Origin of the sequence: Cellulomonas sp. Y8 (assembly GCF_008033115.1) — a bacterium.
GTDB lineage: Bacteria > Actinomycetota > Actinomycetes > Actinomycetales > Cellulomonadaceae > Cellulomonas.
This window is the reverse complement of sequence record NZ_CP041203.1, coordinates 171746-287088: the sequence shown is the minus strand read 5'-3', so window position 1 is coordinate 287088 and position 115343 is coordinate 171746. Positions and strand designations below refer to the sequence as shown.

The following is a 115343-nucleotide window of genomic DNA, read 5'->3' as shown; positions in this document are numbered from 1 at the left end:
GCCGGGCGGGCCCGGGCGCGGGGGAGCGCCCGCGCCCGTCCAGGGCCGCGCCGCTCCGCCGCCGTCCCCGCGCCTCGTCAGGCCGTCGCGGCCCGCGGGATCTCGTCGACCGACGTGTAGACCGGGATCCCGCGCCTCCGGGCGATCGCCACGTCGTTGTCCGCGCCCGCCGAGTCCCCGGGCAGCCGCAGCACGGCGTCGCAGTGCGCGAGCAGCCGCTCGGCGGTCGGGTAGAGCACGTCCTGGGCGCGGGGGTCGGTCGGGCCGTCGGCGCCCATGCTCGCGAGCACGGGGAGCGCGACCCACTCGCCGATCATCGGCACGTGCCCGCGCTCGAAGATCGGCCAGGCGGCCTCCTCGAGGCGGCGGAGGTTGGCGGCCATGGCGGCGGGGTCGCCGCCCGTCCCCGACTGGTAGGGGCCGGCGATGAGGATCAGCTGTGCGGTCATGCAACCGACCATAACGTGCAGAACCGTGCAAGACTAGGGAATACCGCGAAGGACCGAGCGACCACGGAGGAGATCGCGATGCTGCCGGCACAGCGACGGGACGAGCTGCTGCGCGTGCTGCGCACCGAGGGGCGCGTCGTCGCCAAGGACGCCGCCGAGCGGCTCGGCCTGTCCGAGGACACGGTCCGGCGCGACCTGCGGGAGATGGCGGCGGCCGGGCTCTGCCAGCGGGTGTACGGCGGCGCGCTCCCGGTGTCGCCCGCGGTGGCGGACTACGCGGGCCGGCGCACCGTCGCGGTCGAGAACAAGGACCGGGTGGCCCGGCGGGCGGCGGAGCTCGTGCGCCCGGGCTCGACGGCGATCCTCGACGGGGGCACCACGGCGCTCGCGGTCGCCCGCGCGCTGCCCCCCGACCTGCGGGCGACGGTCGTGACGCACAGCCCGACGGTCGCCGCGGCGCTCGCGGAGCACCCGACGGTCGAGGTGCTGGTGCTCGGCGGGCGGCTGTTCAAGCACTCCGTCGTCACGTCGGGCGCGCTGCTCGCCGAGGCGGCGGCCGGCGTGTGGGCGGACGTGTTCCTGCTCGGCGTCACGGGCGTGCACCCGGAGGCGGGGCTGACGACCGGCGACGCCGAGGAGGCCGCGACCAAGCGGGCGCTCGCCCGCCGCGCGGGGGACACCTACGTGCTGGCCAGCGCGGAGAAGATCGGCGCCGCGTCGCCGTTCCGGGTGCTCCCTCTCGACGAGGTCGCCGGGGTGGTCACCGACGTCGACCCGGCCGACCCCGCGGCGCGGGCGCTCGCGGACGCGGGGGTGCCGCTGGTGACGGCGGGCTGACCGCGGCCTGCGGGAGGCCCGCTCGTCGCGCCGGCGCTCAGGCGCGCGTGCGGAACGTCAGCAGGTACCGCGTGGTCCCCGCCGCGAGCAGCGCCGCGCCGAGCATGTGCAGCATCACGAGCAGGATCGGCAGGTCGGTCGACACCTGGACGTACCCGATGACGCCCTGCAGCGCGACGAGCCCGACCATCACCCAGCCGCGGCGGCGGAGCAGGCGCGGCCCGCGCCGGTTCAGCCACAGCAGCACGACGAGCATCCCCGTGAACAGCCACACCGACGCGGCGTGCACGCGGACCATCAGGTACGGGTCGACGGCGATCCGGTAGCCGACCTCCTCGTCGCCCGAGTGCGGGCCCGCACCCGTGGTGATGACGCCGAGCGCGAGCACGAGCACGAGCAGCGCGCCGAGCGCCGGCGCGAGCCGCCGGGACCACGGCCCGACGACGGGGATCCGCGGACCGTCGCCCTCGCGGCTGCGGTGCACCAGGAGCGTCGACGCCGCGACCAGCGCCATCGACACCATGAAGTGCAGGCTGACCCACGCGGGGTGCAGGTGCAGCAGGACGACGACGCCGCCGATGAGCGCCTGCAGGACCACGCCGGCCAGCGGGGCGAACCCGAGCCAGCGGTAGGAGCGGGACCGGTCGCGGTCGAACCAGACGAGGAGCGCGACGGCGACGGCGATGACGCCGAGCACGCCGGTGAGCGTCCGGTTCCCGAACTCGACGTACTGGTGGTACGTCGTCTCCGGGTGGAAGGCGGCGGTGAACTGCCCCGGCTCGCACTGCGGCCACGTCGAGCAGCCGAGGCCGGAACCGGTGAGCCGGACCGCGCCGCCGGTGACGACGATGCCGATCTGCGCCACCAGGTTCGCCACGAGGACCGGGTAGGTCAGGCGCTCGCGCCACGCCGCGAACCGGGACGGTGCGGGGCTGACGGGGGCGGCGGCGACGTCGGGGCTCACGGCGACCAGCCTACGGTCCGGCGACCCGCGCTCGTGCCGCGGTGCACGAGGTCTTGATCACGCGCGCCCGCGGGTCAGGAGGACCAGCGGAACCAGCGCCGCACCGCCGCGGCGAGCAGCACCGCCCACGCCCCCAGCGCCGCGAGGTGCGCGGCCGGGAACGCCCCGTCGACGAGGGACGCCCGCAGCGCCTCGCCCAGCGCGCCCGGCGGCAGCCACTCCGCGGCGGAGGCCCACCACCCGGGCAGGTCGGACACCGGCAGGACCAGGCCGCCGACGACGGCCAGCACCACCAGCAGCAGGTTCGCGACCGCCAGCACCGCCTCCGCGCGCAGCGTCCCGGCGAGCAGCAGCGCCAGCGCGGTGAACGCCGCGATCCCGAGCAGCAGCGCGAGCAGGGCGCCGGGCAGGCCGGCGGGGTCGGGTCGCCAGCCGAGGGCGAGCCCCGTGACCGAGACGACGACCACCTGCAGCGCCGCGACCGCGAGCACCGCCAGCGCCTTGCCGGCGAGCAGTCCTCCCCGCCCGAGCGGCGTCGTGGCCAGCAGCCGCAGCACGCCGTTGCGACGGTCGAACGCGGTGGCGATGGCCTGCGAGGTCAGCGAGCCCGCCATCACGGCCAGCCCGAGGATCCCCGGGGTGACGACGTCGATCCGCTCGGCGTCGCCGACCCCGATGTCGAGGAACGACCCCCGCCCCAGGGCGATGAGCGCGACCACCGGGATGATCAGGGTGACGAGCAGCTGCTCGCCGTTGCGCAGCACGGCCATCGTCTCGAACCGGGCCTGGGCGCGGACCCGGCGGCCGGCAGGCGCGGCGCGGTCGGCTCCGGCGGCGCCCGCAGGGGCGGGAGCGGGCGCGGTCATCGCAGGTTCCGTCCGGTCAGGTCGAGGAACACGTCCTCGAGGGTGCGGCGCCCGACGTCCACCCGGGCGAGCAGCACGTCACGGTCGGCGCACCACGCGGCGAGCGCGGCGACGAGCGCCGGGGTGGCGGGGGAGTCGACGGCGTACGCGCCGGGGCCGGTCTCGGTGACCGCGGCCCTCGCCGCGGAACCGGCCGGCGTCAGCGCGGCCGCCAGCGCGGCGAGGTCCAGCCCCGGCTCGGCCCGGAACGTCAGCGTGGAGGAGTCGGCCCCGGCGAGCAGCGCCGGCACGGACCCGTGGGCGATGACCCGCCCGTGGTCGACGACGGCGACCTCGTCGGCCAGCGCCTCGGCCTCGTCCATCAGGTGCGTGGTCAGGAGGACCGCCACGCCGTCGGCGCGCAGCTCCTCGACCAGCGACCAGACGGCGCGCCGCGCCTGCGGGTCCATCCCGGCCGAGGGCTCGTCGAGGAACACGACGTCGGGGCGCCCGACGACCGCGGTCGCCAGCGCGAGCCGCTGCCGCTGGCCGCCGGAGAGCCGGCGCACCGTCGTCCGGGCGAACGGGGTGAGGCCCAGCCGCTCGGCCAGCTCGCCGACGTCGCGCGGCCGGGCGTACATCTCGGCGACGTGCCGCAGCACGCCCAGGGTGGGCACGCCGGTGGGCAGCCCCGCGTCCTGCAGCATCACGCCCACCCGGGGGCGGAGCGCGGCGGCGTCGGCGACGGGGTCGAGCCCGAGCACGCGGACGGAGCCGCCGTCCGGCGTGCGCAGCCCCTCGCAGCACTCCACGGTGGTGGTCTTGCCCGCGCCGTTCGGGCCGAGCACCGCGGTCACCCGCCCGGGGGACGCGTGCAGGTCGAGCCCGTCGACGACGGCGCGGCCGTCGTACCGCTTGACGAGCCCGCGCACCTCGACGGCGGGCGGGGAGGAGGACTGGCCGAGCACCCCGCGAGTGTAGGGGTCGCGGCCGCGCCCGCGGTGTGGTGAGGCTGACCTTGCTTGCCAGGACTTATTTCGGCAACAAGGATGTTGCCGATATCGGGAGCCCTCGTCGGGGCTCTGCGGGGCCGGCGCCGCCACGGCGGTCCGCCCCGCGAACCAGCCGCGCAGCAGTGAACCGGAGGTGTGTGCCATGAGCGCCAGCACGCCGGGGACCGCCGCCGCGCCGGAGGCCGACTGCGCGACCGCGGCCGCCGCCGCCCCGCCCCGCCCCGCGCTCCGACCCGCGGAACCGCCCCGCCCCGCGGAGCCGGAGTCCGAGGCCGAGGCCGGCACCCGCCGCCGGGTGCTCGACCTGATCGCCGCCGACGGCCCGGTGTCCGCCGCGGAGCTGGCCGCCGAGCTCGACCTCACCGCCGCCGCCGTCCGCCGGCACCTCGCGGTGCTGGAGGGCGAGCAGCAGATCGGCGTGCACGACGGCGGCGCGGTCGGGCCCGCGCGCCGCGGCCGCCCCGCCAAGCGCTACGTCGTGACCGCGGCAGGGCAGGCGGCGCTGAGCCAGCAGTACTCCGAGCTCGCGTCGCAGGCGCTGCGGTTCGTCGCCGAGATCGGCGGCGCGGACGCGGTGCGCAGCTTCGCCGAGAAGCGGGTCCGCGACCTCGAGGTCCGGCACGCCGACGCGCTGGCGGAGGCGGGCGACGACCCGGTCCGCCGGGCGCAGGTGCTCGCCGACGGCCTGGCGGTCGACGGCTTCGCGGCCACCGCGCGCCCCGTGCCCGGCGGCCACGCCATCCAGCTGTGCCAGGGCCACTGCCCGGTGCAGGACGTCGCGCGCGAGTTCCCCGAGCTCTGCGAGGCGGAGGCGCACGCCTTCTCCCGCATGCTCGGCGTCCACGTGCAGCGCCTCGCGACGCTGGCCCGCGGCGGCCACGTCTGCACCACGAACATCCCGATCGTGCCGGTCCGCCGGCCGACGACGACGGACTGACCGACCCGCCCCCGACCCCCGTGCACCCGCGGAAGGACGATGAGATGACGACGACGGACCCCGGACGCCCGGTAGCGGCCGAGCCGATGAGCCAGGACGAGGCCATCGCCTCGATCGGCAACTACGGCTACGGCTGGCACGACGCCGACGACGCGGGCGCCACGGCGCAGCGCGGCCTGTCGGAGGACGTGGTGCGCAACATCTCGGCGCTCAAGAACGAGCCCGAGTGGATGCTGAAGACCCGCCTCAAGGCGCTGCGCCTGTTCGACAAGAAGCCGATGCCCTGGTGGGGCGCGGACCTGTCGGGCATCGACTTCGACAACATCAAGTACTTCGTCCGGTCGACGGAGAAGCAGGCGACCACCTGGGACGACCTGCCCGAGGACATCAAGGACACCTACGACCGCCTGGGCATCCCGGAGGCCGAGAAGCAGCGGCTCGTCGGCGGCGTCGCCGCGCAGTACGAGTCCGAGGTCGTCTACCACCAGATCCAGGAGGACCTGGAGCGGCAGGGCGTCATCTTCGTCGACACCGACACCGGCCTGCGCGAGTACCCGGAGCTGTTCGAGCAGTACTTCGGCTCGGTCATCCCCCCGGGCGACAACAAGTTCGCGTCGCTGAACACCGCCGTGTGGTCGGGCGGCTCGTTCGTCTACGTGCCGCCGGGCGTGCACGTCGAGATCCCGCTGCAGGCCTACTTCCGGATCAACACCGAGAACATGGGCCAGTTCGAGCGGACGCTGATCATCGCGGACGAGGGCTCGTACGTGCACTACGTCGAGGGCTGCACGGCGCCGATCTACCAGTCGGACTCGCTGCACTCCGCGGTCGTCGAGATCATCGTCAAGAAGAACGCCCGCGTGCGGTACACGACGATCCAGAACTGGTCGAACAACGTCTACAACCTCGTAACCAAGCGGGCGACCGCGGCCGAGGGCGCGACGATGGAGTGGGTCGACGGCAACATCGGCTCCAAGGTCACCATGAAGTACCCGGCGATCTACCTGCTGGGCGAGCACGCCCGCGGCGAGACCCTGTCCATCGCCTTCGCGGGCGAGGGCCAGCACCAGGACGCCGGCTGCAAGATGGTGCACGCCGCGCCGCACACCTCGTCGTCGATCGTGTCGAAGTCGGTGGCCCGCGGCGGCGGCCGGACCTCGTACCGCGGCCTGGTCCAGGTCCTGGAGGGCGCGTCGCACTCGGCGTCCAACGTCCTCTGCGACGCCCTGCTGGTCGACCAGATCTCGCGCTCGGACACCTACCCGTACGTCGACGTCCGCGAGGACGACGTGTCGATGGGTCACGAGGCGACGGTGTCCCGCGTCAGCGAGGACCAGCTGTTCTACCTGATGTCCCGCGGCATGACCGAGACCGAGGCCATGGCCATGATCGTGCGCGGGTTCGTCGAGCCCATCGCGCGCGAGCTGCCCATGGAGTACGCCCTCGAGCTGAACCGCCTGATCGAGCTGCAGATGGAAGGGGCCGTCGGCTGATGTCGACCACCACACCCGAGACCCCCGGTCTCTCCACCGACCACTCCCGCGCGACGGCCGACGAGGCGCACAGCCACGGCGTCGGCACCGTCCCCGAGTCGTCCCGCGCGGCCCGCGCCACCTCGTTCGAGGTCGCGGACTTCACGGTGCCGAACGGGCGCGAGGAGGAGTGGCGGTTCTCGCCGGTCGACCGGCTCGCCCCGCTGTTCGCCCCGGAGACGGGCCGGCTCACGGGCCACGGCGTCCTCACCACGGTCGTGAACGCGCCCGAGGTCGAGGTCGAGATCGTGGACCGCGACGACGCCCGCCTGGGTCTCGCCGGCAAGCCCGGCGACCGCGCCGCGGCCGTCGCGTGGGCCTCGTTCCCGCGTGCCACGGTCGTGACGGTCCCGCAGGAGGCGGTCGCGTCGACCGTCACCTCCGTGCGGGTCGAGGGCGTGGAGGGCCAGCTGGAGCCGACCGGCAGCCACCTGCTCGTGCACGCCAAGCCGATGTCCCAGGCGACGGTCGTCATCGACCACGTCGGGTCCGCGCTGCTCACCGAGACCGTCGAGGTCGTGGCGGAGGACGGCGCGCACCTGACCGTCGTCTCCGTGCAGGACTGGTCCGAGGGTGCCGTGCACAACGCGGCGCACCGCGTGAAGCTCGGCCGCGACGCGACGGTCAAGCACATCGTGGTCACCCTGGGCGGCGACGTCGTCCGGCTCACCCCGGACGCGGAGTTCGCGGGCGAGGGCGGCTCGGTCGAGATGCTCGGCGTGTACTTCGCCGACGCCGGCCAGCACCAGGAGCAGCGGCTGTTCGTCGACCACGCGGTCCCGAACTGCAAGTCCCGCGTGACCTACAAGGGCGCGCTGCAGGGCGAGGGCGCGCACACCGTGTGGGTCGGCGACGTGCTGATCCGCAAGGAGGCCGAGGGCACCGACACCTACGAGCTCAACCGCAACCTGGTCCTCACGGACGGCGCGCGCGCGGACTCGGTGCCGAACCTCGAGATCGAGACGGGCCTCATCGAGGGCGCGGGCCACGCCAGCGCCACGGGCCGGTTCGACGACGAGCAGCTGTTCTACCTGCGCTCGCGCGGCATCCCGGAGACGGACGCCCGCCGCCTGGTCGTGCGCGGCTTCTTCGCCGAGCTGATCCACCAGATCGGCGTGCCCGAGGTCGAGGAGCGGCTCATCACCGCGATCGAGGCCGAGCTGGCGCAGTCGATGACGGAGTTCCAGGGCGCGGCGGCCGTGTCCGGCGGCGACCTCGCCTCCGACGTCACCGACGAGACCGACCCCGAGCGACGCGATCCTGAACGAGCCCGCCTCCGTCGCCTCCGCGGACGAGCCCGCATGACCGCACAGCTCGCGTGCATGACCTCCGACGTCCCCGAGGCCGGCACCTTCCGTGTCGAGCTCGAGGGGCCGTCGGGCACCGTCGAGGTCGCGGTCGTCCGCGACGAGGACGGCGCGCTGCACGCCATCAGCGACATCTGCTCGCACGGCGCGGTGTCGCTGTCCGACGGCGAGGTCGAGGGCTGCACCGTGGAGTGCTGGCTGCACGGGTCGCGGTTCGACCTGCGCACCGGCGAGCCGCTGGGCCCCCCGGCCGTCCGCCCCGTCCCCGTCTACCCCCTGACCGTCGACGGCGAGCGCGTGCTCGTCGACGTCGACGGCGCTGCCTGAGCCTTCCGAGGAGAACCCGCATGCCCACCCTGGAGATCCGCGACCTGCACGTCAGCGTCGAGACGAAGGAGGGTCCGAAGCCGATCCTCCGCGGCGTCGACCTGACCATCAACAGCGGCGAGACGCACGCCATCATGGGCCCGAACGGCTCCGGCAAGTCCACGCTGGCCTACTCGCTCGCCGGGCACCCGAAGTACGAGATCACCTCCGGCACCGTCACGCTCGACGGCGAGGACCTCGTGGCGATGTCGGCCGACGAGCGCGCCCGCGCCGGCCTGTTCCTCGCCATGCAGTACCCGGTCGAGGTCCCCGGCGTCTCGGTGTCGAACTTCCTGCGCACCGCCAAGACCGCGATCGACGGCGAGGCGCCCGCGCTCCGCACCTGGATCAAGGACGTCGACGGCGCCATGGAGCGCCTGCGCATGGACTCCTCGTTCGCCGAGCGCTCGGTCAACGAGGGCTTCTCGTGCGGCGAGAAGAAGCGCCACGAGATCCTGCAGATGGAGCTCCTGATGCCCCAGTTCGCGATCCTCGACGAGACCGACTCGGGCCTCGACGTCGACGCGCTGCGCATCGTCTCCGAGGGCGTGAACCGCGCCAAGGAGTCGACCGACGTGGGCGTCCTGCTCATCACGCACTACACGCGCATCCTGCGCTACATCCAGCCGGACTTCGTCCACGTGTTCGTCGACGGCCGGATCGCCGAGGAGGGCGGGCCCGAGCTCGCCGAGCGCCTCGAGAACGAGGGCTACGACCGGTTCCTGACCTCGGGCGCCTCCGCCTGACGGACTGACCGCACCCGCGGCTCCGGGACGGCGGCGGCCCACCGCCGCCGTCCCGGGCACCGCACCCCCGGAGGGCGACCGGGCGCCAGGCCACGACGCACGACGACGAGGACACCGAGATGACCGACACGCTGGACCGGGCCGCGCAGGACGGGCAGGGGCGGACGCTGGACGCCGCCGAGCTGGCCGCCGTGCGCGCGGACTTCCCCCTGCTGCAGCGGACCGTCCGCGACGGGCGCCCGCTGGTCTACCTCGACTCCGGCGCGACCTCGCAGAAGCCCGAGGTCGTCCTCGACGCGGAGCAGGACTTCTACACGCAGCGGAACGCCGCCGTGCACCGCGGCGCGCACCAGCTCGCCGAGGAGGCCACCGAGGCGTTCGAGACCGCGCGGCACGAGGTGGCCTCGTTCGTGGGCGTGCACGACGACGAGATCGTCTGGACCTCCAACGCCACCGCCGGGCTCAACCTCGTCGCCTACGCGATGTCGAACGCGACGCTCGGGCGCGGGGGAGCGGCGGCGCAGCGGTTCGCCCTGGCCCCCGGCGACGAGATCGTCGTCACCGAGGCCGAGCACCACGCGAACCTCGTGCCGTGGCAGGAGCTGGCCGCCCGCACCGGCGCCACGCTGCGCTGGCTCGGCGTCGACGACGACGGCCGCATCCGGGCGGACGAGCTCGGCACCGTCGTGACCGACCGGACCAAGGTGCTCGCGTTCACGCACGCCTCGAACGTCACCGGCGCCGTCACCGACGTCGCGCCGTTCGTGGCCCGGGCCCGCGAGGTCGGCGCCCTGACGGTCCTCGACGCCTGCCAGAGCGTGCCGCACCTGCCCGTCGACCTGGCCGCGCTCGGCGTCGACTTCGCCGCGTTCTCCGGGCACAAGATGCTCGGCCCCACCGGCGTCGGCGCGCTGTACGGCCGCCGCGAGCTGCTCGAGGCCATGCCGCCCGTCACGACCGGCGGCTCGATGGTCGAGGTCGTCACGATGGAGCAGACCACCTACGCGCCGCCGCCGCGCCGGTTCGAGGCCGGGACCCAGATGGTGTCCCAGGCCGTGGGCATGGGCGCCGCCGCGACGTACCTCGCCGAGCTCGGCATGGACGCGGTCGCCGCGCACGAGCGGCACCTCGCCGGGCTGCTGCTCGACGCGGTGGCGTCGGTCCCCGGCGTCCGGGTGATCGGCCCCACCGAGAACGTGGACCGCCTCGCGACGGTGTCGTTCGTCGTCGACGGCGTGCACGCGCACGACGTGGGTCAGGTCCTCGACGACCGCGGCGTGGCCGTGCGGGTCGGGCACCACTGCGCGCAGCCGCTGCACCGCCGGTTCGGCGTGGCTGCGACCGCCCGCGCGTCGGCCGCCGTCTACACGACGGACGAGGAGATCGCGGTGTTCCGGGAAGCACTGGCGGGGGTCCGGACGTTCTTCGGACTGGACGACTGATACTGGGGCGACGAGCCACCCGAGAGAGCGAGAGCCGCACCGCATGAGCACCGGCATGGAGCAGCTGTACCAGCAGCTGATCCTCGACCACGCCAAGCACCCCGCCCACCGCGGGGCGCAGGAGGCGTACGACGTCGAGGTCCACCACGTGAACCCCACCTGCGGGGACGAGGTGACGCTGCGCGTGCGCCTGGACGCCGACGCGTCGGGCGCGCCGGTCATCGGCGAGCTCACCTGGACCGGGCAGGGCTGCTCGATCTCGCAGGCCTCGGCCTCGGTGATGTCGCAGGCCGTCGCCGGCGGGTCCGTCGAGCACGCGCTCGCGCTGTCCGACGACTTCCGCGAGCTCATGGACTCCCGCGGCGTGCTGCCCGAGAAGTTCGAGGGCGACGGGCTGGCGGAGGAGATGGAGGACGCCGTCGCGTTCGTCGGCGTCGCCCGGTACCCCGCCCGCATCAAGTGCGCCCTGCTCGGCTGGGCGGCCATGAAGGACGCGGTGGCGCAGGCCTCCGTGACGACCACGAACCCCGAGGAGGGGCGATGAGCGACACCACGGTGTCCCCGCAGCAGGACGGCGCCGCGCCGGCGCCCGTGAACGCCGCCGACGTCGAGGAGGCGCTGCGCGACGTCATCGACCCCGAGCTCGGCGTCAACGTCGTCGACCTCGGCCTGGTCTACGGCATCGCGATCGAGCAGGGCCGCAACGTCGTCATCGACATGACGCTCACCTCGGCGGCGTGCCCGCTGACGGACGTCATCGAGGATCAGGCGGGCACCTCGCTCGAGGGGCTGGTCGACTCGGTGCGGATCAACTGGGTGTGGATGCCGCCGTGGGGTCCGGAGAAGATCACGGACGACGGCCGCGCGATGATGCGGGCGCTGGGCTTCAACATCTGAGGCTCGAGCACGGCTTCCGGGACCACGTCGGTCTCGATCGCTCAGATTGTGGTTGATACGATCGGGCGGTGATCTCGCCCGCCGTCCCGAGCGCGCTGTTCCGCACCGACGTGCAGCGCGAGGTGCTGCGCGAGCTCGTGCGGTCCGCGGCGGGCACCCGGACGGCCGCTGACCTGGCTCGTGCGCTCGGCCGGCCGGAGTCGACGGTGACGCGCGAGGTCGCGCGGCTCGCGGCCGACGGCATGGTGCGGACCGTGGCCCACGGGCGGCGCCGGCTGCTCAGCCCGGACTACACGAACCCGTTCATGCGGGCGGTCCGCACGGCGTTCGAGGAGCTGGACACGATCGCGGCCGAGCGCGGGCGCGGCGTCCGCTGGTGGTCGACCGCGCCGGAGATCGCCGCGCGGACGGGGGCGCTGGTGCGTGCGGGCGAGGACGACCGCGCGCTCCGGGTGCTGCTCGACGGGGTGAACCAGGTCCCGCTGGTCGCGGCCCTGGACGGGCTGGACGACATGCTGGCCGAGCCCGGGAGCACGGGGGCCGAGCGCTGGGACGCCCTGCTCGCCGGTGCGGTCCGGTACCGGTGCCGGCTGGTCGGACGCGCAGCACCCGGCTGGACCCGGCGCGACCCGCTCCCCACCTGGTGGTGGCCGGGCGGTCGTGGGGCGCGCGCTGCCTTCGCCGTGCAGCGGACCCCGCCCGAGCTCGCTCGGCTCGGGATCTGGTTCGACGCGCGGAACTTCGGCACCGCGTGACCGCCCCCGACCCGGAGCCGTCCCGCCAGGACATCGTCGACCTCCTCACCGAGGTCGGCGCCTACCTGCACGCCCGGAGCTGGACCGCCACGATCTACGTGGCGGGAGGCGCGACCATGGCGCTCCTCCTCGACGCCCGGACCGTCACCCGCGACGTCGACGCCGTCTTCCGCAGCGACCGCGGCCAGCTCGGTGCCGCGATCGCCGACGTCGCCGAGCGGCACGGACTGCCGACGGAGTGGCTGAACGACCACATCGCGGCGGTGCTGCCGAGTGCGGAGGACGACGAGGCGACCGAGCTGGTCCTGCCCGGCCTCGTCGTGCTGCTGTCCTCCGAGCGGCACCTGCTCGCGATGAAGATGCTGGCGGGTCGCGAGCGTGACGTCCCGGACCTGGTGGTGCTGTTCCGTCGGCTCGGGATCATCACGCCGGGGGAGGCGGTGGCGGTGACGGAGCAGGTCTTCGGGCCGGACTACCCGGGGCACGCCCCGCCGGTCGAGCACCTGGAGGCGCTCGCAGAGGACGTGCTCACGCGGCTGCGGGGGACCGGGGTCCGCTGACCGACGGGGGGCGCGCGGCAGCGGGCGGCTGTCGCCTCAGAGCGAGGCGGCCGCGAACGTGTCGCAGGACTGGACCGTGCCGTCGCGGTAGCCGGTCGTGAACCAGCGCTGGCGCTGCTCGCTGGAGCCGTGCGTCCACGTGTCCGGGTTCACGCCGCCCGCGGACTGCTGCTGGATGTGGTCGTCGCCGACCGCCGCGGCGGCGGACAGGGCGTCGGCGAGCTGCGCCTCGGTGATCGGCTCCAGGAACGTCACGCCGGTGTCCGGGTCGACCGTCGTGGCGGCGTCGCCGGCCCACATCCCGGCGTAGCAGTCGGCCTGGAGCTCGGTGCGGACCGAGTCGGAGTCGTCGCCCGTCCCGGACCGGTCCGCGCGGTCGAACACGCCGGTCAGCTGCTGGATGTGGTGGCCGTACTCGTGCGCCACCACGTACTCCTCGGCGAGCGGCCCGCCCTGCGCGCCGTACTGCGAGGCGAGCAGGTCGTAGAACGACAGGTCGAGGTAGATCGTGCGGTCCGGCGGGCAGTAGAACGGCCCCGTCGACGACGAGGCGCTGCCGCAGCCCGTCTCGGTGGCGTCCTGGAAGGACACCACGGCGGGCTCGACGTCCGGGTCCTGGGCCAGCTCCGGCAGCGTGCGCTGCCAGTACGCGTCGAGCGACTGGACCGTCGCCGAGAGCCGGCACTCGCGCTCGGCGTTGGCCTGCTGGGCCGTGCAGTCCCCGATCTCGGAGACCTGCTCCTGCGAGCCGGCACCCGTCCCGCCGTCGCCGGACAGCAGCTGCGCCGGGTTGCCGCCGAGCAGCGTCACGACCACCACGAGCACCAGCGTGCCGAGGCCGCCGCCCACCGCGATGCCCCGCCCGCGGCCGCCGCCGCGGCGGGACTGCACGCGCCCGCCCTCGAACCGGCCGCCGTCCTGGAACGTCATGCCGGGGACGGTAGCCCGGGGCGCGGGGCGGCGCGCGGCGAGCGCGGGGGAGTCGCAGCGAGCTGCCCGTCGGACCGGGCGCACGGGCTCCGGGGTCAGTCGACGATCCCGCGCGCGGCCAGCGCCTCGCCCAGGTCCCGCGCGCGTCCGACGACCCGCAGCACCGCCGGGGTGAGCCACACCCGCGGGTCGCGCTCGACCCCCCGGGCGCGCGCCGCGTCCCGGACCTCGTGCACGGTGCGGGCGATCTCGGGCACCGACCTCAGGACCAGCGCGACCGCGAGGGCGACCAGGTCGGGCGGGACGCCGACCCGGCGCAGCGGCCGGGCGGCGCGCGCGAGGGCGTCGAGGAGCCGGTCGGCGGGGGTGGTGGCGGTGACCACCGCGGCGCCGAGGACGAGGGTCAGCAGGTCGGCGACCACCTCGACGGCCGGGCCGGGTCCGCGGGCCCACGCCTGGTACGCGCCGGCGAGCAGCGCCGTCACGAGCACCGGGAGCAGCCCGCGGAGCGTCGGGCGCGGGGGGAGCGCGGCGACGGCGGCGGCCGCGACCGCCACCCCGAGCAGCACGAGCGCGGCCGGCACGCCCCGGGTCGCCACGACGGCGACGCCGAGCAGCGCCAGCGCCGCGAGCTTGGCCCCGACCGGCGCCCGGTCCAGCGGGGTGCGGGCGGTGCGGTGCGCGCCGAGCAGCGTCACGCGGGCTCGACCGCCATCAGCGCGCGGTACGCGTCGAGGGCGGGCCCGGGCGCGCCGTCGTGCGCCACGCGGCCGCCGTCGACGACCAGCACCCGGTCGGCCCGCGCCGCCGCGTCGAGGTCGTGCGTCACCTGGACCACCTGCTGGGGGAGGTCGGCGAGCAGGCCGTCGACGACGCGGCGCCAGCGCAGGTCGAGCAGCGTGGTGGGCTCGTCGCAGACCAGCACCGCGGGCTCGGTGGCGAGCACCGCGGCCAGCGCGAGCAGCTGCCGCTGGCCGCCGGACAGCGCACGGACGGGCAGGTCGGCGCGGGACGCCAGTCCCACGCGGTCCAGCGCCTCCCGGGCGCGGGCGTCCCGCTCGCGGCCGGGGACGCCGAGGCGGCGCAGGGACAGGGCGACGTCCTCGACGGGCGTCGGCATCACGACCTGGGCGTCGGGGTCGGTGAACAGGAAGCCGACCCGGCGGCGCACCGCGGCGCCGTCGCGCGCCGTGTCGAGGCCGTCGACCCGCACCGAGCCCGCCGACGGCAGCGTCAGGCCGTTCAGCAGCCGGGCGAGCGTCGACTTGCCCGAGCCGTTCGCGCCGACGACGGCGATGCGGCGCTCCGTGAGCGTCGCCGTGACCGGGCCCAGCAGGGTGACGACCCGCTCGGCCCCGCGGCGCGCCTCGCCCGGGGAGTACGCCGTGACGACCGCGCCGTCGAGCTCGATCACCGGCCGCGCAGCAGGTCCGGGAAGGCGCGGAGCGCGGCCGCGGCGACCACGGCGGCGAGCGCGTTCTTGATCAGGTCGCCGGGCAGGAAGACGGCGCCGGCGGCGACCGCCTCGGACGCGGACAGGCCCAGCCGCCAGCCCATGACCGCGATACCGAGCGGGTGGATCACCAGCAGCGAGCCGGCGGTCGCCGCGCCGAGCAGCGCCGGGACCCGCCACCGGCCGGGCGCGCGGCGCGCCAGCAACCCGAACCCGCCGGCGATCGCCGCGGCCGCGGGGAACGCGAGCAGGTAGCCGGCCGACGGCGACGCCAGCACGCCGAGCCCCCCGGTCGCGCCGGACAGCACCGGGACGCCCGCCAGGCCGACGGCGACGTACAGCAGCAGCGCGAGGGCGCCGCGACGCGGGCCGAGCACCAGGCCGGTGAGCGCGACGCCGAAGGTCTGCAGGGTGATCGGCACGGCCCCACCGGTCGGGATGGCGGGCAGGACCGCGCACACGGCGACGAACGCGGCGAACGTGGCGATCAGCGCGACGTCGGTGGCGACCGAGGTGCGGGCCACGGGGGCCGGGGCGGCCGCGGCGGCGGGCGCAGGGCCGGCGTGCGCGGCGGCGTCGGCCGCGGGGGCGACCTCGGGGCGGTGCTCGGACATCGGACCTCGCGGGGGTGCGGTCGGCTGGGGCGGCGCCGTCCGCGGAGGGCCGGTCGCCGCGAGCCACGCTAGTGCGGCGCGCGCGGCCGGGGTCGTGCGGGGGTGTCCAACGCTGCCGCGCGGCGCCTGTCGGGTTCCGCACCCCGGGCGGGCGGCACGCGCGCGGGCTCGCGGCCGGCGAGGGCGAGCGACGTGGGGGAGCCCACGGAATTCCGGTCGGGTCCGGGGCGCTGGGACTCGTAGGATGGGCGGCGTTTGTGCCGGCCCGCGACGGGGCGCGCGGCATCGACCGCGGGCGTGCACGGCGAGAGGGAGCAGGGACAACCGAAGTGATCACCGTTCAGGGCGTGGAGCTGCGCGTGGGTGCCCGCGTGCTGCTGTCCGAGGCGACCTTCCGGGTGGCGCCCGGCGACCGGATCGGCCTCGTCGGCCGCAACGGCGCCGGCAAGACCACGCTGACCAAGACGCTGGCGGGGGAGACCCAGCCGACCGGCGGGCAGATCTCCCGCAGCGGCGACATCGGCTACCTCCCGCAGGACCCGCGGTCGGGCGAGCTGTCCGACCTCGCGATGTCCCGGGTGCTGTCGGCGCGCGGCCTCGACCGGATCATCGAGCAGATGCGCGAGACCGAGGGCCTGATGGCGTCCACGGACGACGCGGTGCGCGAGGCGGCCATGGAGCGGTACCCGAAGCTCGAGGCCCGGTTCACCGCCGGCGGTGGGTACGCCGCCGAGAGCGAGGCGCACCGGATCACCGCTAACCTCGGCCTGGACGACCGCGTCCTCGGCCAGCCGCTGAGCACCCTGTCCGGCGGCCAGCGCCGCCGCGTCGAGCTCGCGCGCATCCTGTTCTCGGGCAACGACACGCTGCTGCTCGACGAGCCGACGAACCACCTCGACGCGGACTCGATCGCCTGGCTGCGCGACTACCTCAAGACCTACCCGGGCGGCTTCGTGGTCATCAGCCACGACGTCGAGCTGCTGCGCGCCACCGTCAACAAGGTGTTCCACCTCGACGCCAACCGCGGCGAGCTCGACCAGTACAACCTCGGCTGGGACGCCTACGTGCTCCAGCGCGAGACGGACGAGAAGCGCCGCCGCCGCGAGCGCGCCAACGCGGAGAAGAAGGCCGGCGCGCTGCTGGCCCAGGCCGACAAGATGCGCGCGAAGGCCACCAAGGCGGTCGCCGCGCAGAACATGGCCCGCCGCGCCGAGCGGATGCTGTCCGGCCTCGACGAGGTCCGGGCGTCCGACAAGGTCGCGAAGCTGCGGTTCCCCGAGCCCGCCGCGTGCGGGCGCACCCCGCTGACGGCGTCCGACCTGTCGAAGTCGTACGGCTCGCAGGAGGTGTTCGCCGGCGTCGACCTGGCGATCGACCGGGGCTCGCGCGTCGTCGTGCTCGGGCTCAACGGCGCGGGCAAGACCACGCTGCTGCGGATGCTCGCGGGGCTGCAGGAGTCGGACACCGGCGAGGTGAGGCCGGGGCACGGCCTCAAGCTCGGGTACTACGCCCAGGAGCACGAGACGCTCGACATGGACCGCACGGTCGTCGAGAACCTGCGCTCGTCGGCGCCCGACCTGACCGACACCCAGGTGCGGTCGGTGCTGGGCTCGTTCCTGTTCTCGGGCGACGACGCCGACAAGCCCGCCAAGGTGCTGTCCGGCGGCGAGAAGACCCGGCTGGCGCTCGCGGCCCTGGTCGTGTCGGCGGCGAACGTGCTGCTGCTCGACGAGCCGACCAACAACCTCGACCCGGCCAGCCGCGAGGAGATCCTGGCGGCGCTGCGGGGGTACACCGGCGCGGTCGTGCTGGTGAGCCACGACGAGGGGGCCGTCGAGGCGCTGAACCCGGAGCGGGTCGTGCTGCTGCCCGACGGCGACGAGGACCTGTGGAACCCGTCCTACCTGGACCTGGTCACCCTGGCCTGACTGCCCCCGGGGACGTCGAGTGGAACGTCGTGCCCGACACGCTCACGGCGTGTCGGGCAGAACCTTCCACTCGCCCCGGCCCGGTCAGCCGAGCTGGGAGTCGATCAGGGCGTCCTCGGTCTCCTCGTCCGAGGTGCGCCGGCGGCGCGACGCGGGCGCCGGGCGCGCAGGGCGCGGCGTGCCGTCGCCGTCCGGCGCGTCGCCCCCGGCCGCCGCCTCGGCGCCCTCGAGCAGCTCGCGCCGGGCCAGCCAGCCGAACGCCGCCAGCGACCCCACCGAGAACGTCCACCACTGGAACGCGTACGACAGGTGCGACCCCGGGTCGGTGCTCGGCGCGGGGAGCCGCCCGAGCGCGACCGCCGGGGCGGGCGTCTCGTCGACCAGACCGCCGTACCCGCCGTAGGACGCGGCGTCCGAGCCGCCGGCCGCCAGCACCTGGCCCACGTTGATCGCCTGCACCTGCCCGGCCGGCGCGGACCGCGGGTCGGCGGCCTCGTCCCGGCGCAGGTGCACGGTGACCTCGACCTGGCCGGACGGCGGGGCCGGCACGGCGACCTCGCCGCTCGCGTCGTCGTCCCAGGCCACCCACCCGCGGTCGACGACGAGCACCGACCCGTCCGCCTGCACCAGCGGCACGAGGACGTGGAAGCCGGGCTGGCTGTTCACGGGGCGGTTGCGCAGCAGCACCGCGGCGTCGGCGTCGTAGGTGCCGGTGACCGTCGCCTGCCGCCAGACGTCGCCCGGGTCCAGCTCCGCGCCGGGCTCCGGAAGCAGCGCGTCGAGCGGGACCGGGTCGGCGGAGTAGTTCTGCTCGACCAGCCGGATGGCGGCGTCCCGGGCCACGTGCCGGTGCCACTGCCAGCGGCCGAGGAACACGCACGCGACCGACACGGCGACGGCGAGCAGCACCAGCCCGACGGCGCGCCGGGCCGCGGGGTTGCCGTGCAGCAGCCTCATCGCGACCCCGGGGCCCCGGGCAGACCGCCCAGGCCCGGCAGCCCGGGCAGCCCCGGGCGCTCGCCGAGCTCGATCCGCGGCAGGTCCGCGACCGGCACCGTGTCGGCGTAGAAGGCGCGCACCCGCAGGTACTCCTCGAGGTGCTCCCGGTGCTCGTCGCACGCGAGCCACACCTTGCGGCGCTCCGGCGTGTGCAGGCGCGGGTTGTTCCACAGCACGCCCCAGGACGCGTCGGCGCGGCAGCCGCGGGCGCTGCACACGAGGTCCTCGCCGACGGCGTCGGGGGTGGGCGCGGTCATCGGGTGCCTCCGCGGGTGTCGTCGTCGTCCGCCGCGGCGTCGTGCCCGGCCGGCCGGTCGCCGGCGCGCCACGGCTCGTCGGCCTGGGCCGACCCGGGCGCCGGGGGCGGCGCGGGTGCCACCGGCCGCGCGGTCGGCGCCGCGTCGAGCAGGTGCGGCAGGTACCCCGGGGGCGCGTCGTCGCGGCGCTCGCGGCCGGCGTTGGCGAACAGCACGGCGATGTACGGCAGCACGACGGCCCCGACGATGAGCACGAGGCTGACCCACAGCGGGACGCGGGACCAGGTCAGCACGGCGACCACGAAGCACACCACCCGGATGCCCATCTGGATCAGGTAGCGGCGGGCCCGGCGCGCCTGGTCGGCGCCGAGGGGCTCGGGGGCGCTGGTGACGCTCTGCGCCGGTGGTGGGGTCCGCCTGCTCACACCTGATCGTAGGCGCCGCCGGGCGTCCGGTCCGCCCGGCGGTGCCGGCGTCTCAGGCTGCTCACAGGCGGCGGGCGACGTTCTGCAGGAAGGCGTGCACCGCGGGCCGCAGGTCGTCGCCCCAGACGGCGACGACGACCATCCCGGCGGCCACCAGCAGCAGCATCAGGACCAGGCCGACCCAGCCCGTGCGGTGCGGCACGGCCGGCTCAGTACGCGAGCCGCAGCCACGGGGAGCCGTCGACCTTCAGCAGGTCGTCGACCGCGCCGTCGAACTTCCCGATGTCGCCGTCGACCGGGTTCCGGCTCGTGCCGGCCGTCCAGAACGCGCGCCCGACGACGAACGCCCGGCCGAACTCCTCCCAGCCGCGGTACGCCGGCCGCGCCAGCCCCACTGCCTCGCCCATCGCGTCCCACGCCCGGTCGGGGGTGACCAGCCCGGCGTCCAGCAGCAGCCGGCTGAGGTGCACGACCCGCGCCGCGTCCCACGCGACGATGCTCGCGGGCAGCGGGTCCGGGAGCGCCGCGTGCCCGCCGGCGACCGCCGCACCGGTCCAGCCCACGTACCAGCGACGGGCGCGCTCGGGGTCCAGCCCGCGCTCGGCGGCCTCCTGCGCGATCCGGGCCTGGTGCTCGTCCTGCAGCGTCCGGCCGCCGCGCGCGGCGAACACCTCGTCGACCCGCGGCGCGACGAGCGCGTAGTACCCGCGGTGGCCCTGGTGCAGCAGGTACCCGTACGCGCCGTCGACGTCGTCCGGTCCGTGCACGTCCCAGGCGCCGGACAGCAGCTTCTGCGCGGTGCGCGGATCGGCCTCCATCGTGGGCGCGTTGATCGGCAGGTGCCCCTCGGCGGCGTAGACCGCGCCGAGCGCGAGCGCGCGGTCCTGCTCCGGCGTGAGGGCGGGGGCGCCCTCCAGCACGGTGAACTCGGTCGCGAACATCGCCTTGATCTTGTCGAACAGGCCCATCGGGTGCGGCTCCTCGGGAAGGGCGCGCCGTGCGGCCACGGCGCGGGGGAGGCCCATCGCACCCGGCGAGCGGGCACCGGCGCAGCGCTCCCGAACGAACCCGAACGCCGCGCCGGACCCGCCTGGACCAGCGCCCGGACCGCGGACGGGGCGACGGCGGCTCGCGCGGGGTGGCTAGCCTGGGGCGGTGCCCGACGTCGCCCCGCCGCCGCACCCGGTCCGCTGGGACGACCTCACCGGCCGCTTGCGCGCGCTCCGCGCCGCCGCCGGCTCGCCGTCCTACGCCGACCTGGTCCGCCGCGTCGACGCCGTCCGCGCCGCGCGCGGGGTGCCCGGGCCGGAGCGGCGCCCCGGCCGGGTGACGGTCTACGACGCGTTCCGGGACGGGCGGGCGCGCCTGGACGTCGAGCTGGTCGCCGACCTGGTGCGCGCGCTGGGTGGCACCGCCGAGGACGCGGCCCGGTGGCGGGCGGCCCACGCGGCGGTGGCGACGGCGCTCGCGGCGACGCGGGCCGGCGGGGACGGGACAGCGGCGGGGGCGGGCGACGCGCCGGACGGCGCTGCGGCGGGTACCGGGCTGCTGCGCGCGCCCGACGACGCGGCACCGGCGCCCGTGCTGCGCGGGCGGGACGCCGAGCTCGCGGAGCTGCTGGCCTGGGCGTCGGGCGCCGCCGCGGCGGCCGGTGCGGGCGCGGAGGCCGGTGCGCCCGGGGCCCCCGACGCGGGTGCAGCCGCGGACTCGGGTGCGGACGTCGACCCCGGCGCGGACGCCGGACCCGACCCCGCCCGGGTCGCCGTGCTCACCGGCGTCCCCGGCTCCGGCCTCACCGCGCTCGCCGAGGCGGTCGCCCGCACACACCGGGCCCGCGGGGCGGCGCCGGTCCTGCTCGGCCCGGGCGACCTCGACCCGGATCTCGTGGCGACGGCCCTGCCCGCGACGCCGCCCGCGGCGTCCTCCGCCCCGGGGACGTCCCGCGCCCCCGGCCTCCTCGTCCTGCTCGACGTGGACGACCCCGACCGCCCCGTCGCCGTCGCGCGCGCCCTCGCCGAGGCCGCCCCCGGATGGTCCCTGCTGGTCACCGCCCGCCGCGCTCTCCCGGTCGCCGGCGCGCGCACCGTCCGACTCGCCCCGCTGGCCCCGGACGCGGCCGTCGCGATGCTCGGCGACCTGGTGGGCCCCGAGCGGGTCGCCGCCGAGCCCGAGGCCGCCGCCGCGCTCGCCGCGGCTTGCGGGCACCTCCCCGTCGCGCTGACGGTGGCGGCGGGCCAGGTCGCCGAGCGCCCGTCGTGGTCGCTCGCGGACCAGGTGCACCGGGTGGCGCAGTCGTCGCACGCCCTGCCGGCCCTCGACGCGGCATACCGCGCGCTCGACCCGGAGCAGGCGCTCGTGCTGCGCCGGCTCGCGCTGCTGGACGCGCCGCTGTCGTCCGCCTGGCTCGCCGTGCTCGCGGGCCTGGATACGCCGAGCGTGCGCCGGGCGCTCGCGGTGCTGGAGGACGCGCACCTGGTGCTGCCGGCGCCGGGCGGCCGCTCGACGGCGCACGCGCTCGTGCGGCGGTACGCGCAGGACGCCGCCCAGGACGAGGAGCCGGTCAGCGCGCGCCGGTCCGCCGTGGAGCGGTTGGTCGCCGGGGTCGTGGAGGTGGCCCGCCCGCTGGTCGCCGTCGTCGCGCCGCACCACGACCTGGCGCTCGGCTCCCCGCCCGCGGCCGCGTCGCCGGCCGTCGCCCGCGAGCGGCTCGACGCGCTCCGCCCGGCGGCGGTGGCCGCGGGCGTGCGGTGCGCGGAGCTCGGGATCGCGGCTCCGCTGGGCGAGCTCTCCGGGCTGCTGGCGGCGTACCTGGACACCGCCGGCCACTACGCCGACGCGCTGGTGCTGCACGGCGCGGCCGCCGCGTCCGCCGACCCGGCCGGCCGGAGCCGCGCGGGCCGGGACCTCGGTCGGGTGCTCGAGCACCTCGGCCGGTACGACGAGGCGCTGGCCCAGCTGGTGCGGGCGCACGAGTCCGGGCACGACCCGCGGCCGGGCCAGACCCTCAACCGGATCGGGAACGTCTACAAGCGGCTCGGGCGCACCGACGAGGCCCTGCGCGCGTACGCCGACGCGGCGGCCGCGGCCCGCACCGGCGGCGACGTCGTCAGCGAGGGGCGCGCGGTGGGCAACCACGCCGACGCGCTGCGGGTGCTCGGGCGGCACGAGGAGTCCTTCGCGGGCCACGACCTGGCGCTCGCGCTCGCCGAGCGGGTCGGTGACGTGCTGAACGTGGCGGTCGTGACGAGCAACTCGGCGCTGGCGCTGGAGCGCGCCGGGCGGATCGCGGAGGCCCGCGCGCGGGTGGTCCGGGCGCGCGCGGCTGCGGACCGGCTCGGCGACGCGAACCTCGGCCTGCGGACGGCCCTGCACGAGCAGCGCCTGGTGCTCACGGCCGGCGACCCCGCCGAGCTCCGCTCCGCCGTGCCAGCCCTGCACGCCCTGGCCGAGCGGGCCGGTGACCTCGGGGACGTCGAGGCGCAGGCCGAGGCGCGGACGGTGCTGGGGCGAGCGCTGCACCGGGCGGGTGACCTCGACGCCGCCGAGGAGGTGCTCGCGGGAGCGCGCGACCAGGCGGCGCGGATCCGGGCGGGGCTGGTCGAGGTCGAGGCGCTGAACGCCCTGGGTGCGGTCGCGCTCGCCCTGGGGCGGGCCGGCGACGCGCGGGATCGCTTCGACCGCGCGATCGCGCTGGCGCGCGCGGCGGGCGACGCGGGGGAGGAGGCGCGCGCGCTCGCCGGGCTCGAGGCGGCGGGTGCCGCGCAGGCCGGTGCGGGGCAGCTCGGTCCGCAGGCGCCTGACGCGGCCGGGGCCGGCGGTGCGCTCCGGCTCCGCGACCACACGCCCGACGACGCCGCCGCGACGCTCGCGGTGTTTCCGGCGCGCGATCACCGTCACCGCCGCCCGGGACTACACCCCGGAGCAGGTCGCCGCGTGGGCGCCCGACGACATCGACCCGGACGCCTGGGCCGCCCGCCGCGCGGCGGCGCGCACCCGGGTCGCCGTGCGGGACGGTGCGGTCGTCGGGTTCACCGACGTGGACGCGGGCGGCTATGTCGACATGCTGTTCGTCGACCCCGGCGCCGCCCGGCAGGGGGTGGCCCGCGCTCTGCTCGACTGGGCGGTCCGCACGGCCGCCGCCGACGGCGCCACCGAGCTGACCACGCACGCGAGCGTCACCGCCCGCCCGTTCTTCGAGGCGCACGGCTTCGAGGTGGTCGCGGAGCAGCACCCGGTCCGTCGGGGCGTGACCCTGACCAACTACCGGATGCGCCGCCCCCTCTGACCTGCCGTCGGCCCAGCCACCCAGGTCGAGAGTGGAAGGTTGTGACGGACACGCCGACGGCGTGTCCGTCACAACCTTCCACTGTCGGGAGGTGCCGCCCGGCTGCGACGGACCGCGGATTGTGCGAACCGGACAACGCCGGACCGCCATCCTGTGCCGCGGCGGTGCACCGTCGCCCCGGAGCCGTCGGATAGCGTCGACTTCCGTGTCCGAGAACTCCCAGCCCAGCAGCCCGGAGCCGCGCAGCGTGCTCGTGACCGGGGCCAACCGCGGCATCGGCCGCGCGATCGCCGAGCGGTTCGTCGCGAACGGTGACAAGGTCGCGACCATCGTCCGCAGCGGCGGCGCCCCCGACGGCGTCCTGGCGCTGACCGGCGACGTCACCGACACCGCGTCCGTCGACGCCGCGTTCGCCGAGGTCGAGGCCCAGCACGGCCCCGTCGAGGTCCTGGTGGCCAACGCCGGCGTGACCCGCGACGGCCTGCTCATGCGGATGACGGACGACGACTTCCAGCAGGTGCTCGACGTCAACCTCACGGGCGTGTTCCGGTGCGTGCGCCGCGCGTCGAAGGGCATGATCCGGCTCCGTCGCGGGCGCATCGTCATGATCGGCTCGGTCGTCGGCCTGTACGGCAACGCCGGCCAGGTCAACTACACCGCGACCAAGGCCGGCCTGGTCGGCATGGCCCGCTCGGTCACGCGCGAGCTCGGCGGGCGCGGCATCACCGCGAACGTCGTGGCGCCCGGGTTCATCGAGACCCAGATGACCGCGGAGCTGCCGCAGGACCGCCAGGACGCCTACCTGTCGTCCATCCCCGCGGGCCGGTTCGGCGCGGTCGACGAGATCGCCGCCGCCGTCGAGTTCCTCGCCTCGCCCGCCGCCGGGTACATCTCCGGCGCCGTGCTGCCGGTCGACGGCGGCCTCGGCATGGGCCACTGACCTCCCTCCTGCCTCAACGAACGATCGGAAACACCATGGGCCTGCTCGACGGCAAGAAGCTCCTCGTCACCGGCGTCCTCACCGACGGCTCCATCGCCTTCCACGTGGCGCGGCTCGCGCAGGAGGAGGGCGCCGAGGTCGTGCTGAGCTCGTTCGGCCGCCAGTTCCGCCTGACCCAGGCGATCGCCCGCCGGCTGCCGAAGGAGGCGCCGGTCGTGCAGCTCGACGTCACCGACGCCGACGACCTGGCCGCCCTCCCGGAGCGCGTCCGCGAGCACGTCGACCACCTCGACGGCGTCGTGCACTCGATCGGCTTCGCGCCGCAGTCCGTCATGGGCGGCAACTTCCTGGCGGCCGAGTGGGCCGACGTCGCCACCGCGCTCGAGGTGTCCGCGTTCTCGCTGAAGTCGCTGGCCACCGCCACGCAGCCGCTGCTGACCGGCGGCGGCTCCATCGTCGGCCTCACGTTCGACGCGCGGTTCGCCTGGCCGGTCTACGACTGGATGGGCGTCGCCAAGGCGGCCTTCGAGTCGACCTCCCGCTACCTGGCCCGCGACCTCGGCCCGCAGGGCATCCGGGTCAACGTGGTGTCCGCCGGCCCGATCCGCACCACCGCCGCGAAGTCGATCCCGGGCTTCGAGTCCATGGAGGGCGGCTGGGACGGCCGTGCCCCCCTCGGCTGGGACGTGCACGACCCGGAGCCGACCGCCCGCGCGGTGGCCGCCCTGCTGTCCGACTGGTTCCCGAAGACGACGGGGGAGATGGTGCACGTCGACGGCGGCGTGCACGCCATGGGTCAGTAGTCGTGGGACGCTGGTGCGCGTGACCCACGGCTCCGCGCACCAGCTCGTCCTGCTCCGCCACGCGAAGGCGGAGCACCCGGGCTCCCTCGACGACCAGCTCCGACCCCTCGCGCTCGCCGGGCGCAAGCAGGCCTCCGAGGTCGGCACGGGGCTGCGGGCGGCGGGCCTGGTGCCCGACCTCGCGCTGGTGTCGTCGGCGCTGCGCACCCGGCAGACCTGGGACCTGGTCCGCGCCGGGCTCCAGGTGCCGGCGGAGACCGCCCGGCTGTCCGACGACGTCTACGCCGCCGGCATCCGGCAGCTGCTCGGGCTGCTCCGCGAGCTCGACGAGTCGGCCGGCACCGTGCTGGTCGTCGGCCACGAGCCGACCGTCTCGCAGACCGCCGCCGCGCTCGCGGGTCCGGGGTCGGACGACGCCGCGCTCGCGCGGGTGCGCGTCGGGGTGTCCACCGCGTCGTACTCGGTGCTCGAGGTGCCGACGGCGTGGGCCGACCTGGAGCCGGACGGCGCCCGCCTGCTGCGCGTGGTCGACCCGGCCTGAGCCGAGCGCGTCAGGCGAACGGCGGCAGGTCCAGCACGGCGTCCAGGCGGTCGCGCACCTCGGCGTCCGCCTGCGCGCACACCACGGGCTTCGCGTTGAACGCGATCCCGAACCCCGCGGCCGCCAGCATGTCGAGGTCGTTCGCCCCGTCGCCGATCGCGACCGTGCGCTCCAGAGGCACCCCGGTCCCGGCGGCGAACTCGCGCAGCGTCCGGGCCTTCACCGCGCGGTCGACGACCTCGCCCGCCACCCGGCCGGTGAGTGCGCCGTGCTCGACCTCGAGCGCGTTCGCGCGGTACCGCGGGATGCCCAGCCGGTCGGCGAGCGGCCCGACGACCTCGACGAACCCGCCGGACACCAGCCCGACCGGCCAGCCGCGCCGGTCCAGCTCCGCCAGGAGCTCGACGGCCCCGGGCGTCACGACGACCTCGGCCAGCACCGCCTCGAACACCGACACGGGCAGCCCCGCCAGCGTCGCGACCCGGGCGCGCAGCGACTCCGTGAAGTCGAGCTCCCCGCGCATGGCACGCTCGGTGATGTCCGCGACCTCGGCGCGGGAGCCGGCGTGCTCGGCCAGGAGCTCGACGACCTCCTGGGTGATGAGCGTCGAGTCGACGTCCATGACGACGAGGCGGGTGGGTCGCGGAAGGCTCACCCGGGCAGGCTAGCGGGACGCGTCCCGCGCGTGCGGGGCGCGTCCACGCCCGTGCTCACAGCTCGATGACGGCACCCTTCGGCACCACCGTGATGCCCGACTCCGTCACGGTGAACCCGCGCTCGAGGTCGTGCTCCCGGTCGATGCCCACGCGCGCCCGCTCGTGCACCACGACGTTCTTGTCGAGGATCGCGCGGTGCACCTGGGCGTACCGGTTGACGATGACGCCGTCCATCAGCACCGAGTCGGTGACCTGCGCCCAGGAGTGCAGGTACACGCCCGGCGACAGCACCGAGCCCGACACGGTCGCCCCGGAGACGATGACGCCGGGCGACACGATGGAGTCCGCCGCGTGCCCCAGGCGCCCGGCGCCGGCGTGCACGAACTTGGCCGGCGGGAGCCCGGTGTAGCCGGTGTAGACGGGCCAGGCGTCGTTGTAGAGGTTGAACACCGGCTCGATCGAGATGAGGTCCTGGTTCGCGTCGTAGTACGAGTCCAGGGTCCCGACGTCGCGCCAGTACTGGCGGTCCCGGTCGGTCGACCCGGGGACGTCGTTGTTGATGAAGTCGTAGACCGCCGCGGTGCCGCGCTCGACGAACGCGGGGACGAGGTCGCCGCCCATGTCGTGCCGGCTGCTCGGGTTCTCCGCGTCCTCGGTCACCGCGCGGATGAGCGCGTCGGTGTTGACGACGTAGTTGCCCATCGACGCGAGGATCTCCCCGGGCGAGTCCGGCAGCCCGACCGGGTCGGACGGCTTCTCCCGGAACGCGGTGATCCTCGTCGGGTCGTCGGCCGCCGTCTCGATGACGCCGAACTGGTCGGCCATCGCGATCGGCTGCCGGATGCCGGCGACGGTCATCTCGGCGCCGGTCGCGATGTGCTGGTCGACCATCTGCGAGAAGTCCATGCGGTACACGTGGTCGGCGCCGACCACGACGACGATGTCGGGCCGCTCGTCGTCCAGGATGTTGAGGCACTGGTAGATCGCGTCGGCGCTGCCGAGGTACCAGTGCTTGCCGACCCGCTGCTGCGCGGGCACGGGGGAGACGTAGTTGCCGAGCAGCGTGGACATGCGCCAGGTCTTCGACACGTGCCGGTCGAGGCTGTGCGACTTGTACTGCGTCAGCACGATGATGTGCAGGTACCGCGAGTTCACGAGGTTCGACAGGGCGAAGTCGACCAGGCGGTAGATGCCCCCGAACGGGACGGCGGGCTTGGCGCGGGCGGCGGTCAGCGGCATGAGCCGCTTGCCCTCTCCACCTGCGAGGACGATTGCCAGGATGCGCGGCGCTGCCATGCCCCGACCGTAGTGCCACCACCAGCGTCTCGGCGAGGCGAACTTCCCGTTCCGCGCTAGCGTGTCGCGCGTGAGAGTCGACCTGCTGACCCGGGAGTACCCGCCCCACGTCTACGGGGGCGCCGGCGTCCACGTGGCGGAGCTCGCCGCGGTGCTGCGACGCAGCGTCGACGTGCGGGTGCACTGCTTCGACGGCGCGCGCGACGAGCCCGGCGTGACGGGCTACGACGTGCCCGCCCCCCTCGGCGACGCCAACCCCGCGCTGGCCACCTTCGGGGTGGACCTGGCGATCGTCGACGGCGTCGGCCGGGGCGACGGGCCCGCGACCGACCTGGTGCACTCGCACACCTGGTACGCCAACCTCGCGGGCCACCTGGCGTCGCTGCTGCACGGCGTGCCGCACGTGGTGTCGGCGCACAGCCTGGAGCCGCTGCGGCCGTGGAAGGCCGAGCAGCTCGGCGGCGGGTACGCCCTGTCGTCCTGGGCCGAGAAGACGGCGTTCGAGTCGGCCGCCGCGGTGATCGCCGTGAGCGCGGGCATGCGCGCGGACATCCTGCGCTGCTACCCGGCGATCGACCCGGAGAAGGTCCGCGTCGTGCACAACGGCATCGACCTCGCGGGCTGGCGGCGGCCGGAGACGGACGACGAGTGGGCGACCGCCCGGGACGTGGCGCGCGCCAACGGGATCGACCCCGACCGGCCGGCGGTCGTGTTCGTCGGGCGGATCACCCGGCAGAAGGGCCTGCCGTACCTGCTGCGCGCCGCCGAGTCGCTGCCGCCCGAGGTGCAGCTCGTGCTGTGCGCCGGGGCGCCGGACACGCCCGAGATCCTCGCCGAGGTGACCGGGCTGGTCGAGCAGCTGCGGGCGAAGCGCGACGGCGTCGTGTGGATCGAGCGGATGCTGCCGCGCGACGAGCTCGTCGCCGTGCTCGCCACCGGGACCGTGTTCGCGTGCCCGTCGGTCTACGAGCCGCTGGGCATCGTCAACCTCGAGGCCATGGCCGTCGGGCTGCCGGTCGTCGGCACCGCCACCGGCGGCATCCCGGAGGTCGTGGACGCCGGGGCCACCGGGTGGCTGGTGCCGATCGAGCAGGTGCAGGACGGCACCGGGACGCCTGTCGACCCGGACCGGTTCGTGGCCGACCTCGGCGCGACCCTTGCGGAGGCCGTCTCCGACGCGGACCGCGCCCGGGCGTGGGGCGTCGCGTCGCGGCGGCGGGTCGAGGAGCACTTCTCCTGGGACGCGATCGCCGACCGGACGCTCGAGGTGTACCGGTCCGTCCTGGGCTGAGCCGCGGTCAGCCCCGGCGCGGGTCCGGCGCGTCGTGCGCCGGGTGCGTCGCGACCGCCAGCGCGCGGCGCGCCGCCCGGTCGACGTCCCGCAGCGCCGACGTGCGCTGGTCGGCCTGCCACAGGTTGACCGCGGCCCCGTCGTCGGCCGCCGCGATGTCGACGATCGCGCGCAGCCGCAGCGCCGAGCCGATCACCCGCACCCTCCGGGGGTCGAGCCCCGGGGGGAGCACGCCGCGCGCGTCCGGGGTGTCGCGGAGCGCCGCGATCCGCTCCGCCGCGTCCGGCCGCCAGCGCGCGACGTCGAGCGTGGTCAGCGCCTCGGTCGCGCGGGTGAGCGCCGTGGTCAGCTCGCGGTCCGCCTCGGCCAGGGTCCCGACGTGCCCGACGAGCGCGGTGCGCCACGGGGCGACCGGGTGCACGGACCACGTCACCAGGTGCCCCGCCTCGTAGACGCTGCCGAACACCTCCACCCGCGGAACCGCGGCGTAGTCGCCGTCGGGGGTGCTCACGAGGACGGCCTCGCCCGCCTCCTGCGCCGCCCCCGCGACCGACGCCGGGGCGCCCGCGGGGTCGCCGGGCGCCGGCAGCACGGCGGCCACGACCCGCGGCCCGCTCGCCCACGCCGCCACCAGGTCCGCGAGCGTCGCCGAGCCGCGCGCGCCGTCGTCCAGCCCGGGTACGTCGGCGTCGGGCACGACGACGCGGTGCGGCTCGTCGTCGCCCTGGACGGCGACGAGCGTGCGCTGGACGGGGTCGGCGCCGGAGCCCGCCTGGTCGAGCCAGAGGGCGAGGCGCACGGAGCGGGGCAGGGCGAGGGCGGTGCGGTCCACGCCACCAACGTACGTCCACGTCCGGGCCGCCCCGGGCGGCTAGGGTCTGGTGTCCATGACCTCCGTGCTCGACCTGCAGGACGTGACCATCCGCCGCGGCACCACGACGATCCTCGACGGGCTGTCCTGGACGGTCCGCGAGGGCGAGCGCTGGGTGGTGCTGGGCCGCAACGGCGCCGGCAAGACGACGGTCCTCCAGGTGGCCTCCGGCCGCATGCACCCCACCTCCGGCACGGCCGACCTGCTCGGCTCGCGGCTCGGGCGCGTCGACGTGTTCGAGCTGCGCCCGCGCATCGGCCTGGCCAGCGCGGCGCTCGCGGAGCGCATCCCGGGCGGCGAGGTCGTCAAGGACGTCGTGCTGACCGCGGCCTACGGCGTGACGGGCCGCTGGCGCGAGGCGTACGAGGCCGTCGACGAGTCGCGGGCCGCCGACCTCATGGCCGCCTTCGGCGTCGAGCGGTTCGCCGACCGGTTCTACGGCACGCTCAGCGAGGGCGAGCGCAAGCGGGTGCAGATCGCCCGCGCGCTGATGAGCGACCCCGAGCTGCTCCTGCTCGACGAGCCCGCCGCCGGGCTGGACCTGGGCGGTCGCGAGGAGCTCGTCGCCGCGCTCGCCGAGCTGGCCGCCGACCGCCGGTCGCCGGCGCTCGTGCTGGTCACGCACCACGTCGAGGAGATCCCCCCGGGCTTCACGCACCTGCTGCTGCTGGCCGACGGGAAGGTGCACGCGGCCGGGCCCGTCGACGAGGTCCTGACGTCCGAGAACCTCACCGCGGCGTTCGGCACGCCGCTCGAGGTCGAGCGCTCCGGCGACCGCTGGACCGCTCGCGGGCGGCGCTGACCTGGTTCATCCTGGTTCGTCCGGTCGGTCGAGAGGCTCCCGGATTTCCTCACAGGTCGGTCAAGGGATCGTCTAGGATCGGTGGTGAGCGGCCGCTCGACGGTCGCCCGCACGTGAGGTGACGGACGGTGGTGCCCGGTCCCGGGCACCCGGGCTGAGAGGGGCCGACGATGGACTGGCTGTGGTGGCTGGGCGGCGCGCTGCTGCTGGGCGTCGCCGAGATGTTCTCGCTGGACCTGATCTTCCTCATGCTCGCGGGCGGCGCCCTCGCCGGCGCGCTCGCCGCGGCCCTCGACGCCCCGCTGGCGGTCCAGATCATCGTGGCCGCGGCCGCCGCGCTGCTGCTGCTGTTCGCGCTGCGGCCGTTCCTGCTGCACCGGCTGCGCGAGCGCACCCAGCTGGTCGAGACCAACTCGGCCGCGCTGATCGGGCGGCCCGCCGTGGTCGTCGCCCCGACCGACGCCTCGGGCGGTCGCGTGAAGCTCGGCGGCGAGGTCTGGTCCGCGCGCTCGCTGGTGGTGGGCGCCTCCTTCGATACCGGCACCGAGGTCCGCGTCGCGCGGATCGACGGGGCCACCGCGGTCGTGGAGGCCGTCGGCGACCGGCCCGCGACCGACGGCTCCGGCGCGCCCGGGGCCCCCGCGGGCATCTGACGGACGGCGGCGGCCGACCGGTCGCCGCCGCGCACGTGCGGCCCCACCCGGGCCGCGGCTGGGAGGAGACGCAGTGGACGACCCGAGCATCGGCACGATCGTGGGGTGGGTGCTCCTCGCCATCCTCGTGATCTTCGTCGTGGTGACCCTGGCGCGGGCGGTGCGGGTCGTCCCGCAGACCGTCGCGCTGCTCGTCGAGCGGCTGGGCCGGTACCACCGGACCATGGACGCCGGCCTGCACCTGATCATCCCGTTCATCGACCGGGTCCGGGCGGGGGTCGACCTGCGCGAGCAGGTGGTGTCCTTCCCGCCGCAGCCGGTGATCACCTCCGACAACCTCGTCGTGAGCATCGACACCGTCATCTACTTCCAGGTGACCGAGCCCAAGTCCGCGGTCTACGAGATCGCGAACTACATCACCGGCATCGAGCAGCTCACGGTGACCACGCTCCGCAACGTCATCGGCTCGATGGACCTCGAGCAGACGCTCACCAGCCGCGACCAGATCAACGGCCAGCTCCGCGGCGTCCTCGACGAGGCGACCGGCAAGTGGGGCATCCGCGTGAACCGCGTCGAGCTCAAGAGCATCGACCCGCCCGCCTCCGTGCAGGGCGCGATGGAGCAGCAGATGCGCGCCGAGCGCGACCGCCGCGCCGCGATCCTCACCGCCGAGGGCGTCAAGCAGTCCCAGATCCTCACCGCCGAGGGCGAGAAGCAGGCCGCGATCCTCCGCGCCGAGGGTGCCGCGCAGTCGGCGATCCTCACCGCCGAGGGCGAGTCCCGCGCGATCCTCCAGGTGTTCGACGCCGTCCACCGCGGCGACGCCGACCCCAAGCTGCTGGCCTACCAGTACCTGCAGGCGCTGCCGAAGCTCGCCGCGACGCCCGCCAACAAGGTGTGGATCGTGCCGTCCGAGCTGACCGGCATGCTCGGCCAGTTCACGCAGGGCTTCGCGGGCGCGTTCGGCGGCGCGGGCGGCGCGGCCCCGGAGGGTGCGCCGTCGGGCCGGGCGGCGGGGGAGTCCCCGCTCGGGCCGGACGACCTCCCGCCGGTCGCGCTGACCGACCCGAAGGAGGCGCTCGCCGAGGCGCGGCGCGAGTCCGAGGCCGCCACCGCCGACGCCACCAGCGCCGGCACCTACAGCGGCCGGCCGTTCGACCCGGTCGCCGAGGCCGGGCAGCGGCCGCAGCCGGGCGCGACGCGGCGCGAGCAGCGCGACGCGGGCGAGGGTCAGCTCCCGCCGGTCCAGCCCGAGCCGCCCGCGCAGCCGGGCCCGCCCGCGCCGCCGGCGCCGTGAGCCGGGGCCGCGCGCGCTGACGTGCGGCACGCTCGACCCGACGCCCGTCGCACCCTCCGGGGTGCGGCGGGCGTCGTCGCGCGGCAGCGGTGGCGGCAGCTCGCGTCGAGATCGGTCGTTCGTGCCGAGATCGGTGGTTCGCGTCGAGAACGGTGGCTGGAAGCGCCGATCTGGGCGCGAACTACCGATCTCACGGGGTCGGGCGTCGTGTTCGGTGGGTGTCGCCGAGTTCGGTGGCCGTACGCGCCGAACTCGGCGGGACGTACCGAACGCGTCGACCGCGCGGGCGAGCTCGTCGGCATCCGGTGCCGAGATAGGACCGTCGCGCCGAGGTAGGACCGTCCAGGGTCCTACCTCGGCGCGGCGGCCCTATCTCGACGGCTGGAGGCGCCGGGCGGTGGGGGCGCCGGGAGGTCGGGGGCGCCGCGAGGTGGGGGGTGCCGCCGGGGAGTCGCCGACGAGGCGAGCAACCGCAGACGTTCGCCCGGGACGAACGGCCTGGACGAGTGAGTGCTCACTCACTTAGGCTCGGCGGCATGGACGAGCCCCGGACCGGACGCGCGCGGCCGATGAGCCGCGACGAGCGACGCGCCGCCATCGCGCTCGCCACGGTCCCGCTGCTCGAGGCGCACGGCGCGCAGGTGTCGACCCGGCAGATCGCCGTGGCCGCCGGGGTCGCCGAGGGCACCCTGTTCCGGGCGTTCGACGACAAGGTCGAGCTGCTGACCGCCGCCGCGGAGCGCGCGCTCGACCCGGCCGCCGGCGTCGCGGAGATCGACGACCTGCCCCGGGCCGCGGACCTCGCCGCCGAGCTCGCCCAGCTGGCCGACGTGATGGCCGCCCGCGGGCGTCGGGTGCGGCGGGTCATGTTCGCGGTGCACGCCATCCTCGCGTCCGACGAGGGCCGCCGCGCCGCCGCCGTGCGCGGGGCGCGCGGTGCCGACCCGCTCGGTCGCCCGATCCCCGAGCCCGCGCACGCCGGCGCCGACGCCGCGCACGCCGCCGACGCCGCACGCGCGGGCGTCGCGGACGCCCGCGCCGCCTCCGCCGACCCCGCCCCCGGCGCGCACCACCACGCCCCCGGCCACCGCCCCGGCGACCGGCTCCCGCTGCACGGCCCCTCCGGCCGCGACGCCCGGCTGCGCGCGCTCGCCGAGGTCCGCGCGGCGGTGGTCCGGCGCGTCGAGGCGTACCGTGACGAGCTGCGCATCGAGCCCGAGCGGCTCGCGCACCTGCTGATCGCAGCGGTGATGGGGCAGGGCCCGCCGGTCCTGCCCGACGACGACGGGGTCCCGGTCACCGAGCTCGTCGACGTGCTGCTGCACGGCGCCGCCCGCACCTGAGGCCCGCGCCCTCGAAGACCACCGAGCGCGTCGCGACCGACCCGGCGCCCCGACACCACCCCTGCCCGCGCGGGGGAGCTCACCCGCCCAGGCCCCGGTTCGATCCCCGGGGCCGCCCGCCACGACCCCGGCCTCGCCGCCGGGCGCCGCACCCGTCCGCCCCGCCCGGCCAGCGCCGCGGACGCACCGTCCCGCCCCGGCCCGCCGCCCCACCCGGGAGACCCATGCTGCTCCGCCTGCTCCGGGACTACCTGAGGCCCTACCGGCCCCAGGTCGTCGCCGTGCTGCTGCTCCAGCTCGCGCAGACCATCGCGACGCTGTACCTGCCCAGCCTGAACGCCGACATCATCGACAAGGGCGTCGCCGTGGGCGACACCGGCTACATCATGCGGATCGGCGCCGTGATGCTGGGCGTCAGCCTGCTCCAGGTCGCCTGCTCGATCGCCGCGGTGTACTTCGGCGCGCGGGTCGCGATGGCCTTCGGCCGGGACCTGCGCGAGGGGCGCTGTTCACCCGCGTGCAGGACTTCCGCCCAGGAGATGGGCCAGTTCGGCGCCCCGTCGCTCATCACCCGCACCACGAACGACGTGCAGCAGGTGCAGATGGTCGCGCTGCTGTCGTTCACCATCATGCTGATGGCCCCGATCATGCTGGTCGGGGGTGTCGTGCTCGCGCTGCAGGAGGACGTGGCGCTGTCCGGGCTGCTGCTGGTCGTGGTGCCGGTGCTCGGGATCGTCGTCGGGCTGATCGTCAGCCGGATGGTGCCGTACTTCCGGACGATGCAGAAGCGGATCGACGCGATCAACCGCGTGATGCGCGAGCAGATCACCGGCCTGCGGGTCATCCGCGCGTTCGTGCGGGAGCGCCGCGAGGCCGCCCGGTTCGCCGAGGCGAACGACGCGCTGTTCGACACCTCGCTGCGGGTCGGCCGGCTCATGTCGCTGATGTTCCCGACGGTCATGCTCATCATGAACATCACCAGCGTGGGCGTGCTGTGGTTCGGGGCGGGCCGGATCGAGGCCGGCGACATGCAGATCGGCGCCCTGACCGCGTTCCTCAGCTACATCATGTACATCCTGATGGCGGTCATGATGTCGACGATGATGTTCGTGATGGTGCCCCGCGCCGTCGTGTCGTCGGAGCGCATCACGGCCGTCCTCGACACCGAGTCGTCGGTCGTCCCGGCGGCGCAGCCCGTCCGGCTCGAGCGTCCTCAGGGCCGCCTGGAGCTGCGCGGCGTCGAGTTCCGGTACCCGGGCGCCGAGCGCGCCGTCCTGCACGGCGTCGACCTGGTCGCCGAGCCCGGGCAGACCACCGCCGTCATCGGCTCGACCGGCTCGGGCAAGACCACCCTGGTCAACCTGGTGCCGCGGCTGTTCGACGCGACGGCCGGCACGGTCGCCGTCGACGGCGTGGACGTGCGCGACCTGGCCCCCGAGGACCTGTGGTCGATGGTCGGCCTCGTGCCGCAGCGGCCCTACCTGTTCAGCGGCACCGTCGCGTCGAACCTGCGGTACGGCAACCCGGACGCCACCGACGAGGACCTCTGGCACGCGCTCGAGGTCGCGCAGGCGCGGTCGTTCGTCGCCGAGATGCCCGGGGGCCTGGACGCCCCGATCGCGCAGGGCGGCACCAACGTGTCGGGCGGGCAGCGGCAGCGGCTCGCGATCGCCCGGGCCCTGGTCCGCAAGCCGGCGATCTACTTGTTCGACGACTCGTTCTCGGCGCTCGACTTCGCCACCGACGCGGCGCTCCGGGCCGCGCTGGTGCCGGAGACGCGCCGGTCGGCGGTCGTCGTGGTCGCCCAGCGCGTCGCCACGATCCGCGACGCGGACCGGATCGTCGTCCTCGACGAGGGCGCCGTCGTCGGCACCGGCACGCACGCCGAGCTCATGGCGTCGTGCGCCACCTACCAGGAGATCGTCCTGTCCCAGCTCAGCGTGGAGGAGGCGGCGTGAGCGCGCAGGACCGGACCGCCCGGACCCCGGACCCGACCCCGGACGACAGCCGGGACGTCGCGGGCGTCGCCCGGGACACCGCCACCGAGCCACCCGCCCAGGCCTCCGCCGCCGCGGCGCCGGCCGCCCAGACCCCGCGGCGGATGCCCCGGCGCGGGATGGGGCCCGGCCCCGGCATGGGGATGGGCATGCCCGGGGAGAAGTCCCTCGACTTCAGGGGCTCCCTCAAGCGCCTGGCCGGCGTGCTGCGCCCCGAGTGGCCGAAGCTCGCGGCGGTGCTGCTGCTCGGGATCGTCTCGGTGGCGCTCGCGGTCACCGGGCCGAAGGTGCTCGGCAACGCGACCAACGTCATCTTCAACGGCGTCGTCGGCGCGCAGCTGCCCGAGGGCGTCACCAAGGCGCAGGCGATCGAGGGCCTGCACGCTCAGGGGCAGGACCGGCTCGCCGACATGCTCGGCGGCATGGACGTCGTGCCCGGGCAGGGCATCGACTTCACCAGCCTGCGGAACCTGCTGCTCGCCGTCGTCGCGATCTACGTCGTCTCGGCGCTGTTCGGCTGGCTGCAGGGCTGGATCACGACGGGCGTCGTGCAGCGCGTGGTGTTCGGCCTCCGCGAGCAGGTGGAGGCCAAGCTCGGCCGGCTGCCGCTCAAGTACTTCGACGGGCAGCCGCGCGGCGAGGTGCTAAGCCGGGTCACCAACGACATCGACAACGTCGCCCAGACGCTGCAGCAGACGCTGTCCCAGCTCATCACGGCCGTGCTGACCGTCGTCGGCGTGCTCGGGATGATGTTCTGGATCTCCCCGCTGCTGGCGCTGGTCGCGCTCGTGACCATCCCGCTGTCCGTGGCCGTGACGGCCGCGATCGCCAAGCGGTCCCAGCCGCAGTTCATCGTGCAGTGGACCTGGACCGGCAAGCTCAACGCCCACATCGAGGAGATGTACACCGGGCACGCGCTGGTCAAGGTGTTCGGCCGGCAGCGCCAGGCGGTGCAGGAGTTCCACGACCAGAACGACGAGCTCTACACCGCGTCGTTCAAGGCGCAGTTCATCTCCGGGATCATCCAGCCGGCGATGGGCTTCATCGCGAACCTCAACTACGTGATCGTCGCGGTGGTCGGCGGCCTGCGGGTCGCGTCCGGGACCCTGACGCTCGGCGACGTGCAGGCGTTCATCCAGTACTCCCGCCAGTTCACGCAGCCGATCACCCAGATCGCCTCGATGATGAACCTGCTGCAGTCGGGCGTCGCGTCCGCCGAGCGGGTGTTCGAGCTGCTCGACTCCGACGAGCAGGAGCCCGACCCGGCGCGGCCGGCGCGACTGCCGGCGCGGGTGCAGGGACGGGTCGCGTTCGAGGACGTCTCCTTCCGGTACGTGCCGGAGACGCCGCTCATCGACGGCCTGTCCCTGGTCGCCGAGCCCGGGCAGACCGTCGCGATCGTCGGGCCCACCGGCGCCGGCAAGACCACGCTGGTCAACCTGCTCATGCGGTTCTACGAGATCGACGGCGGGCGGATCACCCTCGACGGCGTCGACACCCGGGAGCTCACGCGCGACGACCTGCGCTCGCGGGTCGGCATGGTGCTGCAGGACACCTGGCTGTTCGGCGGCACGATCCGGGACAACATCGCGTACGGCGTCGAGGACGTCCCGGAGGACCGGCTGGTCGAGGCCGCGGTCGCCACGCACGTCGACCAGTTCGTGCGCGCGCTGCCCGACGGCTACGACACCGTGATCGACGACGAGGCGGCGAACCTGTCGGCGGGGGAGAAGCAGCTGTTGACCATCGCCCGCGCGTTCCTCGCCGACCCGGCGATCCTGGTGCTCGACGAGGCGACGTCCTCCGTCGACACCCGGACCGAGGTGCTCGTGCAGCAGGCGATGAACGCGCTCCGGTCGGGGCGGACGTCGTTCGTCATCGCGCACCGGCTGTCGACCATCCGGGACGCGGACGTCATCCTCGTCATGGAGCACGGGTCGATCGTCGAGCAGGGGTCGCACGACGAGCTGCTGGCCGCCGGGGGTGCGTACGCCCGGCTGTACGCGAGCCAGTTCGCCGCGGCGGTGGCCGTGCAGGACTGACGGCGACGGGGCGGGCGGCGACACCGCCCAGCCCACCTGCTCGTCCGGCCGCGGGCCGGGGTCCCGATCCGGGGTCCCGGCCCGCGGCGCACCGCCGCCACTAGGGTCGGCGGCGTGACGACGCAGACCCCGGCACCGGCGCCGAGGCTCCACCGGGACCGGTTCACCCTCACCCTCGACGGCGTGTTCGTCACGTGGGGCTGGCTGCTCTACTCCTTCAACCCGAGCGTGCCGCTGCTGGCCGCCGAGCTCGGGGTGTCGAACGCCCAGGCCGGTCTGCACGGCACCGCGATGGCGGTGGGCGCGGTGCTGGCCGCGGCGATCACGCCGCGGGCAGTTCTGCGGTTCGGTCGACGGTCGACTCTCGTCGTGGCCGCCGTGGTGATCGCGGCGGGCATCGTGCTGCTCACCACCGGGTGGGCGCTTCCGGTGACGCTCTCCGGCATGGTGGTCGTGTCGGTCGGCGGCAACGTCGCGGTGAGCGCCGCGCAGGCGGGGCTGGTGCTGCACCACGGGCGCACCGCGTCCGCGGCGGTCACCGAGGCGAACGGGGTCGGGTCGGGGATCGGGCTGCTCGGGCCGCTCGCGGTCGGGGCGTGCGTGGCGGCGGGCTGGGGCTGGCGGCCGGCGGTCGCGGTGACCGCGGCGCTCGCGCTGGCGACCGCGGTGGCGGTGCGGCTGCTGCCCGAGCAGGGCGCGCTGGGGCGGCCGGGGCGCGTGCCCGACCCCGCGACGGCTCGGGCGTCCCGGCTACCGGGGACGGCTCGCCGGCCGGCGTCGCGCCCGGGGGTACCCGGGCCCGGGACGTCGCACCCGCCCCGGCCGGCGTCGAGCGCAGCGGCGCCCGGGCCCCGGACGGCGAGCCCGGACCGCTCGCGCGACCCCGGCGCCGCCGAGGTGCGGGCGCGTGCGGATCAGCAGGGTTCGCGGTCGAAAGCGGCCGCGGCGGGGCGCGCGGTGCTGGCGTCGCGGTGGTTCCTCGTCGCGGTGGTGGCGGCGCTGGCGCTCGAGAACGCGACCACCTACTGGGCGACGGACCTGGTCCGGGACCGCACCGGCGCCGGCGCGGGCATCGCCACGGCCACGACCGCGGGGCTCGTCGCCGGGATGACGCTGATCCGGTTCGTCGTCGGGCCGCTGTCGCTGCGGGTGTCGCCCGCCCGGCTGCTCGCCGCCTCGTTCGGCGTGGCGGTCGCCGGCTGGGCCGTGCTGTGGACCGCGACGAGCGCCTCGGTCGCGCTCGTCGGGCTGTTCCTGGCCGGGCTCGGGTACGGCGCGCAGTACCCGCTCGGGATCGCGCTGCTGCTCGGTGCCGCGGGCGGCGCGACGGACGCGGCACAGGCGCGGGCGACCGTCGGCGGTGGGGTGGCCGTGGGGCTCGCGCCGTTCCTGCTGGGGGCGCTCGCGGACGCCGTGGGGTCGCACACGGCGTTCCTGGTGGTGCCGGTGCTGGCGGTCGTCGGCGGGGTGGCGGCGGTGGCAGGCGGCCGAGCGTGGCGGCGCGAGCGTCCGGGCGTGCCGGTCCCGGCAGGCGAGCCGGCCTGACCGGGGCGCGCGAGGTCGTCACATCGGCGTGAGGTCGTCAGTACGCGACGAGGTCGTCACAAACGAGCGACGACCTCACCGGGTTGTGACGACCCCAGGGTCGCGGAGGCGGTCGGCGCGTCGCGGGACGGTCCCGGTGCTTGCCGACGTCCGTGCGGTCAGCGGGCGTCGGAGGTGGTGAGCGTGACGCCGCGCGCGGCGAGCCGGGTGAGCGCGTCGATCGTGGTCCGCACCCCGACGCCCGCGGTGAGGTCGGTGAGCACGCGCACGTCGAACCCGGCGGCCAGCGCGTCGAGCGCCGTGGCGGTCACGCAGTGGTCGGTGGCGAGGCCGACGACGTCCACGCCGTCGACGTCCCGCGCCCGGAGCGCGTCGGCGAGCCCGGCGGGAGCCGCGTCGGCGAGCGCCCCTGCCTCCGCGGCGGACGCGGCACCCGTCCGGCCGGACTCGGCACCCGTCCCGCCGGCGCCGGGCGTCAGCACGCCCTCGAAGCCCGAGTAGTCCTGCCGGCCCTGCCCCTTGCGCACGTGCACGGCGTCCGCGGGCAGCCGCAACGCCGGGTGGTACGCCGCGCCGGCGGTGTCGCGGACGCAGTGCTCGGGCCAGGTGGCGACGTAGTCCGGCTCGGCGCCCACCGCGAAGTGGCCCGCGTTGTCGTGGGGGAGCGGCTCGTGCCAGTCGGCGGTGGCGACGACGACGTCGTACGCGTCGGCCGCGCGGGACAGGAAGGCGGTGACCTGCTCGGCGACGGCAGCGCCGCCCGCGACGGCCAGGGCGCCGCCCTCGCAGAAGTCGTTCTGCACGTCCACCACGATCAGCGCGCGAGCCACCGGGACCTCCTCCTCGCCGGGCGCCGGGGTGCGCCCGCCCGCACCCAGCCTAGGCGCGGGCGGGGCGGAGCCGTTGATCGGGCTCGTGGTGCGCGTCGCCGGGCTACGCGCCGCGGCGGGTCGCGACCACCACGGTGCCGTCCAGGTCGTCGTCGTGCACGACCCGCACGGTCAGGCCTTGGCCCTCGCACGCCGCGGCGGTGGCGCCCGCCTGCCGGACGCTGGTCTCGACGAGCAGGTGCCCGCCCGGCGCGAGCCAGCGCGGCGCGGACGCAGCCACCCGACGGTGCAGGTCGACGCCGTCGGCGCCGCCGTCGAGGGCGACGCGCGGCTCGTGGTCCCGGGCCTCGGTCGGCATGTGGGCGATCTCGGCGGTCGGGACGTACGGCGCGTTGGCCACCAGGACGTCCACCCGGCCCTCCAGCGCTGCGGGCAGCGGGGCGTCGAGGTCGCCGAGCAGCACGGTCGCGTCCGCCGGGCCGAGCGCCGCCGCGTTCCGCCGGGCGCAGGCGACCGCGGCCGGGTCGAGGTCGACGGCCCACAGCGCGACGCCGGGGCGCTCGGCGGCAACCGCGAGCCCCACCGCGCCCGTCCCGCAGCACAGGTCGACGACGACGGGACCGTCGCCGGCCGCGTCGCCCCGCAGCGCCCGTACCGCCTCGCGCACCAGCAGCCCGGTGCGCGCCCGCGGCACGAACACCCCCGGCTCCACCCCGATCCGCAGGCCCCGGAACCCGGCCCACCCGACGACCTGCTCCAGCGGCTCCCCGGCCACCCGGCGCGCGGTCATCGCGTCCAGCTCCGCCGCGTCCCGGGCCTCCGCCACGAGCAGCGCCGCCTCGTCCTCGGCGAACACGCACCCGGCGCCGCGCAGCCGGGCGACGAGCGCGGCCAGCGCGGCGGCGTCGAGATCCAGGGGCACGGCGGGCAATCTACGCCGCCGCGCGCACCCGCCGTCCGAACCCGCGCCCCCGGGTCGCTCAGCGCGCGGTCCCGCCCGCCGATAGAGCGGACGAGTCGGGGGACTGGGGTTCGTCGGAGGGACGACGTCGTGCCGGAACGGGTCGTGCGGCTGGCCGAGGAGGTCGGTCGCGTCACGGGTGAGAAGCTGCAGGGCATCGAGCAGGTCGCCCGCAGCACGAAGATGCTCGCGCTGAACGCGCTCATCGAGTCCGCGCGCGTCGGCGAGGCGGGCGCGGGGTTCGCGGTCGTCGCGCGGGAGGTCGGCGAGGTCGCCGACCGCGCGCGGGCGCTGTCGGAGGAGCTCTCGTCGGAGCTGCGCCCGCGGATCGACGAGCTGACCGTCCTCGGGCACGAGCTCGTCGGCCGGGTGCGCGGGCAGCGGCTCGCGGACCTGGCACTGAACGTGATCGAGCTGATGGACCGCAACCTGTACGAGCGGTCGTGCGACGTGCGGTGGTGGGCGACCGACGCGGCGCTGGTCGACGCCCTCGCGACGGGCGACCCGGGCGCGGCGCGGCACGCCGGCGACCGGCTGGCGACGATCCTGCGCAGCTACACCGTCTACCTCGATCTCTGGCTGGCCGACGCGTCCGGTCGGGTCGTCGCCCGGGCGGGCACCGGCGGCGCTCCCGGCGTGGTCGGCTCGGATGTGCGCGACGAGCCGTGGTTCCGTGCCGCGCTCGCCACCCGGTCCGGTGACGACTACGCCGCCCTCGACGTCACCCCGCACCGCGCGCTCGGCGCGCTCACGGCGACGTACGCGACCGCCGTGCGCGAGGGCGGCCGCGCCGACGGCCGGCCGCTGGGCGCGCTGGGCGTCTTCTTCGACTGGGAGCGGCAGGCGCAGGCGATCGTCGACGGCGTGCGGCTCGGACGGGGCGAGCGCGAGGCCACCCGCGTGCTGATCCTCGACCGGGACGGGCTGGTGCTCGCGGCGTCCGACAGGGCGGGGGTGCTCGCGGAGCGGGTCGCGCTGCGCACCGGCGACCGCGCGACCGGGGCCTACGAGGAGGACGGCCGCGCGGTGGGGTTCGCGGCGACCCCGGGTTACGAGACGTACGCCGGGCTCGGCTGGTACGGCGCGCTGGTGCAGCAGGGCTGAGCCGCCGACCCGGCCGCTCGGCCGGCGTGTGGGTGGGCGGGTGCAGGGTGGCGTGATGGACGAGGTCGAGGCGGTCGGGTGGCTCAGCCACCTGCAGGGGATGGCGGACAGGCACGGGTGGGCCCTGCAGTGGGTCGGCCCCGGTGACGACGGCGAGCTGCAGTTCTGCTACACGACGGGGCTCTACCAGTACGACCTGCCGGAGCTGATCGTGTTCGGCCCGTGCCCGGACGACGCCGCGCGGCTGCTCAACACACTGGGTGCGCGGATGCGCGCCGGGCAGCGGTACGTCGACGGCGACCCGATCGACGACGTGCGGCGGAACGCTCGGCTCATGGAGGTGCTGGACTCGCGCGGGCACCTGATCATGGCGCACGCGCTGGCGCGCGCGACGCGGCCGCTGCCGGCGCTCCAGGTGATCTACCCGGACCGCGACGGGCGGTGGCCGTGGCAGCCGGGGTCGCGGATCGCGAACGTGCCGATCCTGGGGATCGTGCCCGACGTCGGGTGACGGCACGGGCGACGGCGCCCCTGGGGTGAACGTTCACCCGGACGCCCGAACCGCGCCTGGCGTGGCTCGGGTCGCTGGCGCGGGCGGGCGTGCTGCCGGCGCCGGAGCGGGTGCCGGCGGACGCCGGGGCGGCGGTCGGGGGGCCGCCCGCGCGCCGGTAGCCTGGTGCGGCGCCCCGATAGCCCAACGGCAGAGGCAATCGGCTCAAACCCGATCCAGTGTGGGTTCGAATCCCACTCGGGGCACCGCTCACGCGCCCTGCGCGAGACCCGCCTCGTGCGCGGGGGACACCGACGGCTCGGTACCGCGATGCTGGCCCCATGACGTCCCGCCGCTCGACCGTCCTCGTCATCCTCGTCGGCGGCGTGCTCGGCGCCGCCGCGGGCGCCGCGCTCGCCCGCTGGGTGTTCCACCAGGAGGACCTGAGCACGGGGTGGGTGATCGGCGGCGCCGCGGCCGTCGGGGTGGGCCTCGGTGACGTCCTGTCGAGGAGGCTCCAGCGCCGCCGGGCGGCCACCGGCGCGCGCACCGGGCGCTTCGCGGGGTCGGTGCGCACGGCCGACGGCGAGACCGGCCTCGGCTCGCGCTGGGTCGCGGCGGTGCTCGACGTCGACCGGACGGGGGTGACCGTCGTGCGGCTCGCGCTCGGCATGCGGCCCCTGCGCCGGGCGCCCGTCCGGCTCGCGGTCGACGGCGTGCGCCGGACCGGTCGGCGCACCGGACGGGGGGACGCGCTGCGCGTGGCCCCGGGGCTGGAGGTCCTCGCGCTCGACGTGCCGGGCGGGGTCGTCGAGGTGGCCGTCGAGGCGCCGTCGGCGGACCACCTCGTGAAGCGTCTGACGGCCATCGGCGGCCCGCGCGCCACCCCCTGAGGCGCGGACGGCGGCGCGTCGCGGTTTCGCGAAAGCCCCGCGCGCCCTGTACTGTCCTATCTCGCCTCGCGGCCCGGGAACGGGCCGAGGACGAGGCCGTGCGGACGTGGCTCAGTGGTAGAGCATCACCTTGCCAAGGTGAGGGTCGCGGGTTCGAATCCCGTCGTCCGCTCCGCAGCCGCAGCGCCCGGGCACCTCGTGCCCGGGCGCTGCGTCGTTCCCGGGGGCGGGTCGGCGGGCACGCTGATCAGTGCCGACGTCCGACGCCGAACTCGCCCGCGGCGACCGTCCGTCCGCCTACGGTGAGCGCATGGGGGCGGGGCGCATGGCCGAGGTGCAGCTGGACGACGCCGGCGAGCCGGCACCGCCGGACGCCCCGGCGGCCCCCGGCCGCGCCCGTCGCGGCCGCGCCGTCCTGCGACGGTGGTGGCCGCTGCCCGTCGCCGGGGTGCTCACGGTCGTGGCGTGGCAGGCCGTCGCGGACGCCCGGATCGAGTCGACGGCCGAGCGGCTGCGCGAGACGCCTGGCGTCATTGCGACGACGGTGACCCCGCCGCTCGACCCGACGCCGATGGTCTCGCCGGAGCTGGCGACGGCGATGTACGGCGGCGTGTCCACGCAGGACGGGTTCGTCGCCGCGACGGTGGTCGGCGGGGCGTCCGACCCGGTGCGCGTCGTCGGGATCGACCCCGCCGACGGCGAGCAGGTCTGGAGCGTCGACGTCGCCGGCCCGCCGGACCCCGGACTGTCCAGCCGTGGGTTCGCCTGCGACAGCGGCACGGACGACCCGGCCCGGGTCCTGTGGTGCGAGCTCACCGACTACCGGGACGCCTCCGGCGCGCCGGAGGCCACCCGGCTGGTCGAGGTCCACCTCGGTGACCACGCCGTCCGCAGCGAGCGCGAGCTGGACCCCGGTGCGTCGGCCGTCGCGGTCGGGCACGCCCTCGTCGTGGGGACCCCCGGTGACGCGTCCGTCCGCCTGGTCGCGACCGACGTCCGCACCGGTGAGCAGCTCTGGGCCGCCGACGTGCCGGAGCCGCTCGCCCCGGGGAGCGGCAGCGGCTGGCTGTCCCGCGCGGGCGGCCACGTCCTGGTCGTCGCGGCCAGCGCGACCTGGGCGGTCGACGCCGGGAGCGGGAGCGTGCAGGCCGGCGGCGCCGGGGTCGCCGTCGTCCGTGGCGACCGGCTGGTCGACCTCCAGGGCTCGAGCCGCACGCTCCTGCTGGGCGCCGACGGCTCCGGGACCGCGGAGACCGACGGGCAGGTGCAGCTCCTGGCGCCGGACGACGGCTCCGCGCCGGACGTGCTCGTGGTCGAGGTCGCCGACGGCTCGCTGGAGCGCCGGCTCCGGGGGGTCGACGCGGCCTCCGGCGAGGTGCTCTGGGAGCGGCCGTCGGACGGCATGGCCTCCACCAACCGCCTGCTCCTCGACGGCGTCCTGTACGGCAGCGGCGACCGCGGCCGGCTGTGGGCGGTCGACGCCCTGTCCGGTGAGGAGCGGTGGAGCACCCAGGGCGGCGTCCTCGACGACTACCGCCTGATGACGGACGGCGTCCACCTGCTCCGCGTCGAACGGGACGCCCGGTCCGGGGACCCGGTGCTCGCCGCCTACGCCCTCGGCTCCGGCCGGCCGGCGTGGACCACGCCGCTGCCGCCGGGGGTCGACAGCGTGTGGACCCAGGGCGGCATCCTGTACGGGCACGGGGAGGACGGCGCCGTCGTCCTCCGCTGACCGGGGGTGGCGCGCATGGAGCTCACGACGCACGGCGTCCCCGTGCACCACGTCGCGCACGGCGCCGGCCGCACGGTCGTCGTGCTGCACGGGGCCGGGGTGGACCACCGGGAGCCCGAGGCCTGCCTCGACCCGGCGCTCGCGGCCGCCGGCGGGCTGCGCCGGGTGTACCCGGACGTCCCCGGGCACGGCCGCACACCCGCGCCGTCCGCGCTGCGCTCCGAGGACGACGTCGTGGACGTGCTGGTCGGGTTCGTCGCGGAGATCGCGGGCGGCGAGCCGGTGCTGCTGGCCGGGCACTCGGCGGGCGCCCACGACGCCCGGGGGGTCGCGGCGCGGCGCCCCGACCTCGTCGCCGGGCTGGCGCTGGTCTGCCCGCTGGTCGCCGGCGGGCACGACGTCCCGGCGCACGAACCCGTCGTCCGCGACGACCACCTGGGCGACGCGGAGTTCCGCGGGTACTTCGTCGTCCAGACCCCGGCGATGCTCGACCGGTACCGGCGGTTCGTCGAGCCGGGCGCGGCGCTCGCGGACGGCCCGGCGAACGCGCGGATCGGGGAGCGCTGGGAGATCACGGGGCTGGACGCGCCGGGAGCCCGCTACGAGGGGCCGGTCCTCGTCGTCGCCGGTCGCCGGGACTCCGTCGTCGGGTACGCCGGCGCGGTCGACCTCCTGGAGCGGTACCCCCGCGCCACCCTGGCGGTCGTCGACGGGGCGGGCCACGCCCTGCCGCACGAGCGCCCCGAGGTCCTCGCGGCGCTGCTGACCGACTGGGTCGCGCGGGTGCGCGACGGCCGCTGACCCGGGCCGCATTCGCTACCGACCGGTCGGCGTGCGCAGGTTCACAGGCCCGGGGACGCGCCGGAACCGCGCGAGGTCCTAGAATCTCTCCTCGTGAGCACCCAGGACGCGACGCCGAGCGGCGACGAGAACGCCGCCGACCCCACTCTCGACCTCGACATCCCGCAGGCCCGCGCGGCCGAGCAGGCGCCCGAGGCGGCCGCCAAGCCGGCCCGCCGTGCGGTCGTCGCGGAGGACGAGGCCCTGATCCGGATGGACGTCGTCGAGACGCTCCGCGAGGCGGGCTTCGACGTCGTGGGCGAGGCGGGTGACGGCGAGCAGGCCGTGGCCCTCGCGACCGAGCTCAAGCCCGACGTCGTCGTCATGGACGTCAAGATGCCGGTGCTCGACGGCATCTCCGCGGCCGAGCGCATCGCGAAGGCGCACCTCGCGCCGGTCGTGCTGCTCACCGCGTTCTCGCAGACCGAGCTGGTCGAGCGCGCACGCGACGCCGGCGCGATGGCCTACGTCGTCAAGCCGTTCAGCCCGGCCGACCTGCTGCCGGCGGTCGAGATCGCGATCTCCCGCTACGCGCAGATCACCGCGCTCGAGTCCGAGGTCGCCGACCTCGCCGAGCGGTTCGAGACCCGCAAGCGCGTCGACCGCGCCAAGGGCCTGCTCATGACCAAGATGGGCCTGACGGAGCCGGAGTCGTTCCGGTGGATCCAGAAGACCTCCATGGACCGCCGCCTCACCATGCGCGAGGTCGCGGACGCGGTCATCGACCAGGTCGGCGGCGGCTCCTGATCCCCGCGTCCTGAGTCTCCCCGAGGCCCGGTCCACCGCACGGTGGGCCGGGCCTCGTGCTGTCGGAGCACCCTGTCGTGTCCACGATGTGATCCACGCCACAGTCTGGCGGCGTGTCGTGCCACGATCCGCGTCTTCCCGCGGGAAGGTCACGAATCGGCACCGGTCATCCGGTGTGACATGCACGACACGCGGCGGACACATGGGGCGCATACCTTCACGGCCACACACCGCCGGTGGCACCACCCCGGCATCCGGCCGGGGCTCCCGGCAGGCAGTACTCACCGACAGGAGTACCACGCATGATTCGTACGACACATGCCGTCCAGGCGGCGGCTCTCGCCGGCGCCGTCGCGCTCGTGCTGACCGCGTGCGCCGGCGGCGACGACGGCGGGTCGGGCGGCGACGAGACGGCGGACGGCGACGCCGGCCCGCTGATCATCGGCACCCTGCTGCCCCAGACCGGCACGCTGGCGTACCTCGGCCCGCCGGAGATCGCGGGCGTCGACCTGGCGGTCCAGGAGATCAACGAGGCGGGCGGCGTCCTCGGCTCGGACGTCGAGGTCATCCACGCGGACTCGTCCGACGCCGACCACGCCGAGGTCGCCACGCAGTCGGTCACCGACCTCATCTCGCAGGACGTCCAGGTCATCGTCGGTGCGGCGTCCTCGTCGGTCACGCTCAACGTCGTCGACGACATCACGGGTGCCGAGATCGTGCAGATCTCCCCGGCGAACACCGCGACGTCCCTGTCGGGCTACTCCGACTTCTACTTCCGCACCGCCCCGCCGGACACCGTCCAGGGCGCCGCGCTCGGCAACCTCATCACCGGTGACGGCCACGCCAACATCGGCATCCTGGTGTTCAACGACGACTACGGCACCTCGCTGCGCAACGTCGTCAAGACCACGGTCGAGGACGCGGGCGCCACGGTCGTCTACGGCAACGAGGGCGAGGAGTTCGACCCGGCCGCGAGCAGCTTCGCGACCGACGTGACCGCGCTCATGGCGACCAGCCCCGACGCCGTCGTGGTCCTGGCGTTCGAGCAGACCAAGCAGATCATCCCCGAGCTCGTCGCCGCGGGCGTCGACCCGGCCACGATCTACATGGTCGACGGCAACACGGCCGACTACTCCGCGGACTTCGACCCGGGCACCCTCGAGGGCGCGCAGGGCACCATCCCCGGCGCGTTCCCGAGCGACGACTTCCAGGCCCGCCTGAAGGAGGTCGACCCCGCGCTGACGGACTACGCCTACGGCCCCGAGTCGTACGACGCGACCATCCTGGCGGCCCTCGCGGCGGTCAAGGGCGGCGGCACCGACGGCCCCACCATCCAGGCCAACATGGCTGCGGTGTCGGGCGCCGACGGCGGCGAGGAGTGCACCTCGTACGCGGACTGCGTCGAGCTGCTCGACGCCGGCGAGGACATCCAGTACGTCGGCCAGGCCGGCATCGGTCCGTTCAACGAGGACAACGACCCGGCCTCCGCGTTCATCGGCGTGTACAAGTACGGCGCCGACAACAAGAACGTCTGGGTGAAGGCGGTCGAGGGCTCCGTCGGCGAGTGACGACGGACGCCTGAGCCTCCGGGCGACGAGGGCCCGGGACGCGTGCGGCGTCCCGGGCCCTCGGTCGTCCCCGGCGGGCGAGGGCGGTGTCGGTGGCCGGGCGTAGCGTCCGGGGCATGGACTACCGACTGGAGCTCGTGCAGGTGCCCGTCTCCGACGTGGACCGGGCCAAGGACTTCTACACGCAGCGCGCCGGGTTCGTGCTCGACCACGACCACGAGGTCGGCGGCGGCATCCGGTTCGTGCAGCTGACGCCGCCCGGCTCGGGGGCGTCCATCGCGATCGGGACCGGGCTGACGACGATGCCGCCCGGCTCCGTCGAGGGGTTGCAGCTCGTCGTCGCGGACATCGACGCCGCGCGCGAGGAGCTCACCGGCCGCGGGCTCGAGGTGGGGGAGGTGCAGGACTTCCCGTGGGGGCGGTTCCTGTTCTTCGCCGACCCCGACGGCAACCGGTGGGCCGTGCAGCAGGTCGTGCACCCGTCGGCCGGCTGAGGCGGGGCCCGGTCTCGCCGAGGTCTTCCCGGGAGGCCGGGCCCGACCTACCGTGGGCGGCATGTGCCGGAACATCACCACGCTGCGGGGCCTCGAGCCCGCCGCGACCGACGAGGAGATCGTGGCCGCGGCCCGTCAGTTCGTCCGCAAGGTCACCGGCGTGCAGTCGGTGAGCGCCGCGACGGCCGAGCCGCTCGACCGCGCGGTCGGCGAGATCGCCGCCATCGTGACGCGGCTGCTCGACGAGCTGCCCGAGCGGCGGCGGCCGCCGGCGACGGTCCCGCCGCTGCGCCGCCCGGAGGTCCGCGCGCGCCTGGGCATGCCGCCGTTCGACGGCGAGGGCGAGCACGACCACCCGCACGAGCACGACCACGACGACCACACGCACGAGCACGACGACCACGCGCACGAGCACGACGGCCACACGCACCCGCACGAGCACGTGCACGCCTGACCTCGACTGCGAGTCCGGCGGTTCGCGCCGAAGGTCGGTGCGCAACCGGCGAGCTCGCGGAACCGCCGAGCTCGTGCTCACGGTTCGCCGCCGTGCCCGGTGCCAGGCAAGCGCCGCCGCTCTGCGCCCAGCGAGCAGTCGACACGTCGAGGGGGTAGCCGGCGACTGCTCGCTCGACGCGTCGACTACCCCCTCGCGGTCCCGGGGTCGCCCGGGAGCCGTCCGTCAGCCGGCCGGCGGCGCCGGGGGTGCGGTCGGCGGGCGGTCCGCCGCTGCCGCCTCGACGTCCGTCGCCAGCGTGCCGAGGTACAGCTCGATCACCTTCGGGTCGTGCATCAGCTCGCGTCCCGGGCCCGAGTACGCGTTCGACCCCTGGTCCAGCACGTACGCCCGGTCGCAGATCTGCAGGCAGCGTCGGGCGTTCTGCTCGACGATGACCACCGACACCCCGGCCTTGTTGATCTTCCGGGTGCGCAGGAACGTCTCGTCCTGGCGCACCGGGGACAGGCCGGCGGACGGCTCGTCGAGCAGCAGCACCGACGGGTCCATCATCAGCGCGCGGGCCATGGCGACCATCTGCCGCTCGCCGCCGGACAGCGACCCGGCGCGCTGCTTGCGCCGCTCGCCCAGCACCGGGAACAGGTCGACGATGAAGTCGAACCGCTCGGTGAACCGCTTCGGCGCCTGGAACAGCCCCATCTCCAGGTTCTCCTGGATGGACAGCGACGGGAACACGTTGTTGGTCTGCGGCACGAACCCGACGCCGCGCCGGACCAGCGAGTCGGCTCGGTGGTTGGTGATCTCCTCGCCCTTCAGCACGACCGAGCCGGACCGGATGGTCACGAGCCCGAACAGCGCCTTGAGCAGCGTCGACTTCCCGGCGCCGTTCGGGCCGATGATGCCGACGAGCTCGCCGGGGTGCACGACCAGGTTGCAGTCGTTGAGGATGTTGACGCCCGGCACGTAGCCCGCCACCAGGTCGGTCGCCGCGAGCAGCGGCTCCCCGGCGGGGGCGCCGCGGTGGACGGTCGAGGGGTCGGACCCCTGCACGGCGGTGCTCATCGCGAGCCCTCCTCGGTCGTCGGGGCGGCCGCGGCCGCCGCCTGGTTCGCCTGCTCCTCGGCCTGGAGCTGCTCGATGCTGCCGTCGTCCAGCAGCGCGTCGTCGCCCAGGTCGGTGTCGTGGTGCGCGCCGAGGTAGGCGTCGATGACGGCCTGGTCGGCCATGACGTCCTCGGGCGGGCCCTCGGCGACGATCCTGCCCTCGGCCATCACGACCACCCAGTCCGAGATGTGCCGGACCATGTGCATGTCGTGCTCGACGAACAGCACCGTGGTGCCCTCCTCACGCAGGGCCTGGATGTGCCCGAGCAGCGACTGGGTGAGCGCGGGGTTCACGCCGGCCATCGGCTCGTCGAGCATGACCATCGTGGGCTTCGACATCAGCGCGCGCGCCATCTCCAGGAGCTTGCGCTGGCCGCCGGACAGCGAGCCGGCGTAGTCGTCGCGCTTGGCGTCGAGCTTGAACCGGACCAGCAGCTCCTCGGCCTGCTCGGTGATCTCCTGCTCCCGCGCCTTCCACAGCGGCGGGACCAGGGCGGTGAACAGATTCTCGCCGGACTGCTTCGTGGCACCCAGCTTCATGTTCTCGATCACCGTCATGCGCGACAGCGCCTTGGTGAGCTGGAAGGTGCGCACCATGCCGGACCGGGCGACGCGCGCCGCCGAGACCCCGGACAGGGACCGGCCCTCGAAGGACCAGGTGCCGGTCGAGGGCTTGTCGAACCCGGTGAGCAGGTTGAACAGCGTCGTCTTGCCGGCGCCGTTCGGCCCGATGAGCGCGGTGATCGCGCCGCGCTGCACCTCGAAGTGCCCGACGTCGACGGCGGTCATGCCGCCGAAGTGCCGGGTGACCTGGTCGGCGACGACGATCGCGTCGGGCTTGGGCACGCCGGGGGTGTGTGCGACGTGCGCCAGGTCGGCGGTGACGCGGTCCCGGCCGGACGCGGTGGTGGCGTGCGGCGTGGCGGCGGGGACGTGGCCCCGGGGGAGGTCAGCGGACATCGATCGCCAGCTCCTTCTTGTCGCCGAGGATGCCTTGTGGCCGGAAGATCACCAGGAGCATCAGCGTGACGCCGACGATGATCCAGCCGAACTGCTCGATCTGCTCGGTGCGCATGATCGACTCCGGCACCCCGGCGCGCATGACCGACTTGATGAGCATGAGCGACACCCAGAAGATGATCGACCCGAGGACGGGCCCGAACACCGTCGCGGCCCCGCCGAGCAGCAGGATCGTCCAGATGAAGAAGGTCATCGGGCGTCCCATCGAGTCGGGCTGCACGGCGCGTGGCAGGACGTAGATGATGCCCGCGACGGCGCCGATCACGCCGCCGAGCACCAGGGCCTGCATCTTGTAGGAGTAGACGTTCTTGCCGAGCGAGCGCACGGCGTCCTCGTCCTCCCGGATGCCCTTGAGCACCCGGCCCCACGGGCTGCGGATCAGCAGCCAGACGAGCAGGCAGGCGAGGGCGACGACGGCCCACCCGACGATGCGCACCCACCAGGAGTTCGAGGCGTTCATCGCGTACTCGAACGGCCCGAGGGCGAACGTCCCGTCGGGGAACGGCGAGGCGTCCTGGAACGAGTCCTTGTAGGAGTTGCCGCGCAGGCCCGACGAGGCGCCGGTCAGCTCGGTGAGCGCGGTCGACCGGCCGACGAGCCGGACGATCTCCGCGGCGGCGATCGTCACGATCGCCAGGTAGTCGCCGCGGAGCTTGAGGGTCGGGATGCCGAGCAGGAGGCCGAACACGGCGGCGCAGGCGATCGCGACGAGCACGGCGGCCCACAGGGGCCAGCCGGCGATGGTGGAGATCGCGAAGCCGTAGGCGCCGAGCAGCATGAACCCGGCCTGGCCGAAGTTCAGCAGGCCCGTGAGGCCGAAGTGCACGTTGAGGCCGATGGCGGCGAGCGCGTAGGCGGCGGTCGTCGGGGCGAAGATCTCGCCCGCGACGTTGACGAGGATGCGGGACCAGTCCATGTCGGCTCCTTAACCGATCCGCTCGGCGCGGCCGAGGATGCCCTGGGGGCGCAGCAGCAGGACGAGGATGAGGATGAGCAGGGCGCCGGCGTAGCGCATGTCGCTCGGGATGACGAGGTTCGACATCTCGACGACGAGGCCGATGACGATCGACCCGGCCAGCGCGCCGAACGCCTGCCCGAGGCCGCCGAGCGTGACCGCCGCGAACATCAGGAGCAGCAGGGCGCCGCCCATGTTCCAGGAGGTCGCGTTCAGGTAGAGACCCATCAGCACGCCGCCCAGCGCCGCCAGCGCCGCGCCGAGCACCCAGACCAGCCGGACGATCCGGTCGACCGTGATGCCGGAGGCCGCGGCCAGCGCCGGGTTGTCCGAGACCGCGCGGGTGGCGCGGCCGACCCGGGTGCCGAGCAGGAAGTACGCGACGCCCGCCAGCACGACGGCGGCGATGAGCAGCGACCACAGCGAGGTGGCGCTGATCCGCACGGAGCCGAGCGTGACCATCGTCGGCGTGGTGGTGACGATGCGCAGCGCGCCGCCGCCGAAGAAGAACTGGTACGTGTACTGCAGCGCCATCGACAGGCCGATCGTGACGATCATCTGCTGGGTCGTGCCCACCCGGCGCTTGCGCAGCGGGTGCCAGATCCCGGCGTCCTGGAGCCAGCCGGACGCGGCGCCGACCAGCACGGCGACCACCCCCGCGACGAGCAGCGGCAGCCCGAACGACTGCACCGCGAGGTAGGCGACGATCGCGCCGAGCGTCACCTGCTCGCCGTGCGCGAAGTTCGACAGGCCCGTGGTGCCGTAGATCAGCGACAGGCCGACCGAGGCGAGGGCGAGCAGCACGCCGAACACGAGGCCGCTGCTGGCCTGCTGCGCCAGCCGGCCCCAGGAGAACGACCCGGTCTCCGAGCTGCCCACCGGTGCGCCGACCTCGCCGGCGTCGTCCGCGGGCGCGGTGCTCTCCGGGTCGGGCGCGGCGTCGGGGTCTTCGTCGGAGCCGCTGCCGCCGCTGTCGCCCGCGGGCGCGCCCAGCGGGAACAGCGCCCCGGCGGACGACCCGAGCGCGACGGTGACGGTGCGCGGGTTCTGCGCCGGGTCCCGGAGGGTCTCGCCGGCGGGCAGCGTGGCCTCGTCGAGGGTGACGGTGTACGACCCGGCCTCGGTGACGGCGGCGGTCCAGCGGCCCTCGGCGTCCGTGGTGGCCTGCGTGGTCCCGCCCGGACCCTCGACGTCGAGGACGACGCCGACCGCGGGTTGCTGGTCCGCCGTGCGGATGGTGCCGTTGATGCAGCCGGTCGCGGCGTCGGCGACGCACCCGGCCGTCGCCGCGCGGGCGGTGCCCGGCACGGCGAGGAGGAAGAGAACTGCGAGGAGGAGCACGCCGAGGGCGGCGGGCGCCCCGGCGGTGGAACGGTCCCTGGTCGCGACTCGGCGCACCTGGTCCTCCGTCCGGTCGTGGTCGACGGCGTCGACCTGTCGGCAGCGGGCTCGCGGAGGGTCAGGAGGCCGCGAGTGGGTTGGCGTGACAGTAGGGATGCTGCGTTTCGGGGCGATTACAGGCACGTTTGAGACGTACGTCACGTCGGCGCGCCGTGCGGTGTGTCCGATTCGTCCGGGAGGGGTCCGCGGAGGTGCGCCCGGGCGCACCGCCCGGACGGAGCAGCGTTCACCCGGTGGAGTGAGACGCGCCACGGTGCCGCGCGGTGACCTGCGTCTCCGCGCGCGGCGCCCGGACGGGAGCGCTCCCGCGACTAGGCAGGGGCCCCGGTCGTGCGCCATGATCGGGCGATGCCGCGGGGGGCGCAGCAGGATCGTGGTGACGCCGAAGTCGCTGCGCCGTCCGAGTAGTCCAGGAGGTCGTCGTACCGTGCGCTCGCCCGTCGCCGTCCGACCCGCTCGCCCCGAGGACCTGGACGTCCTCGTCTCCCTCAGCCTCGCGGCCCGCTCCGAGTCGCTCGTCGGCGCGCAGCTGTGCACCGACGACGCCGACCGCCTGCGGCACCAGATCGGCGCGCTCGTGGCCGAGCCCGGCGCCGTCGGCCTGGTCGGGACGCTCGACGACGAGCTGTGCGGCCTGGTGCTCGCCCGGATCGTCGGGCCGAGCCTGTTCACCGACGAGGTGACGGTGTCGATCGAGGCGGTCTACGTGGCCGAGGGCGCCCGGCCGCCGCGGCGTGGGGCACGCGCTGCTCGGCGGCGTGGTCGAGGAGGCGCGCCGCGTCGGCGCGACGGACGTCCTCGCGGTGCCGCTGCCCGGCGCCCGCGGCATGCACCGGTTCCTCGCGCGGCTCGGGTTCGCCCCGGCGGCGGCGCACCGCGTGGTCAGCACCGAGGTGCTGCAGCGCAAGCTCTCCGCGGACGCCCCGCAGCCCGGCCGCCGGCCCGCCCGCGCGGGCCTGGACGACCTGATCGCGCGCCGGCGGCGCGCCCCGCGCCGGACGCGCCGCGACGGTGACCGAGGCCGCTCAGGCGGGCCGGGCGTCGATCAGCATGCAGGTCAGCCGGGCGGAGCAGACCCGCCGGCCGCGCGGGTCCGAGACCACCACGTCGTAGGTCGCGACCCGGCCGCCCAGGTGGACCGCGGTCGCGGTCCCCGTCACCACGCCCTCGGTCGCCGACCGGTGGTGCGTGCAGCTCAGCTCGATCCCGACCGCGCGCCGGTCCGGGCCCGCGTGCGCGTTCGCGGCGTAGGAGCCGAGCGTCTCCGCGAGCACCGCGGAGGCGCCGCCGTGCAGGAGGCCGTACGGCTGCACGTTCCCGGCGACCGGCATGGTGCCGACCGCGCGCTCGGCCGAGACCTCCTGGATCTCGATGCCCATGCGCTCCATGAGCGTGCCGGGCGGGACGTGGGAGCCGAGGGGCGCGTCGGCGGGGGCCGCGGCGGGCGGCAGGTCGGTGTCAGCCATGCCCGATAGGTTGGCACCCGTGACTGACGCGACGCGACTCCTCCTTGTCGACGGCCACTCGATGGCCTACCGGGCGTTCTTCGCCCTCCCGGTCGACAAGTTCGCCACCTCCACCGGCCAGCCCACCAACGCGGTGTTCGGGTTCGTGTCGATGCTCGCGAACCTGCTGCGGGACGAGGCGCCGACCCACGTGGCGGTCGCGTTCGACGCCGGGCGGACCACGTTCCGCACCGAGCAGTACGAGGAGTACAAGGCCAACCGCTCCGCGTCGCCCGAGCCGTTCCGCGGCCAGGTCGACGTCATCAAGCAGGTCCTCGCGACCATGCACATCCCGACGCTCGACAAGCCGGGCTTCGAGGCCGACGACATCCTCGCGACGCTCGCCCGCCAGGGCGCGGCCGAGGGCATGGACGTGCTCATCTGCTCCGGCGACCGCGACTCCCTCCAGCTCGTGAACGAGCGGGTCACGGTGCTGTACCCGGTCAAGGGCGTCTCCGAGCTCGCGCGGATGACCCCGGAGGCGGTCGAGGCCAAGTACGCCGTCCCGCCCGCCCGGTACCCCGACATCGCCGCGCTGGTCGGCGAGTCGTCGGACAACCTCCCGGGCGTCCCCGGCGTCGGCCCCAAGACGGCCGCCAAGTGGATCGCCACCTACGACGGCCTGCAGGGCATCGTGGCGAACGTCGACAGGATCACCGGCAAGGCGGGGGAGTCGCTGCGTGCGAACCTCGACCAGGTGCTGCTCAACCGCCAGCTCAACCGGCTGCTGGACGACCTGGAGCTGCCGCTCGGCCCGGAGGACCTCGTCGCCCGCCCGTGGGACCGCGAGGCGCTGCACACCATCCTCGACGAGCTCGAGTTCCGCACCCTGCGCGACCGGTTGTTCGCCATGCTCCCGGGCGAGGACGACGGCGCGGGCGACGTGGCCGGCCCGGCGGAGGGCCCGGTCGTCGTGACGCCGGTCGACGGCGGCCTGGCCGCGTGGCTCGAGCGGCACGCCGGTGCGCGCACCGCGGTGGACGTGCAGGGCTCGGCGTCCCCGGCGGGCGGCGACGCCTGGGGGGTCGCGCTCGTCGTCGGCGGCGAGGCCGTGGCCTACGACCTCGCGCAGATCGCCCCGGCCGACGAGGCGGCGCTGGCCGCCTGGCTCGCCGACCCCGCCCAGCCCAAGGCGCTGCACGCGGCCAAGGAGGCGTGGCACGCGTTGGCCGGGCGCGGGCTGACCCTCGCGGGCGTCGAGTTCGACACCGAGCTCGGCGCGTACCTGCTCCAGCCCGACCGTCGCGGCTACGACCTGTCCGACCTCGCGATCGGCTACCTGCGCCGCGAGCTCGGCGCGGTGGCGGACGAGGCGGGCCAGGGCGCGCTCGACCTCGACCTGGAGGGCTCCTCGGAGGGCACCCGCGGCGCCGTCCGGGCGGCCGCGGTGCTCGACCTGGTCGACGTGCTCGGCGGCCAGCTCGTGGACCGCGGCGCGGACCACCTGCTCCGCGACGTCGAGCTGCCGCTGGAGGGCGTGCTCGAGCGCATGGAGCACGTCGGCATCGCCGCCGACGCCGGCTACCTGTCCGCGCTGGAGAAGGAGTACGACACCGCGGTGCAGCGCGCGGCCGGCGAGGCGTACGACGCGATCGGGCGGGAGGTGAACCTCGGCTCGCCGAAGCAGCTCCAGGAGGTGCTGTTCGACCAGCTCGACATGCCGAAGACCAAGCGCACCAAGACCGGCTACACCACCGACGCGAACGCGCTGGCCGACCTGTTCGCCCGCACCGGCCACCCGTTCCTCGAGCACCTGCTCGCGCACCGCGACGCCATCCGACTGCGCCAGACCGTCGAGGGCCTGCTCCGCTCGGTGGCGCCCGACGGCCGCATCCACACGACGTTCCAGCAGACGATCGCGGCGACGGGGCGGCTGTCGTCCACCGACCCGAACCTGCAGAACATCCCGATCCGCACCGAGGCCGGCCGCCAGATCCGCCGGGCGTTCGTGGTCGGCCAGGGCTACGAGACCCTGCTGACCGCCGACTACTCGCAGATCGAGATGCGGATCATGGCGCACCTGTCCGGCGACGAGGGCCTCATCGAGGCGTTCACCGCGGGGGAGGACCTGCACTCCTACGTCGGCTCGCGCGTGTTCGGCGTGCCGACGGACGAGGTCACCAGCGCGCAGCGGTCCAAGATCAAGGCGATGTCCTACGGCCTCGCGTACGGGCTGTCCTCGTACGGCCTGTCGCAGCAGCTGAAGATCGAGGTCTCCGAGGCCGCGGCGCTCATGCAGGACTACTTCCACCGGTTCGGCGGCGTGCGCGACTACCTCACCGGCGTGGCGGACGAGGCCCGGGCGACCGGGTACACCGCGACCATCCTCGGCCGCCGGCGGTACCTGCCCGACCTCACGAGCGACAACCGGGTCCGCCGCGAGGCCGCGGAGCGGATGGCGCTCAACGCCCCGATCCAGGGCTCGGCCGCCGACATCATCAAGCTGGCGATGCTCGGCGTGCAGCGCGAGCTCGACGCCCAGGGGCTCGGCAGCCGGCTGCTGCTCCAGGTGCACGACGAGCTCGTGCTCGAGGTCGCCCCGGGGGAGCGGGAGCAGGTCGAGGCGCTGGTGCGCGCGCAGATGGGGTCGGCGTACGACCTGTCGGTGCCGCTGGACGTGTCGGTCGGCGTCGGCGAGAGCTGGCACGCCGCGGGGCACTGAGGTCCGCGAGGTCGTCGGTTCCGCCCGAGGTCGTCGGTTCCGCACCCCGGCCGGTGGCCGGAACCGCCGACCTCGGCGGACCTGGAGCCGCTACGCCGGGCGGTGCGCCACGAAGATCGCCGTCCCCGGCAGGTGCCGGCCCCGCAGCGGGCTCCAGCCGCCCCAGGTCCGGTCGTTGTCCTCCGGCCAGGACGGCTCGACGATCCCGTCCAGCACCAGCCCGGCGCCCACCACGTCCGCCACGTGGTCGCCGATCGTCCGGTGGTATTCCGCGTAGAGCACCCGCCCGCGCTCGTCCCGCTCCACGTACGGCCGCCGGTCGAAGTAGGACCGGTCGGCGGTGAGCCCGCGCTCGCCGGGGTCGTCGGGGAACGCCCAGCGCACCGGGTGCGTCACCGAGCACACCCAGCGCCCGCCCGGCCGCAGCACCCGCGCCGCCTCGGCGTGCACCCGCCCGGCGTCCGGCACGAACGGGATCGCGCCGTACGCGGTGAACACCACGTCGAACGACGCGTCCGGGAACGGCAGCGCCCGGGCGTCGGCCTGCACCAGCGGCACCGTCGCCGCGCGCCCGGCCACCGGGCCCGCCTCGCGCGCCGGGTCCCGGGCCAGCCGCCGGTCGAGCTCCCGTGCGGCGGCGAGCATGCCGCCCGACACGTCGGTCGCGACCGCCTGCGCGCCGCGCGCGGCCAGCCACCGCGAGCACTGCGCGGCCCCGGCCCCGACCTCGAGCACCCGCCGTCCCGCGACGTCGCCCAGCAGCCCCGCCTCGGACTCGCGGAGGCCCTCCGGGCACCAGAGGAAGTCGTCGTCGCCGAGGAACGCGCCGTGCTCGTCGAGGTAGTCGCCCGCGTTGGCGTCCCACCAGCGCCTCCCGGCGCCCTCGGTCGCGGCGGCGGGGACGTCGAGGTAGCCGGCCGCGGCGAGTCGGTCGGTGCTGTCGTCGGTGCTGTCGGTCACCCGCACGACGGTAGCCCGGCGAATCGCCCGGGACCTCCGGCTCACAGGTGCGCACGTCGGGCCCGGATAGCCTGGTCGGGCCGCGCGAGGGCGCCGCGGCCCACCCACCTTCCGAAGGAGACTCCAGCGTGCGTGTCGGACTGCTCACCGGCGGGGGCGACGTCCCCGGTCTGAACGCGGCCATCCGCGCCGTCGTCAAGCGCGGGGAAGGGGAGTACGGGCACTCGATCATCGGCTTCCGCAACGGGTGGCGCGGCGTCGTCGACGGCGACATCGTGCCGCTCAGCCGCAACCACATCCGCAACGTGCTCCCCGTCGGCGGCACCCTGCTCGGCACCGCGCGGTTCCACCCGCACGCGGCCGACGGCGGCCTGGACGCGGTGCTCGCCACCCTCGAGGCCGAGCGGATCGAGGCGCTGATCTGCATCGGCGGCGACGGCACGCTGCACGCGGCGTCGAAGGTCGCCGAGGCGGGCGTGAAGATCGTCGCGATCCCCAAGACGATCGACAACGACGTGTGGGGCACGGACCGGTCGATCGGCTTCGACACCGCGGTGGAGATCGCGACCGAGGCGATCGACCGGGTGCACACCACGGCGGAGTCGCACAACCGCGTGATGATCGTCGAGGTCATGGGCCGCAGCGCCGGCTGGATCGCGGTGACCGCGGGCATCGCCGGCGGCGCCGAGGTCGTGCTGGCCCCCGAGGAGCCGTTCGACATCGACAAGGTCATCAAGTTCCTCAAGCACCGGCACCGCGCGCACGCGAACTTCTCGATCGTGGTCGTCGCCGAGGGCGCCGTGCCCGCCGAGGGCACCTCGATGTCCTACGAGGCGCCGGTCGGCCAGTTCGGCGAGATCGTCGCCGGCGCCATCACCGCGCGGGTCAAGGCGGAGATCGAGCAGCGCACCGGGTTCGACACCCGCGTCACCGTCCTCGGCCACGTCCAGCGCGGCGGCAGCCCGGTCCCCGCGGACCGGATCCTCGGGAGCCGGTTCGGCGTGGCGGCGATCGACGCGATCAGCCGCGGCGAGACGGACGTGATGACGGCGCTGCGCGGCGACGAGGTCGTGCTGGTGCCGCTGCAGGAGATCGCCGGCAAGGTCAAGCGGGTCCCGAACGAGCTGCTGCAGGTGGTCCGGGCCCTGGCCTGAGCCGCCGCGGCCGAGCCGCCCGGGAGCCGGCACGGCGGCCCCGGGCGGCTTTGACCCGCTGTCGTCGGGACCGGTAAGGTGTTCGCCGGTGTGGCGTGCCGTCTGACGCCCCGCCGAACCCGTTCCCACTACTTCATGTCCGCATCGGAGCCCATCCCTACATGAGCATCTCCACCCCCGCCAAGCCCGGCACCCCGCAGGTCGCGGTCAACGACATCGGCTCGGCCGAGGACTTCCTCGCCGCCGTCGACGCCACGATCAAGTACTTCAACGACGGCGACATCGTCGAGGGCACCATCGTCAAGGTCGACCGCGACGAGGTCCTGCTCGACATCGGTTACAAGACCGAGGGCGTCATCCCGTCCCGCGAGCTGTCCATCAAGCACGACGTGGACCCGGGCGAGGTCGTCAAGGTCGGTGACGAGGTCGAGGCCCTCGTCCTCCAGAAGGAGGACAAGGAGGGTCGTCTGATCCTGTCCAAGAAGCGCGCCCAGTACGAGCGCGCCTGGGGCACGATCGAGAAGATCAAGGAGGAGGACGGCGTCGTCACCGGCACCGTCATCGAGGTGGTCAAGGGTGGCCTCATCCTCGACATCGGCCTCCGTGGCTTCCTCCCGGCCTCCCTCGTGGAGATGCGTCGTGTCCGCGACCTCCAGCCGTACGTCGGCAAGGAGATCGAGGCGAAGATCATCGAGCTCGACAAGAACCGCAACAACGTGGTCCTGTCGCGCCGCGCGTGGCTCGAGCAGACGCAGTCCGAGGTCCGCTCCACCTTCCTGCAGACCCTGCAGAAGGGCCAGGTGCGCCCCGGTGTCGTGTCCTCGATCGTCAACTTCGGTGCGTTCGTCGACCTGGGCGGCGTGGACGGCCTCGTGCACGTCTCCGAGCTGTCCTGGAAGCACATCGACCACCCGTCCGAGGTCGTCGAGGTCGGCCAGGAGGTCACCGTCGAGGTCCTCGACGTCGACTTCGACCGCGAGCGTGTCTCCCTGTCGCTGAAGGCGACGCAGGAGGACCCGTGGCAGGCCTTCGCCCGGACGCACGCCATCGGCCAGGTCGTCCCCGGCAAGGTCACCAAGCTCGTCCCGTTCGGTGCGTTCGTGCGCGTCGAGGACGGCATCGAGGGCCTGGTGCACATCTCGGAGCTGGCCGTGCGCCACGTCGAGATCCCGGAGCAGGTCGTCCAGGTCGGCGACGACGTGTTCGTCAAGGTCATCGACATCGACCTGGAGCGCCGCCGCATCTCGCTGTCGCTCAAGCAGGCGAACGAGGGCTTCGACCCGACCTCCGAGGACTTCGACCCCGCGCTGTACGGCATGGCGGCCGAGTACGACGAGGAGGGGAACTACAAGTACCCCGAGGGCTTCGACCCGACCACCAACGAGTGGCTCGAGGGCTACGAGTCCCAGCGCGAGACCTGGGAGGCGCAGTACGCCCAGGCCCACGAGCGCTGGGAGGCGCACCGCAAGCAGGTCCTGGACGCCGTCCAGGCCGACGCGGAGGCCGCGGCGGGTGGCGGCGACGCCGGCTCGTCGTCGTCGTCCTCCTCCTCCTCGAGCTCGTCCTCCTCGTACTCCTCGGCCCCGGCCCAGGAGGCGACCGGCACGCTCGCGTCGGACGAGGCCCTGGCCGCGCTCCGCGAGAAGCTCACCGGCAACTGAGCCGACCGCCGGGCGTCCAGCCCGGCCACCGGTCCGACGGGCCGGCCACCTCCGGGTGGCCGGCCCGTCGGCGTTCCCGGGACCGGCCTCCGGGCCGGGCCGTCGTCTCACCTGGTGCGACCCCGCCGTCTCACCTGTGGGTGCCCCGTGAGAGGATCGACGGCGCCGCCACCTCCTCTCGTGAAAGGCCGTGCTGTGCCCGCGCGCTCCACCACGCCCCGTCCGGCGATGCTCACCGGGTCGGTGCTGCGGCGCTCCCTGCTGCTGCTCGGCCGCGGCATCGCCTCCCAGCCGCGGACGTACGTGCTGGCCATCGGCACCTCGGCCGCGTACGGCGCGCTGACCGTGGCGATCAGCCGGGTGCTGGGCTGGGCGACCGACAGCGTGGTCGTCCCGGCGCTCGGCGGGGACCCCGAGGCGCGCGGCCGGATCTGGGTCGCGGGCGGCGTGCTCGCGTTGGTCGCGGTCTCGCTGGCCGCGGCCGTCGCGGGCCGCCGCATCTTCGCCGGCATGGGCGTGGCCGACCAGCAGGCGATGCACCGCCGCGCGGTCACCCGGCAGTACCTGCGGCTCCCGATGACGTGGCACCGCGCGCACCCCACCGGCCAGCTGCTGTCCAACGCCTCCGCCGACGTCGAGGCCGCCACCGGCGTGTTCAACCCGCTGCCGTTCGCGCTGGGCGTCGTCGTGATGATCGGCGTCGCCGCCGTCGCGCTGTTCAGCACGGACGTGTGGCTGGCCGTGGCCGCGATGGCCGTGCTGCCGGCCGCCGTGGTGGCCAACCTGGTCTTCCAGCGCCGGATGTCCCCGGCCGCGACCCGCGCGCAGCAGCTGCGCGCCGAGGTCGCCGACATCGCGCACGAGAGCTTCGAGGCCGCGCTGCTGGTCAAGTCGCTCGGCACCGAGGAGCGCGAGGAGCGCCGGTTCGCCGAGCGGGCGGGGCAGCTCCGGGACGCGAACGTGCGGGTGGGCGTCGTGCGCGCCTACTTCGACCCGGTCATCGACATGCTCCCCAACCTCGGCACGCTGCTCGTGCTGCTGGTCGGCGTCTGGCGGGTCCAGGCCGGCGCGGTCGGCACGGGCGACATCGTCTCGGCCGCCTACCTGCTCACGCTCATGGCGGTGCCGGTGCGCGCGTTCGGCTGGGTCCTCGGCGAGCTGCCGCGCGGCCTGGTCGGGCACGAGCGCGTCGCCCGGGTGGTCGACGCGGAGGGCGAGCTCGTCGCCGGCGCGCGGCCGCTGGCCCGCGGCGCGGGCGGGGGTGCCGCGCTGCGGATGTCCGGCGTCGGCGTGCAGGTCCCCGGGCCCGCCGGCCCGATCGAGCTGCTCGGCGGGGTCGACCTGGACGTCGCGCCCGGCCGCGTCGTCGCGGTCGTCGGCCCGACCGGTGCCGGCAAGACCACGCTCGTGTCGCTCGTGCCGCGCCTGACCGACCCCAGCACCGGCACCGTCGAGGTCGACGGCACGGACGTGCGCGACCTCGTGCCCGGCGACCTCACCGATCAGGTCGTGCTGGTCGGCCAGCAGACGTTCGTGTTCGAGGACACCGTGCGCGGCAACGTCACGCTGCGCGACCCGGACGACCCCGGCGCGCCCTCCGACGACGAGGTGTGGGCCGCGCTGCGGCTCGCCCGGGTCGACGGCGTGGTGCGCGACCTGCCCGGCGGCCTGGACGCCCGGCTGGGCGAGCGCGGCTCCAACCTGTCCGGCGGCCAGCGCCAGCGGCTCGCGATCGCGCGCGCCCTGGTGCGCCGGCCCCGGCTGCTGGTGCTGGACGACGCGACCTCCGCGGTCGACCCGCGGGTGGAGCAGGACATCCTGACCGGGCTGCGGGCGCACGCCGGCGGCGACGCGAGCGGGCCCACCGTCCTGCTGGTGGCGTACCGGATGTCGTCGGTGCTGCTCGCGGACGAGGTGGTGCACCTGGCCGGCGGCCGGGTCGTCGACCACGGCACGCACGCCGAGCTGCTCGCCCGGGACCCCGGGTACGCCGAGCTGGCGACGGCCTACGAGCAGGAGTCCGAGCGCCGCGCGGCGCGCCGGGCCGAGGCGCTGGACGCCGAGGCGGCCGCCGCCGACGAGCGCGCCGACCTCGAGCACGAGGACGAGGACGAGCTGGACGCGGAGGGGGCCCGATGAGCGCCGAGCAGCAGGCCGAGGCCCAGGCCGGCCTGGGCGGCACGCACCGCGGGGTCATGGGCACGCTGCGCCGCGGCATCGAGGTGTCGCCGCAGCTGGTGCAGGGCATCGGGGTGACGTTCCTGCTCGCGACGCTCGCCGCCGCGGGCAAGGTCGTCGTGCCGATCGCGGTGCAGCAGGTGATGGACACCGGCATCCTCGCGGACGGCGGCCCCGACGTGCGCCGGGTCGTGACCCTGGTGCTGGCCGCGACGCTCGCGCTGGTCGCCGGCGGGCTGTGCTCGGCGCTGGTCAACGTGCGGCTGTTCCGTGCCAGCGAGGCGGGCCTGGCCCAGCTCCGCGTGCGCGCGTTCCGGCACGTGCACGACCTGTCGGTGCTGACCCAGAACACCGAGCGGCGCGGCTCCCTGGTGTCCCGGGTGACCTCCGACGTCGACACCATCTCGATGTTCGTGCAGTGGGGCGGCATCATGCTGCTCGTCTCCACGCTGCAGGTGCTGGTCGCGACCGTGCTGATGGCGGTCTACTCCTGGCAGCTGACCCTCCTGGTCTGGCTGTGCTTCGGGCCGCTGGTGCTCGCGCTGCGCCCGCTCCAGCGCCGGGTCAACGTGGCCTACACGACCGTCCGCGAGCGGGTCGGCGCCATGCTGGGCGCGGTGTCGGAGGCCGTCGTCGGCGCCGAGACCATCCGCGCGTACGGCGTGCAGCGCCGGGTGCAGAGGAACGTGGACGAGCGGATCGGCGCGACGCGGAACGCGATGGTCCGCGCGCAGAACACCGTGTCGCTGGTGTTCTCCTCCGGCGTGCTGGTCGCGAACCTGGTGCTGGCGGTCGTGGTCGTCGCCGGCACCGCGCTCGGCGTCGCCGGCGACCTCAGCGTGGGCAAGCTGCTCGCGTTCCTCTTCCTCGTGCAGCTGTTCACCGGGCCGGTGCAGCAGGGCCACCGAGGTGCTCAACGAGCTGCAGAACGCGGTCGCCGGCTGGCGGCGAGTGCTCGGCATCATCGACACGCCCGTGCAGGTCGCCGACCCGGGCGCCCGCGGGGTGCCGTCGCCGCGCGGTCCGGCCGCGGTCGAGCTGCAGGGCGTCGGCTTCGCGTACCCGGACGGCCCGCCGGTGCTGCACGAGGTCGACCTGCACCTGCCCGCGGGCCGCTCCGTCGCGGTCGTGGGCGCCACCGGATCGGGCAAGACGACGATCGCCAAGCTCGTCACGCGCCTGATGGACCCGACGCGCGGCGCGGTGCTGCTCGACGGCACCGACCTGCGCAGCGTCCGCACCGAGGACCTGCGCCGCCGGGTGGTCATGGTGCCGCAGGAGGGCTTCCTGTTCGACGCCACGCTCGCCGAGAACCTGGTCTACGGCCTGCGCGACGGCGACGACCACGCCGCGCCGACGCCCGCGGAGGCCGAGCCCCGGCTGCGCGCCGCGCTGGCCGAGCTCGGGCTCACCGACTGGGTCGCCGAGCTGCCGTCCGGCCTGCACACGCCGGTCGGCCAGCGCGGCGAGGCGCTGTCGGCGGGGGAGCGGCAGCTCGTGGCGCTCACCCGTGCGTACCTCGCGGACGCCGACCTGCTCGTGCTGGACGAGGCGACCTCCGCGGTCGACCCGGCCACCGAGGTGCGGATCGCGCGAGCGCTCGACTCGCTGACCACCGGCCGCAGCACCGTGACGATCGCGCACCGGCTGTCGACGGCCGAGGCGGCGGACCTGGTCGTGGTGGTCGACGCCGGGCACGTGGTCGAGTTCGGCCCGCACGAGGACCTGGTCGCGCGCGACGGCGTGTACGCGGCGATGCACCGCGCGTGGGTGGCCCAGACCCGCTGACCGCGCACCGCGCCGGCTCCGGGAGCGGGCCCGCACGAGACGGCCGGCGGGCTCGCGCGGTGCGTGCGGGCTCGCGGGTCGGGACGCGCGGCGTGGGAGGATCGGGGCGTGAGCGAGACGCAGACCCCCGCCCCCGCGGGCACCCCCAGCCCCCTCGACCCGGAGCTCGCCGCGCGCCTGCGCCGCGACGCGTCCGGCCTGGTCGCGGCGGTCGTGCAGCAGCACGACACGGGCGAGGTGCTCATGCTCGGCTGGATGGACGACGAGGCGCTGCACCGCACGCTCACCGGCGGTCGCGTCGTGTTCTGGAGCCGGTCGCGGCAGGAGTACTGGCGCAAGGGCGACACGTCCGGGCACGCGCAGTACGTGAAGTCCGTCGCGCTCGACTGCGACGGCGACGCGCTGCTCGTCCGCGTCGACCAGGTCGGCGCGGCCTGCCACACCGGGACGCGCACCTGCTTCGAGGCGGGCGGCTCGCTGGGCGCCGTCGTCGGCGAGCGCCCGGCCGCGACGGAGCAGCACGGATGACCGGCGCGACGCCGGGCGCGCCCGCCGCCCCCGCGACGACCCCGGTCGACGTGCCCTGGGGCGCCACCTGGCCCGCGCTCGGCGAGTTCCGCGAGCTCGCGGCCACGCGCCGGGTGATCCCGGTCGTGCGCCGGTTGCTGGCCGACGACACCACGCCCGTCGGCCTCTACCGCACGCTCGCGGCCGGCCGGCCGGGCACCTTCGTCCTCGAGTCGGCCGAGCAGGACGGGTCCTGGTCCCGGTGGTCGTTCGTCGGCGTGCGGTCCCGGGCGACGCTGACCGTCCGCGACGGCCGGGCCGTGTGGACGGGCGACGTGCCCGCGGGCGTGCCGACCGAGGGCGACCCGCTCGCGGTGCTCGGCGAGACGCTCGAGGTGCTCCGCACGCCCGCCGTGCCCGGCCTGCCCCCGCTGACCGGCGGCCTGGTCGGCGCGCTCGGCTGGGACGTGGTGCGGCACTGGGAGCCGACCCTGCCCGCCGCGGCGCCCGACGAGCTCGGCGTCCCCGAGATGACGCTGCTGCTGGCGAGCGACCTCGCGGTCACCGACCACCGGGACGGCTCCGTCTGGCTGGTGGCGAACGCGATCAACTTCGACGGCACCGACGCGCGCGTGGACGAGGCGCACGCCGACGCCGTCGCCCGGCTCGACGCGATGCAGGAGGCGCTGCTGCGCCCGGCCGCGCCCGCCGCCGCGCACCTGGTGGACGCCCCCGCGCCGGAGCTGGAGTTCCGGTCGACCGCCGCCGAGTACGAGGCCGCCGTCGCGCGCGGCCAGGAGGCCATCGTCGACGGCGAGGTGTTCCAGGTGGTGCTGTCGCAGCGCCTCGACCTGGACTGCCCGGCCGCACCCCTCGACGTCTACCGCGTGCTCCGCACGATCAACCCGAGCCCGTACATGTACTACCTGCAGCTGCAGGACGCCGACGGGCGGGACTTCGCCGTGGTCGGGTCCAGCCCGGAGACGCTGGTCAAGGTCACCGAGGGGCACGTCACGACGTTCCCGATCGCCGGCTCCCGGCCGCGCGGCGCGACCCCGGAGGAGGACCGCGCGCTGCACGACGAGCTGCTGGCGGACCCCAAGGAGCGCGCCGAGCACCTCATGCTGGTCGACCTGAGCCGCAACGACCTGGTCAAGGTCTGCGAGCCCGCGACCGTCGAGGTCGTCGAGTTCATGGCGGTGCGACGGTTCAGCCACATCATGCACATCTGCTCGACCGTCGTCGGCCGGCTGCGCGCCGGGGCCACCGCGCTCGGGGCGTTCACCGCGACGTTCCCGGCCGGGACGCTCTCCGGCGCCCCGAAGCCGCGCGCCATCGCCCTGATCGACGAGATCGAGCCCGCGCGCCGCGGGATCTACGGCGGCACCGTCGGCTACTTCGACCTCGCCGGCGACATGGACATGGCCATCGCCATCCGCACCGCGCTCATCCGGGACGGCCGGGCGAGCGTCCAGGCCGGCGCGGGGATCGTCGCCGACTCCGTGCCCGCCACCGAGTACCAGGAGTCCCGGGACAAGGCCGCGGCCGCGGTACGCGCGGTGCAGGTCGCGTCCCGGCTCCGGGCGGTCGGGGCGCCGTGACCGGGGGATCGGGGCCGGTCGGCGGCGCGGAGGACACGGCGCGTCGCGGCGGCGCTGCGACCGGGGGCGGGGGACCCGCGGAGCCCCGGGCGCGCGGCCGACGGGGCCGCTGGGTGCTCGTCCTGCTCCTGCTCTCCGGGCTGGTGGCGCTGACCGCGCTGCCGGTGTGGATCACCGCGACCGGCGCGAACGCGCTCGGCGACGCGGTGGCGATCACCGTCCGCGGCACGGTCGCCGCGCCGGGCCTGGTCGCCGCCGCGCTGGTGCTGCTCGCCGCCGCGGGCGCGCTCGGGCTCGTCGGCCGGGTCGGGCGCTGGGTCGTGGTGGTCGTGGTGGCCGCCGCCGGCGCGCTGGTGGTGGCGTCGGCGCTCGGGGCGCGCCCGGGGGCGACGGCCACGGCGGAGCGCGCCGCGGCGGACGCGACCGGCGTGTCGAACCTCACCGGAGCGGTCGAGGTGGCCGTCTGGCCGTGGGTCGCCGCCGCGCTGGGCGTGGTCGTCGTGGCCGCGGCCGTCGGGCTCGCCCGGGCGTCCGCGCGCTGGGTCGCGCCGACGGACCGCTACGAGCGCGCCGGCACCGGGACCACCGCGTCCGCGGCGTCGGCAGGGGCCGCGGGCGGCGCGGCGCCGGGCCCCGGGACCGCACCGGCGGACGGCGGCGCCGAGCCCGACGAGCGCAGCACCTGGGACGCGCTGACCCGCGGCGACGACCCGACCTGAACCCCGCGCGCCCGCCCCGGCGGCCGCGCGCCCGACCTGAGCAGGCCGTCGCGGTCCGCTAGGGTTTGCGACACACAGTCATGAAAGGTGTTCCACGATGGTCGAGCAGTCGCTCAGTTCTTCCGGCGTCGTGACCGGGCGTGCCCAGCAGGTCCCGGGGACGGAGACGCTGCGGCTGCCGCCGAAGGCGCCGCCGACCAACCACGGGCACACCAGCGCCGCCTGGACGACCACGGTCGTCGTCCTCGTCGGCTCGACGGCCGGCGCGCTCGGCCTGATCTTCGCGCTCATGTGGCTGTTCTGGGCCGGCCTCGCCGTCGCCCTGCTCGGCGTCGTCGTCGGCAAGGTCATGCAGGTGCTCGGCTACGGCCAGGGCGGCAAGCACACCATCGAGAAGGCGCGTCGCACCGGCGGTCACTGAGGTCCGGCCCGGCCGCGGGCCGGGACGCGGTGGACGCCGCGCGTCCGCTCCGGTACACCTGTGGGGATGTCGGACGGCCGCCCACCAGGGCGGACGCCGCGCCAGAACCCCCCGATGGAGGAGCCGATCATGTCGACCCCGAACCAGCCCCAGGACCCGTACTCCGCCCCGGACGGGCAGGGCTCCGGCGACCAGTCGGGCGCTACGCCGCAGTACCCGGGCAGCACCCCGGGTGCGGGTGACCCCTACGGGCAGTCCGGTCAGGGTGGTCAGGCCGGCGGCGTGCCGCAGTACGGCTCGTACGCGGGCGGCGACCAGGGCCAGGGCGGCTACCCGCAGTCCGGCGGCTACGGCCAGGGCGGCTACGGCCAGCCCGCCTACCCGGGCGGCGCCCAGGGCTACGGCGCGGGCTTCTACCCGAAGAACAACCTCGCCGTGTGGTCGCTGGTGCTCGGCATCGTCGGGTTCTTCGTCTGCTCGATCCTCACCAGCATCCCCGGCATCATCGTCGGCTCGAAGGCGAAGCAGGCCGTGGCCCGCGGCGAGGCGAACAACGGCTCGCTCGCCAACGCCGGCTACATCGTGTCCTGGGTGGTGACGGGCCTGCAGGTGATCGGCCTGATCTTCCTGATCATCGCGATCGCGACCGGCGGCTTCGCGGCGTACCTCGACACCATCAACAACAACTCGACGTACTGACGTCCCCCGTGGCCACGGCCGCCCCTCCCGAGACCCTCGCGCCCCGCGCGCGGCTGCGTGCCGCCCGGACGCCGCTGCTGGTCGCGGGCGGGGCGGCCGTCGCCGCGCTCGGGCTCGTGCTGGTCGACCCGCACGAGCCCGGCTCGTGGGGCGCGTGCCCGCTCTACGCCCTCACCGGCCTGTACTGCGCCGGCTGCGGCGGCCTCCGGGCGACGCACGACCTGCTCGTCGGCGACGTGGCCGGCGCGTGGGCGATGAACCCGCTGTGGGTGCTGCTCGTGCCGGTGCTGGTCGGGCTGTGGGCGCGCTGGACCGCGCGGGCGCTGCGGTCCGGACGCCGCGCCGCGGCGCCGCGCGCCTGGGTGGCCCTCGCCGCCGCGGCCGTCGTCGTGCTCTACAGCCTCGCCCGCAACGTCCCGGCCTGGGCGGGCGTCCTCGCGCCCTGACGTCGGGGATGCGCGGCGGGCGGGTGAACCGGCGGGTCGGCGGCCCGCGCGGTCCCGGGTCGTCCCTAGGATGCCGACCGGCGCGCCGTGCGCCGACCCGCGAACCAGGAGGCCGCCCGTGACCACGCCCGACCAGCCCACGGACCCGAACCGCGAGCAGCCGGGCGCCGACGGCGCGGGCGACGGCGACCGTCCCGCCTGGGACCAGCCGGGCGGCGGCTCGGGCTCGGCCGGGTACGGCGGGGTCGACCCGTACCCCGCGCAGCAGCCCTACGGCGCAGCGGACCCGTACGCGGCGCAGCAGCCCTACGGCCAGCAGCAGCCCTACGGCGCACCCGACCCGTACGCGGCGCAGCAGCCCTACGGCCAGCAGCAGCCCTACGGCGCGCCGGACCCGTACGCGGCGCAGGACCCGTACGGCCAGCAGCAGCCCTACGGTGCGCCCGACCCGTACGCCGCCCAGCAGCCCTACGGCCAGGCGCCCGGCTACGGCGAGCAGCCGGGGTACGGCCAGCAGCCCTACGGCCAGGACCCCTACGCCGCCCAGCCCCCGGCCGGTCCGGGCTACCCCGGCGGGTACCCCGCGGCGCCGTACGGCGGCTACCCGGGCGGTTCGTACGTGCCGATGTACGGCTACCCCAAGAACAGCCTCGGCGTCTGGTCGCTCGCGCTCGGCATCGCGAGCTTCGTCTGCTTCGGGCCGCTCGCGGGCATCCCGGCGATCATCACCGGCGTGCTCGGCCGCAAGGCGGCGCAGCGCGGCGAGGCGAACAACGCCGGCCTGTCGCTCGCGGGCATCATCCTGGGCTCGATCATCTCCGCGGGCTGGATCGTCTTCTTCCTGATCGGCGTGGCCGGCTCGTTGAGCAGCCCGTCGACCACGTACTACGGCTACTGACCCTCCCGTCACCCGTTCGTCGAGATCGGTGCTCCGCGCCGAGATCGGTGGCTGCACGCACCGATCTCGCGCGGGACGACCGATCTCGCCGCGCGCGGGTCGCCCCCGTGTCCCACCCGCTGGCCCGTGGTCGGGAGTGGTGCGCGGCGCCCGTACGATGGCCGAGGTGGTCGGACGAGACCCGCGTCACGGTGGTCAGCCGCGACCGGTCCCGCCGAGGAGCCCCGCCGGCTCCCGTGCCCTGGGGCGCGCCGCCGCCGATCTCGGGGGAGAAGAGACGCCGATGGGCACCGTGCTGGACGACATCGTGGCTGGCGTGCGCGAGGACCTCGCGGTGCGCGAGGCGGCCACGCCCCTCGCCGAGCTCAAGGAGCGCGCGGCGCGCGTCCCCGGTGCCATCGACTGCGTGTCGCGGCTGCGCGTCGAGGACGCGGTGACCGTGATCGCCGAGGTCAAGCGGTCGAGCCCCTCCAAGGGCGCGCTCGCGACCATCACCGACCCGGCCGCGCTCGCCGCGGAGTACGAGAAGGGCGGCGCGACCGTCATCTCGGTGCTCACCGAGCAGCGGAAGTTCAACGGCAGCCTGGCGGACCTCGACAGCGTCCGCGCCGCCGTGGACATCCCGGTGCTGCGCAAGGACTTCGTCGTCACGCCGTACCAGGTGTGGGAGGCGCGGGCGCACGGGGCGGACCTGGTGCTGCTCATCGTCGCCGCCCTGGAGCAGACGGTGCTGACGTCGCTCGTCGAGCGGGTGCACTCCCTGGGCATGACGGCCCTGGTCGAGGTGCACGACGCCGAGGAGGTCGTGCGGGCGGTCGACGCCGGCGCGCGGGTGATCGGCGTCAACGCGCGCAACCTCAAGACGCTCGAGGTCGACCGCGGCACGTTCGCGCGGGTGGCCCCGGCGATCCCGGCGGACGTCGTGAAGGTCGCCGAGTCGGGCGTGCGCGGGCCGCACGACGTCATGGACTACGCCCGGGCCGGCGCGGACGCCGTGCTGGTCGGCGAGGCGCTGGTGACGGACGACGCGCCGCGCCAGTCGGTCGCGGACCTGGTGGCGGCGGGCGCGCACCCGTCGCTGCGCGCGGTCCGGCAGTAGCCACCGGCCCGGCCGCTCGCGGCCGGACCGACCCCAGCGAGGGCGGCCGCCGCAGCGCGGCCCCGCAGCACGAACCACGAGGAGCACCACGGTGACGACGGGACGCACGGGTCCGCAGGTGACGAGCAGCCCGGGCGGGCCGCTGGCCACGCACGCCGGGCCGTACTTCGGGGACTTCGGCGGCCGGTTCGTCCCGGAGGCGCTGATCGCCGCCCTCGACGAGCTCGACACCGAGTTCCACAAGGCGTCGGCCGACCCCGCGTTCGCCGCGGAGCTGGCGCGGCTGCACCGCACCTACACCGGCCGCCCGAGCCCCCTCACCGAGGTGAAGCGGTTCGCGGAGCACGTCGCGCCGGGCGTCCGGGTGTTCCTCAAGCGCGAGGACCTCAACCACACCGGCTCGCACAAGATCAACAACGTGCTCGGCCAGGCCCTGCTCGTGAAGCGCATGGGCAAGACCCGCGTCATCGCCGAGACCGGCGCCGGCCAGCACGGCGTGGCCACCGCGACCGCGGCGGCGCTGCTCGACCTCGAGTGCGTCGTCTACATGGGCGAGGAGGACACCCAGCGGCAGGCGCTCAACGTCGCCCGGATGCGGCTGCTCGGCGCGACGGTCGTCCCGGTGACGATCGGCTCCCGCACGCTCAAGGACGCGATCAACGAGGCGCTGCGGGACTGGGTCGCGAACGTCGACACCACGCACTACCTGCTCGGCACGGTGACGGGCCCGCACCCGTTCCCCGAGATGGTCCGCGACTTCCACAAGATCATCGGCGAGGAGGCGAAGGCCCAGCTCGCGGAGGAGATCGGCCGGCTGCCCGACGCCGTCGCGGCGTGCGTGGGCGGCGGCTCCAACGCCATGGGCATCTTCAACGCGTTCCTCGACGACCCGTCGGTGCGGCTGTTCGGCTTCGAGGCCGGCGGCGAGGGCATCGCGTCGGGCCGGCACGCGTCGCGGTTCAGCGGCGGCTCGCCGGGCGTGCTGCAGGGCACCAGGTCGTACCTGCTGCAGGACGACGACGGCCAGACGCTGCCCAGCCACTCGGTGTCCGCTGGCCTCGACTACCCGAGCGTCGGCCCCGAGCACGCCTGGCTGCACGACATCGGCCGCGCCGAGTACCGCCCGGTCACGGACGCCGAGGCCATGGAGGCGTTCCGCGTCCTGTGCCAGACCGAGGGCATCATCCCGGCCATCGAGTCGGCGCACGCCCTGGCCGGCGCTATCCAGCTCGGCCGCGAGGTCGCGACCTGGGAGACCCCGGACGGCCGCGAGCCGGTGATCCTGGTGAACCTCTCCGGGCGCGGGGACAAGGACGTGGCGACCGCGGCGGCGTGGTTCGACCTGATCGAGGACAAGCCGGTCGTCCAGGCCGACGAGGGGGAGCAGCTGTGAGCGACGTCCAGGCGACCACGTCCCGCACCGGCGCCACCCTCGACCGTCTCAAGGCCGAGGGCCGCGGCGCCCTGGTGGGCTACCTGCCGCTCGGCTTCCCCGACGTCGAGGGCTCCGTGCGCGCGGCCGTCGCGATGGTCGAGGCCGGCGTCGACGTGATCGAGCTCGGCCTGCCGTACTCGGACCCGGTCATGGACGGCCCGGTCATCCAGCACGCGGTCGACGTCGCGCTGTCCGGCGGAACCCGGGTGCGGGACGCCTTCGGGGCGGTCGAGCGGATCGCCGCCACCGGCGCGCCGGTGCTGGTCATGACGTACTGGAACCCGGTGCTGCGGTACGGCGTGGACGCGTTCGCGCGGGACCTCGCCGGAGCCGGCGGCGCGGGCCTCATCACGCCGGACCTCATCCCCGACGAGGGGCAGGACTGGCTCGACGCGTCCGAGGCGCACGACCTGGACCGCGTGTTCCTGGTGGCCCCGTCGTCCACCCCGGAGCGCCTGGCGATGACCGCCGCGGCGTCCCGCGGGTTCGTGTACGCGGCGTCGACGATGGGCGTGACGGGGGAGCGGACCACGGTCGGCGCCCGAGCGGAGCAGCTGGTCGCCGACACCCGCGCGGCCGGTGCGGAGCACGTGTGCGTCGGGCTGGGCGTGTCGAAGCCGGAGCAGGCGCGCGACATCGGCAGGTACGCGGACGGCGTCATCGTGGGTTCGGCGTTCGTGCGCGCGCTCGCCGGCGCGGAGACGCGCGAGGCGGGCCTCGAGGCCGTCGCGGCCGTCGCCGCCGGTCTGGCCGAGGGCGTCCGCACCGCCCGCTGACGCGTCCGGCGGCGCCCACCGGCCTCCGCCGGGACCCGTGAGGTCGTCACAAGCTCACGAGGTCGTCACTCACGAGTGACGACCTCGTCGGGTTGTGACGACCTCACGCCCGGCGCCCGCGCAGCCGCGCGTCCGCGCCCGCGGACCCCCGTCCCGGCCCCGCGCCCAGGTCGCATACAGTGCCGGTGTGATGATCCCCGCCGCGATCCCGAGCCCGCCGCAGGCCGTCTGGTACCTCGGCCCCGTGCCGCTGCGCGCCTACGCCCTCGCGATCCTCGCCGGGATCGTGGTCGCGGTGATCATGACCCAGCGCCGCTGGAAGGAGCGCGGGGGCGACCCCGAGCAGGTCCTCGACATCGTGTTCTGGGCCGTGCCGTTCGGCATCGTCGGCGGCCGGCTCTACCACGTGATCACCAGCCCGGACGCGTACTTCGGCGCGGGCGGCGACCCCGTGCGCGCGCTGTACATCTGGGAGGGCGGCCTGGGCATCTGGGGCGCCGTGGCGCTCGGCGCGGTGGGCGCGTACATCGGCTGCCGCCGCGCCGGGGTGTCGTTCCCGGTGTTCGCGGACGCCCTGGCGCCCGGGCTGCTCGTGGCCCAGGCGATCGGCCGGCTCGGCAACTGGTTCAACCAGGAGCTGTTCGGCGGCCCGACGACCCTGCCGTGGGGCCTGCGGATCGACGACGCGCACCTCCCGGCCGGCTACGAGTCGGGCACGCTGTTCCACCCGACGTTCCTGTACGAGCTGGTGTGGAACCTCGCCGGCGCCGCGCTGATCATCTACCTCGACCGCCGGCTGCGGCTCGGTCACGGCCGGGCGTTCTGGCTGTACGTGATCGTCTACACGACGGGCCGGCTGTGGATCGAGCTGGTCCGGATCGACCCCGCGGAGATGATCGGCCCGTTCCGGCTCAACGTCTGGACGTCGATCATCGTGCTCCTCGGGGCGCTGGTAGCGTTCGTGGTCGTCGGACGTCGTCATCCTGGACGCGAGACCACACCCCTCCTGCGCGAGACCGAGGCGCAGGACGACGAGGTGGCGGAGCACGGCACGGCCCGCTGACCGCGGCGAACGCCCGTGTGACCCACCTCACTTTCTCGCGATGTGAGCGCCTGTGTTTCCGGCAGGTATCGTCGCCACACTTGTAGCCCGGGCCGATGACGTCCCAGCCTCCCCCCATTGCTCTACCTGGGCCCGCTCCCCGGGTCCGTGAGGACGGTGCTGATGCCCGCGTCGCCTGTGCGTCCCGGTGCTTCTCCCGTGCAGCAGCAGGGTCTGTACGACCCGGCTGCCGAGCACGACGCCTGCGGTTTCGCGTTCGTCGCGACGCTGCGGGGTACCCCCGGCCGCGACATCGTCGACGCCGGTCTGACCGCCCTGCTCAACCTCGACCACCGCGGCGCGGTCGGTGCGGAGGAGAACAGCGGCGACGGGGCCGGCATCCTGACGCAGATCCCGGACGCGTTCCTGCGGGACGTCGTCGACGCCGAGCTGCCCCCGGCCGGCCGGTACGCGATCGGCATGGCGTTCCTGCCGCAGGACGACGAGGAGCGCGCCGTCGCGGTGCGCGCCGTCGAGGCGATCGCGGCCGAGGAGAAGCTCGACGTGCTGGCGTGGCGCGACGTGCAGGTGACGGCCGACCTGGTCGGCCCGACCGCGCGCTCGTCCATGCCGGTGTTCCGCCAGCTCGTGGTGGCGGACCCGTCGCGCGAGCTCGCCGGCATCGAGCTGGACCGCCTGGCGTTCCGGCTGCGCAAGCGCGCCGAGCGCGAGCTGGGCGTCTACTTCGCCTCGCTGTCCGCCCGCACGCTGTCCTACAAGGGCATGCTCACCACCGGCCAGCTGGAGCCGTTCTTCGCGGACCTGTCGGACCCGCGGTACGCCTCCGAGATCGCGCTGGTGCACTCGCGGTTCTCCACGAACACGTTCCCGTCCTGGCCGCTCGCGCAGCCGTTCCGGATGATCGCCCACAACGGCGAGATCAACACGGTGCGCGGCAACCGGAACTGGGTGGCGGCGCGCGAGGGCACGCTGCAGTCGGACCTGCTGGGCGACCTGGCCCCGCTGCTGCCGGTGTGCACGCCGGGCGGCTCGGACTCGGGCTCGTTCGACGAGGTGCTGGAGCTGCTGCACCTCGGCGGCCGCACCCTGCCGCACGCGATCATGATGATGATCCCGGAGGCCTGGGAGAACCACGCGCAGATGGACCCCGCGCGGCGGGCGTTCTACGAGTACCACGCGTCGCTGATGGAGCCGTGGGACGGCCCGGCGGCGATGACGTTCACCGACGGCACGCTCATCGGCTCGGTGCAGGACCGCAACGGCCTGCGCCCCGGCCGGTTCTGGGTCACGGAGGACGGCCTCGTCGTCATGGGCTCCGAGGCGGGCGTGCTCGACCTCGACCCGGCGACGGTCGTCCGCAAGGGCCGCCTCGAGCCCGGCAAGATGTTCCTGGTCGACACGAACCAGGGCCGGATCGTCGAGGACGACGAGATCAAGGCGCAGCTCGCCGCGCAGCGGCCGTACGCCGAGTGGGTCCGGGAGAACTCGGTCTACCTGGAGCAGCTGCCCGAGCGCGAGCACATCGCGCACTCCTCGGCCTCGGTGCGCCGCCGGCAGCGGACCTTCGGGTACACCGAGGAGGAGCTGAAGATCCTCCTGACGCCCATGGGTGCCTCCGGCGCGGAGCCGCTGGGCGCGATGGGTTCGGACACGCCGGTCGCCGTGCTGTCCCAGCGCCCGCGGCTGCTGTTCGACTACTTCACGCAGATGTTCGCGCAGGTGACCAACCCGCCGCTGGACGCGATCCGCGAGGAGCTGGTCACGTCCATCGGCGGCGCGATCGGCCCCGAGCCGAACCTGCTGGACGACACCCCGCTGCACGCGCGCAAGCTCGTGCTGCCGTTCCCGGTGCTCGACAACGACGGCCTGGCCAAGATCGTCAAGATCGACAAGGACCCCGCGATGGTGGGCGTGTTCCGGTCGACGATCGTCCGCGGCCTGTACCGCGCGGCGGGCGGCGGCGAGGCCCTCGAGCAGCGGCTCGAGGAGATCTTCGCCGAGTGCGACCAGGCGATCGCCGACGGCGTGAGCTTCCTCGTGCTGTCCGACCGCGACTCCGACGCGGACCGTGCGCCGATCCCGTCGCTGCTGCTGCTCTCGGCCGTGCACCACCACCTGCTGCGCCGGCACACCCGCACCCAGGTGTCGCTGGTCGTCGAGGCCGGCGACGTGCGCGAGGTGCACCACGTCGCGCTGCTCATCGGCTACGGCGCAGCAGCCGTCAACCCGTACCTGGCGATGGAGACCGTCGAGGACCTGGCCGCCAACGGCTACCTCGCGGGCGTCGCGCCGGAGCAGGCCGTCAAGAACCTCATCAAGGCGCTCGGCAAGGGCGTCCTGAAGGTCATGTCCAAGATGGGCATCTCGACCATCGCGTCCTACCGCGGCGCCCAGGTGTTCGAGGCCATCGGCCTGTCCCAGCCGCTCGTGGACCGGTACTTCACCGGCACGACCAGCCGGCTCGGCGGCATCGGCCTGGACGTCATCGCGGCCGAGGTCGCGGCGCGGCACAACGACGCGTACCCGGCCAACGGCAACCGCCTGGCGCACCGCCGCCTGGCGACCGGCGGCGAGTACCAGTGGCGCCGGGACGGCGAGGAGCACCTGTTCGACCCGGAGACCGTGTTCCGGCTGCAGCACTCCACCCGCACGCGGCAGATGGACGTGTTCCGCGACTACACGCACCGGGTGAACGAGCAGTCGTCCCGCCTGATGACGCTGCGCGGTCTGCTGGAGCTCAGGACCGGCGAGCGGACCCCCGTGCCGGTCGACGAGGTCGAGCCGGTGAGCGAGATCGTCAAGCGGTTCAGCACCGGGGCGATGTCCTACGGGTCGATCTCGGCGGAGGCGCACGAGACGCTCGCGATCGCCATGAACCGGCTCGGCGCCAAGTCGAACACCGGCGAGGGCGGCGAGGACCCGGACCGGCTGCACGACCCGGAGCGGCGCTCGGCGATCAAGCAGATCGCGTCCGGCCGGTTCGGCGTGACGTCGGAGTACCTGACGTTCGCGGACGACATCCAGATCAAGCTCGCCCAGGGCGCCAAGCCGGGCGAGGGCGGCCAGCTGCCCGGCCCCAAGGTGTACCCGTGGGTCGCGAAGACCCGGCACTCGACGCCGGGCGTCGGCCTGATCTCGCCGCCGCCGCACCACGACATCTACTCGATCGAGGACCTGGCGCAGCTGATCCACGACGCCAAGAACGCGAACCCGCGGGCGCGGATCCACACCAAGCTCGTCAGCGAGTTCGGCGTGGGCACCGTGGCGGCGGGCGTGGCCAAGGCGCACTCCGACGTCGTGCTCATCTCGGGCCACGACGGCGGCACCGGCGCCTCGCCGCTGACCAGCCTCAAGCACGCGGGCACCCCGTGGGAGATCGGCCTGGCCGAGACCCAGCAGACGCTCGTGCTCAACGACCTGCGCGACCGCGTCGTGGTCCAGGTCGACGGCCAGCTCAAGACGGGCCGCGACGTCATCATCGGCGCGCTGCTCGGCGCCGAGGAGTTCGGCTTCGCGACGGCGCCGCTGGTCGTGTCGGGCTGCATCATGATGCGCGTCTGCCACCTCGACACCTGCCCCGTGGGCGTCGCGACGCAGAACCCCGACCTGCGGTCCCGGTTCACCGGGAAGCCGGAGTTCGTGGTGACGTTCTTCGAGTTCATCGCGCAGGAGGTCCGCGAGCTGCTCGCGGAGCTCGGCTTCCGCAGCATCGAGGAGGCCGTCGGCCACGTGGAGCTGCTGGACTCCCGCAAGGCCGTCGAGCACTGGAAGGCGCAGGGCCTCGACCTGACGCCGGTGCTCGCCGTCCCCGAGCCGCTGCCCGGCTCCGCCCTGCACCACGTGCAGGACCAGGACCACGGCCTCGACCGCGCGCTGGACAACCAGTTCATCGCGATGGCGGCGGACGCCCTGGAGGACGCGCGCCCGGTCCGCATCGAGCTGCCGGTGCGCAACGTCAACCGCACCGTCGGCACGATGCTCGGCCACGAGGTCACCCGCCGGTACGGCGGCGCGGGCCTCCCGGACGGCACGATCGAGGTCGCGCTCACCGGGTCGGCCGGGCAGTCGTTCGGCGCGTTCGTCCCGCGCGGCATCACGCTGCGCCTCGAGGGCGACGCCAACGACTACGTCGGCAAGGGCCTGTCCGGCGGCCGGATCGTCGTGCGGCCCGACCGCAACGCGGTGCTGAGCGGCGAGCACAACGTCATCGCCGGCAACGTCATCGGCTACGGCGCCACGTCGGGCGAGATGTTCCTGCGCGGCGTCGTCGGCGAGCGGTTCGGCGTCCGGAACTCCGGCGCGACGCTGGTCGTCGAGGGCGTGGGCGACCACGGCTGCGAGTACATGACCGGCGGCACCGTCCTGGTGCTCGGCCGGACCGGCCGCAACTTCGCCGCCGGCATGTCGGGCGGCACGGCCTACGTGCTCGACCTCAAGCCCGAGCGCGTCAACGTCCAGGCCGTCGCGGCCGGCGAGCTGGGTCTGGACCCGCTCGACGACGAGGACGCGGCGCTGGTGACCGACCTGCTGCGGCGGCAGGCGGAGGAGACCGGGTCGCGCGTCGCGGCCGAGCTCCTCGCCGACCCCGCGGCGACCCGCGCCCGGTTCACCCGGGTGCGGCCGACCGAGTACTCCCGCGTCCGCGCGGCGCTGGCGAAGGCCGAGGCCGACGGCCTCGACCCGAGCGCGCCCGGCGTGTGGGAGGGCATCCTGGAGGTGGCTCGTGGCTGACCCCCGCGGCTTCATGAAGGTGCGGGAGCGCGAGCTGCCCGCCAACCGTCCGGTGCCACTGCGGCTCATGGACTGGCGCGAGGTGCACGAGCACCGCAGCGCCCAGGACGACCCGCAGTCGGCGACCCTGCTGCACCAGCAGTCGGGCCGCTGCATGGACTGCGGCGTCCCGTTCTGCCACAACGGCTGCCCGCTGGGGAACCTCATCCCCGAGTGGAACGACCTGGTGTGGCGCGGCCAGTGGGCCGACGCGATCGAGCGCCTGCACGCCACGAACAACTTCCCGGAGTTCACGGGCCGGATCTGCCCGGCCCCGTGCGAGTCGGCCTGCGTGCTGGGCATCAACCAGCCCGCGGTGACGATCAAGAACATCGAGGTCTCGATCATCGACGAGGCCTTCGACCGGGGCCTGGTGCACCCGCAGGTGCCGCAGCGCCTGTCCGGGCACACCGTCGCCGTGGTCGGCTCGGGCCCCGCCGGGCTCGCCGCCGCCCAGCAGCTGACGCGCGCCGGGCACACCGTCGCGGTGTACGAGCGGGACGACGCGATCGGCGGCCTGCTCCGGTACGGCGTGCCGGACTTCAAGCTGGAGAAGCGGCACATCGACCGCCGGCTCGAGCAGATGGCCGCCGAGGGCACCCGGTTCCGCCCGAACGTCGCGATCGGCCGGGACATCACCTGGGCGCAGCTGCGGTCCCGGTACGACGCCGTCGTGGTCGCCACCGGCTCGACCGTGCCGCGCGAGCTGCCGCTGCCCGGCCGCGACCTGGCCGGCATCCACCCCGCGATGGAGTACCTGTCCCGGTCGAACAAGCTCGTCGCGGGCCAGGACGTCCCGGACGCCATCGACGCGGCGGGCAAGCACGTCGTGGTCATCGGCGGCGGCGACACCGGCTCGGACTGCGTCGGCACCGCGCTGCGCCAGGGCGCCGCGTCCGTCACGACGCTCGCCATCGGCAAGCAGCCGCCGACCGAGCGCCCGGCGAACGCGCCGTGGCCGACCGACCCGGTGCTGTTCGAGGTGTCGTCCTCGCACGAGGAGGGCGGCCAGCGCGACTACCTCGCGTCGACCGTCGCGTTCCTGGGCGACGACGAGGGCCGCGTGACCCACCTGCGGCTCGCGACGACCGAGTACCTGCCCGACGGCCGCCGCGTCCCGACGGCCGGCACCGAGCGGGACATCCCGGCGGACCTGATCCTCATCGCGATGGGCTTCACCGGCCCGGAGACCGAGGAGCTCGTCGGCCAGGCCGGCGTCGACCTCACGGCCCGCGGCACCGTGGCGCGGTCGGACGACTTCGCCACCAAGGTCCCCGGCGTGTTCGTCGCCGGCGACGCGGGCCGCGGCCAGTCGCTCATCGTGTGGGCGATCGCCGAGGGCCGCGCCGCGGCCGCCGCGGTGGACACCTACCTGGGCGGCAGCACCGAGCTGCCCGCGCCGGTCACGGCGGGGACGGTGGCGCTCCGGGCCTGAGCCCGCGCCACGCCGGTCCGCCACGACGCCCGCCCGCCCCGCACCCAGGGCCGGCGGGCGTCGTGCGTGCGGGACGTCCGGCCCACCCGGTCGTCGGCCGTGGCGCCTAGCGTCACCGGGCATGGCCGACCCCAAGGGCTTCCTCACCCACCGCGCGCGCGAGACCCCGCCGAACCGCCCCGTGCCGGTGCGGCTCCTGGACTGGCGGGAGGTGCACGGCCACCGCGCCGGGCACGCCGAGGACGTGGCCCGCGTCCAGCGGCAGGCGTCCCGGTGCATGGACTGCGGCGTGCCGTTCTGCCACCACGCGTGCCCGCTCGGGGCGCTCGCGCCCGAGTGGAACGACCTGGCGTGGCGCGGCCAGTGGGCCGACGCCGCCGAGCGGCTGCACGCGACGCACTCGTTCCCGGAGATCACCGGCCGGGTCTGCCCGGCGCTGTGCGAGGCGTCCTGCGTCCTCGGCCTGCACGACGAGGCGGTGACGATCCGCGAGGTGGAGCTCGCGGTGGCGGAGGAGGCGTTCGACCGCGGGCTCGTCGCGCCGCAGGTGCCGCAGCGGCTCACCGGGCAGACCGTGGCCGTGATCGGGTCCGGCCCGGCGGGGCTCGCGGCCGCGCAGCAGCTGACCCGGGCCGGGCACACCGTCGTCGTCTACGAGCGCGCCGACGCGCCCGGCGGTCTGCTGCGGTACGGCATCCCCGAGTACAAGCTGGAGAAGCGCGTCCTGGACCGCCGGCTGGACCAGATGCGGGCGGAGGGCACCCGGTTCCGCTGCGGGGTCGACGTCGGCGTGGACGTCACGGGGGAGGAGCTGCGGGCGCGGTTCGACGCCGTGCTGGTGTGCGTCGGATCGACCGTGCCGCGCGACCTGCCCGTCCCGGGCCGGGAGCTCGCGGGCGTGCTGCCGGCGATGGACTACCTGGTGCCCGCGAACCGGGCCGCGGCGGCCGGAGGGGACCCGGTGCCGGGCCAGCCGCTCGCGACCGGGCTGGACGTCGTCGTGATCGGCGGCGGGGACACCGGGGCGGACTGCCTCGGGACGGCCCTGCGGCAGGGCGCGCGGTCGGTCACGCAGCTGGAGATCATGCCGGAGCCGCCGTCCGCCCGCCGGGACGCGGACCCGTGGCCGGTGTGGCCGCTGCTGCTGCGCGTCTCCTCGGCCCACGAGGAGGGCGGCGAGCGCGCGTACGCGGTCACCACCGAGGAGGTGCTGGGCGACGCCGACGGCCGGGTCCGGGCGCTGCGGGTGCGCGACGTCCGGGTGGTGGACGGCCGGCCGGAGCCGGTGCCGGGCACCGACCGCGAGCTGCCGGCGCAGCTCGTGCTGCTGGCCCTGGGGTTCACGGGACCGGAGCCCTCGCCCCTCCTGACGCAGCTCGGGCTGGTGATCGGCGGGCGACGAACGGTCGAACGTCACGCGAACTTCGGGACCGAGGTCCCGGGTGTCTACGTGGCGGGGGACGCAGGCCGGGGGCAGTCGCTCGTGGTCTGGGCCGTGGCGGAGGGTCGGGCCGCCGCGGCGGCCGTAGACTCTGACCTGTCTGGCAGCACCGCCCTGCCTGCTCCGGTCACCGCGAGCACCGTGGCGATGCGTCCGTAGACCATCAACCGCGCACGTCCGGCGGGCCCGGCCCACCAGGACGTTCGGTCCGAACCGTCTGTCACGAAAGGCCTAGGCTTTCCCCCATGCGTAGAGCGAAGATCGTCTGCACCATCGGCCCCGCCACGGAGTCCGCCGAGCAGATCCAGGCCCTTGTCGACGCCGGGATGGACGTGGCGCGGCTGAACCGCAGCCACGGCGACACCGAGGTGCACGAGCGCGTGTACAACAACGTGCGCGCCGCCGCGAAGGCCTCCGGCCGCTCCGTGGCCGTCCTGGTCGACCTCCAGGGCCCGAAGATCCGCCTCGGCCGGTTCGTCGAGGGCAAGCACTACCTCAACGAGGGTGACACCTTCACCATCACCACCGAGGACGTGCCGGGCACCAAGGAGCTCGTCTCCACCACCCACAAGGGCCTGGCCGGCGACGCCCGCGTGGGCGACCCGCTGCTGATCGACGACGGCCGCGTCCTCGTGCGCGTCACCGCCGTCGAGGGCCCGCGCGTCGTCACCCGCGTCGAGGTGGCCGGCCCGGTCTCCAACAACAAGGGCATCAACCTGCCCGGCGTGGCCGTGTCCGTGCCCGCGATGAGCGAGAAGGACGAGGAGGACCTGCGCTGGGCCCTCCGCGTCGGCGCCGACATCATCGCCCTGTCCTTCGTCCGCAACGCCGCCGACTACGACGACGTCCGCCGGATCATGGAGGAGGAGGGCCGGGTCGTCCCGGTCATCGCCAAGGTCGAGAAGCCGCAGGCCGTCGAGGCCCTGGCCGAGATCGTCGACGCGTTCGACGGCATCATGGTCGCCCGCGGCGACCTCGGCGTCGAGCTCCCGCTGGAGCAGGTGCCGCTGGTGCAGAAGCGCGCCGTCGAGCTCGCCCGCCGCAACGCCAAGCCGGTCATCGTCGCCACCCAGGTGCTCGAGTCGATGACCAACAACCCGCGCCCGACCCGCGCCGAGACCTCCGACTGCGCCAACGCGGTGCTCGACGGCGCCGACGCGGTCATGCTGTCCGGCGAGACCTCCGTGGGCGAGTACCCGATCGAGACCGTGCGCACCATGGCGCGGATCATCGAGGCGACCGAGGAGCTCGGCCGGGAGCGCATCGCCCCGCTCGGCTCGACCCCGCACACCCGCGGTGGCGCGATCACCCGCGCGGCGGCCGAGATCGGCGAGACCCTCGGTGTGAAGTACCTCGTGACCTTCACGCAGTCCGGCGACTCCGCGCGCCGCATGTCCCGCCTGCGCTCGTCCATCCCGCTGCTGGCGTTCACCCCGCAGACCTCGGTCCGCAACACCCTGTCGCTCAGCTGGGGCACGCAGACGTACGAGGTGCCGCAGGTCGAGCACACCGACGCGATGGTCCAGCAGGTCGAGTCCACCCTGCGCGCGCAGGGCCTCGCCGAGGTGGGCGACTACGTCGTCGTCGTGGCCGGCACGCCGGTCGGCGTCGTCGGGTCGACGAACTCGATCATCGTGCACAAGATCGGCGACGACGCCTCGGGCCGCGTGGCCTGAGCCGTCCCGCTCACGCGTGAGGGGCCCCGCAGCGCACGCGCGCCGCGGGGCCCCTCGCGCGTGCCGGGGTGGGACCGACGGCCCTGGTGTTCGGGTCCGGGACGGTGTTGCGTGGAGCGCATGACCTCCCACCGCGCCGTGCGCGCGCTCGCGATCGCGGCCACGGCGGCCGTCGGCTACTCCCTCGCCCGCGGGCGGGCGCTGCACTGGGGCGCGTCCCAGGTGGAGCGCTCGGTGGGGCTGCCCGGCGACGACCTGGTCCCGGACGCGGACCTGGTCGCGACCCGGGCGATCACCGTCCACGCCCCGGCCGAGCGGGTGTGGCCCTGGCTGGTGCAGCTGGGCCAGGGACGCGGCGGCTTCTACAGCTACGACGCGCTGGAGGGACTGGTCGGCCTCGGCATCACCAGCGCCGACCGGATCGAGCCGCGCTGGCAGGAGCTCGCGGTCGGCGACGAGGTGCGCCTCGCCCCCCAGGTCGGCCTGGCGGTCGCGGTGCTCGACGCGCCGCACGCCCTCGTGCTGCACGGGGCGGGACCGTCGCTCCCGGACGAGGACGTGCCGCCGTTCGACTTCGCGTGGGCGTTCGTGCTGCGGCCGGGTCCGATGCAGGGCAGCTGCCGCCTGGTCGTGCGCGAGCGGTACGGGTACCGGGAGCCGTGGGCGCGCTGGATGGTCGAGGGCGTCTCCTGGGTGAGCCTGCTCATGACCGAGCGGATGCTGCGCGGCGTGCGGGACCGCGCGGAGGCCGCCGGGGACTGAGGCCGGGCCGCCCCGCGCGCACGTGTCACCACCTCGGCATACGGTCGTGAGGACCGGCGACGAGGGCCGCCCGCGCGGCGGCCGGCGAGGGGAGTGCGTGTGGACGGCGTGGCGGTGCTGCAGGACGGGTTCGGCCGGATCGGCGACCTGGTGCACGGGGTGCTCGACGGGCTGGGGGAGGACGAGCTGACCGCCCGGCTCGGGCCGGAGGCGAACACGATCGCCTGGCTGGTGTGGCACCTGGCGCGGGTCGAGGACGCGCAGGTGGCCGACGTCGCCGGCACGGAGCAGGTGTGGACGGCCGACGGGTTCGCCGAGCAGTTCGGCCTGCCGTTCGACACGGACGCGACCGGCTACGGCCAGGGCCCGGACGAGGTGGCGCAGGTCCGCGTCGAGGGCGGGCTGCTGCGTGCCTACGCCGACGCGACCCGCGCCGCGACCGACGCCTACCTCGGCAGGCTGTCCGAGGAGGACCTGGGCCGCGTGGTCGACGAGCGCTGGGACCCGCCGGTCACGGTCGGCGTGCGGCTCGTGAGCGTCCTCGGCGACGTGCTGGAGCACGCGGGGCAGGCGGCGTTCATCAAGGGCGTGGTGCGCTCCGGCAGCTGACCGGGCCCCACCTCGGCGCGCGCGGCAGACTGTCCCGGTGCGCGTCGAGCCCGTCAGCCCCGAGGTCCTGGTCGAGCGGCTCGTGGAGCGGGTGGTCGACGGGCTGGCCGCGGCGCGCGCGGCGGACGGCCCGGGCCGGCGCTGGCGGGTGCTGCTCGACGGGGCGCCGCCGACGGCCCCGGACGCTCTGGCGGACGCGCTCGTCGAGCCGCTGCGCGCCCGCGGGCACGCAGCGGTGCGGGTGAGCGCGGGGGACTTCCTGCGCCCGGCGGGGGTGCGGTTCGAGCACGGCCGGCAGGACCCGGACGCCCTGCTCGACGACGCCCTGGACTCCGGCGCGCTGATCCGCGAGGTGCTGGACCCGCTCGGCCCGGGCGGGGACGGCACCTACCTGCCGGCGCTGTGGGACGCGGCTCGCGAACGGTCGGCCCGCGCGACGCGGGTGCCGACCGCGCCCGGCACGGTGCTGCTGCTGGACGGAGGGCTGCTGCTCGGACGGTGGCTGCCCGCGGACCTGACCGTGCACCTCGCGGTACGGCCCGACACCCTCGCGCGGCGCACGCCGCCCGCCGACGCGTGGCGGCTGCCCGCCGAGGAGCGGTACCGCGCCGAGGCGGACCCGGAGCGCGCCGCGGACGTCGTCGTCCGGGTGGACGACCCGCGGCGGCCGGGGTGGGTGCTCGAGCGCTGAGGCGGTCGGGCGCCGGCGCCGGGCGCGCCGCGGGTCGGCGTCGTCAGCCCGCCTCGACGGCCGGCCGGACCGCGTGGGCGACCGCCCACTCCAGCGCCCGGTCCGCGACGGCCTCCCAGCCCGGCTCGGCGCAAGTCCAGTGCGACCGGCCCGGGATCTCGACGTACTCGGTGACCGCGGGGGACTTGCCGTACTTCTTCGCGTTCCCCCGGTTCACCGACGGCGGCATGATGTGGTCCTCCCCGCCGGCGAGGAACAGCAGCGGCGCGCGGTCGGCGTCGTAGTCGACCCAGGTCTCCTGGTGGCCCGGCTTGAAGTTGGCGATCAGCCCGTACGCCCACAGCCAGGACCCCGGCGCCCCGATGGCGTACCGCTCCCAGGCGGCGTCGGAGTCCTCGCGGCTCAGCGTGTTGGCGAACGCGTAGTGGAACTGCTCGGGCGTGAACGACACGGCCTCGTGCCGGGTCGACGGGTGGGTGAACGTCGGCAGCAGCGCCCGCAGCTGGGACGGTGGCGTCACGTACACGTTCTCGGTGGGCGCCGAGTCGATGACGACCCCGGCGGTGCCGAGCCCGCGGGCGAGCAGCAGCTGGGTCAGGGTCCCGCCGAACGAGTGCCCGATGATGATGGGCGGCGCGTCGAGGCCCTCGATGATCCCGGCGAGGTGGTCGACGGTGTCGGGCACGGTCAGCGCGGCGATCACGGACGGGTCCGCGCGCAGGGCCTCGACCTCGACCTCGAAGCCCGGGTACGCGGGCGCGAGCACCCGGTAGCCCTTCGCCTCGTAGTACGGGACCCAGTGCTCCCACGAGCGCGGGGTCATCCAGAGGCCGTGCACCAGGACGATCGTGTCCGGGGCGCCGGCGGGCAGCGGTGCGGTCATGAGGTGCTCCCAGGGTGGTGGGGTGGTGGGACGGACGGTGAGCGCAGCCTCGGGAGGTCTGCGGGACGTGGGTCGCGGTCTCGCACGGTGGCACCAGGGGAGCAGGGCTCCCTGGCCGCATGATGGCGCGGCTCGGGTGCGGCGCGGAAGCCCCCGGGTCTGCCGAGACGGCACCTCTCGGCTGCGAGAAGGGCGCCGCGCACAGCCGAGAGGTGCCGTCTCGGCGGCAGTCGGGGCCGCGGAGGAGGATGCTGGTGGCTGGGCGAGCAGCCCGGACGCAAGGGAGGCGGACGATGAACGCGGCGACGGTGCGGCGGCAGGGCCAGGGCGGGGGCGACGCCCCGAGCACCCCGGAGTACGACGCGTTCGGGCCCTGGGTGGACCCGGTGCGCACGGCGGAGGAGGTCCCGCCGCTGTACCGGGACCACCCGGTGGACCTGGCGGGGAGCCGGCTGGTGCTCAAGGTGCCCCGCGACATCGCCCGCCGCGACGCCACCCCCGACATGGACCTCTACGACCACCTGCTGGTGCTCGGCCCCGACCGGTTCACCGCGCTGAGCCGGCGGACCGGCGGCGACCCCGCGTCGCGCGGCCGCGGCGCGGCCCGGACCGCGGGCGGCCGCGGGTACGACGTGGTCGAGGTGCCGTACGACCAGGTCGCCGCCGTCGGGACGAGCGTCGACCTGCTGGACGGGCGGCTGACGGTGCACGCGCTCGCCGGTCCGTCGGTCGCGGTGCGGTTCAGCGGCTCGTCGGCCGACGTGGTCGAGGGGTTCGTCGACACGCTGCGCACGCTCGCCTGGCCCGTGCCGACGTCCGGCGACCCGGCCCCGCGCGACCCCACGGCGGGGGCTCCGGGGCTCGGGCGGCTCGACCGCCGGGCACTCGGGGAGAAGGAGATCGGCCTGGTGTCGGCCTACCGCGAGGTCGCGGACCGCGAGCCGGGGCTGCGCGCGCTCGCGGCGCACCCGCGGCGGACCGTGGTGCCGCTGCGCGGCGGGGTGTCCCGGGCCGTGCACCTGCTGCACCCGATGACGGTGCAGGCGGCCGTCGTCGCGTCGGACGGCCGCGAGCTGCAGGTGTTCGGCCGGCGCACGTGGCTCGCGCGCGGCCGCACGCCGGTGCACTCCGAGTCCCGGGTGGTGCTGCCGCTCGAGCGGCTCACCGACGTGCGCGCCGTGCCGCACCCGGTCTACGCGGGCGTCGTGGTCGTGACCCTGCGGTCCGGCGACGCGGCCCTGGACCTGCCGGTCCCGGCCGGCTCGGACGCCGAGCGCGTCCTGGCGGGCCTGCTGCGCTGACGCCGTGCGCCCCGCGCGGTGCGGTGGCAGCGTGGTCGCATGAGCGAGGACATCCCCGACAGCTTCGACCCGCAGCAGCCCGACGTGCCGACGCTCGACGTCGACCCGGACCCGCTGCCCGACGACCACGACGGCGAGGCACCGACCCGCGACGAGCCCGAGCACTGAGGGCCCGCCGCGGGTCAGGAGTCACGCCGTGAGGGCACGCGCCTTCAGGCGGCCGAACTCCTCGGTGTCGATGACGCCCTGGTCCAGCAGGGCCTTGGCGTCCGCGATCTCGTCGGCCGGCGACCTGCCGGCCGTCTGGCGGATGTACGCGTCCGTCTCCCGGCGCGCGCTCGCGATCGCCGCCGCGTGCCGCTCGGCCATGCCCCGCCCGCGTGCGATGACGTAGACGAGCATGGACAGCCACGGCACCACGACCAGCGCGACGATCCAGAGCGCTTTCCACCAGCCGCTCAGGTCGCGGTCGCGGAACAGGTCGCCGCAGATCTGCCACAGCAGCACGAGGTAGGCGACGAACAGGAACCACCAGATCATCAGCCAGAACCAGTCCCAGAAGTCGTTCACGGTCCCACCTCTCGCTCGAGCCGCGGCCGACCGCGTCCGTGACCGGCCCGACGACCACGGTGCCGGGCCGCGACCTGCGGCGTCACACCCGTCAGGGGTGAGCCGGACCCCGACTACCCGCCTCGGGTGAGGCCCACCCGTCGTCGCCGCGACGACCGTGGTCGAGGGGGCGCCGCCGGGCGCCCACGCGGCGACGGGCGGGGACATGACGACGACCCAGGTGCCGGCGCGGGAGTGGCACGCCGCGACCGTGGCGGAGACGTGCGCGGCGTTCGGGGTCGACCCGGCGCGCGGGCTGACGGCGGCCCAGGCGGCCGACCGGCTGGCGGAGCACGGGCCGAACGCGCTGGCGGAGGAGAAGCCCGAGCCGAGGTGGCGGGCGTTCGCGCGGCAGTACGCCGACCTCATGCAGCTGGTCCTGGTCGGTGCCGCGGTGGTGAGCATGGTCGCCCTGCGCGACCTCGGCACCGGGTTGGTGATCCTCGCGCTGACGGTCGTGAACGCGCTCATGGGGCTGCACCAGGAGGGCAAGGCGGCCGAGAGCGTGGCGGCGTTGCGCACCATGCTGGTGATGACGGCCCGGGTGCTGCGGGACGGCCAGGTGCTGCAGGTGCCGGCCGAGCAGCTGGTGCCGGGCGACGTGGTCCGGTTCGAGGCGGGGGACAAGGTGCCCGCGGACGGCCGGCTCGTCGTCGCCGCGTCGCTCGAGATCGAGGAGGCCGGCCTGACCGGCGAGAGCACCCCGGTGCCGAAGTCGGTCGACCCGGTCACCGGCGACGCCGTCCCGCTGGGCGACCGCGTCGACATGGCCTACATGAACGCGCAGGTCACGCGCGGCCGCGGCGAGATGGTGGTGACGGCGACCGGCATGGCCACCGAGGTCGGCCGGATCTCCGGGATGCTCGGCGCGGTCGAGACCGACGAGACCCCGCTGACCCGCCAGCTGAACCGGCTGACGGTGATCATCACGCTGATGGCCGCGGTCGCCCTGGTCCTCGTGATCGTGCTCGGCCTCGCGCGCGGCGAGGACTTCGACACCCTGTTCCTGGTCGGGATCAGCCTGGCGGTCGCCGCCATCCCCACGGGCCTGCCCGCGGTCGTGACCATGCTGCTGTCGCTGGGCACCCGGGAGCTCGCGGGCGCCGGGGCGATCGTGAAGCGGCTGCGCTCGGTCGAGACCCTGGGGGCGACGTCGGCGATCTGCTCGGACAAGACCGGCACGCTCACGCTCAACCAGATGACGGCGCGGCGCCTGGTGCTCGCGGGCCGGCGGTACGGGGTCGACGGCGAGGGCTACGCGACCACCGGGCGGATCCTCGCCACCGGCGGCGGCCCCGAGGTCCGGCTGGAGCCGTTCCTGCTGCCGATGGCGCTCGCGAGCGACGCGACGGTCCGCGACGGCGACCTGGTCGGCGACCCGACGGAGGGCGCGCTGGTCGTGCTCGCCGCCAAGGGCGGGTTGGACGTCGAGGAGACCCGGCGGGCCTACCCGCGGGTCGCCGAGGTGCCGTTCGACGCGGCGTACAAGCTGATGGCGACGTTCCACGACGTCGAGGTGGACGGGGTGGCGGCGGTGCGCTGCTACGTCAAGGGCGCTCCGGACGTGCTGCTGGCGCGGGCGACGCACTACCGCGACGCCGACGGCAGCACCCGGCCGATCGGCGACCTGCGCGCGCGGGTCGAGGCGGAGAACGACGCGCTGGCCGGCGAGGGCATGCGGGTGCTCGCGCTGGCGCAGAAGGACGTCGGGCAGGCGGACCTCGCGGGCGAGCTGCTCGACCTGGTGGACGGGCTGGAGCTGCTCGCGCTGGTCGGGATCGTCGACCCGCCGCGCAAGGAGGCCCGGGACGCGATCGCGGCGTGCAAGGACGCCGGCATCCGGGTCCGGATGATCACCGGCGACCACGTCACCACCGCCGCCGCGATCGCCGGGCAGCTCGGCATCGAGGGCCGGGCGCTCACCGGGGCCGAGTTCGCCGCGATGCCGGACGAGCGGCTGGAGGCCGAGGTCGACAGCATCGGTGTCGTCGCGCGGGTCGCCCCGCAGGACAAGGTCCGGCTGGTCGACGTGCTCAAGCGCCGGGGCCAGGTGGTCGCGATGACCGGCGACGGCGTGAACGACGCGCCCGCGCTGACCCGTGCCGACATCGGCGTGGCGATGGGGATCACCGGCACCGAGGTCACCAAGGACGCCGCCGAGATGATCCTCACCGACGACAACTTCGCCACCATCGTCACCGCGGTGGAGCGCGGCCGCGGGCTGTACGACAACCTCATGCGGTACATCCGGTTCCAGATGGTGGTGCTGGTCGGCTTCATCCTCACGTTCGTCGGGGCCGGGGTGTTCACGGTGGCGGCGGGCGTGCCGCTGTCGCCGCTGCAGATCCTGTGGATCAACTTCGCGATCGACGTGGTGCTCGCGATCGGCCTCGGGTTCGACGCGCCCGCGTCCGACCTGATGCGCCGGCGGCCACGGGCCGCGGACGCCCCGGTGCTGGGGCGTGCGCTCGGTGCCCGGCTCGCCGTCGACGGGGTGCTCGTCGCGGTCGCCGTGCTGCTGGTGGTCGCGTGGGCCGAGCCGCGGTACGGGCTGCTCGTCGCGACCACGATGGGGCTGACCGCGATGTCGCTGGTGCACGTGGTGGTCGCGGCGGAGTGGCGGGACCGGTTCCGCAGCGTGCTGCGCGCCGAGACGGTGGCCAACGCGCGGTTCGTGACCCTGGTGCTCGTGGTCCTCGGGCTCACGGTGCTGGTGACCTCGATCCCGCTGCTGCAGCGGCTGTTCGGCACCACGAACCTCACGCCGCAGCAGTGGGGCGTGTGCCTGCTGGCGGTGCTGGGCTACCTGGTCGTGGCCGAGGTGCTGCGCTGGGGCGCGCGGCTGGCGGCGCACCGGGGCGGGGCGGAGGGCCCGGCGGGCGCCGCGACCCCGGCACCGGGGGGCGCCCGGGGCCGGTGACCGCCCCGGCGGAGGCGCTCGACCGCACCGGGCGCCGGCTCGCGGTGCTGCTCGCGCTCGCGATGTTCGTGCTGGTCGTCGACACCTCGCTGATGAACGTGTCGATCTCGGCGGTCGTGCGCGACCTGGGCACCACGGTGAGCGGGGTCCAGTCCGCGATCGCGCTCGAGGCGCTGGTGTCGGCGGCGTTCATCCTCGTCGGCAGCAAGGTCGGCGACCTGGTCGGGCGCAAGCGCGCGTACGTGCTCGGGCTGCTGGGCTACGCGGTCGGGGCGGCCGCCATGACCTTCGCGCAGAGCCTCACGGCGGTGATCGTGCTGTGGGCCGTCGTCGGCGGGCTGGGGGCGTCGCTGCTGCTGCCCGCGATGCAGTCGCTGGTGCACGGCAACTTCGCCGGCACGGCCCAGAAGAAGGTCTACGCCCTGGTCGGCGCCGCCGCCTCGATCGCCGCGGCCGTCGGGCCGCTGCTCGGCGGGTTCATCACCACGTACCTGTCCTGGCGGGTCGCCTTCGGGCTCGAGCTGGTGGTGATCGTCCTCGTGCTGTCCGGCATCCGGCTGGTCCGGGACGTCCCCTACACGGGGTCGCGGGAGATCGACGTCGTCGGGGCCCTGCTGTCCGCAGCCGGGATGGGGGGCCTCGTGCTCGGGGTGCTCGCCTGGCAGGAGGGCGCGGAGTCCGTCGGCCTGCTGCTCGCGGTCGGGGTGCTGGCGCTCGCGGGCCTCGCGGGGTGGCTGGTGCGGCGGTCCCGGGGCGGCCGGGCGGTGCTGATCGACCCGGGCCTGTTCCGCGCCCCGCGGTTCCGGATCGGCGTCTCCCAGCAGCTGCTGCAGCAGGTGGCGCTCGGCGGGGCGATGATCGCGCTGCCGATCTTCCTGCAGATGGTCCTCGAGTACGACGCCATGGCGGCGGGGCTCTCGCTCGCGCCGCTGTCGCTGAGCATGTTCGTCGTCGCGCTGACCATGAGCCGGCGGGCGGGGCGGTGGCCGGCGCACCGGGTGGTGCTGGGCGGGTTCCTGCTGCTGGTGGTGGGCGTCGCTGCGCTGCTGCCGGTCGTGCCCCGCGCCGGGTCGGGCTGGGCGCTCGCGGGGCCGCTGGTGGTCGCGGGCTGCGGGCTGGGGCTGCTCGTCTCGCAGCTCAACGACTACACGCTGTCGCCGGTGTCCGAGGAGCGGGTCAGCGAGGCCGCGGGGGTGAACTCGGCGGGCGGCTCGTTCGGGCTGTCCTTCGGGCTGGCGCTCGCGGGCGCGGTGCTCCTCGCCACGCTGTCCGCCGGGTTCACCGCCCAGGCGCGCGCCAGCGACGTGCTGGCGCCCGCCGACCAGGAGCGGGTGGCGGCGGCGCTCGACGAGGACGCCGAGCTCATGAGCACCTCCCAGCTGGAGGCGCTGCTCGCGGACGAGCCGCCCGCGGCCGCCGCCGAGGTGGTGCGGATCAACGAGGAGGTGCGCCCGCGCGCCCTCCAGGCGGCGCTGCTGGTGCCCCTGGTGGCCGGCGCGCTGGGGGCGGCCAACGCCCTGCGCATGCGCCGCGCCGCGGCTGCGCCGGCCCGCGCCGCGTGACCTCCCCGCCCGCGCACACAGCGCTCGCGCGCCCGCCCGCGGGTTCCTCGCCGAGAAGGCAGCTCTCGGCTGCGTCCGGGGGCGGGTCGACAGGCGAGAGCTGCCATCTCGGTGGGGGGAGCCGGGCGCGGGCGGACCCACCCGCGCCGGCGTCGGTGCGGGTGGGTCCGTCGAGGCCTGCCGTCAGCTCGCCAGGATGCGCGCCTTCTGGTCGGCGAACTCCTCCGCCGTCAGCACGCCCTCGTCCCGCAGCCTCGCCAGGTCGCGCAGCTGCGCGATCCGCGCGTCCGCGGCGTCCTGCGCGGGCGACCCCGCGGGCACCGCCGGGTAGGGCGGCTCCTGGCTGTACCCCGGCGGGCCGTACCCGGCCGGCACCGTGGCGCCGTACTGGGCCTGGGCCGCGCGGGCGTCCTGCTCCGCCCACCGGCCCTGCTGGCGCCGCTGCACCCGCCCCGACACCGCGCTCGCGGTCCCGGCGATCACGGCCGTCCTGGCCACCCCTCGCAGCAGTCCGGGCATGGTCCCCTCCTCGTCGTCGTGTCCTGGTCGTGCCCGTGGTCCGGTCGCCGGCCGCGCCGGCGCCGCCTCACGCGTCCGTCGCGTCGAGCGCCGCGAGCAGCGCCTGCACCGGCACCCGCCCGCTCGCGACGAGCTGCCCGCCCCCGCGGCGCAGCGCCGAGGCGAACGGCGCCGCCCACGCGTTCTCGTAGACGAGCACCCCGGCCGCCGCCCCGGGCGCGAGCGCCGCGGCCGCCTCGGCCAGGTCGTCGTCGCCGAGCAGACCCGACGACGCGCCCTCGAGCACGGTGACGTCGAAGTCGCCGGTGGCGTCCAGCTCGTGCAGGTCGATGCCCGTGACCGTGCCGTCGTCGGCCTTGGCGACGAACGCCAGGTCGAGGACCCGGACGACCCCGCGGTCGACCAGGTCCATCAGCAGCGGGAACGCCTCGCCGTCCAGGCGGTTCTCCGGGAACTCGACGACCAGGTAGTCCACCGGGCCCATGTCCTCGATCGCGGTCTCCACGACTGCCTCCTGCGCTCCGCGGCGCCCGGCACCCCGGGCGGGGCCGCCCCCGCGAACCCGGTGCCTACGCTCGTCGGTGCTGGTCGGACGGGCATCACCCGCCGCGGGTGGACGCCCGGAAACGGCCTTCGCACCGGCGACCGGGGGGTATACGTTGCGGCCATGGGCTCCCCGGGGAGGGGCGCCGGACGAGAACTGCGCGAGCCACCGGGCAGGGGAACCGGGAGACTCGCCGTCCGGACGCCGGAGCAGCGCACCCTGCGACCGTCCGCTGCGCGCACGGTGCGGCGCCCCGCCGTGGACAAGCTGCTCGACGGGGACGGCGACGCCCGGCTCACCGTCGTGTCGGCCGGTGCCGGCTGGGGCAAGACCACCGCGGTGGCGACCTGGGCGGCGGCGCGGCCGGGCCCGGTGGCGTGGCTGTCGCTGGAGCCGCGGGACACGGTGCCCCAGGCGCTCGCCAGCCGCGTGCTGGACGCCCTGCGCACGAGCGGTGCCGTCCCGGGCCGACCACCCGCTCGCCCGGCTGCGGGTGCCGCCGACGAGCACGCCGGCGTTCGTCGCGCGCTGGATGCGAGGACTCGAGCAGCTCCCGCAGGAGGCGACCCTGGTCGTCGACGACCTCGACGTGGTGCGGCACCACACCGTGGTGCAGACGGTCCGTGACCTGCTCGCCGCGGACGTCCCGCTCCGGCTGCTGGTCCTGAGCCGCTCGGAGCCGCCGGTGACCCGCCGGGGGGCGACCCTCATCGCGGCGGAGGACCTGGCGTTCACCGCCGCGGACGTCCGCGGCCTCGGCGAGGTCGAGGGCGTCGACGTGACGCCGGAGCAGGCCCGGCTGGTCCTCGAACGCACCCAGGGCTGGCCGACGGGCGTGCGGATCGCGCTGGGCCGGCTCGCGCGGCTGCAGGGGGATCGGCGAGCCGCCCACCGAGGAGGACGTGGAGGACGCGCTGGCCGACGACCGCGCGGTCGCCGACTACCTCGTCGACGAGGTGGTGGACCGCCAGCCGGACGCGGTGCGCGCGTTCCTGCTGCGGTCCAGCGTGGTCCCGACGTTCAGTCCCGAGCTCGCCCGCGCGCTGAGCCCCGGCGCGCCGCCCGGGCGGCTGCACGACGCGCTCGCGGCGGCGCACGACTTCGTCGGTCCGGTCGCGCCCGCCGGGGCCGCGCTGCGGTACCACCCGCTGCTCCGCGAGATCCTGCACACGACGCTCCGGGTCCGGGACCCCGAGGGGCACGAGGCCGCGCACGCGTGCGCGGCCCGGTGGCTGCTGCGGCACGGCGACCCGGTCGCGGCGCTCGACCACGCGACCGAGGCCGAGGACGGCGAGCTGGTCGGCCGGGTGGTCGCCGAGGCGGCCGCGCCGCTGCTCGTCACGCCGAACCGCGAGGCCGTGCGGCAGGCGCTGCTCCGGCTGCCGTACGACGAGGCGCCGCCGGCGGCGTGGTCCGAGCTGTGCGCCGGTGCCCTCGCGCTGGTCGACCGGGCGTACCCGGCGTGCCGGGCGCACGTGGCCCGGCTGCGGACCCTGGCGTCCCACGACGCCGCGCACGCGGGTCGACCACCGGTGGCCGCCCGGGTCCTGGCCGACCTGCTCGACGCCGCCTCCGCCCGCGGGACCGGCGACGTCGCCGGGCAGGGGAGCGGGGCCGTCGCCGCGCTGGAGACGCTGGCGCAGGCGCCGTGGCCCTTCCCCGCGTACCTGCCGTACCTGCGCTCGGCCCACGACCTGCGCGGCGGGTCGCTGCTCTGGCAGGGCGACGCGGTCGGCGCGCACCGCGAGCTGGCCGCGTCGGTCGCGGAGGACCCGGACGCCGTCGACCTGACCTCGCTGAGCGCGCGCGCCGGCCTCGCGATGGCGCTCGGCGTGCTCGGCCGGCTGGACGCCGCCGAGCGGGCGGCGCGCGAGGCGGTCGACGTCGCGGTGGCGTCCGGCTGGACCGGGTACGCCCACGTCCGGCCCGCGTACGCCGCGCTCGCGTGGGTCGCGCTGCTCCGCGCCCGCTGGGCGGACGCCGACCGGGCCGTCGCGTACGGGCTCGCCGCGACCGACGCGGGCGACGACCCCTGGTGCGTCGCGACGCTGCACGCGGTGCAGGCGCTCGCGGCCCTCGCGCGCGGCCGGGTGCGGGCCGCCGCGCAGGCGCTCGCGGCCGAACGGCCGCCGGGCCCGGTGCCGGCGCTCGTCGCCGGGCTGCGGCTGCGGGCCGCCGCGGAGCTCGCGGCCCTCACCGGCTCCGACGCCGCCGTCGCCCCGGCGGACCCCCGCATCGCCTCCCCGCTCGACGCGCTCGTGGCCGCGCGCCGCGCCCGCGCCCGAGGCGACGCCCCGGCCGCCCTGCGGCACGCGCGCGTCGCGGCCGGGTGGGCGGCGGACACGGGGCAGGTGCTCACCCAGACCGAGGCGTGCCTGCTGCTCGCGGACCTCGCCGAGGAGCGCGGCGCCCCGCGCCTCGCGGACGACCTGGTGCGGCGGGCGCTCGCGGTCGCCGGCGCGGAGCGGGTGGTGCGCCCGTTCGTCGTGCCGGGCGCGGCGGGCCGCGCCGCCCTCACGCGGGTGCTCCCCGAGCGGTCCGACGTCCTGGCCGAGGCCCTGGTGGAGCACCTCGGTGCCCCCGCGCCCGCCGCCCCGGAGCCGGAGCCGCTGCCGGTCCCGCTCACCGACCGCGAGCTGAGCGTCCTCGCCGCGCTGCCCAGCATGGCGAGCAACACCGAGATCGCCGAGGAGCTGTTCGTCTCGGTGAACACGGTCAAGGCGCACCTGAAGTCGCTCTACCGGAAGCTCGACGTGCAGACGCGGCGGGCCGCGGTGGCGCGCGGGCGGTCGCTGGGCCTGCTGAGCTGACGGGACCCGCTCCGCCGGTTCCTCAGTGGTGCAGCGCGTACTTCAGCGCGACCATCGCGACGCCCAGCAGCCCGATGCCCACGGAGTTGGCCACCCGCGCGAACCCCCGGACGCCGCCCGCGGTGGCCATCCGCCAGCCGACGCCGACGAGCAGTGCCGTGTTCGTGAGCAGCGCGACCCGCACCCCGGTGCCGGTCGGCACGTGGAGCAGGGCCTCCGCCAGCAGCACCGCGACCGGCACCAGGCACGCCGCGACCAGCGGGAGGCCGTCGGTGACGACCTCCCGCCGCTCCTCGCCGTGCAGGCTGCGCCCCAGCAGGGTCCGGGTCGCGGTCCAGTGCGCGTAGCTCTCCGCCGCCCAGTACACGAGGAGCGTGCCCAGCAGGGCGAGCGCCAGCCTCGCCAGCCCGATCGAGTCCGGGGCGGCCGCCAGCACCGACCCGGTCACGACCAGGCCGTACAGGTGCCCCGCCCGGCGCCGGACCAGCCGGGGCCGGGTCAGCGCCTCGGTGCCGGCCACGGCGGGCCGCTCAGCCGAACGTCTCGAGCAGCAGGCTCTTCTCGGCCTCGGTCAGGTTCGTCGCGACGAGCCGGGAGCCCAGGCCGTGGAACCGCTCGCCGAGCCGGTCGAGGTCGCCGTCCTGCGTGACCGCCAGCAGCACCGAGGTGCCCTCGGTGGTCTCGTCGCGGAGCTTGATCAGGTCCTTCTCGTCGATCCCGACGCCCTCGACCGACTTGGCCAGGGCGCCGATGCCCGCGCCGGCGGCTGCGCCGAGCAGCGGCACGAAGAACAGCCCGCCGACGAGCAGGCCCCACAGGGCGCCCCAGCCCGCCGCGTGCTTCCCGCCCTCGTGGTGGTGGTGCAGCTCGGGGCGCTTCTCGCCCTCGGGCCAGGACACGACCGCCGAGTCGACGACCGTGACGATCCCCTCGCCCTGGGCGTCGCGCAGGGCGCCCCGCGCGCTCTCGGCGCCCTCGGGGGTGTCGAACTTCCAGGCCGTGAACGTCGTCATCGCTCGTCCTCCTCGTGCGGCGGCGTGCGGCGCGCCGGTCCGGGTCCGGGCACGGCGTGCCCGCACTGCACTGTCCCCCGGGCCGCGCGGCGACCGGCTCACCCGGGCGGGGTGAGAGTCCCCGGCGTCGTCGGCGTCGGGGCGTGCCCGCCGAGCCGGAGGAACGCCCCCAGCTCGGCGAGCTGCGCCGGCGCGGCGGGCAGGTAGTCGGTGAGCCGCGGGGACCGCACGACCACGGCGGCCCACTTCCCCCGGGACAGCGCGACGTTGAGCCGGTTGCGGGACAGCAGGAACTCCATGCCGCGCGGCACGTCCTCGGGTGTCGACGCCGCGAGCGACACCAGCACGACCGGCGCCTCCTGCCCCTGGAACCGGTCGACCGTCCCCACCCGCACGCCGTCGAGCCCCGACGCCGCCAGGGCCCGGGTCAGCGTCCACACCTGGGCGTTGTACGCGGCGACGACCAGGACGTCCTCCGGGACCAGCGGGCGGGTGGCCCCGTCCTCGGTCCAGGCGCGCCCGATCATCCCGCGGACCTCCGAGACGACCCGCTCGGCCTCCTCGACGCTCGACACGGCGTTGCCGTCGTGGTCGACCAGCACGGTGCGCACCCCCGCGGGCACGCCGTCGAGGTGCCGGGCCGCGGCGGACGGCACAGCGTGCAGCCGCCCGTCGTAGGCGAGCTCCGACACCGGCGCGCACAGCTCCGGGTGCATCCGCCAGGTGGCGTCGAGGAAGTAGCCGAGCTCCGGCGGCAGCGTGTCGTGCCCGTCCGTGAGCCAGCCCAGCGCCGAGGTGTCGACGGGCTCGGGGTGGTGGCCCTGCGACACCTGCGGCAGCTGCTGCGGGTCGCCGAGCAGCAGCAGGTTCCGCGCGCCCGCGGAGGCCGCGAACGTGTTCGCGAGCGAGAACTGGCCCGCCTCGTCGACCACGAGGAGGTCGAACCCGCCCTCGGGCAGCCGGTCGGGGTGCGTGACGTCCCACAGGGTGCCGCCGAGGACGAATCCGCCGCGCTGCGCGGCGAGGAACCGCCCGAACGCGGTCGAGCCCGTCAGGGCCGTCCACGCCGGGGCCGCCGTGGCGCCCGGGCGGGGCTTCTTGCCGACCGCCGCCGGGTCCACCCCCGCCTCGACGACCTTCGCCAGCAGGTTCTCCACCACGGCGTGCGACTGCGCGACGACGCCGACCCGCCAGCCGTCGGCGACCAGCGCGGCGACCACGTGCGACCCGGTGTACGTCTTCCCGGTCCCGGGCGGGCCCTGCACGGCGAGGTAGGAGCCGTCGAGGTCCCGCAGCGCGGCGGTGATCGCGCCCACGGTGCCGTCCGGCTCGTCCGCGGGCACGGGCAGCGGCCGGCCCGAGCGGGTGCGCGGCGGGAGCCGGCGCGCGAGGTCCAGGGCGGCCTGGTGGGGGACGGCGGGCAGCCCCGCGGCGACACGCTCCGCCAGGCCGCGCAGGGCCGCCGTGATCGTCCCCGTCGGCGGGGGCGGCGTCGGGCCGAGGCCCATCGGCGGGCGGTCGTGCGGCGCCCACGCCGCGTGGAGGCGCTCGGACACCAGCAGCTCGTCGCGCGCGGCGGCCCCGTCGCCGGCCGAGGTCACGTCGAGGACGGTGAACCCCGGCGCGTACCCGCGGGTCGCGTGCCGGGGGACCTGGGCGTGCTCGGGCGCGGGCGCGTCGAACAGGCCGAAGCACGTCGCGCCCGCGCGCAGCTCGCTGCCGGGCTCCAGCCGCCCCGTCAGCCGCAGGACGCGCTGCTGCGTGCGGGCGCGCGGCGGGGTGTGCCAGTCGGTGACGACCTCGACCCGCTCGGCCACGAACGTCGAGCGCGGGTCGGTCCAGTCGGCGGGGTCCGCGGACAGCCGGTCGAAGTGCGCCCACCAGAACGGCTTCTGCTCGCGCCAGTGGTAGCCGAGGGCGGCGCCGAGCAGGGCGACGGCCTGCTGGTCCGGGGTGCGGCGGTGCGGGTCGGCCGTCCCGGCGCGCTCGGCGGGGTCGTCGGCGAAGGCCGCGAGGGCCGCGACGAGGGCGTCGTGCTCGGGGGCGTCGTCGGCCGACCCGTCGTCGGCCGACCCGTCGCCGGGTGCCGCGACCGCCGGGACGTGCGGCCGCGGGTGCACCCCGGCGTCGGCACCGCGCTCGAGCAGCCAGTCCCGCAGCAGGCGCGTCGACCCGCAGTCGTCCGCGTTGTAGTCGGCGATGGCCGCCAGCGCCGCGCGCCACCCGGCGTCGTCGCCCGCGTCCCGCAGCGCGCAGGCCCGGGCGTACTGGTCGATCGAGTCACCCGCGGTGGTGACCTCGCCCGTGCGCGCCGCGGGCATGTACAGCGGCTCGAGCTTCTTCAGCGACGACGAGCGCTGCCCGGTGCGCAGCGACCCGCGCACCGTCGCGTACAGGTCGACGAGCACCCCCGCGCGCAGCAGGTCGTCGACGTCCGCCTCGCCGACGCCGTGCCGCGCGGCCAGCCGGAGCAGGGCGGTCTTCTCGTACGGGGCGTAGTGGTAGACGTGCATCCCGGGGTGCGCGGCCCGGCGCTCGCGGACGTAGGCGAGGAAGTCGACGAGCGCCTGCTTCTCCTGCGCCCGGTCGTGCGCCCAGAACGCCCGGAACGGCGCGTCTGCGCCGGGGGAGGCGGGTACCTCGACGAGCCCGAAGAGGTACTCCAGGCCCCAGGTCGCGGGCTGGCCGTCGGGACCGACCTCCCCGGCGGAGTACAGCGGGTCGCCCTCGAAGTCGAAGAACACGTCGCCCGGGTCGGGGGCCGGCAGCGCCGCGATCGGTGCCGTGTCGAACACGTCGGCCAGGACCGACCCGTCCCCGTGGTCCTGCCGCGACTGCAGCGCCGCCTGCGCGCGCAGCGTCGCGAGGGTGCCGGTGCCGACCCCGTCGACGGGCTCGGTCCGTGCGGCCAGGTCCTCGATGCTCCGCACGCCGGCGTCCCGGAGGTGCGCCGCCTGGGAGGTGCGCACGCCCGCCACGAGCAGCACGTCACGGCGCGCCTCCAGCTCCGGGGCGCACACGGCGCACCGCCCGCACGCCCGGTACCGCGGGTCGCCCCACGCGGCGGGCGCGTCGCCCGCGCGGTGCTCGCCGAGCAGCCGCTGCAGCCGCTCCCGGCGGTCCCGGTACACCGGCACCAGGTCGCGGAGCCGGTGCCGGGTGGCGCGGCCGTCGCCGAGCACGAGCTCCGCGTGCTCGGTCAGCGGGATCCCGGCCGCCTGGAGCTGGTCCGCGTACGCGGCGACCTGGAGCAGCGCGGTGGGTCGCTCGTGCCGGGCGAGCTTGGCGTCCACGACCGTGTACCGCGGCGAGGGGTGGCCGGGGTCGCGCACCAGGAAGTCGGCGTACCCCGTGAACGTCCCGTCGAACAGCGCGGCCTGGCCGAGCACGTCCACGCCCCGGCGCAGCAGGGCGAGCGTGCGGTCGTGGGCGGCGGCGAGGCCGGCGACCGTGCGGTCCTCGGGCCGGGGGAGCACCAGCACCCCGCGCCCGGTGCCCGCGTCGTAGGGGCCGAGCGCCGCCAGGTGCGCGTCGAGCAGGCGCCGCTCGTGCGCGGCGCCCAGCCGGCCGGCGCGGGCCGCGGTGGGGTCGACGGCGCGGTCGACCGCGGGGGCGCGGCCGAGCGCGGCGTCGAGGGCGCGGACCACGGCGTAGGGGCACGCGGCCGCGGCGGCGAGGTCGCTCGCGCTCAGGGCGAGCGCGCCGTCGTCGAGGATCTGCACGCCAGGAGGCTACGGGGCGCCGGGGACACGGCGCCGCCGCGCCCCGGCTCGTCAGGCGGGGCGCGGCCCGCCTGCCCGGCGCTCCTCCAGCCGGCGTCGCAGGAACAGCAGCGGCAGCAACCAGGTCGCCAGCGCCGTGACGAGCCAGACGATCACGACCGCGGCGATCCAGGTCGCCGCCCCGCCGTCGATCGTCAGCCCGCCGGTGAAGGTCGAGGCGACCAGCAGGGCGACGAAGGTCGACACCAGACCGATCCCGCCCAGGAACGCGCCGGCGTAGCGGGCCGCCATCTTCGCGATGAACGGCGACAGCACCGCCTGGGCGACCGTGAACACGATGACCGCGGCGAGGAACCCGCTGGTCGTCAGGTGGAAGCCGTCGAGGAGGAGCGAGGCCACCCACAGCCCGAGGGCCGCCGAGCCGAGGAAGATCAGCAGCCGGATCAGGAAGATGATCATGGCGGGCTCCAGCGTCCGGGCGGGCCGCGCGGGTGCTGCGGCGGCCCCTCCACCGTGGCCGCGGCCCCCGGCGGTGGCATCACCTCCGCGGGGTGACCGGTCCGGCGTCGACCGCCAGGGTGACGACGGCGATGTCGTCGCGCGGGTCGCCGGCCTGGAACGCCAGCACGTCCGCCAGCACCGCCCCGGTGGTGTCGGCGGCCGTCGCGCGGTGGGCGTCGACGGCGTCGGCGAGGCGTTCGGCCCCGTACAGCCGCGGTCCTCGACGCCCCTCGGTGACGCCGTCCGTGAACAGCACCAGCGCGTCGCCCGGGCCCAGCTCCACCTCGGTGTCGACGAAGGCGGGGGCGGGCATGATGCCGAGCACGTGCCCGTACGCCCCGACGGGTCGCGACGCCTCGCCGGCCCGGCGGAGGAGCGGCAGCGGGTGCCCGCCGCTCGCGACCGTGGCGCGCCAGCGCGCGCCCTCCCGGCGCAGCCGCACGAGCACCGCGGTGCAGAACCGGTCGGTGTCGGCGCGGCGCAGCGCCGAGTCGAGGGTGTGCAGGACGTCGTGAGGCGCCGGGTGGTCGACCGCCGCGGCGCGCACCGTGTGCCGGGCCAGCGCCGTGACGACCGCGGCGTCGGTGCCCTTGCCCTGCACGTCCCCGAGCACCACCACCCAGTCGTCGGCGGCGACCTGGAAGACGTCGTAGAAGTCGCCGCCGACGTGGCGGCCGTCGCCCGCCGGCCGGTACGCCGCCGCGACGTCCAGCCCGGGGATGTGCGGCGGCGTCGGGGGGATGAGCGTCTGCTGCAGGGTCTGCGCGAGCCGGACGGCGCGCGCCTCGGAGGCCTCGGCGCGCCGCTTGGCCGCGAGCACCTCGTGCTCGTACCGGCGCCGCTCGGTCACGTCGAACACCGCGGACCGGATGCCGACCGGCCGCCCCGCCTCGTCGCGGTCGAGCACCGAGGTGACGAGGACCGGCATCCGCCGCCCGTCCGCGCAGACGATCTCCAGGGCGATCTCGCGCGCGGAGCCCTGCATGCGCAGCGACGGCGCGACGTGCGTCTCGTGGAAGATCCGGTCGCCGACGGGGAGCAGGTCGACGAACCGGCGTCCGCCCAGGTCGGCGCGGGTGTACCCGGTCCAGGCGAGGAAGGTCTCGTTGACCCGGACGAGCTCCCCGTCGGGCGTGGTGGACAGGTGGCCGCACGGGGCGTGCTCGTAGAGCAGCCGGTCCTCGGTCGCGTCCGCCACGGGTCCCTCCTCTCAGCCGCGGAGGAACGCGGTGATCGCGGCCGTCGTCGCCTCGGGCGCGCTGAGCTGCGGGCAGTGGCCGCTGGCGTCGAGCAGCACGAGCTCCGCGCCGGGGATCGCGTCCCGCACGTACTCGCCCACCACGACCGGCGCGATGACGTCCTCGCTGCACTGGAGCACGAGGGTCGGCACCGTGACCTTGGCGAGGTCGGCCCGGTTGTCGGACAGGAACGTCACGCGCGCGAACTGCCGGGCGATGTCGGGGTCGGCCCGGCAGAAGCTCTCCGTCAGCTCGGCCGCGAGCCCGGGACGGTCCGGGTTGCCCATGATGGCCGGCGCCATCGCCCGCGACCAGCCGAGGTAGTTGCTGTCGAGCGACTCGAGCAGCTCGGCGATGTCGGCCGCGGAGAAGCCGCCGGTGTAGCCGTCGTCGTCGAGGTAGCGCGGCGACGGCCCGATCAGGACCAGCCGCGCGAACCGGTCGGGCTCGGCGACCGCCGCCAGCACGCCGATCATCGCCGACACCGAGTGGCCGACGAGCACGACTTCGGTGAGGTCGAACTCGTGGACGATCGCGAGGACGTCGTCCGCGTAGCCGTCCAGCGAGGAGTACCGGTCGCGGTCGTACGCCCCCGGGTCGGAGCCGCCCGCGCCGACGTGGTCGAAGGTGATGACGCGGTACGCGTCCTCGAAGCGCGGGGCCACGAGCCGCCACATGTGCTGGTCGCAGCCGAACCCGTGCGCGAACAGGAGCGGCTGCGCGCCGGGCACGCCCGAGACCCGGATGTGGTGCCGTTGCATGACGCTCACGGGGCGAGCGTACCGAGCCGCGGCGTCACACCTGCAGCCGGGCCGGGCCGCGCCCCCGAGGGAGTCGTCGGCGACGCTCACGGCCCGGAGCACGACGAAGGCCCCAGGTCGGTGACCTGGGGCCTTCGTGCTGGTGGGCGATACTGGGATCGAACCAGTGACCTCTTCCGTGTCAGGGAAGCGCGCTACCGCTGCGCCAATCGCCCGGGTGTTGCTACTACGAGGTGGAGATGGGATTCGAACCCACGTATACGGCTTTGCAGGCCGCTGCCTCGCCTCTCGGCCACTCCACCCTGAGACCTCAGTCCTCAGCGACCGAAAGGTCGGCCGGGAGTGTCTGCCTCCGAGCGGACGACGGGATTCGAACCCGCGACCCTCACCTTGGCAAGGTGATGCTCTACCACTGAGCCACGTCCGCGCGCCTGTCCTGCCGGTTCTCACCGGCGTTCCTGGTGCGTCGAGAACATTAGCCGACTTCCGAGGCGGGAGTCCAATTGGCTGACCAGGGGCCCGAAGTCCCGCGTGATGACGCGGATCGGGCCTCTCAGCAGGGCTGTCGTGGGCCCCGGGCGGCCGGGACCGGGTCGTGCGACCTGCGCCACACGCCCTCCCGCGGACCGGGGGCGCGGCTGGCTAGCGTGGCCTCCGTGCCGACTCCTCCCGCCGCCCCGGCGGCGCCGCCGACACCCGCCCCCGGCGTCGCCTGGTTCGGCGGGCGGCTGCTCCGCGACCCGGTCGAGCACGTGACCGACGTGGCCCGGGAGCCCGCGCGGCTGCGCGCGCCGGGGCACTGGGTGCTCGTGGGGGACTTCGAGGGGCCGGTGGCCGCCTGGCGGTTCCGGGCCGCCGAGGACGACGCGGCCATCGGGCCGGTGCGCGGTGCCCGGGCGTGGCGCGGTCCCGACCCCGCCGCGTGGTCGACCTCGCTCGACGAGGGCGCCTACGTCGCCGCCGTGGCAGCGGTCCGCGACGCCGTGCGCGAGGGCGACGTGTACCAGGCCAACCTCTGCCGGGTGCTGGCGGCCCCGCTGACGGCCGACGGGGGTCGCGAGCCCGACGCCCGCGCCCTCGGCGCACGCCTCGCCGTCGGCAACCCCGCGCCCTACGCCGGCGGCGTCCACGTGCCGGCCGGGGGAGCGGTGCCGCCGGTCTGGGTGGTCACGGCGTCGCCGGAGCTCTACCTCCGGGTCGAGGACGGCTGGGTCACCTCCGCGCCGATCAAGGGCACCGCGCCCACCGCCGCCGGGCTCACCGCCAAGGACCGGGCCGAGAACGTGATGATCACCGACCTGGTGCGCAACGACCTGCAGCGGGTCTGCGAGCCGGGGACGGTCGAGGTGACGACGCTGCTCGGCGTCGAGGAGCACCCCGGGCTGGTGCACCTGGTGTCGACGGTGCGCGGGCGGCTGCGCACCGACGTGCGCGACGGCGCCGACCTGTGGGCGCTGCTGCTGGGCGCGACGTTCCCGCCGGGGTCGGTGTCGGGGGCGCCGAAGTCGTCGGCGCTCGACCTGATCCGGCGGCTGGAGCCGGTGCCGCGGGGGCCGTACTGCGGCGCGGTGGGCTGGGTCGAGGTCGCGGAGGACGGCGGCGTGCGCGCCGAGCTCGCCGTCGGGATCCGGACGTTCGTGTGGCGGGACGGCGTGCTGCGGTTCGGCACGGGCGCGGGGATCACGTGGGGGAGCGACCCCGACGCGGAGTGGGCGGAGACGGAGCTGAAGGCCCGGCGGCTCGTCGGGCTTGCCTCGGGCGACGCGGGCCCGGTGGCAGGATGACCGCCGTGGCGAGCGTCCTGTGGGCCGGCGGCCGGCTGCGCGACCCGCGCGAGCCCGTCGTCGCGGGCACCGACCCCGGGTACGCGACCGGCCTCGGCCTGTTCGAGACGTGCGCGGTCGTCCGGGGCCGCGCGTTCGCGCTCACCCGGCACCTGGCGCGCCTCACCGCGTCGGGCGCCGCGCTGGGTCTGCCGGTGGTCCCCGACAGCGACGTCCGCGAGGCCGTCGCGGCGGTGCTCGCGGCCAGCGGCCCGGAGGTGGGTCGGCTCCGCATCACGGTGAGCCCGGGCGCGCCCGGCCCGGACGGCGAGGCCCCTGCGCCGCCCACCCTCGTCGTCACCGCCGCCCCCGCGCCGGCCCGCGGCCCCGCGCACGTCGTCCGGTCCGCCTGGGTGCGCAACGAGCGCTCCCCGCTGGCCGGGCACAAGTCGACCTCCTACGCCGCGGACGTCCTGGCGCTGGCGGTGGCGACCCGCGCCGGCGGGAACGAGGCGCTGCTGGCGAACACGCGCGGCGTTCTGTGCGAGGGCGCCACGTCGAACGCGCTCGTCGAGCGCGGCGGCGAGCTCCTGACCCCCGCCCTGTCGTCGGGCTGCCTGCCGGGCGTGACCCGCGCGCTGGCGCTGGCGTGGGCGGCCGAGACGGGCCTGCCGGTCCGGGAGGCGGGCGAGGACGAGCTGCCGTGGTCGGTCGTCGAGGACGCGCGGGGCGGGGCGGCGGGCCTCGCGCTGGCGGGGTCGCTGCGGGGCGTCGTCGGCGTCGAGGCGGTCGAGGGCGCGCCGACGCCGGTCGGCCCGGTCACCGCCGAGCTGGCGCGGCTGTTCCGGGCGCGCGCCGACGACGACCTGGACCCGTAGGCCCTGGTCGCCGGGGGCGACGGGTCAGGCGGTGAGCAGCGCCGCGATGAGGGCGGCGATCTCGCCCTCCATGCGGTCGCTCTCGGTGCCGAGCGCGACCAGCTGCTCGGTCGCGGTGAGGAACCGCTCGAGGGGCTCGGACGGGGACGCGAGCAGCGCGCTGCCCTCGATGCCCGTGAGCGAGATCAGGGTGAACATCGGGTCCTCGTCGCGCCACACCTGGACGTCGCCGCAGCCGGCGGGGTCCTCGGCGTCGGCGAGCATGCCCTGGAGCAGCAGCTCGCGGCCGAGCAGCCACACCGAGGTGGACTGCGGCGAGGTGAACACGGCGCGGACCGTGTAGGGGTCGCTCACGCGGTAGGACAGCTCAGCGGTGACAGGCAGGACGCTGGCATCGGAGCTGATGAGCTGCATGGCGACGGTCTCGACGACGTCGTACGAGCGCTGGGCCACCGCATCCTCCTTCACACACGTCTCGCGAGAAGACCATCATGACGCACGGGTCGCCAGGAGCGGAGGTCCCGGGCCGAACTTCACCCACCCGGACGCCTCACCCGCCGCCCCGCCCGGACGACGTCGCGGGCCCCCGCGGCGCCGGCCCGCGCTCCACGAGCGGGGCGCCGCGCCGATTTCGGTTCCGCGCCCCCGGTCGGGTAATGTTCTCGTCTGCCGGGCGATTGGCGCAGTGGTAGCGCGCTTCGTTCACACCGAAGAGGTCACTGGTTCGAACCCAGTATCGCCCACCGGCTCGAAGGCCCCGGTCCCGTCGCGGACCGGGGCCTTCGTCGTGCCCGACCTCGTGGCGGGCCCTCGACCGGGTGACCGGTCGGTAGCATCGACCCGGACCCCGCGCGCGAGGCGCGGGCCCGACCGGAGGAGACCCCGCAGTGTCCGAGCTCATCACCCTCACCGTCGACGGCACCAGCACCACGGCCGAGGCGGGGACCACGGGCACGGACCTGTTCGCCGCTCGCCGCGACGTGGTCGTCGTGCGGGTCGACGGGGACCTCTGGGACCTGTCCCGCCCGCTGCCCGACGGCGCGGTCGTCGAGGCCGTCACCGTCGACTCGCCGGACGGCCTCGCCGTGCTGCGCCACTCCGCGGCCCACGTGCTCGCGCAGGCGGTGCAGGAGGTCAACCCGAAGGCGAAGCTCGGCATCGGACCACCGGTGACCGACGGCTTCTACTACGACTTCGACGTCGAGGAGCCGTTCACCCCCGAGGACCTCAAGGCCCTCGAGAAGGTCATGTCCCGGATCGTCAAGGAGAACCAGACGTTCCGCCGGGTCGAGGTCACCGACGACGAGGCGCGCGCGCTGGCCGCGGACGAGCCGTACAAGCTCGAGCTGATCGGCCTCAAGTCGACGGCGGACACGGCGGGCGAGGGCGCGTCGGTCGAGGTCGGCGCCGGCGGCCTCACCTACTACCAGAACGTGCGCGGCGCGGGCCGGGAGTCCGAGACGGTCGTGTGGCAGGACCTGTGCCGCGGCCCGCACGTGCCCAGCACCAAGGTGCTCGGCAACGGCTTCCAGCTGACCCGGTCCGCGGCCGCCTACTGGCGCGGGTCGGAGAAGAACCCGCAGCTGCAGCGGATCTACGGCACGGCGTGGCCGACCAAGGACGAGCTCAAGGCGTACCTGGAGCGCGTGGCCGAGGCCGAGCGCCGTGACCACCGCCGGCTCGGCACCGAGCTCGACCTGTTCTCGTTCCCGGACGAGATCGGCTCGGGCCTGGCGGTGTTCCACCCCAAGGGCGGCATCATCCGGATGGAGATGGAGGAGTACAGCCGGCGCAAGCACGTCGAGGCGGGCTACTCGTTCGTCAACTCGCCGCACATCACCAAGCAGCAGCTGTTCGAGATCTCCGGCCACCTGGACTGGTACGCGGACGGCATGTACCCGCCCATGCAGCTGGACGAGGAGCGCGACGCCGAGGGCAACATCAAGCGCGCGGGGCAGAACTACTACCTCAAGCCGATGAACTGCCCGATGCACAACCTGATCTTCGACTCCCGGGGTCGCTCGTACCGCGAGCTGCCGCTGCGGCTGTTCGAGTTCGGCACGGTGTACCGGTACGAGAAGTCCGGCGTGGTGCACGGCCTGACCCGCGCCCGCGGCTTCACCCAGGACGACGCGCACATCTACTGCACGCGCGACCAGATGAAGGGCGAGCTCACCAGCCTGCTCACCTTCGTCCTCGACCTGCTCAAGGACTACGGCCTGGACGACTTCTACCTGGAGCTGTCCACCCGGAACCCCGAGAAGTCGGTCGGCGAGGACGCGGCGTGGGAGGAGGCGACCGAGACGCTGCGCCAGGTCGCGACCGAGTCCGGCCTGGAGCTGGTCCCGGACCCGGGCGGCGCCGCGTTCTACGGCCCGAAGATCTCCGTCCAGGCCAAGGACGCGATCGGCCGCACCTGGCAGATGTCGACGATCCAGCTCGACTTCAACCTGCCGGAGCGGTTCGACCTCGAGTACACGGCCGCGGACGGCACCCGGCAGCGCCCGGTGATGATCCACCGCGCGCTGTTCGGGTCGATCGAGCGGTTCTTCGCGGTGCTGACCGAGCACTACGCGGGCGCCTTCCCGGCCTGGCTCGCGCCGGTCCAGGTGCTCGCGGTGCCGGTCGCCGAGCCGTTCGAGCCGTACCTGGAGGACGTCGTCGCCCAGCTGCGCGCCCAGGGCATCCGCGCGGAGCTGGACCGGTCCAGCGACCGGTTCGGCAAGAAGATCCGCAACGCCTCGACCCAGAAGATCCCGTTCGTGCTGATCGCGGGCGGCGAGGACGCGGAGGCCGGCGCGGTGTCGTTCCGGTACCGGGACGGCCGCCAGGAGAACGGCGTCCCGGTCGCGGAGGCCGTGCAGCGCGTCGTGACCGCCGTGCGCGAGCACGCGCAGGTCTGACGCGGTGACGGCGCACGACGACGGCCCGGGGGAGCCGGCGGTGGAGGACGCCGCCGGCCTCCCCGGCGTGCCCGACGGCTTCGGCCGGCTGTGGACCCCGCACCGGATGGCCTACATCGGCGGGGAGAACAAGCCCGCCGACGGCGCCGAGGGCGACGGCTGCCCGTTCTGCCGGATCCCGTCGCTGTCCGACGAGGACGGCCTGGTCGTGGCGCGCGGCGCGGTCGCCTACGTCGTGCTCAACCTGTACCCGTACAACGGCGGCCACGTCCTGGTGGTCCCGTACCGGCACGTCGCCGACTACACGGACCTGACGGGCGCCGAGGTCGCGGAGGTGGCCGAGCTGACCCGCACCGCGATGCGCGTGCTGCGCGAGGTCAGCGGCCCGCACGGCTTCAACCTGGGGATGAACCAGGGCGCCGTCGCCGGCGCGGGGATCGCGGCGCACCTGCACCAGCACGTCGTGCCGCGCTGGTCGGGCGACAGCAACTTCCTGCCGATCGTCGGCCGCACCCGGGCGCTGCCGGAGCTCCTGCACGACACCCGGGCGCGCCTCGCGGCGGCCTGGCCGGCGGGCGACGACCGCCCGGCCGGCGACCAGAAGGGATGACCGGCCCGTGCTGAACGGACTGCGAGGAGCCATGACGCGGCTCTTCACCCCGGTGGCGGACGCGCTGCTCAAGCGCGGCGTCTCCCCGGACGCGGTGACCATCACCGGCACCGTCGCCGTCGTCGCGGCGGCCCTGTGGCTGTTCCCGGCGGGGCACTTCCTGGCGGCGAGCCTGGTCATCGCGTTCTTCGCGCTGACCGACAGCCTGGACGGGGTGATGGCGCGCCGCGCCGGCCGGTCCGGGCCGTGGGGCGCGTTCCTCGACTCGACGCTCGACCGGTTCGGCGACGCGGCGATCTTCTCCGGCCTCGTGCTGTGGTTCGTGCACGGCAGCGACTCGGCCTGGGCCGGCTGGGGCTCCGGTCTCGCGCTGGCGTGCCTGGTGCTCGGCGCGATCGTGCCGTACGCCCGGGCCCGCGCCGAGGGGCTCGGCATGACCGCGGCGGTCGGGATCGCCGAGCGCGCCGACCGGCTCGCGACGGTCCTGGTCGCGACGGCCCTCGTCGGGGTCGGCGTGCCCGAGCCCGTGCTGGTCGTGGTGCTGGGCCTGCTCGCCGTGGCGTCGTTCGTGACGGTCGTGCAGCGGGTGCTGACGGTCCGGCGCCAGGCGCTGGGGGCGGCGTGAGGCGCCCGCAGGTGGACGTCGCGCGGCTGTTCGCGTTCGCGTGGCGGGTCGTGGGCAAGGTCCCGGACCCGGTCGTGCGCGGTGCGTTCCGCCTGGTCGCCGACGTGGCGTGGCTGCGCCGCGGCGCGGGCGTCCGGCAGCTGGAGGCGAACCTCGGCCGGGTGCGGCCGCAGGCCCGCCCGGAGGAGGTCCGTCGGCTGAGCCTGCTCGGCATGCGGTCGTACATGCGGTACTACGGCGAGTCGTTCGCCCTGGTGGGCGCGAAGCCGGAGCAGATCGACGCGCGCGTGCGCCTGGTCGACCCGGGTGAGGTCGTCGCGACGATGAACGAGGGCCGGATGGTCGTCATGGCGCTCGGGCACCTGGGCAACTGGGACCTCGCCGGCGCCTGGGCCACCCGCAACCTCGGCCGGACGGTCACCGTCGCCGAGCGGCTCAAGCCCGAGGCGCTGTTCCAGGAGTTCCTCCGGTTCCGCGAGGGCATCGGGCTCGAGATCATCCCGCTGGCCAACGGCGGGGGTGCGGGCGGCGGCGGGGTGTTCCGTGAGCTGGTCCGCGCGGCCCGGCAGCCCACGGCGGGCCTGATCCCGCTGCTCGCCGACCGCGACCTCACCGCCCGCGGCGTCGAGGTCGACCTGTTCGGCGAGCGCGCGCGGGTCGCCGCCGGCCCGGCCGCGCTGGCGGTCTCCACGGGCGCCCCGCTGTGCGCCACCTCGATCACCTACGAGCGGCTCACGGGCGCGCGCCGCCGCGCCGCCGGGACCGCGTGGGGCGTCGTGATCGAGTTCGGCCGGCTGCTGACCGTGCCCGACGACGTGCCGAAGGCCGACCGGGTCGCGGTGCTGACCCAGGCCTGGGTCGACGACCTCGGCCGCGGCATCGCCCGGGCCCCGCAGGACTGGCACATGCTGCAGAAGGTGTTCGTCGCGGACCTCGACCCCGGGCGGTACGCGAAGACGCTCGCGGCGGAGGCCGGGGGAGCCGCGCGGTGATCGCCGGCCTGGCCCCGGGACCCTCCCGGCCGCTGCGGGTCGGCATCGTCTGCCCCTACTCGTTCGACGTCCCCGGCGGCGTGCAGTTCCACGTCCGCGACCTCGCCGAGGCGCTGATCGGCCGCGGGCACAGCGTGTCGGTGCTGGCGCCGGCCGACGACGACACCCCGATCCCGGAGTACATGACCTCCGCGGGGAAGGCCGTGCCCGTCCGGTACAACGGCTCGGTCGCCCGGCTGGCGTTCGGCCCGATCACCGCGGCGAAGGTGCGCCGCTGGCTCGAGGCGGGGCAGTTCGACGTGCTGCACCTGCACGAGCCGGCCACGCCGTCGCTGAGCATGCTCGCGCTGTGGATCGCCGACGGCCCCGTGGTGGCGACGTTCCACTCGTCGCTGGTGCGGTCCCGGTCGCTGCAGATCGCCTACCCGCTGGTGCGGCAGTCGCTGGAGAAGATCGGCGCCCGGATCGCGGTGTCCGAGGACGCCCGCCGGACGCTGGTCGAGCACCTGGGCGGCGACGCCGTGGTGATCCCGAACGGCGTGTTCGTCGACGCGTTCCGCGGCACGCCCGCCGACCCGCGCTGGGCCGGCACCCCCGAGGCGCCCACGGTGGTGTTCCTGGGCCGGCTGGACGAGCCGCGCAAGGGGCTGCCCGTGCTGCTCGGCGCGGTGCCGGAGGTGCGCCGGGCGTTCCCGGGCGCCCGGTTCCTCGTGGCGGGGCGCGGCGACACCGGCCCGGACGAGGTGCGCGAGCTGATCGGCGACGACGCGGACGCGGTGGAGTTCCTCGGCGGGATCAGCGACGAGGACAAGGCGCGGCTGCTCGCGTCGGCGGACGTTGTACTGCGCACCGCAGACCGGCGGCGAGTCGTTCGGCATCGTGCTGGTCGAGGCGATGAGCGCGGGCACCGCGGTGCTGGCGTCGGACCTCGGCGCGTTCCGGCGGGTGCTCGACGACGGGCAGGCCGGGGCGCTGTTCCGGACCGGCGACTCCGCCGACCTCGCGCGCGTGCTGGTCGGGCTGCTCTCCGACGGCGGGGAGCGGGCGCGGATCGCGGCGGCGGGCGAGGCCGCCGTGGCGCGGTACGACTGGTCGACGGTGACGCACCAGGTGCTGACCGTGTACGAGATGGCCGTCGAGGGCAGCGCGGCGCCGGTCGGCGAGGACCCGACCTCGCGGCGCGGTGCCCGGACGGCGCTGAAGCGCCTGCGGGGTGACGAATGATCACACCCCACGACATCGTTCGCTGCGCTCACGATCCCGCGGGGGCCCCGAGATGAGCTGGTCCGAGACCGCCGTGCTGGTGGTCGGCGTGCTGCTGGTCGTGCTGTGGTGGTCCTGGGTGGCCGCGTCCCGCATCGACCGGCTGCACCGCAAGGTCGCCGCGTCGCGCGCGGTGGTCGACACCCAGCTGCTCCGGCGCGCGTCGGCCGCGTCCACCCTGGCGGCGTCCGGCGTGCTCGACCCGGTGAGCTCGGTGCTCGTCGGCGAGGCGTCCTGGGCGTCGATCGCCGCGGGCAGCCCGCAGACCCAGGGCATGGCCCGGCTTCCCGCCGAGCTCCGCGGGCCGGAGCGGGTCGACCCGGCCACGGCGGACCGCGGGCTGGTCGAGTCCGAGCTGTCGGCGACCCTGCGCGAGGCCCTGGACGACCCCGAGGAGGTCGCGGCGCTGCGCGAGGAGCCCGGCGCGGGCGAGCTGATCGACGCGCTCGGGGACGCCTGGTACCGGGTGCAGCTGGCCCGCCGGTTCCACAACGAGGCCGTCGCCCAGGCGCAGCGGATGCGCCGCGGCTGGGCGGTGCGCACCCTCCGGCTGGCGGGGCGCGCGCCCATGCCGCAGACGCTCGAGCTGGACGACGCGTGGCCCGCCGCGCTAGGCCGGCCCGGGCAGCCGCCGGCCGCGGCCTGAGGCGGGGGACGCACCCGCGCGCCGGGTGTGGACGCACACCGTGGGCGGCGCGCGGCGCGACTACGATGGGATCCGGAAACTCCCCTGAGCCGAACTGCGAGGACCTCCGTGACC

At 75.4% G+C, this 115343-nt stretch carries 103 protein-coding genes, 6 tRNA genes and 4 pseudogenes; 75 read left to right on the top strand and 38 right to left on the bottom strand.

Translation table 11 applies throughout. From position 1 onward, the window contains the following. Positions 1-77 precede the first annotated feature (77 nt). Entirely contained in the window at positions 78-449 is a 372-nt protein-coding gene (locus FKM96_RS01355) for a DUF4406 domain-containing protein (RefSeq protein ID WP_147793728.1), read from the bottom strand. A gap of 78 nt (positions 450-527) precedes the next feature. On the opposite strand from FKM96_RS01355, the gene FKM96_RS01350 reads away from it, so the two are divergent. After that, a complete protein-coding gene (locus FKM96_RS01350; RefSeq protein ID WP_147793727.1) occupies positions 528-1286 on the top strand; it encodes a DeoR/GlpR family DNA-binding transcription regulator in 759 nt (252 codons plus the stop codon). Positions 1287-1323: 37 nt separating this feature from the next. Here FKM96_RS01350 and FKM96_RS01345 read toward each other — a convergent pair whose 3' ends face one another. The 3 genes from FKM96_RS01345 to FKM96_RS01335 all read right to left on the bottom strand — a co-directional run bounded on the left by FKM96_RS01345 (position 1324) and on the right by FKM96_RS01335 (position 4063). Next, positions 1324-2250, bottom strand: coding sequence for a heme A synthase (locus tag FKM96_RS01345; protein ID WP_246855125.1), 927 nt, complete (start codon positions 2248-2250; stop codon positions 1324-1326). 74 nt (positions 2251-2324) lie between these two features. Continuing rightward, positions 2325-3116 carry an ABC transporter permease gene (locus FKM96_RS01340; protein ID WP_147793725.1) on the bottom strand — a complete coding sequence of 264 codons (792 nt, stop codon included), beginning with the start codon at positions 3114-3116 and terminating at the stop codon, positions 2325-2327. Further along, entirely contained in the window at positions 3113-4063 is a 951-nt protein-coding gene (locus FKM96_RS01335; RefSeq protein ID WP_246855124.1) for an ABC transporter ATP-binding protein, read from the bottom strand. The genes FKM96_RS01340 and FKM96_RS01335 overlap by 4 nt, the downstream gene beginning before the upstream one ends. Before the next feature lie 187 nt (positions 4064-4250). Here FKM96_RS01335 and FKM96_RS01330 point away from each other — a divergent pair, with 187 nt between their 5' ends. From FKM96_RS01330 to FKM96_RS01290, 10 genes and pseudogenes are all read left to right on the top strand, one after another. Then, positions 4251-5045, top strand: coding sequence for a metalloregulator ArsR/SmtB family transcription factor (locus FKM96_RS01330; RefSeq protein ID WP_147793724.1), 795 nt, complete (start codon positions 4251-4253; stop codon positions 5043-5045). Between the two features lie 44 nt (positions 5046-5089). Beyond that, on the top strand, positions 5090-6538 hold the full coding sequence (sufB, locus tag FKM96_RS01325; RefSeq protein ID WP_147793723.1) for a Fe-S cluster assembly protein SufB: 1449 nt from the start codon (positions 5090-5092) through the stop codon (positions 6536-6538). Next, positions 6538-7773, top strand: a pseudogene (sufD, locus tag FKM96_RS01320) (Fe-S cluster assembly protein SufD); the annotation flags it as partial. The gene sufB and the pseudogene sufD, both read left to right, overlap by 1 nt. Continuing rightward, on the top strand, positions 7750-8211 hold the full coding sequence (locus FKM96_RS21185) for a non-heme iron oxygenase ferredoxin subunit (RefSeq protein WP_371300517.1): 462 nt from the start codon (positions 7750-7752) through the stop codon (positions 8209-8211). The pseudogene sufD and the gene FKM96_RS21185, both read left to right, overlap by 24 nt. 20 nt (positions 8212-8231) lie before the next feature. After that, the gene (gene sufC / locus FKM96_RS01315) at positions 8232-8996 is read left to right on the top strand and encodes a Fe-S cluster assembly ATPase SufC (protein WP_147793721.1); all 765 of its coding nucleotides are present in this window, start codon (positions 8232-8234) and stop codon (positions 8994-8996) included. A gap of 119 nt (positions 8997-9115) precedes the next feature. Continuing rightward, positions 9116-10438 (top strand): SufS family cysteine desulfurase, encoded by a 1323-nt coding sequence (locus FKM96_RS01310; RefSeq protein ID WP_147793720.1) that lies wholly within the window; start codon positions 9116-9118, stop codon positions 10436-10438. Positions 10439-10481: 43 nt separating this feature from the next. Beyond that, complete coding sequence (gene sufU, locus FKM96_RS01305) at positions 10482-10982, top strand: Fe-S cluster assembly sulfur transfer protein SufU (protein WP_210417340.1); 501 nt, start codon at positions 10482-10484, stop codon at positions 10980-10982. After that, positions 10979-11335 (top strand): metal-sulfur cluster assembly factor, encoded by a 357-nt coding sequence (locus FKM96_RS01300; RefSeq protein WP_147793719.1) that lies wholly within the window; start codon positions 10979-10981, stop codon positions 11333-11335. Before sufU ends, FKM96_RS01300 begins: the two co-directional genes overlap by 4 nt. A gap of 68 nt (positions 11336-11403) precedes the next feature. Next, entirely contained in the window at positions 11404-12090 is a 687-nt protein-coding gene (locus tag FKM96_RS01295) for a winged helix-turn-helix domain-containing protein (protein WP_147793718.1), read from the top strand. Continuing rightward, complete coding sequence (locus FKM96_RS01290) at positions 12087-12650, top strand: hypothetical protein (RefSeq protein WP_147793717.1); 564 nt, start codon at positions 12087-12089, stop codon at positions 12648-12650. Before FKM96_RS01295 ends, FKM96_RS01290 begins: the two co-directional genes overlap by 4 nt. A gap of 36 nt (positions 12651-12686) precedes the next feature. Here FKM96_RS01290 and FKM96_RS01285 read toward each other — a convergent pair whose 3' ends face one another. From FKM96_RS01285 to FKM96_RS20450, 4 genes are all read right to left on the bottom strand, one after another. Continuing rightward, positions 12687-13580 (bottom strand): neutral zinc metallopeptidase, encoded by an 894-nt coding sequence (locus FKM96_RS01285; protein ID WP_147793716.1) that lies wholly within the window; start codon positions 13578-13580, stop codon positions 12687-12689. Between the two features lie 95 nt (positions 13581-13675). Then, complete coding sequence (locus FKM96_RS01280; protein WP_246855123.1) at positions 13676-14278, bottom strand: energy-coupling factor transporter transmembrane component T; 603 nt, start codon at positions 14276-14278, stop codon at positions 13676-13678. Further along, entirely contained in the window at positions 14275-14994 is a 720-nt protein-coding gene (locus FKM96_RS20455) for an energy-coupling factor ABC transporter ATP-binding protein (RefSeq protein ID WP_168216838.1), read from the bottom strand. Before FKM96_RS20455 ends, FKM96_RS01280 begins: the two co-directional genes overlap by 4 nt. Then, complete coding sequence (locus tag FKM96_RS20450) at positions 14991-15647, bottom strand: biotin transporter BioY (protein WP_168216837.1); 657 nt, start codon at positions 15645-15647, stop codon at positions 14991-14993. Before FKM96_RS20450 ends, FKM96_RS20455 begins: the two co-directional genes overlap by 4 nt. A gap of 329 nt (positions 15648-15976) precedes the next feature. Here FKM96_RS20450 and abc-f point away from each other — a divergent pair, with 329 nt between their 5' ends. Beyond that, positions 15977-17575, top strand: a complete 1599-nt coding sequence (gene abc-f / locus FKM96_RS01270) for a ribosomal protection-like ABC-F family protein (RefSeq protein WP_147793715.1) — start codon at positions 15977-15979, stop codon at positions 17573-17575. Between the two features lie 84 nt (positions 17576-17659). Here the strand turns inward: abc-f and FKM96_RS01265 are convergent, their stop codons facing one another. The 5 genes from FKM96_RS01265 to FKM96_RS01250 all read right to left on the bottom strand — a co-directional run bounded on the left by FKM96_RS01265 (position 17660) and on the right by FKM96_RS01250 (position 20224). Then, positions 17660-18532 (bottom strand): SURF1 family protein, encoded by an 873-nt coding sequence (locus FKM96_RS01265; protein WP_147793714.1) that lies wholly within the window; start codon positions 18530-18532, stop codon positions 17660-17662. Beyond that, positions 18529-18831 (bottom strand): hypothetical protein, encoded by a 303-nt coding sequence (locus tag FKM96_RS01260; RefSeq protein ID WP_147793713.1) that lies wholly within the window; start codon positions 18829-18831, stop codon positions 18529-18531. Before FKM96_RS01260 ends, FKM96_RS01265 begins: the two co-directional genes overlap by 4 nt. Next, complete coding sequence (locus tag FKM96_RS20940; RefSeq protein ID WP_210417339.1) at positions 18828-19256, bottom strand: DUF3099 domain-containing protein; 429 nt, start codon at positions 19254-19256, stop codon at positions 18828-18830. Before FKM96_RS20940 ends, FKM96_RS01260 begins: the two co-directional genes overlap by 4 nt. A gap of 61 nt (positions 19257-19317) precedes the next feature. Then, positions 19318-19458 carry a hypothetical protein gene (locus FKM96_RS20445; RefSeq protein ID WP_168216836.1) on the bottom strand — a complete coding sequence of 47 codons (141 nt, stop codon included), beginning with the start codon at positions 19456-19458 and terminating at the stop codon, positions 19318-19320. 7 nt (positions 19459-19465) lie between these two features. Then, positions 19466-20224, bottom strand: coding sequence for a DUF1266 domain-containing protein (locus FKM96_RS01250; protein WP_147793712.1), 759 nt, complete (start codon positions 20222-20224; stop codon positions 19466-19468). Positions 20225-21380: 1156 nt separating this feature from the next. Between FKM96_RS01250 and FKM96_RS01245 the strand changes: the two are divergent. The 5 genes and pseudogenes from FKM96_RS01245 to FKM96_RS01225 all read left to right on the top strand — a co-directional run. Next, positions 21381-22310 (top strand): annotated as a pseudogene (locus tag FKM96_RS01245) (hypothetical protein); the annotation flags it as partial. A gap of 571 nt (positions 22311-22881) precedes the next feature. Beyond that, positions 22882-23541 carry a GNAT family N-acetyltransferase gene (locus FKM96_RS01240; protein WP_371300516.1) on the top strand — a complete coding sequence of 220 codons (660 nt, stop codon included), beginning with the start codon at positions 22882-22884 and terminating at the stop codon, positions 23539-23541. Between the two features lie 205 nt (positions 23542-23746). Next, the gene (fabG, locus tag FKM96_RS01235; protein WP_147793711.1) at positions 23747-24481 is read left to right on the top strand and encodes a 3-oxoacyl-ACP reductase FabG; all 735 of its coding nucleotides are present in this window, start codon (positions 23747-23749) and stop codon (positions 24479-24481) included. A 35-nt stretch (positions 24482-24516) separates the two neighbouring features. Next, positions 24517-25284, top strand: coding sequence for an enoyl-ACP reductase FabI (gene fabI / locus FKM96_RS01230; RefSeq protein ID WP_147793710.1), 768 nt, complete (start codon positions 24517-24519; stop codon positions 25282-25284). Positions 25285-25303: 19 nt separating this feature from the next. Further along, positions 25304-25825, top strand: coding sequence for a histidine phosphatase family protein (locus tag FKM96_RS01225; RefSeq protein WP_168216835.1), 522 nt, complete (start codon positions 25304-25306; stop codon positions 25823-25825). A gap of 10 nt (positions 25826-25835) precedes the next feature. Here FKM96_RS01225 and serB read toward each other — a convergent pair whose 3' ends face one another. Both serB and FKM96_RS01215 read right to left on the bottom strand, forming a co-directional pair. Continuing rightward, positions 25836-26447, bottom strand: a complete 612-nt coding sequence (gene serB, locus FKM96_RS01220; RefSeq protein WP_147796836.1) for a phosphoserine phosphatase SerB — start codon at positions 26445-26447, stop codon at positions 25836-25838. 88 nt (positions 26448-26535) lie between these two features. Further along, positions 26536-27777 (bottom strand): glucose-1-phosphate adenylyltransferase, encoded by a 1242-nt coding sequence (locus tag FKM96_RS01215; RefSeq protein ID WP_147793709.1) that lies wholly within the window; start codon positions 27775-27777, stop codon positions 26536-26538. Positions 27778-27847: 70 nt separating this feature from the next. Here FKM96_RS01215 and glgA point away from each other — a divergent pair, with 70 nt between their 5' ends. Next, on the top strand, positions 27848-29068 hold the full coding sequence (glgA, locus tag FKM96_RS01210) for a glycogen synthase (RefSeq protein WP_147793708.1): 1221 nt from the start codon (positions 27848-27850) through the stop codon (positions 29066-29068). Between the two features lie 7 nt (positions 29069-29075). On the opposite strand, the gene FKM96_RS01205 is transcribed toward glgA, so the two are convergent. Further along, the gene (locus FKM96_RS01205; protein WP_147793707.1) at positions 29076-29900 is read right to left on the bottom strand and encodes a hypothetical protein; all 825 of its coding nucleotides are present in this window, start codon (positions 29898-29900) and stop codon (positions 29076-29078) included. Positions 29901-29955: 55 nt separating this feature from the next. On the opposite strand from FKM96_RS01205, the gene FKM96_RS01200 reads away from it, so the two are divergent. From FKM96_RS01200 to FKM96_RS01170, 7 genes are all read left to right on the top strand, one after another. Further along, positions 29956-30741: an ABC transporter ATP-binding protein gene (locus FKM96_RS01200; protein WP_147793706.1), complete on the top strand. Its 786-nt coding sequence runs from the start codon at positions 29956-29958 to the stop codon at positions 30739-30741. A gap of 170 nt (positions 30742-30911) precedes the next feature. Continuing rightward, on the top strand, positions 30912-31394 hold the full coding sequence (locus tag FKM96_RS01195) for an NfeD family protein (RefSeq protein ID WP_147793705.1): 483 nt from the start codon (positions 30912-30914) through the stop codon (positions 31392-31394). A gap of 73 nt (positions 31395-31467) precedes the next feature. Next, a complete protein-coding gene (locus FKM96_RS01190; protein ID WP_147793704.1) occupies positions 31468-32691 on the top strand; it encodes an SPFH domain-containing protein in 1224 nt (407 codons plus the stop codon). Positions 32692-33227: 536 nt separating this feature from the next. Continuing rightward, positions 33228-34034 carry a TetR/AcrR family transcriptional regulator gene (locus FKM96_RS20935; protein WP_210417338.1) on the top strand — a complete coding sequence of 269 codons (807 nt, stop codon included), beginning with the start codon at positions 33228-33230 and terminating at the stop codon, positions 34032-34034. A gap of 224 nt (positions 34035-34258) precedes the next feature. Continuing rightward, positions 34259-35992, top strand: a complete 1734-nt coding sequence (locus FKM96_RS01180) for an ABC transporter ATP-binding protein (RefSeq protein WP_147793703.1) — start codon at positions 34259-34261, stop codon at positions 35990-35992. A 143-nt stretch (positions 35993-36135) separates the two neighbouring features. Continuing rightward, positions 36136-38073 carry an ABC transporter ATP-binding protein gene (locus FKM96_RS01175; RefSeq protein ID WP_246855309.1) on the top strand — a complete coding sequence of 646 codons (1938 nt, stop codon included), beginning with the start codon at positions 36136-36138 and terminating at the stop codon, positions 38071-38073. Positions 38074-38187: 114 nt separating this feature from the next. Continuing rightward, positions 38188-39618: an MFS transporter gene (locus FKM96_RS01170; RefSeq protein ID WP_147793702.1), complete on the top strand. Its 1431-nt coding sequence runs from the start codon at positions 38188-38190 to the stop codon at positions 39616-39618. Positions 39619-39776: 158 nt separating this feature from the next. Here the strand turns inward: FKM96_RS01170 and FKM96_RS01165 are convergent, their stop codons facing one another. Beyond that, on the bottom strand, positions 39777-40448 hold the full coding sequence (locus FKM96_RS01165; RefSeq protein ID WP_147793701.1) for an isochorismatase family protein: 672 nt from the start codon (positions 40446-40448) through the stop codon (positions 39777-39779). 103 nt (positions 40449-40551) lie between these two features. Further along, on the bottom strand, positions 40552-41379 hold the full coding sequence (locus FKM96_RS01160) for a putative protein N(5)-glutamine methyltransferase (RefSeq protein WP_168216834.1): 828 nt from the start codon (positions 41377-41379) through the stop codon (positions 40552-40554). A gap of 120 nt (positions 41380-41499) precedes the next feature. Between FKM96_RS01160 and FKM96_RS01155 the strand changes: the two genes are divergently transcribed. The 11 genes from FKM96_RS01155 to FKM96_RS01100 all read left to right on the top strand — a co-directional run bounded on the left by FKM96_RS01155 (position 41500) and on the right by FKM96_RS01100 (position 49731). Further along, on the top strand, positions 41500-42513 hold the full coding sequence (locus FKM96_RS01155) for a methyl-accepting chemotaxis protein (RefSeq protein WP_168216833.1): 1014 nt from the start codon (positions 41500-41502) through the stop codon (positions 42511-42513). A 55-nt stretch (positions 42514-42568) separates the two neighbouring features. Next, entirely contained in the window at positions 42569-43024 is a 456-nt protein-coding gene (locus tag FKM96_RS01150) for a DUF4262 domain-containing protein (RefSeq protein ID WP_147793700.1), read from the top strand. A gap of 172 nt (positions 43025-43196) precedes the next feature. Beyond that, positions 43197-43269: transfer RNA gene (locus tag FKM96_RS01140), tRNA-Leu, on the top strand. A 75-nt stretch (positions 43270-43344) separates the two neighbouring features. Next, on the top strand, positions 43345-43896 hold the full coding sequence (locus tag FKM96_RS01135; RefSeq protein WP_147793699.1) for a hypothetical protein: 552 nt from the start codon (positions 43345-43347) through the stop codon (positions 43894-43896). A 100-nt stretch (positions 43897-43996) separates the two neighbouring features. Beyond that, positions 43997-44068: transfer RNA gene (locus tag FKM96_RS01130), tRNA-Gly, on the top strand. 138 nt (positions 44069-44206) lie between these two features. After that, a complete protein-coding gene (locus FKM96_RS01125; RefSeq protein ID WP_147793698.1) occupies positions 44207-45628 on the top strand; it encodes a PQQ-binding-like beta-propeller repeat protein in 1422 nt (473 codons plus the stop codon). 15 nt (positions 45629-45643) lie between these two features. Further along, positions 45644-46429: an alpha/beta fold hydrolase gene (locus tag FKM96_RS01120; protein ID WP_147793697.1), complete on the top strand. Its 786-nt coding sequence runs from the start codon at positions 45644-45646 to the stop codon at positions 46427-46429. Positions 46430-46588: 159 nt separating this feature from the next. Further along, positions 46589-47215 carry an ANTAR domain-containing response regulator gene (locus FKM96_RS01115; RefSeq protein WP_246855308.1) on the top strand — a complete coding sequence of 209 codons (627 nt, stop codon included), beginning with the start codon at positions 46589-46591 and terminating at the stop codon, positions 47213-47215. Positions 47216-47517: 302 nt separating this feature from the next. Continuing rightward, positions 47518-48783, top strand: coding sequence for an ABC transporter substrate-binding protein (locus tag FKM96_RS01110; protein WP_147793695.1), 1266 nt, complete (start codon positions 47518-47520; stop codon positions 48781-48783). Between the two features lie 116 nt (positions 48784-48899). Continuing rightward, on the top strand, positions 48900-49277 hold the full coding sequence (locus FKM96_RS01105) for a VOC family protein (protein ID WP_147793694.1): 378 nt from the start codon (positions 48900-48902) through the stop codon (positions 49275-49277). A 61-nt stretch (positions 49278-49338) separates the two neighbouring features. Next, positions 49339-49731 (top strand): DUF2277 domain-containing protein, encoded by a 393-nt coding sequence (locus FKM96_RS01100; protein ID WP_147793693.1) that lies wholly within the window; start codon positions 49339-49341, stop codon positions 49729-49731. 225 nt (positions 49732-49956) lie between these two features. Here the strand turns inward: FKM96_RS01100 and FKM96_RS01095 are convergent, their stop codons facing one another. From FKM96_RS01095 to FKM96_RS01070, 5 genes are all read right to left on the bottom strand, one after another. After that, positions 49957-50793, bottom strand: coding sequence for an ABC transporter ATP-binding protein (locus tag FKM96_RS01095; RefSeq protein WP_147793692.1), 837 nt, complete (start codon positions 50791-50793; stop codon positions 49957-49959). Further along, entirely contained in the window at positions 50790-51794 is a 1005-nt protein-coding gene (locus FKM96_RS01090; RefSeq protein ID WP_147793691.1) for an ABC transporter ATP-binding protein, read from the bottom strand. Before FKM96_RS01090 ends, FKM96_RS01095 begins: the two co-directional genes overlap by 4 nt. Continuing rightward, positions 51784-52770, bottom strand: a complete 987-nt coding sequence (locus tag FKM96_RS01085) for a branched-chain amino acid ABC transporter permease (protein ID WP_147793690.1) — start codon at positions 52768-52770, stop codon at positions 51784-51786. Before FKM96_RS01085 ends, FKM96_RS01090 begins: the two co-directional genes overlap by 11 nt. 9 nt (positions 52771-52779) lie before the next feature. Continuing rightward, positions 52780-54117 carry a branched-chain amino acid ABC transporter permease gene (locus tag FKM96_RS01080; RefSeq protein WP_246855122.1) on the bottom strand — a complete coding sequence of 446 codons (1338 nt, stop codon included), beginning with the start codon at positions 54115-54117 and terminating at the stop codon, positions 52780-52782. A gap of 1118 nt (positions 54118-55235) precedes the next feature. Then, positions 55236-55676 (bottom strand): PaaI family thioesterase, encoded by a 441-nt coding sequence (locus FKM96_RS01070; protein WP_147793688.1) that lies wholly within the window; start codon positions 55674-55676, stop codon positions 55236-55238. On the opposite strand from FKM96_RS01070, the gene polA reads away from it, so the two are divergent. Further along, entirely contained in the window at positions 55675-58377 is a 2703-nt protein-coding gene (polA, locus tag FKM96_RS01065) for a DNA polymerase I (RefSeq protein ID WP_147793687.1), read from the top strand. The two genes, FKM96_RS01070 and polA, sit on opposite strands and share 2 nt — an antisense overlap. Positions 58378-58467: 90 nt before the next feature. Here polA and FKM96_RS01060 read toward each other — a convergent pair whose 3' ends face one another. After that, positions 58468-59337, bottom strand: coding sequence for a class I SAM-dependent methyltransferase (locus FKM96_RS01060; RefSeq protein ID WP_147793686.1), 870 nt, complete (start codon positions 59335-59337; stop codon positions 58468-58470). 128 nt (positions 59338-59465) lie between these two features. Here FKM96_RS01060 and FKM96_RS01055 point away from each other — a divergent pair, with 128 nt between their 5' ends. The 22 genes and pseudogenes from FKM96_RS01055 (at position 59466) to FKM96_RS00950 (ending at position 87166) form a co-directional block, all read left to right on the top strand. Next, complete coding sequence (locus tag FKM96_RS01055; protein WP_147793685.1) at positions 59466-60491, top strand: 6-phosphofructokinase; 1026 nt, start codon at positions 59466-59468, stop codon at positions 60489-60491. Between the two features lie 161 nt (positions 60492-60652). Beyond that, the gene (rpsA, locus tag FKM96_RS01050; protein ID WP_147793684.1) at positions 60653-62152 is read left to right on the top strand and encodes a 30S ribosomal protein S1; all 1500 of its coding nucleotides are present in this window, start codon (positions 60653-60655) and stop codon (positions 62150-62152) included. A 228-nt stretch (positions 62153-62380) separates the two neighbouring features. Then, positions 62381-64291, top strand: a complete 1911-nt coding sequence (locus FKM96_RS01045; protein WP_147796832.1) for an ABC transporter ATP-binding protein — start codon at positions 62381-62383, stop codon at positions 64289-64291. After that, positions 64288-66118 (top strand): annotated as a pseudogene (locus FKM96_RS01040) (ABC transporter ATP-binding protein). The gene FKM96_RS01045 and the pseudogene FKM96_RS01040 overlap by 4 nt, the downstream one beginning before the upstream one ends. 108 nt (positions 66119-66226) lie before the next feature. Next, positions 66227-66646: a phosphoribosyl-AMP cyclohydrolase gene (gene hisI, locus FKM96_RS01035; RefSeq protein WP_147793683.1), complete on the top strand. Its 420-nt coding sequence runs from the start codon at positions 66227-66229 to the stop codon at positions 66644-66646. Continuing rightward, on the top strand, positions 66643-68226 hold the full coding sequence (locus tag FKM96_RS01030) for an anthranilate synthase component I (protein ID WP_147793682.1): 1584 nt from the start codon (positions 66643-66645) through the stop codon (positions 68224-68226). Before hisI ends, FKM96_RS01030 begins: the two co-directional genes overlap by 4 nt. 113 nt (positions 68227-68339) lie before the next feature. Continuing rightward, positions 68340-68945: a Trp biosynthesis-associated membrane protein gene (locus tag FKM96_RS01025; protein WP_168216832.1), complete on the top strand. Its 606-nt coding sequence runs from the start codon at positions 68340-68342 to the stop codon at positions 68943-68945. A 97-nt stretch (positions 68946-69042) separates the two neighbouring features. Further along, positions 69043-69366: an HGxxPAAW family protein gene (locus tag FKM96_RS01020; protein ID WP_246855121.1), complete on the top strand. Its 324-nt coding sequence runs from the start codon at positions 69043-69045 to the stop codon at positions 69364-69366. A 129-nt stretch (positions 69367-69495) separates the two neighbouring features. Beyond that, complete coding sequence (locus tag FKM96_RS01015; protein WP_168216831.1) at positions 69496-70065, top strand: DUF4190 domain-containing protein; 570 nt, start codon at positions 69496-69498, stop codon at positions 70063-70065. Positions 70066-70073: 8 nt separating this feature from the next. Next, positions 70074-70511, top strand: a complete 438-nt coding sequence (locus tag FKM96_RS01010; RefSeq protein ID WP_246855120.1) for a DUF2752 domain-containing protein — start codon at positions 70074-70076, stop codon at positions 70509-70511. A gap of 118 nt (positions 70512-70629) precedes the next feature. Next, entirely contained in the window at positions 70630-71409 is a 780-nt protein-coding gene (locus FKM96_RS01005; RefSeq protein WP_147793679.1) for a DUF4190 domain-containing protein, read from the top strand. Between the two features lie 283 nt (positions 71410-71692). Continuing rightward, positions 71693-72508 carry an indole-3-glycerol phosphate synthase TrpC gene (gene trpC / locus FKM96_RS01000; RefSeq protein WP_147793678.1) on the top strand — a complete coding sequence of 272 codons (816 nt, stop codon included), beginning with the start codon at positions 71693-71695 and terminating at the stop codon, positions 72506-72508. A 91-nt stretch (positions 72509-72599) separates the two neighbouring features. Then, positions 72600-73901, top strand: a complete 1302-nt coding sequence (trpB, locus tag FKM96_RS00995) for a tryptophan synthase subunit beta (protein WP_371300470.1) — start codon at positions 72600-72602, stop codon at positions 73899-73901. Beyond that, the gene (gene trpA, locus FKM96_RS00990; protein ID WP_147793677.1) at positions 73898-74719 is read left to right on the top strand and encodes a tryptophan synthase subunit alpha; all 822 of its coding nucleotides are present in this window, start codon (positions 73898-73900) and stop codon (positions 74717-74719) included. The genes trpB and trpA overlap by 4 nt, the downstream gene beginning before the upstream one ends. Before the next feature lie 190 nt (positions 74720-74909). After that, the gene (gene lgt, locus FKM96_RS00985) at positions 74910-75782 is read left to right on the top strand and encodes a prolipoprotein diacylglyceryl transferase (protein ID WP_147796828.1); all 873 of its coding nucleotides are present in this window, start codon (positions 74910-74912) and stop codon (positions 75780-75782) included. Positions 75783-75944: 162 nt separating this feature from the next. Then, positions 75945-80513, top strand: a complete 4569-nt coding sequence (gltB, locus tag FKM96_RS00980) for a glutamate synthase large subunit (protein WP_147796827.1) — start codon at positions 75945-75947, stop codon at positions 80511-80513. Continuing rightward, positions 80506-81987 carry a glutamate synthase subunit beta gene (locus tag FKM96_RS00975; RefSeq protein WP_147793676.1) on the top strand — a complete coding sequence of 494 codons (1482 nt, stop codon included), beginning with the start codon at positions 80506-80508 and terminating at the stop codon, positions 81985-81987. Before gltB ends, FKM96_RS00975 begins: the two co-directional genes overlap by 8 nt. Positions 81988-82108: 121 nt before the next feature. After that, positions 82109-83587, top strand: a complete 1479-nt coding sequence (locus FKM96_RS00970) for a glutamate synthase subunit beta (RefSeq protein WP_147793675.1) — start codon at positions 82109-82111, stop codon at positions 83585-83587. 86 nt (positions 83588-83673) lie between these two features. Then, positions 83674-85104 carry a pyruvate kinase gene (pyk, locus tag FKM96_RS00965; RefSeq protein WP_147793674.1) on the top strand — a complete coding sequence of 477 codons (1431 nt, stop codon included), beginning with the start codon at positions 83674-83676 and terminating at the stop codon, positions 85102-85104. A 120-nt stretch (positions 85105-85224) separates the two neighbouring features. Beyond that, the gene (locus tag FKM96_RS00960; RefSeq protein ID WP_147793673.1) at positions 85225-85866 is read left to right on the top strand and encodes an SRPBCC family protein; all 642 of its coding nucleotides are present in this window, start codon (positions 85225-85227) and stop codon (positions 85864-85866) included. A gap of 99 nt (positions 85867-85965) precedes the next feature. Further along, entirely contained in the window at positions 85966-86475 is a 510-nt protein-coding gene (locus FKM96_RS00955) for a DUF664 domain-containing protein (RefSeq protein ID WP_210417337.1), read from the top strand. 37 nt (positions 86476-86512) lie between these two features. Next, complete coding sequence (locus tag FKM96_RS00950; RefSeq protein ID WP_147793672.1) at positions 86513-87166, top strand: uridine kinase; 654 nt, start codon at positions 86513-86515, stop codon at positions 87164-87166. Between the two features lie 43 nt (positions 87167-87209). On the opposite strand, the gene FKM96_RS00945 is transcribed toward FKM96_RS00950, so the two are convergent. Further along, positions 87210-88049, bottom strand: a complete 840-nt coding sequence (locus FKM96_RS00945) for an alpha/beta hydrolase (protein WP_147793671.1) — start codon at positions 88047-88049, stop codon at positions 87210-87212. 293 nt (positions 88050-88342) lie between these two features. Between FKM96_RS00945 and FKM96_RS00940 the strand changes: the two genes are divergently transcribed. Beyond that, on the top strand, positions 88343-89350 hold the full coding sequence (locus FKM96_RS00940; protein WP_147793670.1) for a hypothetical protein: 1008 nt from the start codon (positions 88343-88345) through the stop codon (positions 89348-89350). Positions 89351-89389: 39 nt separating this feature from the next. Continuing rightward, positions 89390-89518 (top strand): chromosome partitioning protein, encoded by a 129-nt coding sequence (locus tag FKM96_RS00935; RefSeq protein ID WP_147793669.1) that lies wholly within the window; start codon positions 89390-89392, stop codon positions 89516-89518. A 21-nt stretch (positions 89519-89539) separates the two neighbouring features. On the opposite strand, the gene FKM96_RS00930 is transcribed toward FKM96_RS00935, so the two are convergent. Beyond that, positions 89540-89920: an SHOCT domain-containing protein gene (locus FKM96_RS00930; RefSeq protein ID WP_246855119.1), complete on the bottom strand. Its 381-nt coding sequence runs from the start codon at positions 89918-89920 to the stop codon at positions 89540-89542. A gap of 205 nt (positions 89921-90125) precedes the next feature. Here FKM96_RS00930 and FKM96_RS00925 point away from each other — a divergent pair, with 205 nt between their 5' ends. Together FKM96_RS00925 and FKM96_RS00920 are read left to right on the top strand one after the other, a co-directional pair. After that, positions 90126-92879, top strand: a complete 2754-nt coding sequence (locus FKM96_RS00925; RefSeq protein ID WP_147793668.1) for an HAD-IC family P-type ATPase — start codon at positions 90126-90128, stop codon at positions 92877-92879. A gap of 62 nt (positions 92880-92941) precedes the next feature. After that, the gene (locus tag FKM96_RS00920; protein ID WP_147796824.1) at positions 92942-94441 is read left to right on the top strand and encodes an MFS transporter; all 1500 of its coding nucleotides are present in this window, start codon (positions 92942-92944) and stop codon (positions 94439-94441) included. Positions 94442-94624: 183 nt separating this feature from the next. Here the strand turns inward: FKM96_RS00920 and FKM96_RS00915 are convergent, their stop codons facing one another. Together FKM96_RS00915 and FKM96_RS00910 are read right to left on the bottom strand one after the other, a co-directional pair. Beyond that, the gene (locus tag FKM96_RS00915) at positions 94625-94960 is read right to left on the bottom strand and encodes an SHOCT domain-containing protein (protein ID WP_147793667.1); all 336 of its coding nucleotides are present in this window, start codon (positions 94958-94960) and stop codon (positions 94625-94627) included. Between the two features lie 67 nt (positions 94961-95027). After that, entirely contained in the window at positions 95028-95465 is a 438-nt protein-coding gene (locus FKM96_RS00910; protein WP_246855118.1) for a DUF6325 family protein, read from the bottom strand. Between the two features lie 297 nt (positions 95466-95762). Between FKM96_RS00910 and FKM96_RS00905 the strand changes: the two genes are divergently transcribed. Both FKM96_RS00905 and FKM96_RS20930 read left to right on the top strand, forming a co-directional pair. Beyond that, on the top strand, positions 95763-96131 hold the full coding sequence (locus FKM96_RS00905) for a hypothetical protein (protein ID WP_147793666.1): 369 nt from the start codon (positions 95763-95765) through the stop codon (positions 96129-96131). 275 nt (positions 96132-96406) lie between these two features. Then, positions 96407-98314: a LuxR C-terminal-related transcriptional regulator gene (locus FKM96_RS20930; protein WP_210417336.1), complete on the top strand. Its 1908-nt coding sequence runs from the start codon at positions 96407-96409 to the stop codon at positions 98312-98314. A gap of 22 nt (positions 98315-98336) precedes the next feature. Here FKM96_RS20930 and FKM96_RS00895 read toward each other — a convergent pair whose 3' ends face one another. The 9 genes from FKM96_RS00895 to FKM96_RS00855 all read right to left on the bottom strand — a co-directional run bounded on the left by FKM96_RS00895 (position 98337) and on the right by FKM96_RS00855 (position 105976). Continuing rightward, positions 98337-98834, bottom strand: a complete 498-nt coding sequence (locus tag FKM96_RS00895; RefSeq protein ID WP_147793665.1) for a hypothetical protein — start codon at positions 98832-98834, stop codon at positions 98337-98339. Between the two features lie 10 nt (positions 98835-98844). Further along, positions 98845-99327 (bottom strand): DUF1269 domain-containing protein, encoded by a 483-nt coding sequence (locus tag FKM96_RS00890; RefSeq protein WP_147793664.1) that lies wholly within the window; start codon positions 99325-99327, stop codon positions 98845-98847. A gap of 98 nt (positions 99328-99425) precedes the next feature. Next, positions 99426-103049 carry a TM0106 family RecB-like putative nuclease gene (locus FKM96_RS00885; RefSeq protein WP_210417335.1) on the bottom strand — a complete coding sequence of 1208 codons (3624 nt, stop codon included), beginning with the start codon at positions 103047-103049 and terminating at the stop codon, positions 99426-99428. Positions 103050-103100: 51 nt separating this feature from the next. Beyond that, positions 103101-103508, bottom strand: a complete 408-nt coding sequence (locus tag FKM96_RS00880) for a phage holin family protein (RefSeq protein ID WP_147793663.1) — start codon at positions 103506-103508, stop codon at positions 103101-103103. Between the two features lie 79 nt (positions 103509-103587). After that, positions 103588-104748, bottom strand: coding sequence for a SpoIIE family protein phosphatase (locus FKM96_RS00875; protein WP_147793662.1), 1161 nt, complete (start codon positions 104746-104748; stop codon positions 103588-103590). 12 nt (positions 104749-104760) lie between these two features. Further along, positions 104761-105549 carry an alpha/beta fold hydrolase gene (locus FKM96_RS00870; protein ID WP_246855306.1) on the bottom strand — a complete coding sequence of 263 codons (789 nt, stop codon included), beginning with the start codon at positions 105547-105549 and terminating at the stop codon, positions 104761-104763. A gap of 140 nt (positions 105550-105689) precedes the next feature. After that, positions 105690-105764 (bottom strand) — tRNA-Val (locus FKM96_RS00865). Positions 105765-105780: 16 nt separating this feature from the next. Further along, positions 105781-105851 (bottom strand) — tRNA-Cys (locus FKM96_RS00860). Between the two features lie 53 nt (positions 105852-105904). Further along, positions 105905-105976, bottom strand: a tRNA-Gly gene (locus tag FKM96_RS00855). Between the two features lie 229 nt (positions 105977-106205). Between FKM96_RS00855 and FKM96_RS00850 the strand changes: the two genes are divergently transcribed. Beyond that, positions 106206-107333 carry a chorismate-binding protein gene (locus FKM96_RS00850; protein WP_210417334.1) on the top strand — a complete coding sequence of 376 codons (1128 nt, stop codon included), beginning with the start codon at positions 106206-106208 and terminating at the stop codon, positions 107331-107333. Between the two features lie 5 nt (positions 107334-107338). Continuing rightward, complete coding sequence (locus FKM96_RS00845; protein ID WP_147793660.1) at positions 107339-108190, top strand: aminotransferase class IV; 852 nt, start codon at positions 107339-107341, stop codon at positions 108188-108190. Between the two features lie 24 nt (positions 108191-108214). Here the strand turns inward: FKM96_RS00845 and FKM96_RS00840 are convergent, their stop codons facing one another. After that, the gene (locus FKM96_RS00840) at positions 108215-108643 is read right to left on the bottom strand and encodes an SsgA family sporulation/cell division regulator (RefSeq protein ID WP_147793659.1); all 429 of its coding nucleotides are present in this window, start codon (positions 108641-108643) and stop codon (positions 108215-108217) included. A gap of 218 nt (positions 108644-108861) precedes the next feature. Here FKM96_RS00840 and FKM96_RS00835 point away from each other — a divergent pair. The 8 genes and pseudogenes from FKM96_RS00835 to FKM96_RS00805 all read left to right on the top strand — a co-directional run bounded on the left by FKM96_RS00835 (position 108862) and on the right by FKM96_RS00805 (position 115229). Continuing rightward, a tRNA-Val gene (locus FKM96_RS00835) sits at positions 108862-108933 on the top strand. Between the two features lie 144 nt (positions 108934-109077). Beyond that, a complete protein-coding gene (gene thrS / locus FKM96_RS00830) occupies positions 109078-111093 on the top strand; it encodes a threonine--tRNA ligase (RefSeq protein ID WP_147793658.1) in 2016 nt (671 codons plus the stop codon). 4 nt (positions 111094-111097) lie between these two features. Next, positions 111098-111703 carry an HIT domain-containing protein gene (locus FKM96_RS00825; RefSeq protein WP_246855117.1) on the top strand — a complete coding sequence of 202 codons (606 nt, stop codon included), beginning with the start codon at positions 111098-111100 and terminating at the stop codon, positions 111701-111703. A 7-nt stretch (positions 111704-111710) separates the two neighbouring features. Continuing rightward, complete coding sequence (gene pgsA, locus FKM96_RS00820; protein ID WP_147793657.1) at positions 111711-112328, top strand: phosphatidylinositol phosphate synthase; 618 nt, start codon at positions 111711-111713, stop codon at positions 112326-112328. After that, positions 112325-113320: a phosphatidylinositol mannoside acyltransferase gene (locus FKM96_RS00815; protein WP_147793656.1), complete on the top strand. Its 996-nt coding sequence runs from the start codon at positions 112325-112327 to the stop codon at positions 113318-113320. Before pgsA ends, FKM96_RS00815 begins: the two co-directional genes overlap by 4 nt. After that, positions 113317-114105 (top strand): annotated as a pseudogene (locus FKM96_RS22025) (glycosyltransferase family 4 protein); the annotation flags it as partial. The gene FKM96_RS00815 and the pseudogene FKM96_RS22025, both read left to right, overlap by 4 nt. Positions 114106-114214: 109 nt before the next feature. Next, positions 114215-114544: a glycosyltransferase gene (locus FKM96_RS22020; RefSeq protein WP_371300515.1), complete on the top strand. Its 330-nt coding sequence runs from the start codon at positions 114215-114217 to the stop codon at positions 114542-114544. Positions 114545-114596: 52 nt separating this feature from the next. Further along, positions 114597-115229: a hypothetical protein gene (locus FKM96_RS00805; RefSeq protein ID WP_147793655.1), complete on the top strand. Its 633-nt coding sequence runs from the start codon at positions 114597-114599 to the stop codon at positions 115227-115229. The last annotated feature ends 114 nt before the right edge of the window (positions 115230-115343 follow it).

Bases quoted from the DNA above. Each gene is read 5' to 3' on its own strand.
- sufC (WP_147793721.1), top strand. From the start codon at position 8,232: ATGCCCACCCTGGAGATCCGCGACCTGCACGTCAGCGTCGAGACGAAG.
- sufB (WP_147793723.1), top strand. From the start codon at position 5,090: ATGACGACGACGGACCCCGGACGCCCGGTAGCGGCCGAGCCGATGAGC.
- FKM96_RS01215 (WP_147793709.1), bottom strand. From the start codon at position 27,777: ATGGCAGCGCCGCGCATCCTGGCAATCGTCCTCGCAGGTGGAGAGGGC.
- FKM96_RS01045 (WP_147796832.1), top strand. From the start codon at position 62,381: ATGCTCACCGGGTCGGTGCTGCGGCGCTCCCTGCTGCTGCTCGGCCGC.
- FKM96_RS01310 (WP_147793720.1), top strand. From the start codon at position 9,116: ATGACCGACACGCTGGACCGGGCCGCGCAGGACGGGCAGGGGCGGACG.
- FKM96_RS01095 (WP_147793692.1), bottom strand. From the start codon at position 50,793: ATGAGCACCGCCGTGCAGGGGTCCGACCCCTCGACCGTCCACCGCGGC.
- FKM96_RS01250 (WP_147793712.1), bottom strand. From the start codon at position 20,224: ATGGGCCTGTTCGACAAGATCAAGGCGATGTTCGCGACCGAGTTCACC.
- FKM96_RS20935 (WP_210417338.1), top strand. From the start codon at position 33,228: ATGGACGAGCCCCGGACCGGACGCGCGCGGCCGATGAGCCGCGACGAG.
- FKM96_RS20450 (WP_168216837.1), bottom strand. From the start codon at position 15,647: ATGTCCGAGCACCGCCCCGAGGTCGCCCCCGCGGCCGACGCCGCCGCG.
- FKM96_RS01020 (WP_246855121.1), top strand. From the start codon at position 69,043: ATGGTCGAGCAGTCGCTCAGTTCTTCCGGCGTCGTGACCGGGCGTGCC.
- FKM96_RS01195 (WP_147793705.1), top strand. From the start codon at position 30,912: ATGGACTGGCTGTGGTGGCTGGGCGGCGCGCTGCTGCTGGGCGTCGCC.
- FKM96_RS00945 (WP_147793671.1), bottom strand. From the start codon at position 88,049: ATGACCGCACCGCTGCCCGCCGGCGCCCCGGACACGATCGTCCTGGTG.
- sufU (WP_210417340.1), top strand. From the start codon at position 10,482: ATGAGCACCGGCATGGAGCAGCTGTACCAGCAGCTGATCCTCGACCAC.
- FKM96_RS00805 (WP_147793655.1), top strand. From the start codon at position 114,597: ATGAGCTGGTCCGAGACCGCCGTGCTGGTGGTCGGCGTGCTGCTGGTC.
- FKM96_RS00880 (WP_147793663.1), bottom strand. From the start codon at position 103,508: ATGATCATCTTCCTGATCCGGCTGCTGATCTTCCTCGGCTCGGCGGCC.
- polA (WP_147793687.1), top strand. From the start codon at position 55,675: ATGCCCGATAGGTTGGCACCCGTGACTGACGCGACGCGACTCCTCCTT.
- pyk (WP_147793674.1), top strand. From the start codon at position 83,674: ATGCGTAGAGCGAAGATCGTCTGCACCATCGGCCCCGCCACGGAGTCC.
- FKM96_RS01030 (WP_147793682.1), top strand. From the start codon at position 66,643: ATGACCGGCGCGACGCCGGGCGCGCCCGCCGCCCCCGCGACGACCCCG.
- fabI (WP_147793710.1), top strand. From the start codon at position 24,517: ATGGGCCTGCTCGACGGCAAGAAGCTCCTCGTCACCGGCGTCCTCACC.
- FKM96_RS00960 (WP_147793673.1), top strand. From the start codon at position 85,225: ATGACCTCCCACCGCGCCGTGCGCGCGCTCGCGATCGCGGCCACGGCG.
- FKM96_RS01110 (WP_147793695.1), top strand. From the start codon at position 47,518: ATGATTCGTACGACACATGCCGTCCAGGCGGCGGCTCTCGCCGGCGCC.
- FKM96_RS00870 (WP_246855306.1), bottom strand. From the start codon at position 105,549: ATGCAACGGCACCACATCCGGGTCTCGGGCGTGCCCGGCGCGCAGCCG.
- FKM96_RS21185 (WP_371300517.1), top strand. From the start codon at position 7,750: ATGACGGAGTTCCAGGGCGCGGCGGCCGTGTCCGGCGGCGACCTCGCC.
- FKM96_RS01150 (WP_147793700.1), top strand. From the start codon at position 42,569: ATGGACGAGGTCGAGGCGGTCGGGTGGCTCAGCCACCTGCAGGGGATG.
- FKM96_RS01090 (WP_147793691.1), bottom strand. From the start codon at position 51,794: ATGTCCGCTGACCTCCCCCGGGGCCACGTCCCCGCCGCCACGCCGCAC.
- rpsA (WP_147793684.1), top strand. From the start codon at position 60,653: ATGAGCATCTCCACCCCCGCCAAGCCCGGCACCCCGCAGGTCGCGGTC.
- FKM96_RS00940 (WP_147793670.1), top strand. From the start codon at position 88,343: ATGAACGCGGCGACGGTGCGGCGGCAGGGCCAGGGCGGGGGCGACGCC.
- trpC (WP_147793678.1), top strand. From the start codon at position 71,693: ATGGGCACCGTGCTGGACGACATCGTGGCTGGCGTGCGCGAGGACCTC.
- FKM96_RS22020 (WP_371300515.1), top strand. From the start codon at position 114,215: ATGAGCGCGGGCACCGCGGTGCTGGCGTCGGACCTCGGCGCGTTCCGG.
- FKM96_RS01125 (WP_147793698.1), top strand. From the start codon at position 44,207: ATGGGGGCGGGGCGCATGGCCGAGGTGCAGCTGGACGACGCCGGCGAG.
- FKM96_RS01100 (WP_147793693.1), top strand. From the start codon at position 49,339: ATGTGCCGGAACATCACCACGCTGCGGGGCCTCGAGCCCGCCGCGACC.
- FKM96_RS01285 (WP_147793716.1), bottom strand. From the start codon at position 13,580: ATGACGTTCCAGGACGGCGGCCGGTTCGAGGGCGGGCGCGTGCAGTCC.
- FKM96_RS00935 (WP_147793669.1), top strand. From the start codon at position 89,390: ATGAGCGAGGACATCCCCGACAGCTTCGACCCGCAGCAGCCCGACGTG.
- FKM96_RS01330 (WP_147793724.1), top strand. From the start codon at position 4,251: ATGAGCGCCAGCACGCCGGGGACCGCCGCCGCGCCGGAGGCCGACTGC.
- FKM96_RS01085 (WP_147793690.1), bottom strand. From the start codon at position 52,770: ATGGACTGGTCCCGCATCCTCGTCAACGTCGCGGGCGAGATCTTCGCC.
- FKM96_RS01350 (WP_147793727.1), top strand. From the start codon at position 528: ATGCTGCCGGCACAGCGACGGGACGAGCTGCTGCGCGTGCTGCGCACC.
- FKM96_RS01340 (WP_147793725.1), bottom strand. From the start codon at position 3,116: ATGACCGCGCCCGCTCCCGCCCCTGCGGGCGCCGCCGGAGCCGACCGC.
- FKM96_RS00970 (WP_147793675.1), top strand. From the start codon at position 82,109: ATGGCCGACCCCAAGGGCTTCCTCACCCACCGCGCGCGCGAGACCCCG.
- FKM96_RS01070 (WP_147793688.1), bottom strand. From the start codon at position 55,676: ATGGCTGACACCGACCTGCCGCCCGCCGCGGCCCCCGCCGACGCGCCC.
- gltB (WP_147796827.1), top strand. From the start codon at position 75,945: ATGCCCGCGTCGCCTGTGCGTCCCGGTGCTTCTCCCGTGCAGCAGCAG.
- lgt (WP_147796828.1), top strand. From the start codon at position 74,910: ATGATCCCCGCCGCGATCCCGAGCCCGCCGCAGGCCGTCTGGTACCTC.
- FKM96_RS01300 (WP_147793719.1), top strand. From the start codon at position 10,979: ATGAGCGACACCACGGTGTCCCCGCAGCAGGACGGCGCCGCGCCGGCG.
- FKM96_RS01180 (WP_147793703.1), top strand. From the start codon at position 34,259: ATGCTGCTCCGCCTGCTCCGGGACTACCTGAGGCCCTACCGGCCCCAG.
- FKM96_RS00890 (WP_147793664.1), bottom strand. From the start codon at position 99,327: ATGACGACGTTCACGGCCTGGAAGTTCGACACCCCCGAGGGCGCCGAG.
- FKM96_RS00925 (WP_147793668.1), top strand. From the start codon at position 90,126: ATGACGACGACCCAGGTGCCGGCGCGGGAGTGGCACGCCGCGACCGTG.
- FKM96_RS01265 (WP_147793714.1), bottom strand. From the start codon at position 18,532: ATGAGGCTGCTGCACGGCAACCCCGCGGCCCGGCGCGCCGTCGGGCTG.
- FKM96_RS01200 (WP_147793706.1), top strand. From the start codon at position 29,956: ATGACCTCCGTGCTCGACCTGCAGGACGTGACCATCCGCCGCGGCACC.
- serB (WP_147796836.1), bottom strand. From the start codon at position 26,447: ATGGACGTCGACTCGACGCTCATCACCCAGGAGGTCGTCGAGCTCCTG.
- FKM96_RS01260 (WP_147793713.1), bottom strand. From the start codon at position 18,831: ATGACCGCGCCCACCCCCGACGCCGTCGGCGAGGACCTCGTGTGCAGC.
- FKM96_RS00920 (WP_147796824.1), top strand. From the start codon at position 92,942: ATGTTCGTGCTGGTCGTCGACACCTCGCTGATGAACGTGTCGATCTCG.
- FKM96_RS01120 (WP_147793697.1), top strand. From the start codon at position 45,644: ATGGAGCTCACGACGCACGGCGTCCCCGTGCACCACGTCGCGCACGGC.
- FKM96_RS01175 (WP_246855309.1), top strand. From the start codon at position 36,136: ATGCCCCGGCGCGGGATGGGGCCCGGCCCCGGCATGGGGATGGGCATG.
- FKM96_RS01015 (WP_168216831.1), top strand. From the start codon at position 69,496: ATGTCGACCCCGAACCAGCCCCAGGACCCGTACTCCGCCCCGGACGGG.
- FKM96_RS00915 (WP_147793667.1), bottom strand. From the start codon at position 94,960: ATGCCCGGACTGCTGCGAGGGGTGGCCAGGACGGCCGTGATCGCCGGG.
- FKM96_RS01105 (WP_147793694.1), top strand. From the start codon at position 48,900: ATGGACTACCGACTGGAGCTCGTGCAGGTGCCCGTCTCCGACGTGGAC.
- FKM96_RS01355 (WP_147793728.1), bottom strand. From the start codon at position 449: ATGACCGCACAGCTGATCCTCATCGCCGGCCCCTACCAGTCGGGGACG.
- FKM96_RS01135 (WP_147793699.1), top strand. From the start codon at position 43,345: ATGACGTCCCGCCGCTCGACCGTCCTCGTCATCCTCGTCGGCGGCGTG.